The sequence below is a fragment of the Mycobacterium sp. NGS66 genome (assembly GCF_059812225.1).
Map to the genome: position 1 here is coordinate 113,611 of NZ_JCALCG010000002.1, position 115,343 is coordinate 228,953.

Below are 115,343 nucleotides of genomic sequence, written 5' to 3' on the forward strand. Positions count from 1 at the left end.
GACCGCGGCTCCGACGCCGACCGGAAGCATCTTGCCGACCAGCAGAGCGCCGCGCTTGACCGCGTATCGCTTGACGGCGTACTTGAGCATCCGGGTGTTCAGCCGCGCCAACGTCGACATCGGCAGCGAGGCCATACCCTCGGCCAGCCAGCCGCCGTTGGTGCGTCCGGGGCCGATCAGCTCACCGATGGCACGTTTGCTGTCGTCTCCGACCAGCACCGCCAGCACCAGCGCGCGGCGGCGCTCCCGGTGGTCGGCCGGAATGCCGTACACCTCGGCCGTGGCCAGCACGAACAGCGCGGTGGCTTCCAGGAAGAACACCGTCTCCCCGGCACCCGCGGACAGCGCGGTCAACGTTCCGACCCCGGGGAACGTCGCGGCCGAACCCACCGCCGCACCGCTGGCGGTCAACGCGGCCAGGTAGCGCTTTTCCAGCTTGTACGCGATTTCGGCGGGGCCGGCGGACGGGTGGGCACGCCGCAGCCGGGCCACATACGCCTGCGCCGCCGGGCCCTGTATCCGCGCGCTTCGCTCGATGATCTGGGCCAATGCGCGCGCGGACGCCTTGGGTCGGCCGTCTTTGGTGGCCGGCAGGTGGTCCGGCTTGGACTTGCTCCGTCGGGCGCTCATATTCCTCTCCTGGGAATGGGTTGTCCCTAGCTAGTCCATAGGCTAACGCGCAACGGGCTGACTAAGTGCCCTGGTCAAAACCTGCTCGTCGTCCTCGGCCACCTGCCCACCTGGGACGACGTGGGCCGTCGAGCTAAGGTCAATCACGACGCGGGCCGGTTGTCGGCCACATTTGGCGTTAGCTCTTCGGTAGCCGCCAATAGATCGCGAACGAACGAGGTGGATCCATGACCACGGGCTGGGCACGCCGGCCCCGGGCGCTTGGGGGCCGCGCGGGGCTCAGTCGTCCCGTCAACTCGTGGAGCACGCTGTGGGCGATGATGATCGGCTTCTTCATGATCATGGTCGACTCGACCATCGTCGCCATCGCGAATCCGACCATCATGGCCGACCTGCACGCCGGCTACGCCGCCGTGGTGTGGGTGACCAGCGCGTACCTGCTGGGGTATGCGGTGGTGTTGCTGGTCGCCGGCCGGCTCGGTGACCGGTTCGGCCCGAAGAAGCTCTACCTGATCGGCCTGGCGGTCTTCACCGTCGCTTCGCTGTGGTGCGGGCTGTCGGGCAGTGCCGCGATGCTGATCGCCGCGCGAGTGGTGCAAGGAGTCGGCGCCGGGGTGCTGACCCCGCAGACCTTGTCGACGATCACCCGGATCTTCCCGCCGCAGCGGCGCGGCGTCGCCGCCAGCCTCTGGGGCGCCACTGCCGGTGTCGCCAGCCTGGTGGGCCCGCTGGCCGGCGGCCTGCTGGTCGACGGGCTGGGCTGGGAGTGGATTTTCTTCGTCAACGTCCCGATCGGCATCGTCGGTCTGGCGTTGGCCGGGTGGCTGATGCCGGAACTGCCGGTCCAGGCGCACCAGTTCGACCTGGTCGGCGTCGCGCTGTCCGGCGTGGGCATGTTCCTCATCGTCTTCGGGCTGCAGCAGGGACAGGCCGCTGGCTGGGACCCGGGCATCTGGGCGGTGATCGTCGCCGGCGTCGGGTTCATGGTGGCCTTCGTGTACTGGGAGTCCATGCATACCGGCGAACCGCTGATCCCGCTGGACATTTTTTTCGACCGCGACTTCAGCCTGTGCGGCGTCGGGGTGGCGATTGTCGCGTTCGCGACAACAGCGATGATGCTGCCGGTTGCCTTTTATGCGCAGGGCGTGTGCGGGCTGTCCCCGACCCGCTCGGCGTTGCTGATCGCACCAATGGCGATCGCCAACGGGGTGCTGGCGCCGCTTGCCGGCCGCATCGTCGACAGGAGCCACCCGCTACCGGTGCTCGGCTTCGGCTTTTCGGCTTTGGCGATCTCGCTGACGTGGCTGTCCACCGAAATGACGCCGGGCACGCCGATCTGGCGGTTGCTGTTGCCGTTCACCGGCATAGGCGTCGGGATGGCGTTCGTATGGTCGCCGCTGACCGCGACCGCGACGCGCAACCTGCCGCCGCAGCTGGCCGGCGCCAGCTCCGGGGTGTACAACGCCGTCCGGCAGCTCGGAGCGGTGCTCGGTAGCGCCGGCATGGCCGCATTCATGACGTCGCGGATCAGCGCCGAAATGCCCGGTCGAGCTTCGGCGGCCGGCCAGCGCGGCCTGCAACTGCCAGAGTTCGTGCGCGAGCCGTTCTCGGCGGCGATGTCGCAGTCGGTGCTGCTGCCCGCGTTCGTCGGCCTGCTCGGTGTCGTCGCAGCCCTGTTTCTGGTCGACTTCAAGCGCACTCGCGAGCCCGAGGATGACGCAGTCGACTGGGACGATGACGAGGATGACGATCCGTATGTCGAGTACATATTGCTACGGGAACCCGACGTCGCGCCGCGGATGCAACCATCGCGACGGCAGCACGACCCGCAGTACCACCGCCCGGCCGTCGGCCGGAGTGCACCCGTCGAGCCGATTGGCTTCGCGCACAACGGCTCTCGTGTCGACGCGGATCGGCGAACCCGTCGTGTCGACGGGCTGTTGCGGGTCGACGACGACGCGCAGCGCAGCCGTCGTCAGCGTTTCGACCCGGACGGTCCGTTGTCCCGCGACGGCTGACGCGTCACCCTACGGCGGCTGGCTCAGCGCCAGGAAAGCGCCCAGGTCCACCAAACCGGCCGGGGTGGCGGGCAGGTAATCCTTCAGCAACGCCGAGCGCACGATCACCGCCGCGTACTGTGCCCGGCTGACCGCGACGTTGAGTCGATTCCTGTTGAGCAGGAAGGAGATGCCACGTGGCACCTCGGCGATGGACGACGCGGTCATCGAGACGAAGACCACCGGCGCCTGCCCGCCCTGAAACTTGTCCACGGTTCCGACGTGGACCGCGCCGAGCCCTGCCGTCGTCAACCGCCGGCGCAGCAGCGCCACCTGGGCGTTGTACGGCGCGAGCACCAGCACATCGGCGGCGGCCAACGGCCGGGTGCCGTGCTCGTCGGTCCACGCGGCGCCGAGCAGTCGCCGGATATGGGCCGTGATGACGTCGGCCTCCTCCGGGCAGTCGACGGAATTGCCTTGATGCCGAACGGAAACCACGCGCACGCCCGGCTCATACCCGTCGAGGCGGCGTGCGACGGTGCGTTCGGTATGCGAATGCAGTCTGCCGTCGTAGGACAGCCTGGAGACTGCGGCGCAGACCGTCGGGTGCATGCGATACGAGCGGTCCAGGAAGTAGCCGCGTTCCTCCGGTAGTGTGCGCTGGCCGTCGACCAGCCAATCCAACGCCGATCGGTCGACCGGTTCGGGATGAGTGCCCTGGCTGACCTGCGGCAGCTGCCGCGGGTCGCCGAGCAAGAGCAGATTGCCGGCCGCAGGCGCAACGGCGATGGTATTGGCCAGGCAGAATTGGCCCGCCTCGTCGATCACCAGCAGATCCAGGCTGGCCGGCGGCACGCGGTTGGGGTTGGCGAAATCCCATGCGGTGCCCCCGATTACACAACCCGCGTGGTCGGCAATGAAGGCGGGGTAGTGGTCGCTGTCGAGCTGCTGCCAGCGGGTGGGGCGGTGGTCAGAAGGTTTCTTCGCAACCCGCTGCGGATCCAAACCGGCATCGATCACCGCGCCGAGCAGGTTCTCCACCGCGGCGTGTGATTGCGCGACGACGCCGATGCGCCAGCAGGATTGGGTGACCAGCCGCGTGATCACCTGCGCTGCGGTGTACGTCTTACCGGTTCCCGGCGGTCCGTGCACGGCCAGATACGACGCGTCCAAGTCGAGAACCGCCGCGGTGATGTCGTCGACGATGTCCCTGCCACGCGGCAGCCCGGCACCGCTACGGCTACGGGGCGGCCGGCGCAGCAGGATGTCGAACAGCGCCGTACGGGGCAATTGCGGCAGCGCCTCCGCCACTGCGGCAGCCGTCGACTCGATCGAATCCCGCAGCGCAGTTGTCGGCACCGGCGGCCCCGGGGTCAGCGCGAACGGCAGCTGATGAAAGGTGTTGCCATCCTTGCCGACTCGTTCCACGATGACGACCTCGGTGGGTAGGGTCGGGTCGTCCGCCTCGACCACCACAGCGTTGCCCGCGGCCCGTCGGTCCGGGCTATCGGTCATGCCGGCGGGTGCCGGCGGCTCATAGAGGGCGAACACCTCCGACTTCAGGTCACCGCGGGCCAGCTCACCGCGCAGGCGGACTCGTCGCTGCGGTTTGCGGGCTCGGGGCGGGGTATGCCAGTCGACGGTGATCTCTGCGTCGCTGGCCACGAAAACGTCTGTGCTGTCCGCCCATTCGTCGACCGGAAAATTCAGCCGGTCGAAATGCGCCCACCAGAAAGGTTTGTCTTCCCGACGGTGGTAGCCGCGAGCCGCGGCGACCAGGGCGACCGCGGTCTGCTCGGGACTGCGCTGCCCGACGGCGGCGTCACCGGTGAACGCCGCAAGCGTCGTCGTCAGCTGGTCGTGGCCTTCGATCCGGCCGCCGTCGGGAACCGGTTGGGCCCCAACCGGTATGACACCGGCCTCCCAGGCGCGCATCAGCAGCCAATCGCGCAGTTTTCGAGTCGACTCGCAGTCGTAGTGGTTGTATTCCTCGATCTCGCGGAGCACCGCCGCGGCTTCGTCGGGGCGGCCCTCGGCGCGCAAATCGCAGTAGCGCGCATAGCCGGTGATGGAGTCGGCGGCGGTGGTGACGTCACCGGACCGCAGCTGCCCGCCCATATACAGCGGCTCCAGCGCCTTCAAACCGTACGACTCCGCGCCAATGCGAATGCTCTTGCGCGCCAACGGATAAAGGTCTACCAGCACACCGTTGCGCAGCAGGTCGTCTACCGTGTCCTCGCCGACGCCGTACCGTCCGGCCAGCCGCAGCAGCGCCGTCTTCTCATACGGCGCGTAGTGGTAGATGTGCATGTTCGGCCGGCGCTTGCGGCGCATGGCCACCAGCGCCAGGAAATCGATCAGCGCCTGGCGTTCGTCCACCCGGTTATGCGCCCACAGCGGGCGAAAAGCACCGGTCGGCCCGGCCTCCAGGACGCCGAACAGGTATTCCAGCCCCCACTCGCGGCCGTCGGCCGTCCACAGCGGATCGCCCTCGAAGTCGAAGAACAGGTCACCGGGGTCGGGCTCGGGCAGCAGCGTCAGCGGCTGCGGGTCGGCGATCTCGTACTGCGGTACACCGGTGTCGCGCTGGCGCACTTGCAGCTTGGCTTGTGCGGTCAAGTTGCTGACGACGGTGGCGGCCAGGTTGGGCACGGGGCCGTGGTGGCCGGCCAGTTCGGAGATGGTGGTGATCTTGGCGTCAATCAGCTTCTCGCGCTGACTGATCCGCATCCCCGCGACCAGCAGGACGTCGTCGGCGGCGCGCAACTGTTCGGTGCACAGGTCGCAGCGCAGGCATGCTGCCACCCGCTCGTCGTCCCAGCGCACCGCGACACCGCCGGCGTGGTGCTCGTCGAGGAGGCGCTGCACCCGGGCGCGCTGGGCTCGATATACCGGGATCAGGTCGCACAGGCGGTGGCGGGTGACGTTGCCGTCGCCGAGTTCCAGGTCGGCTTCCGGCGCCACCGCGACACCCGAATCGGCCAGGGTGTCCGCATAGGCGGCCAGCTGCAGCAACGCGGTGACCTTGGCGGAGCGGGCCAGCTTGGTGTCGACCACCCGGTACTGGCGGCCGTCGCGCACCAAGAAGTCGGCGAACCCCACGAAGCGCCCGTCGAACAGGGCGGCTTGGTAGACCACCGGGGCGTCTTTGGCGATCGCGCGCCGGGTCGCCTCGGCGGCGGCCGTCAAGCCTGCGAACGTGTACGGCGGACGACCGATGATCGCGATCTCACCGCCGAACTCCTCGCGCAGTCGGTCGAGCCGGCGCCGCTCATGCTCATTACCCAACGCGGCGGTGCGCGCCAGCAGCTCGTCGGCAACATCGACGGCCGGACCCCAACCCAGTTTGGCGTCGAAATCCCGTAACAGTGCGTACTCGCACCGAGCGGCGGCGGCCAGATCCGACGCGCTGTACACGACTGTTTGGGCAGGGCTGTCGCCGATGACGAACACAGCAGCAACTGTAGGTGGGGGCACCGACAGGCGGTGCGTGGTTCAGGCACCCGGTGTGTTGGCGATGAGCTCAACCCCGTTGCCGTTCCACCGGAACTTCACCCGGGTGCCCAGGCCGTTGACGCCGCTGGGATACGTCAACGCCACCGTGTCGCCGGTGCACTGCGAGGTGTCAATGCCGTTGAACCCGTACGTGTCGGGCACCCCTTGCGGTATGTACTTGCCGAGATGGAACATCACCGCACGCGTCGTGGGATGGTCGCCGTTGGTGTTGGCCTTGATCACTATCGCCGACAGCTGGGCGCACTCGTTGTAGTTCCCCGCCAGGGGCTCGGGGTTCCAGGACTGGTGACTGCGCGGATCGCGGGGCAGCTCGGAGACCACCTTGGCGATCGTCGGGGAGGCCAGGTTGACGGCGCACGGGTCCGGCGGGGAAGTGGTGCCGGGTACGGCGGACGTCGGTGCCGGCGCGCTCGCGGCGGGGGCGGTGATCGACGCGGTGGGATGCGGCGTCTTGGCAACCGTGGAGTCACCCGAACCGCAGCCGCTCAGCGCCGGTGCGAGAAACAGGGCGGCGGAAAGGCCCGTCAGCAACTCTGCGCGGCAAGGTAACGACCACACATCGAAGCACCGTACCGCCACGGCGGTGACAGATGTCGCAGGCGCGGCCGGGTCTCGGGGCATTCTGCGCGTCGCCGTGCCGATGCGCGCGCTCGCGACTCCAATGGCCACGCACCGTAGACTGCGATTTCAAATGGCCCCTTTGGACAATTCGCCGCCTGCGTCGTTTGCCGACCTGCAGATTCACCCGTCGGTCTTGCGGGCGATCGCCGACGTCGGCTACGAGTCGCCCACCGCCATCCAGGCGGCCACGATTCCGGCCCTGATGGCCGGTTCGGACGTGGTGGGACTGGCGCAGACGGGCACCGGCAAGACGGCGGCGTTCGCGATACCGATCCTGTCCAGACTCGATGTCTCCAGCAAGGCGACGCAGGCGCTGGTGCTGGCGCCGACGCGGGAGCTGGCCCTGCAGGTGGCCGAGGCGTTCAGCCGTTATGGGGCTCACCTGCCACAGGTCAACGTCCTGCCGATCTACGGCGGGTCCTCCTACGGCGTGCAACTTGCCGGCCTGAAACGCGGAGCGCAGGTGGTGGTCGGCACCCCCGGCCGGGTCATCGACCACCTCGAACGCGGCACGCTGGATCTGTCGCGGGTGGACTACCTGGTTCTCGACGAGGCCGACGAGATGCTCGCAATGGGCTTTGCCGAAGACGTCGAGCGCATCCTGTCCGAAACACCGGAATACAAACAGGTGGCGCTGTTTTCGGCGACGATGCCGCCGGCGATCCGCAAGATCACCGCCAACTACCTGCATGATCCCCTCGAGGTCACGTTCAAGGCGAAAACCGCTACTGCGGATAACATTTCGCAGCGCTACATACAGGTCGCCGGTCCCCGCAAGATGGACGCGCTGACGCGGGTGCTCGAAGTGGAGCCATTCGAGGCCATGATCGTGTTCGTGCGCACCAAGCAAGCCACCGAAGAGGTCGCCGAAAAGCTCCGCGCCCGAGGGTTTTCCGCGGCCGCCATCAACGGCGATATCCCGCAGGCGCAACGGGAGCGGACCATCGCGGCGCTGAAAGACGGTGGCGCCAAAGGCATCGACATTTTGGTGGCCACCGATGTGGCGGCCCGCGGCCTGGACGTGGATCGGATATCGCATGTCCTCAACTACGACATCCCGCACGACACCGAGTCCTATGTGCACCGGATCGGGCGCACCGGACGGGCCGGCCGATCGGGAACCGCGCTGCTGTTCGTCTCACCGCGCGAGCGCCATCTGCTCAAGTCCATCGAGAAGGCGACGCGCCAAACCCTCACCGAGGCAGAACTTCCCACGGTCGAGGACGTCAACGCGCAACGCGTGGCCAAGTTCTCCGACTCCATCACCGACGCCCTCGGCTCCGCCGGCATCGAGTTGTTCCGCAAGCTGGTCGAGGACTACGAACGTGAGCACGACGTCCCGATGGCCGATATCGCCGCGGCGCTGGCGTTGCAGTCTCGCGACGGCGAAGCGTTCCTGATGACCGAGCCGCCGCCGGACCGGCCACAACGGCACACCCGTGCCGAACGTCCCGAAAAGCCCAGGCGGGTAAGGGACTTCAGTACCTATCGGGTCTCCGTCGGCAAACGGCACAGAATCGGCCCAGGGGCGATCGTCGGCGCCATTGCCAACGAAGGCGGGCTACACCGCAGCGACTTCGGCCACATCGCCATCGGGCCGGACTTCTCCCTGGTCGAGCTGCCCGCCAAGTTGCCCAAAGCGACGTTGAAACGGCTTGAGCAGACCCGTATCTCGGGCGTGCTGATCGATCTGCGGCCGGAGCGTTCGTCGGGAAAAACCGACAAACCCCGCGGCCGGGACGGCGGCAAGCCACGGCGGAAGCGCGCCGGATGACTCTCTCCGAGGAACGGGACGCTCAGGGCGGACTCGAGCAGACCTCCCACGTGGACCGCGTCGCATCCCTGACCGGTATCCGCGCGGTCGCTGCGCTGCTGGTCGTCGGCACCCACGCGGCATACACCACCGGCAAGTACGTCCAGGGGTATTGGGGTCTGGTCGGTGCGCGGATGGAGATTGGCGTGCCGATCTTCTTCGTGTTGTCCGGTTTCCTGCTGTTCCGCCCGTGGGTGAAATCGGCGGCCACCGGCGGGCCGCCGCCGTCGCTGAGTCGCTATGCGCGGCACCGGGTTCGGCGCATCATGCCCGCCTACGTCATCACCGTGCTGTTCGCGTACGTGCTGTATCACTTCCACGAAGCGGGCCCCAATCCCGGGCACACGGTGCTGGGGCTGTTCCGGAACCTGACGCTGACCCAGATCTACTGCAACGGCTATCTGGGCAAGTATCTGCACCAGGGCCTCACCCAAATGTGGAGCCTGGCGGTGGAGGCCGCCTTTTACGTGGTGCTGCCGCTGTTGGCCTACCTGCTGCTGGTGGTGCTCTGCCGGCACCGGTGGCAGCCGAAGTTGGTAGTGGCGGCGCTGCTGGGGCTGTCGCTGATCAGCCCGGCCTGGCTGGTCCTGGTGCACACCGATCACTGGTTTCCCGACGGCGCCCGGCTGTGGCTGCCCACCTATCTGGCCTGGTTCCTGGCCGGCATGCTGCTGGCCGTGTTGCAGCAAATGGGTGTGCGCTGCTACGCGTTCGTGGCCATACCACTGGCTGTCATCAGCTACTTCATCGTTTCCACCCCGATCGCCGGCGCGCCCACCACGTCGCCCGCGTCGCTGAGCGAGGCGCTGGTCAAGACGGCCTTCTATGCCGCGATCGCGGCGTTGGCGGTGGCGCCGCTGGCGCTACATGGAAACGTTCCGCTGCAAGGCTGGTACTCCCGGCTGCTGGCCAGCCGGCCGATGGTGTGGCTGGGCGAGATCTCCTACGAAATCTTCCTGATTCACCTGATCACCATGGAGTTCGCGATGGACTTCATAGTTCACGCACCGGTTTACACCGGATCGATGCTGTTTTTGTTCGTCGCCACCGTGGCGGTGACGATCCCGCCCGCCGTGCTGCTGCATCGGCTCACCCGAGTCAAGGCCGACTAGGTGGATTCGGCGCCGCCACATCCGCGCCTCACCATGGCCGCGGTCTGCCTCGCGGTCTTCATGTTGCTGCTCGACATGACCATCGTTTCGGCCGCCCTGGCCAGCATTCAGTCATCGCTGAACGCCGAACTCAGCGGGCTGCAGTGGGTGGTAGACGCCTACGCGCTGCCCATGGCGGGGCTGCTGCTCACGGCGGCAACCCTGGGGGATCGCGTTGGACGCCGACGCCTTTACCTGGCCGGAATGACGGTGTTCACCCTCGCCTCGACCGGCTGCGCGCTGGCGGGCAGCATCGAGATGCTCAACCTGTGCCGCGCCCTCCAAGGCACCGGCGGGGCGGTGCTGCTCGGCGTGTCACTGCCCATGGCGGCCGCGGCCTTTCCCGAACATCGGGACAGGGGCATAGCGATCGCGATCTACGGCGCCGTGATGGGCGCGGGCGCGGCCGTGGGGCCGTTGCTGGGCGGAGCGCTGGTCGGGGCGTTCGGCTGGGAATCGATCTTCTTGATCAACGTGCCGATCGGCATCGCGGCCTTAGCGATCGCGGTCTGGTTTATCCCGGAAACCGTTGCCGCACAACAACGCCCACTCGACCTGTTCGGCACAGCCGTGCTGTCGGCCGCACTGCTCGCGGGTGTGTACGTATTGATCGAAGGCAATCGCCTCGGCTGGACCAGCGCGTTGATCCTGGCGCTCGGCGGGTTCTGCCTCCTGGCCCTGGTCGTATTCGGGTGGTGGGAAGCGCGCGTGAGAGCCCCGATGCTCGACCTGCGGGTGGTGCGCCGCCCCGGGTTCGCCGGGGTATCGCTCGCCGCGTTCGCGGCGGCCGGAACACTGATCGCCTCGACCAACTACCTGGCGCTCTATTTCATGAACACCTTGGGCTACAGCCCTTTTCAGGCTGGCCTGCGAGCCCTTCCGCTGACCATGGCATGCGTGCTGGGTGCCCCGCTGGCCATGGCCGGCGCGCGTTACTTCCCGGCCTGGATGTCGATACCCGGTGGCATCGTGCTGATCGCGGCCGGCCTGTGGCTGATGACGGGGGTAACCGCAGGCACCCAATGGACCCATTTCATCACCGGTTCCGTCGTCGCCGGACTGGGTTTGGGTGGCCTGTTCGCGCTGACGTCTGACATCGCACTGCAATTCGTGCCGGTGGCAGACGCCGGCATGGCCAGTGGCGCGGTCAGCACGGTTCGTCAGGTCGGCATCCTGGCCGGCGTAGCCGGCCTGGGAGCCCTTTTCAGTCGGCACGCTGCCGACGGTGCCGCCGAGGGGCTCGCCAAAGTTCGCGGTGTGCCCTCGGGTCCGACCCATCAACTGATCGACGGGCTGTCCGCCGGTGCCGGTTTGCGGGTACTCGATTTCCTGCCGGCCGACCTACGGCCCGCGCTCCCTGCGCTCGCGCCAATAGCCCGGCAGGCCAGCGCCGACGGCATGCAGGCGGCGCTGGTGGCCGCCGCGATCGCCGCAACGTTCGCCGCGGTGTGCGCGGCGGTACTCATCGCGTTCGGAGCGCACGGTCAACGCTCTTGAAAGGCGACTCGCAGAAGGCCGTTCAGGGTAACCTTCCGACATGGATGACGCGGTCCTTATCCCCGCGACCGACAAGGGTCGCTACAGCGTCATCATTTCCACCGACCCTGCCGACATCGAAGCCGCGCAACGGTTGCGCTATCAGACGTTTGCCGAAGAGATGGGGGCCACGCTGCCGCAGGCTATCCGTGGCCCGCTGACCGGGCAGATGATCGACGTCGACCAGTTCGACCCGCACAGCGATCACCTGTTGGCCAAAGACGAAACGACCGGACGAATCGTCGGCTGCTACCGGCTATTGCCGCCCGACGGAGCCCGGGCCGCCGGAGGACTGTTCGCCGACACCATCTTCGACATTGGCGGCCTAAATCAGTTGCGGCCCAAGCTCGTCGAACTCGGCCGGGTGAGTGTGCACCCCGAACACCGTAACGGTGCGGTGGTGGGCCTGCTCTGGGCCGGGATCCTGAAATATCAGGAGATCACCGGCTACGAATGGGGAATCGGCTGCCTGTCGGTCCGGATGGAAGGTGGCGGACCGCGGGGCGCGCTGGTGCGCGGTGTGTGCGACGCGGCCTTTCGTGCTCACCCAGCGCCCCCGCAATATCGGGTGACGCCTCGAAACCCGGTCCGCGTCAACGGATTGAGTTTGTCCGAGCTTCCCGACCCGGGACCGGTGCGCATCCCGCCGATGGTGCAGGGCAGCCTGCGCATCGGCGGGTTGATCTGCGGAGAACCGTCCTACGATCCCGATTTCGACATGGCCGATTTCGTCGTGCTGATCAACCGGATGATGGTGCGCGATCGCTATCTTGAACGGCTGGCTCGTGCTAATGCCCACAGTTGACCAGGTGGATTTGCTCGGTGTCGGTTTCGGACCGTCGAATCTCGCGTTGGCGATCGCGCTGTCCGAGGGGGGCATGCGGGGCGCATTCGTGGAGGCCCAACCGAGGTTCGGCTGGCACCGGGGCATTTTGCTCCCAGGCGCACGCATGCAGGTGCCCTTTCTCAAAGACCTGGTGACGCTGCGAAACCCCAAGAGCGACTTCACGTTTCTGAACTACCTGAACGACCGTGGCCGGCTCGTCGACTTCATCGGCAGGCACTCGTTGTTCCCCAGCCGGTTGGAATTCCACGACTACCTCGAGTGGGCCGCCGCCCGCGTCGACGCCGATGTCCGCTATGGCCGGCGCGTGGTCGAGGTGACTTCCGACGACTCGGGGTTCGTGGTGCGGACCGAACCCGAGTCGGTGATCCGCGCGCGAACCCTGGTTCTGGGCACCGGCCTATATCCGGTATTGCCGGCCGGCATCGTCGAGACCGCCCGGCTGTGGCACAGCCACACACTGCTCGACCGCCTTCGCGCGCTGAACTCCACTGCCCCAAAGCGTTTCGTGGTCGTCGGCGCGGGCCAAAGTGCGGCGGAGGCGGTCGGCTATCTGCATGAGACGTACCCGCAGGCCCAAGTGCACGCCGTCTTCACCCGCTACGGCTACAGTGTGGCCGATGACAACCCTTATGCCAACCGGGTTTTCGACCCCTCGGCCGTAGACGATTTCTACGCTGCCGACCAACCGCTACGGCAGCGACTGCTCGATTACCACCGATCATCCAACTATTCGGCAGTCGATGCCGACCTGATCGACGAACTGTATTCGCGCGAGTATGCCGAGCGGGTGGCGGGCAATCGACGGTTGTTCATGCACAACGCTTCCGAAGTCGTCAGCGCGGACGAATACCCCGGCGGCGTGCGGCTGACCATCTCCCACCTGACCAAGCACGCTCAGGAAACCTTGGACTGCGACGCGGTGGTTTACGCGACGGGCTATGCGCCGCTGGACCTGCGAGGTTTCCTCAAAGACCTGGCGTGCCGGTACGAATTCGACACCGACGGGCGCCCCGTCGTCACCCGCGACTATAGATTGGTCTCCACATCGCGAGCACCCGGAGACATCTACCTGAACGGTTCGGTCGAGCACACGCACGGTCTGGCGTCGTCATTGTTGTCGAACGTGGCGGTGCGCGCGGGGGAAATCGTTGCCGCGGTCAGCGAGCCCAAGCCTATGTAGGTTACCCTGTCCTAAGTTGTCGTCATAGCGATCAGGGGAGATATGACCGAACTCAAGCCGTCGCGGGGTTGGCAGGGCGCGGTGCTCAAGCTGCTGCGGGCCGGGGACTACCGACTGACCGTGACCGGCCGGCGCGAGATCGGCCCGCAGTACTTGAGATTGAGCTTCGATGCCGGCGGCCTGCTCGCCGAACACAGCGTGCATCCCACGATGTGGATCCGGATCTGGTTCGCCGACGGGCACCAGCGGGCTTACACGCTGGTCGAGCCGAATCCGGCGGCCGACACCTTCGACCTCGAGTTCGCGTTGCACGAGGGCTGCGCCTCGGACTGGGCACGGGCGGCACAACCCGGTGACACCATCGAGGCGACGGTGCTGGGCAGCAAGTTCGCCATCCCCGACCCGACGCCCGGCGGATACGTCATTGTGGGCGACACCGCTTCCCTACCGGCGATCAACTCGCTGCTGGACGCGATAGGCGACACCCCCGCGCGAGTCTTCCTGGAGGCCGGCTGCGACGAGGACAAATGCCTGCCGGTGCTGCGACCCAGCTCCAAGATCGATGTGGTCTGGGTGGACAACCACGACGGCCGCGACTCGCTACTCGACGCGGTGCGCTCGGCGGCGTTCGACGCGGGCGATCACTTCGGTTGGGTGGCCTGTAGCACCCGCACCACGCGGTCGGTGGCCAAGGTGTTGCGCGAGGATTTCGGAATTCCGAAGAAATCCATTAAGGCACAGGCTTATTGGGTCGCCTGAGCGGTCGTCGGCGTCAGAATAGGTACCACGAATTCGTCGATCATCGCGCGCTCGTCGGCGTCGTCCCGGCCAGGGAACATGAGCAGCGAGATGATCACCCGCACCGCCCACCGAGCCCGTCGTTCCACGGTGGCGGGGTCTTGTGGGCCCAGCGAGTTCAGTAATCCCGCGGCCAGGGCGGTGATCACCTCGGACTGGCCGGCCATCTCGCCGCCCAGCGGTGACCGGGTGGAGCCGAACCACGCCGCCAAGGCCGGGTTCTCGCGAACCATCCGCAGCGCGGCGCTGATGCTGACGACGAGTCGCTCGCGCGGGTCCTCGATCCCGTCGATCTGCTGCATGATCGCGCGACCGAGCCGACGGGTCTCGCGGTGGACGTACGCGGTGCGCAGCGCCTCCCGGCTGTCGAAGTACCGGTACAGCGTGGCTCTGGAACAGCCTGCGGCGCGGGCGATTTCGTTCATCCCGATGGCAGCCGGGTCGTGCTCGGTGAACAGCTGCTCGGCGGCGTCGAGGATCCGGTCCGCGGCTGCCTCGGTGCGGTGCTCGGCCAGCCAATCTCTGCGCGCCATCAGGCTTTCGCCCGAAACGGCACCGACAACGGCCGGCGGACGTAGCTGCCGCCGGACCATACGATGCCTGACTCGTCGATCTCGAAGCCCGGGCAGCGCGCCAGCAGCTCGGTCAGCGCTACCCGAGATTGCATGCGCGCCGCGGCCGCGCCCAGGCAGTGGTGTGCGCCGTGGCTGAAAGTCAGGATGTTGCGCGGGCATCGCGTCACGTCGAGTTCGCCTGCGTCGGGCCCGTATTGGCGTTCGTCGCGGTTGGCCGATCCGTAGAGCAGCAGCACCCGTCGGCCGGCGGGGATGGTGGTGTCGCCGATCGTCACATCGCGGGTGACGGTACGAGCCAGACCCTGCACCGGCGAGGTGAGCCGAAGCAGCTCCTCGACCGCGTCGCCGATCAGTTCGGGGTGGTCCACCAGCAGCCGCCGTTGGTCGGGCCGCTCGTGCAGCAACGGCATTGAGCCGCCGAGCATTCCGGTGACGGTGTCGTTGCCGCCGGTGACCATGGTGAAGGTGAACGCGAGTACGGACAGGGTGCCCGCAATGTCGCCGTCGGCGCCGACCCCCGCGGCGACCAGGTGGGAGATCGTGTCGTCCTCGGGTTCGGCGCGGCGCCGCTCGATCAGTGCGGTGAAATAGGCCATCATCGACCCGACCGCGTCGCCGACGGTCTCCAGCGCACCGGCGATGCCGCCGTCAGTCGTATTGGCCGCCACAATGGCCTGCGTCCAGCCGTCGAATTGGGCCCGATCCTCTTCGGGCACACCGAGATAATGCGCGACCACCATCGAGGGGAGCGGTTTGAATAGCTCGGTGACGATGTCGCCACCGCCACCTGCCCGCAGCTTCTCGATGCGCTCGACGACGAACTCACGGACCTTGGGTTCGACCGCTTCGACCTGTCGCGGGGTGAACCCGCGCGAGACCAGCTTGCGAAATTCGGTGTGTACCGGTGGGTCCTGCATCACCATCGGTGGATTGTCTTGCAGCCCAATAAGTTCCAGGTCATTGTAGTTGACCGTCAGGCCCTGCGCGGACGAAAACGTCTCATGGTCGCGGGCGGCGGCCCATATGTCGGCGTGCCTGGACAGCACGTAGTAGTCGTCGTCCGGGTGGTTCGGTGGGACGACATGATGGACCGGGTCGTGGTCTCGCAGTGCCCGGTACATCGGCCAGGGATTCGCCCAGGTCTGGGCAGTCGCGAGCTCGAACTTTGGCGGCGCACTGTGAGACAAAGCTGCTGACATGTCTTATTCATACGACAAATGATGGACAGTGTCAACTGTCGCTGCACTGCATGGGCGTTGACTGTGAAGGCTGGGCGTTGAACGTGAAGCCTGGGCTTTGGCGGTGACGCCAGGGCGGCGAAATGGTCGGAATCGCGCCCTGAGTTCACCCGCGACGCCGTAGGTTCACAGCCAAAGCCGTAGGTTCACAGCCAAAGCCGTCAGTTCACAGCCAAAGCATTAGATCCCCGAGCCGGGGTTCAAGATGCCCAACGGGTCGAGCGCCTGCTTGATCCGCCGGTTCAGGTCCATCACGTCGGGCCCGAGGTAGCCGGCCAGCCATGGGCGCTTCAAACGTCCGACGCCGTGCTCGCCGGTGATCGTCCCGCCCAACCCAACGGCCAGGTCCATGATTTCGCCATAGGCCAGGTGCGCGCGCTCGGCAACGGCGGCGTCGGCCGGGTCGTACACCAGCAGCGGGTGAGTATTGCCGTCGCCGGCATGGGCGATCACCGAGATCATCAGGTCGCGCTCCTCGGCGATGTGCGCGATCCCGGTGACCAACTCGCCCAGCGCCGGCAGCGGCACCCCGACGTCCTCCAGTAACAGCGATCCCTTGGCTTCGACCGCCGGTATGCAGAACCGCCGGGCCGCGACGAACGCCTCACCCTCGTCGGGGTCGTCGGTGGAAAACACTTCTGTCGCACCGTTTTCCGCGAATACCGCCGCCATCACCTCGGCGTCGTCGGCGCTCGCCCGTCCCCGTTCGTCGGAGCCGGCCACCAGCATGGCCGCCGCCGAACGATCCAGGTCCATCCGCAAGGTGTCCTCGACGGCGTTGATCGCGACCTGATCCATGAACTCCAGCATCGACGGGCGAAGCCGTGCGGTGACCCCGAGCACCGCATCGACCGCCGACCCGACGGAGTCGAAGCTGGCCACCACGATGCTCGACGTATTCTGTGCGGGCAGCAGTCGCAGCGTCACTTCCGTGACGACGCCGAGCGTGCCTTCGCTGCCCACGAATAGCTTTGTCAGGCTCAGTCCCGCAACATCTTTCAACCGCGGGCCACCGAGCCGCACCGCTGTTCCGTCGGCCAGCACCACCTGCATGCCCAGCACGTAGTCGGTGGTGACGCCGTACTTCACACAGCACAACCCGCCGGCGTTGGTCGCGATGTTGCCGCCGATGCTGCAAATCTCGAACGACGACGGGTCGGGCGGATACCACAGGCCGTGTTCCGCGGCGGCCTTCTTCACCTCGGCGTTGAACAACCCGGGCTGGCATACCGCGGTACGGGTCACCGGGTCGACGGTGATGTCGCGCATCTTCTCCGTCGAGAGCACGATCCCGTCATCCAGTGCGGTCGCCCCGCCGGAAAGGCCGCTGCCGGCACCGCGGGTCACCACCGGTACCCGATGAGCCGAAGCCCAGCGCAGCACGGTCTGTACTTCTTCGGTGCGCCGCGGCCGGACCACGGCCAGCGGCTTGCCGGCCGCGGGGTCCAGAGCGCGGTCTTGCCGGTAGCCCTCGGTCACCGTGGGATCGGTGACCACCATCCCCTCGGGCAGATCGGCGATCAGGCCCGCCAGCAACCCGTCGTTCACGGCCTGATCCTAGCCGCAAGATCCGGCCGCGAACTCCGGCGCTTTGTCCAGCTCGCGCAGCGACGGCAGCCGGGTACAGATCAACCCGGTGACCACGATCGGCATCGCGAGCGCCATGAACGTCACCTTCAGCCCGGCCGCGTCGGCCAGCGGACCGGCCAGCAGCAAACCGAACGGTCCGGCGGCATAGCCCAGCGATGCCATCACGCCGACCACCCGCCCGCGCAGATGTTGCGGCGCGCGGGTCTGCATCACGTAGTTGTAGATCGGCTGGATCGGCCCGTAGACCATGCCGATCAGCGCGCACAACGCCAAGATCACCGGCAACGGCGGCAGGGCCGCGATCACGGCCGTCGCCACCCCGAAAGTGAGCACCGCGGTCAGCATGATCGTGCGCCGCGACGCATACTTCGACAGCCGCGGATAGCCAAGCGCGCCGACCAACCCGCCGACGGACAGCGCCATCAATACCGACCCCAGCTGCGCGGGTTGCTGACGGTCGCTGAAGTATTTGGGAAACAGCACGCTCTCCATCGGCAGGTAGAGCGCGGTCACGGTCAGCTCGATCAGCGCCAGCACGCGCAGCACCCGCAGACTCCACACGAAACGCAGCCCCTGTGCGACTCCGGACACCAGTCCCTGAGGCCGGCTGGCGATCTGCGGCCGGCCCGCCCCTTCAAGCCGCAAAACCGAGATGGCCAGCAGTGACAATGCGAATGCGCCTGCGGTGATCCACATCGTGGTGATGCCGCCGACCGTGGCGATCATCACGCCCCCGATGCCCGGGCCAACGAGAAAGGCCAGGTTGAGGATCGCCTCATAACTGCTGTTGACCCGGTCCAGTGACCACCCGGCCCGAGCGGCGGCCTCCGGCAACATCGACTGACGAGCGGTGATTCCCGCCGGGTCGAAGGCCGCCGTGGAAGAGGCCAACACCACTAGCACTCCCAAGTTGACCGCCTGCGGACCGAACGCCGACGCCACCAGGGGCACCGCTGCGACCGCCGCCGCCGACAGCGCGTCGGAGACCATTGACACCCGGCGACGACCGAAGTAGTCGACGGCGGCCCCGGCGACCAGGGTGGAGAACAGTAGTGGCAGCGTCGTCGCGCCGGCCACGATGGCAGCCTGCCCGGCGCTGCCCTCGCGCTGCAGCACCAGCCACGGGAAGGCGACCAGCGAGATGCCGCCTCCGGCGCACGCCGTCAACGTCGCGAAAAGGAGTAGAAATGCCGGGCCACGGCTGCTGTTGCTCATGGGATATCGCGGCTGAATGTAGCGTCGACCCGCCGAGGGAGGCCACTGAATTAATCCGCGGCAAAGCCGGAATGCAGGATGTTCGTGTGCTCCCGCACCCGAATACCGGCCAGGCGTTTGCCTCTCCGGTTGCTCCCGGCAGCGGCTGGCCGGGTGAACCCGCGACGGCGCAGACGCCGGTAGCCGCCGACGCTGCCCAAGTCGCGACGCTGGCGCAGCGGGCGGCCACCCTCGCCGAGCTCGACGCCACGATCAGCGTGTGCCGGGCCTGCCCTCGGCTGGTCAGCTGGCGCGAGGAGGTTGCCGTCGTCAAGCGGCGCGCCTTCGCCGACCAGCCGTACTGGGGACGGCCGGTGCCGGGCTGGGGAGCTGAGCGGCCGCGGTTGTTGATCGTCGGGTTGGCGCCCGCCGCGCACGGCGCCAATCGCACCGGCCGGATGTTCACCGGCGACCGTTCCGGCGATCAGCTGTATGCGGCGCTGCACCGGGCCGGGCTGGTGAACCAGCCGACTAGCGTCGATGCTGCAGATGGCTTGCGGGCCAACCAAATTCGCATCGTCGCGCCGGTGCGATGCGCACCACAGGGCAATGCCCCGACGCCGGACGAGCGGATCACCTGCTCGCCCTGGCTGGACGCGGAGTGGCGGTTGGTGTCCGACGACGTCCGGGCGATCGTGGCCCTCGGCGGGTTCGCGTGGCAGATCGCGCTACGCGTGACCGGTGCCGCCATCAAGCCCAAACCGCGATTCGGTCACGGCGCCGTCGCCGAGCTGCCATCCGGCGTGCGTTTGCTCGGCTGCTACCACCCGAGCCAACAGAACATGTTCACCGGTAGGTTGACTCCGGCGATGCTCGACGACATTTTCACCGCTGCCCGCCAGGCGGCAGGGATTGAGTGGGGACCACGTGACTGACGTTCTGGTTTCCGGCGCCAGCGTTGCCGGTATGACCGCCGCGTATTGGCTTGCGCGGCACGGTTATTCGGTGACAGTTGTGGAGCGACACCCGGGCCTGCGGCGCGGCGGTCAGGCAATCGACGTGCGCGGCCCGGCATTGTCGGTGTTGGAACGCATGTCGCTGCGGGCCGCCGCCGACCACCTCCGCACGCGCATTCGCGGCGCCTCGATCGTCGACCGCGACGGCAACGAGCTCTCCCAAGACACCGAATCGACGCCCACCGGCGGGTTGATCACCAGCCCCGACATCGAGCTACTGCGCGATGATCTCATTGAATTGCTCTACGACGCAACGAAACTCAACGTCGAATACCAATTCGACGACAGCATCGAGGCGTTGCAGGACGACGGATCTGCCGTGGCAGTCACCTTCGAACAGGCCGGCGCCCGCAGCTTCGACCTGGTGATCGGGGCCGACGGCTTGCATTCCAACGTCCGCAGGCTGGTGTTCGGCCCGGAGGAGCAGTTCATCGAGCGGCTCGGCACCCACGCGGCGATTTTCACGGTGCCCAACTTCCTGGAGCTGGACTACTGGCAGACCTGGCACTACGGCGACTCCAGCATGGCCGGCGTCTACAGCGCCCGGAACAACACCGAGGCCCGAGCCATGCTCGGCTTCATGGACAGCGACCTGCGCATCGACTACCGCGACACCGAAGCGCAGTTCGCCGAGCTGGAGCGACGGATGGCCGACGACGGTTGGGTCCGCCCGCAGCTACTCGAATACATGCGATCCGCCCCGGACTTCTACTTCGACGAGATGGCCCAGATCAAGATGGACCACTGGTCGCAGGGCAGGGTGGCGCTGGTCGGCGACGCCGGTTATTGCTGCTCACCGCTGTCCGGGCAGGGCACCAGCGTCGCGCTGTTGGGTGCCTACGTGCTGGCCGGCGAACTCAAGGCCGCCGGCGACGACTACCAGCGCGGCTTCGCCAACTACTACGCCGAGTTCCACGACTACGTCCTGCGCAACCAGTGGCTGGTCGTCGACAACATCCCGGGCGGCGCGCCGATTCCGCAGGAGGTGTTCGAGCGGATCGTGCGCTCGATCGAGCTCAAGGACTACTGACTGGCCGCCGGGAACGTTCATGCGACTCCTGGCGTTGACGCCAGCGTGCGTCTTTCCGTGCTTGATCTCGTCCCGGTGCGTACCGACCAGTCCACCAGGGATGCGCTGGCGGCCACCGTACGGCTGGCCCAGACCGCCGACCGGCTCGGGTTCACTCGCTACTGGGTCGCTGAACACCACAACATGCCGTCGGTGGGCGCGACCAGCCCGCCAGTGCTGATCGCTTACCTGGCCGCGCAGACCTCGCAGCTGCGTCTCGGGTCGGGTGGGGTGATGCTGCCGAACCATGCGCCGCTGGCGGTGGCCGAGCAGTTCGCGCTGTTGGAAGCGGCCGCCCCGGGACGCATCGACCTGGGTATCGGCCGCGCGCCCGGATCCGACCCGGTGACGTCGTATGCCCTACGCGGCGGCGGTGACGATCGTGACATCGAAAACTTCCCGGCCTACCTCGACGACGTGGTGGCGCTGATGAGCGCCCGCGGCGTGCGGGTCCCGCTGCGCTCCGGCGACTACACACTAAAGGCCACCCCGGCGGCGGTCACCGAACCGCGATTGTGGTTGCTGGGGTCGTCGATGTATTCGGCGCATCTGGCCGCCGCCAAGGGACTGCCCTACGTGTTCGCGCATCACTTCTCCGGCAAGGGCACCGAAGAGGCGCTCGACCTCTACCGCTCCCGATTCCGGCCCAGCGACCTGGCCGCCGAACCCGTGACGTTCTTGACCGTCAACGCCGCGGTGGCCGAAACGCGGGAGGAGGCAACGGCCTTGATCCTGCCGAACCTGCACACGATGGCGCGGCTGCGCACCGGGCAACCACTCGGACCGGTCCCGCTGGTCGAGGAGGCTCAGGCCGCGCAGCTGACCCCGGAACAACAGCGCATCGTGGACAACGGGCTGCGAAAGGCCGTCGTCGGCTCACCCCAAGAGGCCGCCGAACAGCTGCGCGCACTCGCCCAACGGTTCGACGTCGACGAGGTGATGGTGCACCCGGTCGCATCGGCCCGCTGCGGCACCGACCCGGCGTCCGCGCCGGCCCGGATCGCGACGCTGGAGCTACTCGCCAAAGAGCTGTTCTAGGCCGTTCCGCTGGGACGGACCGGCAGCAGGCGCGGGCGTCTGGCCGGCGATCCACTCCCGCAGGTCGTCGGCGGGCAGCGGCGGGCTATGCACGAAGCCTTGGGTGATGGTGCAGCCATACCGCCGCACGGCGGCCAACGTGACGTCGTCCTCGACTCCCTCAGCGACCAGATCGGCGCCGAGGCTGTCTGCCAACGCGACCGTGGACCGCACGATGGCAACCGATCGCGGGTCGTGCGCCAGCCGGGCCACGAACACTCGGTCCAGTTTCAGCTCGTCGACCGAGACGTCCTGCAGGCGCGCCAGTGACGACCATCCGGTGCCGTAGTCGTCAAGAGAGATGCGGACACCGAGGCGCTGCAGAGCCGCGACGGTGTTACGGGACCGCACCGAGTCGGCGAGGGTGCTCTCGGTGATCTCGATGATGAGGGCGTCGGGCGACAAACCGTGGGTTTGTAGCAGCCCCTCGATGGTGCCTACCAGGTCAAGGTCGAGCAGATTCGTTGTCGAGAGATTCACCGCAACGGTCAGCGCCAGACCTTCATCGCGCCAGGACTGGATCTGTTCGAGGGCCTGGTTGACCGTTCGGGTGGCCACCTTGCGCATGAGCCCGGCCCGCTCGGCGGCGGGCAGGAACTCCTCGGGCAGCAGCAGCCCGCGGCTGGGGTGGTGCCAGCGCAACAGTGCCTCGACACTGTGTACGCTGCCGTCGCTGGCGTTGATCTTGGGCTGATAGTGACAGGTCAGCTCGTCGCCGCTGACCAGCGCGGCGCGTAGTTCCTCCATCAGGTTGGGATCGTTGTCGCGATACAACTCGAACGTCGGCTCGTATACGACGATGTTGCTGGTGGCGGTTTTGCCATGCGGAATGGCCGTCTCGGCGCGATTCAGCAACTCCTGCGGATGGTCGCAGTGGTCGGGACATAGCGCGATCGCGATGCGCGCGTCGACTTGCACCGTGATCGGATCCAGCACGACGGGCTCCCTCAACGATTCGAGCAAACGGCCCGCCTGGGCGCGCGCGGTGATGAGATCCGCTCCCTCAGCAAGCAGGATCGCGAACTCGTCATCGCCCACGCGCGCAAGCAGATCCTCCCGACGCACATTGCGGGCCAGCCGATCCGCGATGTGACACAACAGCTCATCGCCGAATCGCTTACCGACCGAGTCGTTGATCTCGTGGAACTCGCAGAGATCGAGCAACAACAGCGCTCGCCGCGATGGTCCCCTGGTCGCCAGCCCGGAGCCGGACAGCATCGAGCGAGCACTTGAGGACACGCCCGACGCCTCGGTCAGGGCCGTTGCCAGCGAGCGCCGGTTGGGTAGCGCGGTCAACTCGTCGGTCATGGCGTGCTTGTGGCTCTCGGCCATGACGCTGACGTCGTGGAAGGTCACCGAGAACCTTGCGGCGACCGCGATCAGGCTCAGTGCGGCCAACGTCGCCGCGAGCCGAGAGTCGTGGCCCAGGATAGCGACCGTAAGCCCCACCACCGTGGATACCACCGGCGTGGCATAGGATCCCAGCCCGCGTCTCGGTAGCGGCGTGGCCGACGACCACGACGCCCAGCTGGCCATCGCCACCAGCAGTGACGACGCCGGCCAACAGGCGTCGAGCCAAGTGCCAACCCGATACGAGCCGGCCGAGGTTTCGAACAGGTAGACGGTGTCGCTGACCGCAAACAATATGAACCCGGCAACCAGCAGCCCCCAGCGAAATTCTTTGCGCCAGCCCAGGATCGGCAGCATCCCCGCGGCCAGGGCCAACAACACCAGGTCTCCCCACGGGTAGATCATGCCCACCAGCACGGTGGCCGGTGTGCGGGTGGCGGCGGTGTGGATGGGTCCGGCCGCCAGCGCGGCGCCCACGGCGGCCATGGCCAACCCGGAAACCAGCGAATCCAGCCGAACCGGAGCGGGCACCCGCTTCAGGCGCGATCGCATGAGCAGCAAGAGCCCGGTGTAGACGAGCGGATAAAACGCCAGATACAGCGGATCGGCCGCCGATGGCGATTGGGCTGGCGGCACCCACAGGGCGTACACAACGTCGCCCATTGCGGAACAGGCCATGCCCCCTGCGATCACAGTCCAGGCCAAGCGATCGGCCGCTACCCGGTGCGCGCGCACAGCGATCAACCCGGCCGCAAACAGGTTCAACGCCGGATATAGGTAGTTGGCGAAGAACACATCGTGCCGACCCGGCCGGGCAAAGAGGCTCCACGTTGTGAAGACGACAACCCCGATCGCCAAGACTGTCAAGGCAATTCGGATTGCCATCGGGGGCCAGCGAATACCGTGTGGTCCGTCGGTCGGGTGGTCTTGCGTCGGCCCCTGTGGGGGTGACAACGTTCTGAGCGTCCGGGCGGCAGTGTTCTCGGTTTGGGGCTGGCCGGCTCCTTGCTTGGCGTGCGAGCCCGCCTCGGCAAACTGCGGCTCCAAATAAGGGAATGGCAAGTCCGGGACGAAACTGCGAATACATTGGCCGCCTTCGCGTTTGGCGGCATACATGGCCAGGTCGGCGTGCCGGAGCAGCTCGTCGACGGTACACCCTGCGGTAGCCACGGTGAACCCGATTGCTGGGACGAATCATGAGCGGGACGCCGTCGATCACGATCGCTGTGCCGAACGATTCCAGGACTCGATGGGCTGCCGCGTGCGATTCTTCGACGGAACCTTCGATGAGGACCGCGAATTCGTCGCCACCGATGCGCGCCGCCGTGCCAGTTTCTCCCAGTGCAGCGGTGAGTCGTCCGGCGACCCGGATGAGCAGCTCGTCGCCTGCCGGGTGTCCCAGCGCATCGTTGACCGACTTGAAGTTGTCAAGATCGAGACACAACACCGCAATCGATGCGTCGTCCCGGCGCCGGCGATCCACGGCTTGTTCCAATCGATGGCGGAAGTGAGCTCGATTCGCCAGACCGGTCAGGCTGTCACGAAAAGCCTCTTGTGCCACTTCGGTCAGCAGGCCCTGGTTTTCGAGAAGGACGACGAACTGTCGGACGAGCACCGCGACCACCAGGATTCCCAGCGCGAGCAGAATCGGCCCGTGCTCCATATGATGCACCGCACGGCCTAACCCGAGCGCGGCGGCAAGCACCAGCGGCAGGTATGGCAGCCAGAGCCGGGCGGGAGAGGAGATCGCGTCCTTCGACGCCGCCACCGGCGGGGATTCGTTGACGCTGGACAGCGCCGCCAACGCCAGCATTCCCAACCCGGCCACCCGCGTCAGGTCCACCAGATCGCCCGCGTGATAGGTGCCGATGCCGCTCGTGAATACCACCAGAATGTCGGCGCCACCGATCGTCGTGATTCCGCCGGCTAACAGGCCCAGGCTGTGGCGTCCGTCCGGTCGATCCCGCGACAGCACCACGATGGCGGTTGTCACGACAACGACATCGATGGAGGTGTGCACCACCGTCGTAAGCCACGCGCTGCTGTCCTCGCGGATCACTTTGGCGATGACGAATACCCACGAGACCACGAACAGCGAACTGGCCACGATGACGCCGTCCAGGACCGATCGCCACAGATTGCGGTTAGGGGGGCCGGGCAACAGCACCAGCGACGCGATAGCGCCTGCCGGATACAAGAGGAGGATGGCTTCGGCCACAGCCGGATGAGTGGCGTGATCAAGTTCGGGGCGCACGTCATACACCGCCCAGATGACCTGACCGACCGCCCAGCCGACCAGGCCTGTCGCCAGCGCCGCCCATCCAGCTCTGCGATAACCGCTCGCGGCGTGAGCAGCTCGGCCGGCGCACACGGCGGTGAATACCAGACAGAGCACCGATACGACGTGGTCCACCGATCGGGGCGCGAAGGCGCCGTGCCACCCACCGAGAGAGGCGGCGGCGACCGACGCAGCCGCGAGGCCATATCCTCCGACCACGGCGCAGCTGGCACCCATGGTTATGCCGGTGAACGGGCACGGCAATCCCGTCCAGCGCTTCATTCCCTGCTCCCGGCCTGCTCAGGCTCACAAACGCGTGTCCGCTGGTGAAGTACGAGTAGCTCCACCAACCGCCCTAGCAGAATAGACTGCAGCGCCCGCTACCGCTGGGAACGTGGCGCGGGGGTCAACGGGGCGTCAGCGCGAATACCGAGATGGGCCGTGACGTGCGCTTCTGGTAGTTGGCGTAGCGGTTGGCATTGATCTTGTTGACCAGCTGCCACATTCGCGGGTAGTCGGCATCGTCCGGAGTGACTCGTCGCGCTGTCACCGGAAATCGCCGGGGTCCGATGTTGATTTCGCAGTCGGGATGTTTGCGTAGGTTGTGGTACCAGCCCGGGTTGCGGTCGGCGCCGCCATTCGAGGCGACGATGAGGTACGAGTCGCCGTCGGGGGCATACGACAGCGACGTCGTGCGAGGCAATCCGGTCTTGGCGCCGACCGTGTGCAGCAGCAGAAAGGGCGGCGCTCCGGGTATCCGATGCCCGATCCGGCCGTTGGTCTTGCGGTAGATCATGTCGTGCAGGCGGAGTAGCTGCGCGCCCACCTGCTCCACCGGGTTGCTGGTCGGACTCATGGCACCAGTCTTACTGGCTGGTGTCGATACGTGCCAGCGCGTCGCGCAGGATCTGCGCGGTGGCCTCGCGGTCCGGGTCCCGTCGCAGCAGCAAGCCCTTGGCCACCGACAGCTTGTCGCCGTTGCGGCGGGGCAGCACGTGCAGATGGATGTGCCGCACCGTCTGGAAGGCTGCGGGACCGTCGTTGATCCCGATATTGGTGGCATCGGCCAATTCCGTCGCGCGAGCTGCCAGCGCGATCCGCCGGCCGATCGCGATCATCCCGGCCAACGTCTCGGTCGGGGTGTCGGTGAGGTCTACGGTGTGCCGTTTCGGCAGCACCAGCGTGTGGCCGCGGGTGAACGGGCGGATGTCGAGGATCGCCAGATAGTCGTCGTCCTCGTAGATCCGGATGCCCGGAGCTTCTCCGCCGATGACCGCACAGAACACGCAAGACATGTCGCCACCGTACTGCCGTGCCGGCGAGCCGCCGCAGCAGCTCGGGTTCGACCCGGCTTTTGCGTCTCGTGTCCCCGGCCGGTAATTGCCGAGATACGCTGCCGCAGTGGACACTACCGATCTGGCCTTCGCCGGGGCGGCCGCGCAGGCCCGGATGCTGGCTGACGGTGAGCTCACCGCGCCCGAGCTGCTCGAGACCTATCTCGAACGGATTGCCCGACTGGACAGCCGGCTGCGCTGTTACCGCGTAGTGCTCCACGACGCCGCGCGCGACGACGCATACATTGCGCAGGACCGGTTGGACGCCGGCGAGCGGCTGCCGCTGCTGGGCGTGCCGATCGCGATCAAAGACGACGTCGACGTCGCCGGCGAGGTGACCACCTTCGGCAGCGGCGGGCACCGCCCCGCGGTGAACTTGGACGCGGAGGTGGTCCGGCGGCTGCGCGCTGCCGGCGCGGTCATTATCGGCAAGACCAATGTGCCCGAGCTGATGATGATGCCCTACACCGAGTCGCTGACTTTCGGGGCGACCCGAAACCCTTGGCACCCCGGTCGCTCGCCGGGCGGCAGCAGCGGCGGCAGCGCCGCGGCGGTGGCCGCCGGACTGGCTCCGCTGGCATTGGGCTCCGACGGGGGCGGCTCGATTCGCATCCCGGCCACCTGGTGCGGGGTGTTCGGCCTCAAACCGCAACGCGACCGCATCTCGCTGGAGCCGCACGACGACGCCTGGTACGGGCTGAGCGTCAACGGGCCGATCGCGCGGACGGTCCTCGATGCGGCGCTGTTTCTCGACGTGACCTCGACCGTGCCCGGCCCAGAAGGCCAGTTCGTCGCCGCCGCGGCACGCGAACCGGGCAAGCTGCGAATTGCGTTGAGCACCAAGGTGCCAACGCCGCTGCCGGTGCGGGTGGGGCGGGAACAGCTGGCCGCCGTGGAGCAGGCCGGTGGGTTGCTTCGTGAACTGGGCCACGAGGTGATCACCCGCGACCCGGAATATCCGCCGGCGTTGTATGCCAATTACCTGCCGCGCTACCTGCGTGGCATCAGCGACGACGCCGACGCTCAGGCGCATCCGGAACGGCTGGAACCGGGGACCCGCACCCTGGCCCGGTTGGGTTCGTTGTTCTCCGATCGGCGGATGGAAGCGGTGCGCGCCGCCGAGGCGGCGCTGAGCAACCGGATCCAGTCGATCTTCGACGACGTCGACGTTGTCCTCACACCGGGCAACGCGACGGGCCCGCCGCGCATCGGTGCTTACCGGCGCCGCGGCGGGGTGTCGACGCTGTTGCTGGCCGGACAACGGGTTCCGTATCAGCAGGTCTGGAATTTGACCGGTCAGCCCGCGGCGGCGGTGCCGTGGGACCTCGACGCGGACGGCCTGCCGATGGCCATCCAACTGGTCGGCCGACCATATGACGAGGCGACGCTGCTGTCGCTGTCCGCGCAGATCGAGGCCGTGCGTCCGTGGGCGCACCGGCGACCGCCGGTCTCATGAGGAGGGTGTCATGATGCTCATCGTTCGATTAGTCCCGTCGGCGCTGGTTGCCGCCCTTGGCTGGGCAATCGGCATGCCGGGTCCGGCCCTGGCTGACGACAGCCTCAACGGCCACTACCAAGCCGTCGTCGACGGGTCCCGTTCCAATCAGCTGAGCACGATTTTGATCCTCAACACCAGCTGCGATCCAGCCGGCAACTGCACGGGCTGGGTGTCGACTCCGAAAACCTGGGGCGCGGCGATCAACAAGCCAGCTGGCGGTTCGTGGACCATCGAGCGCACCGACCCTGCCGGATGGACGTGCGACGACGGCAGTACCGCCGCCGCGGACCTGGTCTACACGTTCGCTCCGACGAACCTGTCCGGAGCGATCACCGCGACCAAATCCGCGGGCGGATGCAACGATCCGGGACGCCCGACAACCACCCACTCGCTCGTCGTGCAAAAGTGCGTCGACAGCCCCACCCGGGGCGTCTGCCCCTGACGACACATAGTCAGGCGCGGCTCATTGCGTAGTAGGCGCCTCGCCGGGCCAGCAGCTCGGCATGGCTGCCCTGCTCGACGATCCGGCCGGACTCCATCACCAGGATCACGTCGGCGCCACGGATCGTCGAAAGCCGGTGTGCGATAACGAAACTCGTTCTGCCTCGACGCAGCGCACGCATGGCTCGCTGGACCAGGAGCTCGGTGCGGGCGTCCACCGAGCTGGTGGCTTCGTCGAGGATGAGCAGTTGCGGGCGGGCCAGGAAAGCGCGGGCAATCGTGATCAACTGCTTCTCGCCTGCGCTGAGGTTGCCGCCGTCCTCGTTGACCCAGGTGTCATAGCCGTCGGGCAGTGTGTGCACGAACCGGTCGACGTAGGCACTCTCGGCAGCCGCGACGACGTCGTCTCGACCGGCTCCCGGGCGACCGTATGCGATGTTGTCGGCGATCGTTCCGCCGAATAGCCACGTGTCCTGCAATACCACCCCGATGCGCGAACGCAGCGCCCTACGGCTGGTCGTGGTGATGTCCACGCCGTCGAGCAGTATGCGACCGGAGTCGACGTCGTAGAACCGCAGCAACAGATTCACCAGCGTTGTCTTGCCCACGCCGGTCGGCCCGACGATCGCCACCGTGCTGCCCGGTTCGGCCACCAGCGACAAGTCTTGCATCACCGGCGTGCCCGGGCGGTAGCTGAAATCGACGTGGCAGAACTCGACCCGCCCGCCGCCGCGCGCGGACGGCAGCTCGTCCCGCTCCGCCGCGCTTGCGATCTCCACGGGAGTTCGATGGTGGAGACCCGCTGCGCCCGGCTCCGCCGCGCTTGCGATCTCCACGGGAGTTCGATGGTGGAGACCCGCTGCGCCCGGCTCCGCCGCGCTTGCGATCTCCACGGGAGCGTCCAGGACTTTGAAAACCCGCTCCGCGCTTGCCATTCCGGACTGCAGCAGGTTGTACATCGCCGCGACCTCGCTCAGGGGCAGGGTGAATTGGCGGACATACTGGATGAACGCCTGGATGCGGCCCACGGTGATCTGGCCGGCGGCCACCTGAAGGCCGCCCACCACTGCGACGGCCACGTAGCCGAGGTTCCCGACGAACATCGTGGCCAATGGCACCATGGCGGAAAGGGATTGGGCTCCGAAGCTGCTGCGGTACACGTCGGCGTTGATGTGGGAGAACCGCTCTTCGGCCTGCGCGCACTGCCCGAACATTTTGACCAGCGGCAAGCCGGTGTAGGTCTCCTCGACATGGGCAGTGAGCCGGCCGGTGTCGGCCCACTGCTTGACGAACAGCCCCTGCGAGCGTCGCGTCATGCTCCGCGTCGCCAACAGCGACAGCGGAATGCCCGCCAACACGATCACCGCCAGCAGCGGCGACATGGTCAGCATCATCACCAGCACCGCCGCCACGGTCAGCACCGAGGCGAGCAGCTGACTGATCGTCATCGACAGCGATGCCGCAACGTTGTCGATGTCGTTCGTCATCCGGCTCAGCAGCTCACCGTGCTGGCGAGAATCCAAGTAGGACAAGGGCACCTGGTGCAGCTTGTCCTCGACGTCGGAGCGCAGCGCCGTCATGGCGCGCTGCACCGCGACGTTCACTAATCTGGCCTGCGCCCAAACCAGCAGAGCGCCAAGCAGATACACGCCAAGCGCCAGCAATAATGTGCAGCCGACCGCATGGTAGTCCACCCCGATGCCGGGCCTGACGTCCATGCCGGACAGCAGGCCGGCGAACCTGTTCTCGCCGTGGGCGCGTGCGGCGGCGATCGCCTGCTCCTTGGTGATTCCGGGTGGCAGGCGCCGCCCGATCACCCCGTTGAACACCAGATCGGTGGCATGCCCGAGGACCCGAGGGCCGATGACCGCGAGCGCGACGCCGCCGACGGCGAGCAGGAGTACCGCCGGGGTGAACCACCACTGCGGTATGAGCCGTTTGACGAGCCGGACAGCCGTGCGCCGGAAATCGTCGGAGCGCTCGATGGGGGCCTGCACCGCGGGCCCGATCGGCGGTCGCGCGCCCGTCATCACCGGCTCCCGGCAGGGGCCATGGCCTGGGCGTCGACGAACTCGGCGTAGGTCGGGCACTCGGCGAGCAGCGATTCATGGGTGCCACAGCCCACCACTCGCCCGTCGTCGATGACGAGCACCTGGTCGGCTTCGGCAAGGGTGGAAATACGTTGCGAGACAACCAGGATCGTCGCCTCAGCGGACACCTCGCGCAGTGCGGCGCGCACCCGCGCATCGGTATGCACGTCCAGCGCGGAGAATGCATCGTCGAAGATATACACCTTGGGCCGCCGGATCACCGCACGCGCGATCGCCAGGCGCTGTCGCTGGCCGCCGGAGAAATTGACCCCGCCCTGCGAGACCGGCATACCCAGCGCGGCGGGATGTGCGCCGACGAACCCGTCGGCCGACGCGACACGCAGCGCCTCCCACATCTCGGCTTCGGTAACCACCTGGCCGGGGGCCGCGCCGAAGCGCAGGTTGTCGGCGACGGTGCCGGAGAACAGATATGCGCGCTGGGGAACCAGTCCGATCACCGACCAGAGGTGGTCGAGGTCATAGTTGCGCACGTCGACGTCGTCGATGGTCACCGAGCCGCCGGTGACGTCGCACAGCCGGCAGATCAACGACGCCATCGTCGACTTTCCCGATCCGGTGGAGCCGACGATCGCGGTCATCGTCCCAGGTTGCGCTGTCAGCGAAACATCTTGCAATACTGGGCGATCCGCACCGGGATAGCGAAACGTCACACCGTCTAGGCGGACCGCTCCCTCGGCGGTGCGGGGGCGAATCGGGCAAGCCGGACCGGTGATGCCGGCGCGGGTGGAGAGCACCTCGCCGATCCGCTCGGCGCACACCGCGGCTCGCGGCAGTGTCATCAGGACAAACGTCGCCCTCAGTACCGAGGTCAGGATCTGCATGAAGTAAGTCAGAAACGCGATCAGCGCACCCACCTGCAGCTGGCCGGCGTCGATTCGCAACCCGCCGAACCAGATCAGCGCGACGCTGGACACGTTGATCACCAGCGTCGTCAGCGGCAGCATCAGCGCCTGCCACCGCCCGGCTTCGATGGCCGTCTGCGACAACGCCTGGTTGGCGTCGCCGAAGCGCTGCCGCTCGAACGGTTCCCGAGTGAACGCCCGGATCACCCTGACCCCCGAAAGCTGTTCGCGCAGTATGCGATTGAGGTCATCCATCAGCGTCTGCAGGCGACGGGATGCGGGCACCAGATGCGAGACGATCCAGTAGTTGGCCAGCGCCAGCGCCGAGATGCTCACCAGCAGCAGCCAGGAAAGCCCCGCATCCAGTCGCATCGCCATGACGAGCCCGCCGATGCTGATGATCGGAGCGGTGATCAGCACCGTGCACGTCGTCTGCACCAGGAGCTGAATCTGATGGACGTCGTTAGTGGTGCGGGTCAGCAACGACGGTGTGCCGAACCGGGCGATGTCCGACGTGGACAGGCCGGTCACCTGATGAAAGATCGCCGCCCGCAAGTCGCGCCCGACGCCCATGCCAATGCGCGATCCCAATCGGGCGGTCCCGAACAGGCACAGCGCGTGCAGGCCACCCGCCGCGAGCATCAACGCCCCCAGCCGCACGATCGTCGACGTGTCACCCTTGGCCACACCGTCGTCGATGATTGCCGCATTGACGGTCGGCAGATACAAGAAGGCAAGGCTGCCAACCACTTGCAGGACAATGACGGCCGACATCGGCCGTCGATACGGCCGCGCGTACTGCCGCAGCAGCCTGGTCAGCATCTGAACACTTTCGCATAGGTCAATTCCGGGCTCCCGGCATATGACACGATGAGCGGGTGCTCGGTCCGCTCGCTGAGTACAGATGGCATGCCATCTGCACACACCGGCCGAAAATCACGGCAGTCGTTGCGATTGCGCTCGGCATGACATTGTTGGCCGCTCCGCCGGCGGCTCACGCCGTGCCGGTCCTGGTAGCCAATCCGGTCGTCCACGTTGACACCCTGATCGGCACCGCGTCTTCAGGCGGAATAACGGGCGAGATCAACAACTTTCCGGGTGCGTCGGTGCCATTCGGCATGGTGCAGTACTCGCCGGACACCACCGACACCTACGCCGGCTACGACCACGACAACGAGCGCTCCACCGGGTTCAGCATGACCCACGCCTCGGTCGGGTGCGCCGCATTCGGCGACATCCCGATGCTGCCGACCACCACCCCGATCGGCGCACAACCATGGAGCGCTTGGGAAACCATCGCCCACGACGCCGGCGAGGTCGGCGTGCCCGGGTACTACAAAGTGCGGTTTCCGGACACCGACGTCCTCGCCGAACTCACCGCCACTACCCGCACCGGCGTGGGCCGGTTCACTTTTCCCCGCAACGGGAAGCCCGCGGTGTTCCATGTGCGCACCGGCGGATCGCTGGCGGGCAACTCCGCGGCGAACATCCAGATCGGTGACGACGGCACCACCATCACCGGCTCGGCGACCAGCGGCGACTTCTGCGGAATGGACAACACCTACACCGTCTACTTCGCCATGAAGTTCAGCCAGCCGTTCACCTCCTACGGCACCTGGGACGGCGACGCCGTCTACCCCGGCGCTCGTAGCGCGGATTCTCCGCACAGCGGCGGCTATGTGCAGTTTCCCGCCGGCGCGGTACTGGAAGTCAGAACCGCGCTGTCCTACGTCAGCGTCGACGGCGCACGAGCCAACCTGGCGGCCGAGGGCAAGAGCAGCTTCGACGACGTTCGCGCCGCCGCGATGGGCCAGTGGAACGCCATGCTGTCGCGCATCGCGGTGGCCGGTGCCGACCGGGACGTGAAAACCTTCTATACCGCCCTCTACCGTTCGCTGTTGCACCCCAACACCTTCAACGACGCGGACGGCCGTTACCTCGGATTCGACGGTGCCGTCCACACCGTGGCGCCCGGGCACACCCAGTACGCGAACTTCTCCGACTGGGACACCTACCGGTGCCTGGCAGCATTGCAAGCGTTGCTGTTTCCCAAGCTGGCCAGCGACATGGCCCAATCGCTGGTCAACGACGCCGAGCAGAGCGGATCGCTGCCCCGTTGGGCGCTGGCCAATTCCGCGACCGGCGTGATGACCGGAGACAACGTAGTGCCGCTCATCGTGAGCTTCTTTGCCTATGGCGCAAGGGATTTCGATGTCAAGGCGGCACTGCGCCACATGGTTGACGCGGCGACCACGGGCGGTGCCGGCCGCGGGTATGTGGAGCGGCCGGGCATCGCCACCTACCTGGAGCACGGCTATGCACCCAACACGGAGGAATTCCAGGGCAGCAACGGATTGGTGGGCGCGTCGATCACGTTGGAGTGGTCGATCGACGACTTCACCATCTCCCGGTTCGCCGACGCGCTGGGAGACAGCAAAACCGCCGCCGAATTCCTGAGCCGGGCACAGTACTGGCACAACCTGTTCAACCCGGCCACCGGTTACCTCTCGCCGCGCGACGCCGCCGGGTCCTTTCCCGTCGGTCCCGGTTTTGTGGAACCCCTCGGGGCGTACGGGCAGGACGGGTTCGACGAGGGCAACGCCGAGCAGTACCTCTGGCTGGTACCGCACAACGTCGCCGGACTGGTAACCGATCTGGGCGGCCGTCAGGCGGTCGCCGAGCGGCTCGACCGGTTCACCGCGCAGCTCAACGTGGGGCCGAACCTGCCGTATCTGTGGGCCGGTAACGAGCCGGGCTTCGGGGTGCCGTGGCTGTACAACTACATCGGTCAACCGTGGCAGACGCAGCAGCTGGTCGACCGGATCCGTAGCGAGCTGTTCGGTCCCAGCCCCGACGGTGAGCCCGGCAACGACGACCTGGGTGCGATGTCCAGCTGGTATGTCTGGGCCGCCCTCGGCATGTACCCGGTGACGCCGGGCACGCCGATCCTCGCCGTGAACACCCCGCTGTTCGACCGCGCCGTCATCACGCTTCCGAGCGGACGATCCATTCGGATCTCTGCCCCGGAGGCATCCAACGGGCGCAAGTACATCGACGGCCTCAGCATCGATGGCCGGCCCACCGATCGGACCTTCCTGCCGGAGTCGATCATCCGCACCGGCGGCGATCTGACGTTCGCATTGTCCGTCGTCCCCAACATGGTGTGGGGCACACAGGAGTCCTCGGCGCCGCCGTCGTTCGGCGGCTCGGTCTGAATGGCTTACGACGCCGCCGGCTGCGCCGCGCTTGCATTTCGCCGAGCGTGCAATCACTGCGAAATTTCGGCGATTTTTTCGCAGTGAGTACACGCTCGGCGCCCGGCTGCGATACGGGTTATACCTTGACCCCATGGCCGATCACCCCGATCACATCGACGAGGATCTGCTCGCCGGGCTCGAGGGCGCCGCACGCGCCGAGCGAGCCGAGCTGGTGCAGTGGCTGCTCGAGCAAGGCATCACCGCCGACGAAATCCGTGCGACCAACCCGCCGCTGCTGCTGGCCAGTAGACACCTCGTCGGCGACGACGGCACGTACGTATCCACCCGCGAGATCAGCGAGACCTACGGCGTTGACCTGGACCTGCTGCAGCGGGTGCAGCGTGCCATCGGGTTGGCCCGCGTGGATGACCCCGACGCCGTCGTGCATATGCGCGCCGACGGCGAAGCCGCTGCCTACGCGCAGCGGTTCGTCGAGCTGGGACTCGACCCCGAACACATCGTGCTCGTGGTGCGAGTGCTGGCCGAGGGACTCTCGCACACCGCCGAAGTCATGCGCTACTCGGCGCTTTCGGCGATCATGCAGCCCGGAGCCACCGAGTTGCAGATCGCCAAAGCCTCCAAGGCGCTGGTGAGCCAGATCGCGCCGCTGCTGGGCCCGATGATCAAAGACATGCTGTTCATGCACTTGCGGCACATGATGGAGACCGAAGCCGTCAATGCCGGCGAGCGCGCGGCCGGCAAGCCGCTCCCAGGAGCGCGTCAGGTCACCGTCGCCTTCGCCGACCTGGTCGGCTTCACCCGACTCGGTGAGGTGGTGTCGGCGGAAACGCTCGGCCAGCTCGCGGGCAGGCTGGCCGGACTGGCCCGGGACTTGACCGCCCCGCCGGTGCGGTTCGTCAAAACCATCGGCGACGCGGCGATGTTCGTCTGTCCCGAGCCGGAGCCCTTGCTGGACACCATCCTGAAACTTGTCGACGTCATCGACAGCGACAACGACTTTCCCCGACTACGGGCCGGAGTTGCCTCCGGAATGGCCGTCAGCCGGGCCGGCGACTGGTTCGGAAGTCCGGTGAACGTGGCGAGCCGGGTCACCGGCGTGGCACGACCGGGAACGGTGCTGGTCGCGGATTCGGTGCGCGAGGCTGTCGGCGAGGACGCCGGACTCCACTGGTCCTTCGCCGGAGCACGGCGACTGAAGGGCATCAAGAACGAGGTGCGGCTCTTCCGGGTGCGACGCGGTCCCGCTTCCAGTTGACGGTTTCGCTGCCAGTGAACGACATTCCATTACAGCTGTAACAATGTAATCATGTAATCCATGAAGCACCATCACGCATATGGCCGTCGATACGGCCGCCCCGGAGGCTGGCAGCAAGCCCAGCAACCCGACGCCAGCGGCGCCGCCGAGTGGTTCGCCGGGCGCCTGCCCGACGACTGGTTCGACGGCGATCCCACGGTGATCGTCGACCGCGAGGAGATCACCGTCATCGGCAAGCTGCCGGACTCCGCGAGCTCCGGCCAAGAAGAGACCGGCGAGCGCACCGAAGGACGAGTGTCCCGTTTCCGCGAAGAAACCCGCCCGGAGCGAATGAACATCGCCGACGAAGCCCAGGACCGCTACGGACGCAAGGTTTCCTGGGGCGTCGAAGTCAACGGTGAGCGAATCTTGTTCACGCACATCGCCGTTCCGGTGATGACCCGCTTGAAGCAACCCGAACGCCAGGTGCTCGACACGCTGGTTGACGCGGGCGTTGCCCGGTCTCGGGCGGACGCGTTGGCGTGGTCGGTAAAGCTGGTCGGTGAGCACACCGAGGAGTGGCTGGCCAAGTTACGAGCCGCGATGTCCGCGGTCGACGACCTGCGCGCGGAGGGTCCAGACCTGCCCGGCTAAGCCGGCTCACGACGCATTTTTGGATGCATCGTTGATATTGGCGAGGATCTTGTCCGTGATCCGGGCGCCTTCGTCGGTGAGTTTGTAGGAGCAGGCATTGGTGTCGGTGATCACGTTGTTGGCCACACCCAACACGTGCTGACACGCCCAGCCCCTTTCGCCTTCCTGAGTCGCCGTGATCATGATTTTCGGGAATGTGCCGTCGACTTGGCGATACGACCACCGGAATGTCTCGCCCTTGGTGGTCGTGACGGTCACGTCCTTGCCGGCGCAGGCTTTCCACTTGTCCTCCGACGTCTTCAAGAATGCGTTCGCTTTGTCGGCGGATGGGAAACTCACTACGCCCTCGATGACCCAGTGTGGATAATCTTGGACGCGCTCACGCATCACTTTGGCGTTGACCCCGGTATAGCCAGTTCCTGCATACACCGGGCCAGCGATGGAGTACCGCACAGCCACGCACTCTGACGGTTGCACCTTCGCCGAAACTTTGTCCGTGTCCGTGATGGGATCACCGGCCTGCATGTCCGAAGCGCCCATGATCGAGTTGACATCCGAGACGCTCAGCAGCAGCGAATTGAGCCGATCAGCCGCGATTGGTTTGGGCGGCGGCTTCGGTGCGGGTTGGGAGACGAAGTAGGCGACGATGCCGCCGCCGATCAGGACGATCAGCACGACCCCGACGATGGCGACGATAAGCCAGGGGTTCCGCCGTTTGGCGGGTGGCTGCTGCCACGGGGGCGGCCCGCCATGCTGGTAGGGCTGGCCGGTGGGCTGTTGCTGGACGGCCGGGCCGGGTGGTTGCCCGCCCCAGCTGCTGGCGGGTTGGTGGTATTGACCGCCGGCGGCCGGGGCGTTTGGGGTGGGCACGGGTCCGCTGTTGGGGGCCCAGCCGGGTTGGCCGGTCGGGGCGGGTCGTTGGATGGGACCGCTGCCCGGGCTGGGGTAGGGCGGTTGCGGGGTGGGGGTGGGCGGGGGTGTCGAGTAGCCCGGGCGGTAGGCGGCCGGCGGCGGCGTCGTGGGACGGGCCGCGGGCGGGGGAGTCGTTGCGGTGGCGGCCATGGTGGGTGGCGGAGCCGTGGTGGCGGGTCCGAGCAGGGTGGCTTCTTGGCTGCGGCGCACGATGTTGGCGGCGTGGTCTTGGTCGGGGTCGCTGAGGGCTTCATGGGCGGCCAGCGCCAGATCACCGGCGCTGGCGTAGCGGTCCTCGGGCTTTTTGGCCATGCCCTTGGCGATCACGGCGTCTAGCGCCCTGGGGATGCCCGCCCGGCTGGCGCTGGGTTGGGGGATGGGATCCATCATGTGGGCGGTGATCAGTGTGCTGGCGCTGTCGGAGCGATAGGGCGGGGCTCCGGTCAGGCATTCGTAGAGCACGCAGGCCAGTGCGTAGATGTCGGCGCGGTAGGTGACCTCGTCGTTGGAAAACCGTTCGGGCGCCATGTATTTCCAGGTGCCCACCGCCGTGCCCAGCTGGGTGAGTTTCTCGTCGGTGGTCGCACTGGCGATGCCGAAGTCCACCAAATAGGCGAAGTCATCCCGGGTGACCAAGACGTTGGGGGGTTTGACGTCGCGGTGCATCACCCCGGCGGCGTGTGCGGCGTCCAACGCCGAGGCGACCTGGCTGATGATGGCTACCGCCCGCGGCGGGGTCAGCGGCCCGTAGCGCTTGAGCAGGCTGTCCAGATCGGTGCCCTCGATCAGGCGCATCTCCAAATACAGCTGGCCATCAATCTCGCCAAAGTCATGGATCGGGACCACATGCGGTTCTTTGAGCCGGCCGGTGATGCGGGCTTCGCGCTTCATCCGCTCCCGAAAGACCGGGTCCTTGCTGAACTCCGCGGTCATCACCTTGACCGCGACCGTCCACTCCTTGACGGTGTGCTCGGCCTCATAGACCTCGCCCATCCCACCGCGGCCCAGCAGCCGCTTGAGCCGATAGGGTCCAAACGTCGACCCCACCCGCGAGCCCCGCTCGTCGCTCATCGCTGCTCCTCCCCACCGCGGGACCCCGGACGACAATATCAACCGCCCCGCATTGCCAGGCGCGATTCGTCTGGTCGCCTTGTTGGAGGCCCTGGCCCAGTGTCCCCCAGGCACGGTCTTGCTGCCATCAGATGAATCGCGCCACGCCCCGCGACGACATATGTGCCCAGGTGCTGAACCTCTAGGCTTCGGCCCCCAATGACGCAGTGCCGCTGTGGCATTGGTGCGTGGCGCCGGGTGGGCGCCGTGGTTATTGGATGTTGTTGACCTTGTCGACGATCTTGTCGGAGATCGTAACGGCCTGATCGTTGAGTTTGTAAGCGCACGCATTGGCCTCGACGATCACATTGTTGGCCACGCTCATCGCACGCTGACATTGCCAACCGTCGGCGGCTTCCTGGGTGTTCACCAGCGAGATTTTGGGTGGCTCGCCTTGCACCTGGGAAACGGTCCACCGGTAGGTCTTGTTCTTGGACGTGTTCGTGACCGTTATCGTCTTGCCGGAACAGCCTTTCCACGTGCGCTGAGCCGTCTCGAGGAAATCGCGGGCTTTGTCGGCTGACGGGAAGGTCACCACGGCCTGGTGCACCCAGTGGTCGAATTTGTCCCCCGACTCGGACGAGACGTTCCCGTTCACGCCGGTGTAGCCGGTGCCCGTGTAGGTCGGGTCCTGCGCGGCGTACAACACCCCCAGACACGACGGGTCGGACAGCGTCAGTGTGGACTTCGACATCGTCGTGATCGGGTCGCCGGGCGTCATGTTGGTGGCACCCATGATCGAGTTGATTTCCGAGGAGCTCAGCAGCAGTGAACTGAGCCGATCAGCGGCTATCGGCGGAGGCGGTGGCTTCGGTTTTGGTTTGTTGGCGAATACCCCTAGCCCTGCGAGCGCGATCGTGGCGCCGCCGATCAGGACGATCAGCACGACCCCGACGATGGCGACGATAAGCCAGGGGTTCCGCCGTTTGGCGGGTGGCTGCTGCCACGGGGGCGGCCCGCCATGCTGGTAGGGCTGGCCGGTGGGCTGTTGCTGGACGGCCGGGCCGGGTGGTTGCCCGCCCCAGCTGCTGGCGGGTTGGTGGTATTGACCGCCGGCGGCCGGGGCGTTTGGGGTGGGCACGGGTCCGCTGTTGGGGGCCCAGCCGGGTTGGCCGGTCGGGGCGGGTCGTTGGATGGGACCGCTGCCCGGGCTGGGGTAGGGCGGTTGCGGGGTGGGGGTGGGCGGGGGTGTCGAGTAGCCCGGGCGGTAGGCGGCCGGCGGCGGCGTCGTGGGACGGGCCGCGGGCGGGGGAGTCGTTGCGGTGGCGGCCATGGTGGGTGGCGGAGCCGTGGTGGCGGGTCCGAGCAGGGTGGCTTCTTGGCTGCGGCGCACGATGTTGGCGGCGTGGTCTTGGTCGGGGTCGCTGAGGGCTTCATGGGCGGCCAGCGCCAGATCACCGGCGCTGGCGTAGCGGTCCTCGGGCTTTTTGGCCATGCCCTTGGCGATCACCGCGTCTAGCGCCCTGGGGATGCCCGCTCGGCTGGCGCTGGGTTGGGGGATGGGATCCATCATGTGGGCGGTGATCAGTGTGCTGGCGCTGTCGGAGCGATAGGGCGGGGCTCCGGTCAGGCATTCGTAAAGCACGCAGGCCAGTGCGTAGATGTCGGCGCGGTAGGTGACCTCGTCGTTGGAAAACCGTTCGGGGGCCATGTATTTCCAGGTGCCCACCGCGGTGCCCAGCTGGGTGAGTTTCTCGTCGGTGGTGGCACTGGCGATGCCGAAGTCCACCAAATAGGCGAAGTCATCCCGGGTGACCAAGACGTTGGGGGGTTTGACGTCGCGGTGCATCACCCCGGCGGCGTGTGCGGCGTCTAACGCCGAGGCGACCTGGCTGATGATGGCCACCGCGCGCGGCGGGGTCAGCGGCCCGTAGCGCTTGAGCAGGCTGTCCAGGTCGATGCCCTCGATCAGGCGCATCTCCAAATAGAGCTGGCCGTCGATCTCGCCGTAGTCGTGGATGGGCACCACATGCGGTTCCTGCAGTCGCCCGGCGATGCGGGCTTCGCGCTTCATCCGCTCCCGGAACACCGCGTCCTTGCTGAACTCGGCGTTCATCATCTTGACCGCGACCGTCCACTCCTTGACGGTGTGCTCGGCCTCGTAGACCTCGCCCATCCCGCCGCGGCCCAGCAGTCGCGTGAGCCGATAGGGCCCAAACGTCGACCCCACCCGCGAGCCCCGCTCGTCGCCCATCGCTGCTCCTCCAAACCATCCCCGCCGCCCCCGCCGACAATATCAACCGTGCCGCACTGCCAGGCGCGATTCGCTGCGGTCGCAGCGGCCTATGGACCGCCCCTCGCAAGATTGCTCAGATCAGTGCAACTCGGATGAATCGCGGGACACCCGGAAGTAGTGCCCGGTGCTGCCGTCGGTGCACGTCATGCCGGTTGGTTCGCTGTCGCAGGTGAGCGGGTTCACCGTCCACGTGCCGCCATAGGTGAGCGTCGGTAAATTGCTGCCGCGCAAGGTATCCGAGTTGCAGACGAAGCCAGCCGCAGTTCCCTGTCGCAACTCCACGCGATCACCCCATTCACCCTCGCAACCGTCCGGTCGGGGTGGCGCCACCCAGGTGTGGTCGGTGATCTCACAGTCGGCAAACGCTTTGTTGCCCAACGACCCCATGGCGCAGGCGATGTCGCCCGTCGGGGACTGGAATTGGTAATACGTCTCCGCCCGCGCCGTAGCGGGATCAAGCATCATCACCGCGGCACTCAGCACCAGCATCGCGACGGCTTTGCGCATCAACGGCCGATGTTCACTTGACCGCGTGACGGTGCGGGTCGAGTCGCTTGAGCCTGATCGCGATGAGGATGATCAGCACCACCGCCTGCACCCCGCACACGGCGGCGGCGAACAGCCAGCTATGCACCGAGTGCTTCCACATGGGATCGATGTCTTTACCGGCGCTCTCAAGCAGGTCGTTGAGCTGGATGGTGGACGCGCCCATCGCATAGGCCCACCGCGACGGCGACAGCCAGGCCAGCTGCTCCAGCGGGATCCGGCCATGCACCGCGAATATGCCGCCACAGAGCACGAGTTCGGCCATCACCACCATGACCAGCATTTGCATGCCTCGGTCCGCATTGCCGATCATCGCCGAAATCAGCAGACCGATCAGCATCGAGACCACGGTGACCGCGACAACCGACACCGCCAGCTCGAACCTGCCGTCGGGCAATACCACTGCCTCGTCCGGACCTGGCCGCAGCGCAATCCCCAGAAACCCGAGCAGCAGCCCCTGCATGGTGGTCAACGCGGTCAGCACCACCAATTTGGAGGCCAGATACGCGACGCTGGACAGGCCGATGCCGTGTTCGCGCTGATATATGGCTCGCTCCTTGACTATTTCGCGGATCGATGCGGCGCATCCCATCAGTGCGCCACCGATGATCAGCAGCGTCAAAATCTGCGAAGGTTGATTCGACTTCAGCATCACGGCGTCGGACTCCTTCACCCCAGCCTTGCCCGGGACCAAGAGCACGAACAGGCTGAGCAACACCGGGAGGGCCACCAGTGTCACCGAATACTGGCGATCGGCGGCGATGACCGCCAGATACCGTCGGCACAGCGTGGCGAACTGGGCGAACGCGCTCTGCTGGGCGACCGCTTTGGCAGGACGCTCGGCGCTTGGCTGCGCCGCCTTCTGGACCGGGTGTGGGCCGGAGAGCGCCTGCTTGAGAGCTGATGTGTTGAACCGGCCGGTCCAGTCGGTGTCGGTGTCGTGCTCGAGAAGGTTGAAAAGGTCGGCAAAGTCGCTGCAGTCGAAGTAGTGCAGCGCCTGCTGCGGCGGTCCGAAGTAGGCCAGCCGACCGCCGGGCGCCAAGACGAGCAACCGGTCGCACATGCTGAGCTGGGCGATGTTGTGGGTGACCACCACCACGGATCGGCCGTCTTTGGCCAACCCGTGCAGGGTCTGCATGACCGACTTCTCGTAGCCCGGATCAAGGCCCGACGTCGGCTCGTCGAGGAACAGCAGCGACGGCTTGGTCAACAGCTCCAGCGCGACGCTGGTGCGTTTGCGCTGACCGCCGGACAGGCTGTCGATGCGTTGGTTGGCATGCGCCGTCAGCCCGAGCTCGGCCAGCACCTCGTCGATGCGGTGCTCGCGTTCAGCGGCCGACACGTCATGCGGAAACCGTAGCCGGGCAGCATAATTCAGCGCTCGGCGCACCGTCAGCGAGGTGTGCAGGATGTCGTCCTGCGGTACGAAGCCGATGCGGTGGCGAAGCTCGGCGTAGTTCTGATACAGGTTGCGGTCGTCGTAGCGCACCTCGCCGCTGCTGGCCGGACGGAACCCGGTCAGCGCGCCCAACAACGTCGACTTGCCGGCCCCGCTCGGCCCGACCACCGCCATGAAGCAACGCTCCGGCAGGGCGAAGCTGACGTCGGACAACAGCACTTTGCCCTTGCCGGTGACCACCCGCAGGTTGGATGCCTCGTACGAGACGTCGCCGGTGTCGACGTATTCCACCAGCCGGCCGCCGGCGAGGTGCAGCAGCTGGTGTCCGATGCCGACGATGTCGTCGGGTCCGATGACCGCGCTGTCGATCCGGTTGCCGTTGACGTAAGTTCCGTTGGCGCTGTTGTTGTCGACGAGTTCCCACTGGTTGCCGGAGCGCCGCAACGACGCGTGGCGGCGGGACACCAGCAAGTCGTCCAGGACCACGTCGTTGTCGGGCGCGCGGCCGATCGTGACGACCAGCTGGTCGATGTGGTGTACCGCAGTCGGCGGCCGGGTGATCGACGTATCGGTGCGGGGCCGTGCCGCGGCGCCACTGCCCGGGGCGCTCGGTCTGTTGGGCGGGATCTGTGGCGGTTTGGTGACGATTGTCGTGTCGAGGCCGGATCGTGGCGAGGCGGGGCTGTGCGGCGCCGGGCCCTGCTGACCGGATGGGCCGGGCGGCTTCGCGGTAGGTACTGACGGCGGTTTGGTGATGATCGTCGTGTCTAGAAGTCGTTGCGGCGCAGGGGGTTTCGAGGTATCCGGCGCGGGGGGCTTGGCGATGGGCGCGGTATGCGACGTGGTGATGACGGTGGTGTCACCCCCAGGTCGTGGCGTGCCCTTCGGCCCGTCCATGGTCTCCGGCCTGGTGGGCGGCGGCGGCGGTGGACTGATCGGATGCAGTTGGATCAACTCGCCGGACGACGCCGAACCGAGCATCACCGTGACCGGCTGACGGATGGTCAACCTGTCCACCCGCTGCCCGTTCACGAACGAGCCGTTCTTGCTGTGGTTGACCAGAACCCAACCGTCGGGCGTGGGCAGCAGCACCGCGTGGTCCCGCGACACCCGGGGGTTTTGCATCCGGAAATCGGCTTCGTTTGCCCGACCAATGGTCCAGGCCCGGCCGGGGGTGGCCTTCCAGGTGCGTCCGCCGGCATGCAGCTGCAGGTGAGACGGACTGTTGGTGACGATGTCGGTCTTGTCGTCCATGGGTGGCCTCCGATAAATCGACCTGGCTGCGGGAGTCTGGAAACTCAGGAGTGCGAAGCCCACCACTTGTATAGCTGATCGAGGTCCGGTCCTTGGAGCTTTCCGCCGACCAGCCCGAACACCATAGTCTGCTGATTGCTCCACATCACCTGAGGCTCGGTGGTTTTGTATATGCCACAGGCGATCTGGCCGAGGATGGTGTTCGGGTCGCGGTTGTGCCACCAGGTGCCCGGTGACGCCTTGTTGCCCGGGCAACTCTGGATGGTGAACGTCTTGGTGAAGTTGCTGAACGCGTCTTGCACCGATTGCAGAGTCGGGTAAAGCCCGTAGGTCGCCACCGTCGGGCCGTTGGCGTCGGTGTTGGGTCCGCACTTCACCGAGACCAGTGCTCCCGGCATCGGTTGCGTATCGGGTGTGCACGTGCCCGTGGAATAGCCCGACGGCAGTGCCGTGAGCAGTCTTTGGAGGTTCGCGGAAGTGGCGGTCGTCGTTCTGGTGGTGCTGGGAATTCTCGTCGTCGTGGTCACCGTCGTGCTCGTCACCGGCGCGGCGTCATTGTGCTGGTCCGGATTGTGCCCGGCCATTGCGATCACGACGGCGGCGATCACCAAGACCGCCACCAAGGCAGCAACCCCGACGACAAGCGGCCACGGGTTACGGCGGCGCGGCGGCGCCGACGGGCTCCACTGGGCGGGCCCGAGCAACTGCTGCGGGCCACCGGGGGACGGCTGCGGGCCGGCCCAGGGGAAGGCGGGCGCGCTGTTGGAAACCACGCTGGGACGGCCGGTCGGGGAGGGCTGCGACGTCAGCGCGGAGCCGGCAGAGCCGACGTACCCGGTTGCTGGACCGGCCGGTCGGTACTGGCCTGTTTGGCGCGTGACGGCCTGATGCGGCCGGGTGGCTTCGTCGCTGTGGCGCAGGATGTCGACGGTCTGGTCTTGATCGGGGTTGGTGAGCGCTTGGTGGGCCGCCTTGGCCAGCTCGCCCGCCGTGGCGTAGCGGTCGTCGGGCCTTTTGGCCATGCCCTTCGCGATTACCGCGTCCAACGACCTCGGGACGCCGGAGCGCTTGATGCTGGCCTGCGGGATCGGGTCCATCATGTGTGCGGTGACCAGTACCCCGGCGCTGTCGGACGCGTACGGCGGGGCGCCGGTAAGGCACTCGTAGAGCACGCAGGCCAGTGCATAGATATCGGCGCGGTGAGTGACTTCGCCCGACGAAAACCGTTCGGGCGCCATGTATTTCCAGGTGCCCACCGCCGTGCCGAGCTGGGTGAGTTTCTCGTCGGTGGTGGCGCTGGCGATGCCGAAGTCGACCAGGTAGGCGAAGTCGTCGCGGGTGACCAGGACGTTGGGGGGTTTGACGTCGCGGTGCATGATCCCGGCGGCGTGTGCGGCATCGAGGGCCGAGGCGACTTGGGTGATGATGGCCACCGCGCGCGGCGGGGTCAGCGGCCCGGACCGTTTGAGCAGCGTCTCGAGGTCGGTGCCGTTGATGAGCCGCATCTCCAAATAGAGCTGGCCGTCGATTTCGCCGTAGTCGTGGATGGGTACGACATGCGGTTCCTGTAGCCGGCCGGTGTGGCGGGCTTCGCGTTTCATCCGCTCCCGGAAAACCGGGTCCTTGCTGAGGGTTTCCGACATCAGCTTGATCGCCACCGTCCACCCTTTGACGGTGTGTTCGGCCTCGTAGACCTGGCCCATCCCGCCGTGACCCAGGGGCCGCTTCAGGTAGTAGGGCCCGAACATCGATCCCGCGCGCGAGCCCTGCCCGTCGCTCATCGCCTGACTGACCCCTCCGCATGACCCCGCAACCCCGCCGACAATATCAACAGCGGCGGACAGACCAGGGGTCCGGAAAACGCCGACTGGAACAGGTCAGCCGTTCTTGCCCCACCAGTTGTGCAGTTCCTCGATGTTGGCGGTCCCGCCGAAAACGTCACTGAGCATCAGCTTGCTCTCGTTGCTCCAAATCACGTTCGGCTGGTTCTTGTAGGTACCGCAGGCGATCATGCCGGCAGTCACCGTCGGGCTGTTTTTGTAGTGCCAGCCGTCTGGTGAAGCGCCCTCTCCGGGACAGTTCATCAACTGCACGGCGGCGATGTCGTCGTTGAAGGCTTTCTTCAGCGAGCCGAGATCGGGGAACAGCCCGTAGATCGCCTTGGTCGGACCGCCCGGGCTGGTGTTCTGTCCGCACTTCACCATTGCCGTCGACCCCTGCCAGATGCTGTTGGCCGACGGGGTGGTCGACGTGCAGGTACCCGTGGGATAACCCTTGGGCAGCATGCTCATCAGCTTGCTTTGCGGGTCGCTAGTCGGTGAGGCCGAAGGAGAAGTGCTCGAGGTGGTCGTCACCACCGAGGAGGTGGTGTGGTCCGCTTGCGAATGGTCGTCCGATTTGTTGGTGACCAAGAAAATGCCAACGGCGGCAAGGACGAGGACCACGACCAGCGCCGCGACGCCGGCGAGGATGGGCCATGGGCTGCGTTTGGCCGGCGGCTGGCCCTGGGTCCACGGGGTCGGACCGCCAGGCGGGGGCGCGCCGGGCGCCTGGCCACCCCAGTTACCGGCCGGACCCTGGAAATATTGCGGGGTCGGAACGGGTCCTGAGCCGGAGGGGCTGGCGTACGGCGATTGCTGGCCGGACGTCGGTGGTGGGGTGAAGTGCTGGCCTGACGCCGGAGGGCCGGCGACCCCGGCGCCGGCCAGGGTGGCCGGCGTAGTGCCGCCGGGCGCGAGCGTCGTCGCTTCCTGGCTGCGGCGCACGATGTTGGCGGCGCGGTCTTGGTCGGGGTCGCTGAGCGCCTCATGGGCGGCCAGCGCCAGATCACCCGCGCTGGCGTAGCGGTCCTCGGGCTTTTTGGCCATGCCCTTGGCGATCACGGCGTCCAGCGCCCTGGGGATGCCGGCCCGACTGGCGCTGGGCTGCGGCACCGGGTCCATCAGATGCGAAGTCACCAGCATGCTGGCGCTGTCGGACCGATAGGGCGGCGACCCGGTCAGGCATTCGTAGAGCACGCAGGCCAGCGCGTAGATGTCGGCGCGGTAGGTGACCTCATCGTTGGAAAACCGTTCGGGCGCCATGTATTTCCAGGTGCCCACCGCCGTGCCCAATTGGGTGAGTTTCTCGTCGGTGGTCGCACTGGCGATGCCGAAGTCCACCAAATAGGCGAAGTCATCCCGGGTGACCAAGACGTTGGGGGGCTTGACGTCGCGGTGCATCACCCCGGCGGCGTGCGCGGCGTCCAACGCCGAGGCGACCTGGCTGATGATGGCCACCGCGCGCGGCGGGGTCAGCGGCCCGTAGCGCTTGAGCAGGCTGTCCAGATCGGTGCCCTCGATCAGGCGCATCTCCAAATACAGCTGGCCATCAATCTCGCCGTAATCATGGATCGGGACCACATGCGGTTCTTTGAGCCGGCCGGTGATTCGGGCTTCACGCTTCATCCGCTCCCGAAAGACCGCGTCCTTGCTGAACTCCGCGTTCATCACCTTGACCGCGACGGTCCACTCCTTGACGGTGTGCTCGGCCTCGTAGACCTCGCCCATCCCGCCGTGCCCCAGCAGCCGCTTGAGCCGATAGGGCCCAAACATCGACCCGACCCGCGAGCCCTGCTCGTCGCCCATCGCTGCTCCTCCGACCATTCCCGCGATGCCGCTCACACTATCAACGGCGACCGACCAATTCGCCGGCCACAAATCGCTGACCGAGCAATCATGACGGTAAGACGTAACCAGCCCGGCCGCATGACATCCGCAAGATCTCGTTCCCACCGGTGCTGTCCGGCGACTCACTCGATCGCCGAAAAACCAGCGGTTTCCTCTCCGTTGTCCACGGCGACCCTAAACGTGAACTCGTGGTCGCAGATTCGGATGTGGTCACCGTCGTTGAGCGTGGCGGCCGTACGAATCCGCTGGTACTGCACATGCACTCCGTTGGATGACCGCAGGTCGTTGATGATGTAGTTGGTCCCGGTGTCGACGATAACGGCGTGATGGCGGCTGACATTGGCGCTCTCCAGGACAATGTCGTTGTCGCGCAGCCGTCCAATCCGCGTCGCCGCCGACTTCAATGGATATCGCTCACCCGAAGCTGCGTACAGATAGGCGAGAACTTTCTGCCCGGTGACGCTGGTGCGCTGATCGAGCACGGTGACAGTGCCCACCGCGGTGGTCTTGGCGTGCTTCTTGACGTCCAGGGGTTCCTGGCGCAGGACCTTGTCGTTCAAGTCGCGCAGGGTCTGGCCGGGGTCGATGCCGAGGTCGTCAGCCAGCATCGTCTTCACCCGGCGATAGGCGGCCAACGCGTCGGACTGGCGGTCGGTGAGGTAGTAGGCGGTGATCAGCTGCGCCCACAACGGTTCCCGGTAAGGATGCTCATTGGTGAGCGCTTCGAGTTCGGTGATGACGGACGACGCACGTCCGCAAGCGATTTCAGCTTCTGCCTTCGCGGTGTGAGCGACGATCTTGTCCTCGACGAGGGCGGTGGCAAAGGTTTCGACGAACTGGAAGTCGCGTAAATCCTCGAGTACCGGTCCACGCCACTCCGCCAGCGCTTCGGACAGGTGACGGCTGGCGTGCTCGAATCGACCGGACGCGGCGGCGTGCACGCCCGCGTTCTTCGCGGTGATGAACCGCCCTAGATCGCAAGCGTTCTCGGAGATGCTCAGCCGGTAGCCCGGCGGTGCCGCAGCCAACACTCCGCGCGGGTCTATCCCCACGCCGCTGAGCAGCTTGCGAAGGTTGGAGACGTAGGAATGGATGCTGGCCCTTGCCCCAGACGGGGGCCATCCCTCCCAGACGGCGGTGATCAGCCGATCCACGCCAACCGGGCTGTTGCGGTTCATCAGCAGCATGGCCAGCACGGCCCGCTGCTTGGGCGTACCCAACGGCACCAAGGCGCCGTCAACACGCATCTCCAACGGTCCGAGCAGACCGAATTCGAGACGTATGTCCTCCATCGCGCTTACCAGCCCTTCCGGGTGCTCTGCGACTTAGTGTCGCATTACGCGTCGCCGCATTACTGTCATTTTGATACGAAGTCCTCGGATTGGGTAACAATGGCGCACTGGCGCAGCGGCTTGGCTCTGCGCGGTCCCGACGTTGAGGTGCCCGAACCTGGCGCGCGCAGCTGTCGTGCGATCACCGGAGGTCGGCTCGTTCGGCCCGCACGGCTGCCGAGGAACGCTCAAATGTTGGAGTTGTCAACGCGATCAGCGCTCTGTCACACGAATTGTCTTGCGCTACAGGGCCACACGCAAAGGCAGGCAGCCGGCCGGATGCTTTACCGGGTAGCTGCCTGCCGTTGCGAAACCGACAGTGGCTGCCGAATTAGGTGGTGGTGACTACACCTTCGTTGCTGGTGGCCCACGCTTGCAAGAACAGCGACAGGGGAACCTGCTCGTCTTTGCCGTTCGGGGTGCCGCTGTCGTTGAGGTGCACGATGTTGTTGGCCGTGTCGATACCGGTCACCACCACCGCGTGGTCCGACAGCGGGTTGCCGTTTTTGTCCTTGGTTTCGATCGGCTTGTGCCAGATCATTTCCGCGTTCAAGCTGACGATCAACTTGTGACCGCTGCCCAGCAGTTGCTCGAGTCCCTCGATGCCCGCCGGAACGCCCGTCTTGGACGAGTAGGTCTTATTGCTGTAGACGGCCTTGACGCCGTACTGCTTGAGCAGCTCGGGGAGGTCCGGCATCACGGTGCCATTGCCTTCGGTCTTGTCACCCTTGACCGGCTTGATGTAGATCGAGCCGCTGTGCACGATGCTCGGGGTGGACTGGGCCACCTTGATGATGGCGTGCTCGGAGGGCTCTTTGCCGGTCACCTGTCCGACCACGTCGGCGCTGGCCATGATGGCGCAGTCGTCGTAGTTCTGGTGACGCCACCACTGGGCGGCGGCGGCGGGGTCGCCGTACATGGTTCCCCCGGCTGCCTGGGCGGTGCCGGTGGCCAGACCCAGCGAGAGGGCTGCGGCAATCGCGGCGAAGGTAGCGGTCTTGGCGATTTTGGAGATCTTGAGCATGCTCAGGGTCTTCATTGGTCGTTCCTTTTCTCATTTCCGCTTGTGCGGAGTGGCTTGTTGAGAAAAGGTTCGAGCGTTGACCTAGTCGTTATCTCCATGAATCCTTGAAGAGATCCCGCGCCGTTGTCGCGGGCCCGCCATTTCGGCAAAGACGCAGCTCAGAGCGCCTCTGAGCTTGCGCGTGCCAGCGCGCGCGGCCGAGCGCGCGAATCGCATGTGGCGCGCGTCGCGGGACACGTTTTGGTCACGCAAACAGGTCACCGCAGGGCGGTCGGCCCGTCAGAGGAGACAACGCTCGCTGCGCCCGTCGGGGCGACGAGCTCTAGTTGCAGCCCCAGGCGACGATGGTGCCGGAACCACCGCCGAGGTTTTTGACGGCAGCGGTCTCGGCTTCGGTCAGCGTGTTGCCGTAGCCCCCGATGAACATGGTGGCGTTCTCAGCGACGGCGCCGCAGTTGGTGAAGTCGACCAGGACCTTGCAGTCGGAGTAGCCGCAAGCGCTCATCGCCCCGGAATCGGCCGCTGCTTTCGTCGATGCGTGCAACGCCCTGCCGTACACCCGGTGCGAGGGCGAGACAGCAATCGCGCCGTGTTGGTCGTCGGCGCGTGCCGTCGGGGCCAGCCCGGCGGACATCGCGGTCACCACTGCCATGCTGCCGACCACGACCGCAGCGTGTCGCCGAAAAGCGCGCATTTCCATGAGGGTTCCTTTCCCGTGCCGACGGGTCGGTGGAGTTGAAAACGAGGTGGGATGCATGGTGGTCGTATCCGGTGGCGGCTATACCGGTGGCTTGGTGGCAGTGACCGGCTTGCCCCAATCGGACATGGTCAGCGTGATCGTGCTGTTCTCGGCCGGGACGAACTGGAGCTTGACCAGGTGGTGAGATCCATCGGATGCGATCCACACGGTAGTGGGTTCCTGCGTCTCGGTCTCCGGGCCGAGTCGGCGCCCGGCCAGCGTGGCGACGTCGTTGGACGACGAGGTGCCGGTGATCTTGGTGGTCGCGATGCCGTTCACCTGCTCGGTTCCGGCCACCTTCGGGTTTTTGAGGTTAGCCAGAATGTGGGCCAGGCCCTTGTCGGGATCCAGCAGCGTTCCCACGTCATAGATCGATACGCCGTCACCGTAATCGACGTATTTTCCTTCGGTCCCGCCCAGTTGGGCGTACAGGTGGCCGTCGATGAACACGAACTTCGAGTCCTCGGACTTCGACCCGACGGTCAGGGTCGCGTTACCGGTGGCCACTTGTGGATTTTTGCCAACGTCGCCGTCGAGCTTGGTCAGCGAGAGGTTGGGCACGTTGCCTTGCACGTCGACATGCAGGTGCATGGACGTGACCTGCCGCATGGCGTCGGCGGCTTCCTTGACGACGTTCGCGGCGTCGACATTCGATGGGCCTGGCGACGATCCGCCGCTTCCGCCCGTGCCCTTGTTCGAGCCGGAGCAGCCACTGATCGCGAACACCAAGGCGAGAATTGCGGCCATGACAGCGACTACGGTCCGATGCGGAAACTTCATCGACATCTCCTTCGGTTGGCCCACTTGTGTTTGCCGCAGAGAAATCCTGTGCAGCGAAGTTAACAGCCGAGGAGAGCCTATACCGGGAATGTCGGCGCAGAATGCGATTTCGCGGCTCAGATTTCCGACGGTGCCCGAGTCACGCCCGCGTCATGCGGTAGTACTCGCCGCGCGCGGCCATGAGTTCGTCATGGCTGCCTTGCTCGACGATCTTGCCGGCCCGCATCACCAGAATGCGATCGGCATCGCGGATGGTCGAAAGCCGATGCGCGACAATGAAACTCGTTCGATCTCGGCGGAGCTCGCCGGTGGCACGCGCAATCAGGGCCTCGGTGCGAGTGTCGACCGAACTGGTCGCTTCGTCCAGGATCAGCAGTTGCGGCCGGGAGAGGAATGCTCGCGCGATGGTGATGAGTTGCTTCTCGCCGGCACTGATGTTGCCGCCGTCGTTGCTGACGCGAGTCTGGTAGCCGTCGGGCAGCCCGCGCACGAACAGGTCGACGTGTGCCGCCTCGGCGGCCTGCGCCACCTCTTCCGCGCTGGCCTCCGGCCGGCCGTAGGCGATGTTCTCGGCGATCGTCCCGTCGAATAGCCAGGTGTCCTGCAGCACCATGCCGATTCGCGATCGCAGCGTCTGCCTGCTCATGGCGGTGATGTCGATCCCGTCGACCAATATGTGTCCGGAATCCACGTCGTAGAACCGCATCAGCAGATTGACCAGCGTGGTCTTGCCCGCCCCGGTCGGGCCGACGATCGCGATCGTGCTGCCCGGCTCGGCCACCAGCGACACGTCTTCGATCACCGGGGTGCCCGCCCGGTATGCAAAGCTCACGTGTTCGAACTCGACGCGTCCGGACGGCGCCTGGCCGTTGGGCGAGACGACAATTGGGGCGCTTTCGAGGTTCGGGGTTTCTTCGGGTTCGTCGAGCAGGTCGAAAACCCGCTCGGCGCTGGCCACCCCGGATTGCAGCGTGTTGTACATGCCGGCCACCTGGTTGACCGGCGTGGTGAACTGCCGAACGTATTGCACGAACGCCTGAATGCTGCCCAGCGTGATCTGCCCGGCGGCAATCTGCAGTCCGCCCACCACGGCCACCGCTACGTAGCCGAGATTGCCGATGAGCGTCGTCGCGGGCGACACCAGACCGGAGCTGAACTGCGCGCCGAAGCTGGCTTGATACACGTCGTCGTTCAACTCGCGGAATCGTTGCTGCGCCGCGTCCTGGAGGCCGAACGTCTTGACCACAGTGAATCCGCTGTAAGTCTCCTCGATATGGGCGTTGAGCCGCCCGGTCCGGGTCCACTGCGCCACGAACAGCCGCCTCGACCGGCGTGCGATGGCCCGCGTGGCCAGCAGCGACAACGGCACCGTCAGCAGCGTGATCAGCGCCAGCAGCGGCGAGATCGACACCATCATCGCCAGCACCGCCACCACGGTCAGCATCAACGTCAGCAACTGGCTGATCGTCATCGACAGCGAGGTCTGCAGGTTGTCGACGTCATTGGTGACCCGGCTCAGCAGCTCGCCGCGCTGGCGCCCGTCGAAGAAGGCCAACGGCAGCCGGTGCACCTTGTCCTCTATATCGGACCGCAACCCGACCATGGTTCGTTGCAGCGTCACGTTCAACAGCCGAGCCTGCGCCCAAAGCAGCAGTGCGGCAAGCACATACAGCGTCAACGCCAGGGCGAGTGTCCAGCCCACGGCACCGAAGTCCACGCCGCGGCCCGGCACCACGTTCATCCCGGACAGCAGGTCTGCGAACGCGGTGTCGCCGCGCTGGCGGGCGGCAGCGACAGCCTGCGCCTTGGTGATGCCGGCGGGCAGCCCGCGTCCGACCACACCGTTGAACAGCAAATCGGTTGCATGGCCGAGGATCCGTGGCACTACGACGCCGATCGCGGTTCCGGTGATTCCCAACATCATCACGATCGCGACCAGCCGCCGTTGTGGCCCAAGGCGTTTGACCAATCGCAGCAACGACCCGGTGAAGTCGCGAGAGCGCGCGACTGCCGCAGGCGTGGCGGTGGGCGGCGCGCTCACCGTCGGCCCCGCTGCTTTTGCGCTCCGGAAAGCATCGATTGTGAATCCGCGAACTCGGTATAGGTGGGGCAGTCCGCCAGCAGGGATTTATGGGTGCCCGCGCCGACCAGCTTCCCGTCGTCGACGACGATAACCTGGTCTGCCGCCGATGCTGTCGAAATCCGCTGTGTCACAAGGATGGTCGTGGCGTCCGCGGAGATTTCCCGCAATGACGCGCGGACCCGCGCCTCGGTGTGCACGTCCAGTGCGGAGAACGCGTCGTCCAGCAGGTAGATGGCAGGACGGCGGATTACGGCGCGGGCGATCGCCAGGCGTTGCCGCTGCCCGCCGGAAAAGTTGATGCCGCCTTGTGCGACAGGCATCTGCAGCGCGTTCTCATGCGCTCGGACGAAGTCGTCGGCAGCCGCCACCCGCAGCGCTGCCCACATGTCGTCGTCAGTGATCACCTGGCCGGGGGCGGCCCCGTAGCGCAGGTTGTCGGCGATGGTCCCGGAGAACAAGTAGCCGCGTTGCGGCACCAGCCCGACGAGTGACCACAACCGCTTGATGTCGTAGTCACGCACATCGACGCCGTCGACCAGGACGGCGCCCTCGGTGACGTCGTAGAACCGGCAGATCAGCGCTATCAGCGTCGACTTGCCCGAGCCGGTACTGCCCACAATCGCGGTCGTGGTCCCCGGTAGCGCCGTCAGGGAGACGTCTTGCAGTATCGGGCGGTCGGCTCCGGGGTAGCGAAACGTTGCGCGGTCCAACCGCACCGTGCCTGTTGCGGCGCCCCCGCGCGGGAACTTGGGATCGGCCGGGTTGGTGACGGCGGTACGCGTGGCGAGCACCTCGGTGATCCGCTGGGCGCACACAGCCGCTCGTGGCAACACGGCCAGCGTCATCGTCGCCATCATCACGGCCATCAGGATCTGAGTGAAATAAGCGAGGAAGGCGAGCAGCGAACCGACCTGCATCTGGCCGCTGTTGATGCGTAATCCGCCGAACCAGACCAGGGCGACGCTGGACACGTTGATGGTCAGGGTGGTCACCGGCAGCATCAGCGCCTGCCAATTGCCCGCCCGCACAGCGGTGTTGGACAGCGCCACGTTAGCCCGCGCGAACCTGTCCCGCTCGAAATTCTCGCGGGCAAATGCGCGGACCACTCGGACACCCGAAAGCTGGTCGCGCATAACACGATTGATGCCGTCGATCATGCTCTGCATGGCGCGGAACATCGGCAGCATCCGCGTAATGATCGCGTAGTTGGCCACACCCAGTATCGGCACGCTGACCAGCAGCAGCCACGACAAACCGGCGTCCTGATGGATGGCCATCGCGATTCCGCCGATAGACATGATCGGTGCGGTAATCAGCACCAAACACGTGATCTGCACCAGAAATTGGATCTGCCTGACGTCGTTGGTGGTGCGGGTCAGCAATGTCGGTGCGCCGAACCGGGCCATCTCACGCTCGGAGAAGGTTGTGACGTGGTGAAACATCGCCGAGCGCAGGTCGCGGCCGAAGCCCATCCCGGTTCGCGACCCGAAGTACACCGCCCCGATGGCGCATAGCGCCTGTACGCCCGTGACGGCGAGCATCAGCAGACCCAGCCTGACGATGGTGTGGGTGTCGCCCTTGGCGACGCCGTCGTCGATGATCGCGGCGTTGACCGTCGGAAGGTACAGCGACGCCAGGGTGCTCACCAGCTGCAGCGACATGAGCGCCGCGACGAGCCGGCGATACGGCCGAATGTACTGGCGCAGCAGTGCCAGGAGCATTTGGTAACTGTCGCATACTGCCGGGCTTCCGGTTTGTGGTCTGCGCCGTGCCGGCGACCGGCAGCGAAAAGCCTGCTCAGGTAGCGTGTCGGTGGTTGACCCCCGGGGCTGAGGCTACAGTGCATCGTGTGACCAGCAGTGGCCTTGGCGGCAGAACCCACGAGCAGACCCACCAGCAGAAGAGGTAGCGGTGCGGCGTAACTTGACGGCACTGGCGGCGGCATCGGCCTTGACGATCTTGATCCCGACGGTCGCCGGGTGCTCGGGCTCCGGCGACAACAAACCCGGCGCGTCGACGCCGTCGGGACCCGGCAGTGGAGAAGGCCATCACGGGCCGTTTTTCCCGCAATGCGGTGGCATCAGCGACCAGACCGTCGCCGAGCTGACCAGGATCTCAGGTCTGGTCAACACCGCGCGCAATTCGGTGGGCTGCCAATGGCTGGCCGGCGGCGGTATCAGCGGCCCGCATTTCTCGTTCTCCTGGTACCGCGGGAGCCCGATCGGCCGCGAACGCAAGACCGAGGAGCTCTCGCGCGCGAGCGTGGAAGACATCAACATCAACGGTCACGGGGGCTTCATCGCGGTCGGAAATGAGCCGAACCTGGGTGACTCGCTCTGCGAAGTCGGGATCCAGTTCCAGGACGACTTCATCGAATGGTCGATCAGCTTCAGCCAGAAGCCGTTCCCGCCGCCGTGCGATATAGCCAAAGAATTGGCTCGTCAGTCGATTGCGAACTCGAAATGATGGGCCGGATGCGTCGCGGCGGCCGCGGCAGAAGATGGTTGGTTCTTTGTGTTGCCGTCCTGGTCAGCGTCCTGGTGGTGTTGACGGGGTGTTCGCGCGCGATATCGGGTACGCCGGTCAAGGCGGGCGGGGCCGGTACCCCGCGCAACAACAAATCCGAGCAGCAGTATCCGAACCTGCTCAAAGAGTGTGAGGTCTTGACCAACGACATCCTGGCCAAGACGGTGGGCGCCGATCCGCTCGATATTCAGAGCACGTTCGTCGGAGCGATCTGCCGGTGGCAAGCGGCCAACCCGGCGGGGTTGATCGACATCACCCGGTTCTGGTTCGAGCAGGGCAGCCTGGCCAATGAGCGCAAGACGGCCGAGGGGCTGAAGTACAAGGTCGAGACGCGAACGATCCAGGGCGTGAATTCGATCGTGATGCGGCCCGACGACCCGAACGGCGCGTGTGGAGTCGCCAGTGATGCTGTCGGCGTGGTCGGTTGGTGGGTCAACCCGCAGGCGCCCGGTATCGATGCCTGTGGCCAGGCTCTCAAGCTGATGGAACTGACGCTGCAAACCAACTCGTAGTCGTATCCTCCTAACGCGGCACGTGAAAGTCGACCAGAGCGGCGCCCGCGGGGCCGACTTTGTCCCAGTCGCCGTCGATCCGTAGCACGGCGATCGCGGATGTCGGGAATTTCTCCGAAATGCGTTGGACCGCATCGAAGTCGGTGCCGTCGGCGCCGGCGAGGATGATGGCGACGTTCGATGTCGTCGGCTCGTGCCCGACGATCAGCAGGGTGCGGACATCGTCGGGAACCTTGTTGATCTCCTCGATCACCGCGCCGGGAGAGGCGCCGTAGAGCCGTCCCACGTAGCGTACCGGCGCGTCAATGCCGGTGGCAGCCAACGTCTTTCGGGCTCGGGTCGCTGTCGAGCACAGGATGCTGTCGAATGTCGGCAGATTGGCGCGCATCCACGCTCCCGCCAGGCCGGCCTCACGGACACCCCGGGAAGCAAGGGGCCGGTCGTGATCGGCGACATCGTCGGGGTACGCCGACTTCGCGTGGCGCATCAGCACGAGATTGCGGTGCTGCTCGGTCATCGGACTCACGTTAGTGAGTGCGCAGGCCAGGTGGCTACGCTGCGTCGTCATCGTCGTCCTCGGCGGGCAGGAGTTTTTCCGGGTGGTGGTAGTTATTCGTGCGTGGCTGGCCATGGTCGAGGAGAGGCGGAGGTATCCATTCGGTGGTGCCGTCGGGGAGTTTTCGTGTCCGCCAGCCCATGTCGATGAGTTTGTGGTGGGTTTTGCAGGCGAAGGTGAGCTTGTCGATGTCGGTGTTGCCGCCGCTGGCCCACTCGTCGACGTGGTGGACTTCGCTCCAGTAGCCGGGGACGTCGCAGCCGGGATGGGTGCAGCCGCGGTCGCTGGCATAGAGGACCACGCGTTGATCGGGTGAGGCGATGCGGCGGGTGCGGCCCAGGTAGAGGGGGCGGTTGGAGTGTTCGTCGAAGACGGCGAGGTAGTGGTAGGCGTGGCGGGCCATGCGGATCAGGTCGGGGATGGGCAGCAGGGTGCCTCCGCCGGTGGCAGCCTGCCCAGCGGCGGCGGTGAGTTCTTGCAGGGTGGTGGAGGCAATGACGCACACCGGTAGCCCGTTGTGGGCACCGAGTTTGGGGTCGCCGAGTTGGCCGCGGACCAGGGCGTTGAGAGCGTCGTGTTGGCGTTGGGCGTGGCTACGCAGGTCCTTGGCGGCGGCCTGGTCGCTGGCCGGACCATCCACGCAGGGGGTTTGGTCGTCGGGGTTGCACATGCCCGGTGCGGCGAAGCGGGCAAACCAGGCATCGAGGTTGGCGCGCAGTTCGGGCGTGGCGATGAGCTTGCCTAGGCTCATCCCGTCGCCGCGCTGCGGGCTCCAGGTGAAGCCGCGTTGACGGGCACGGTCCGCGTCGGAGAATTTGCCGTCCGGGTTGATCAGCACCGCGGCGCGGTTGGCGACTTTTTGCAATTGGTCAGGGCGCAGTTGGGCGGCCTGGCTGGCCAGCAGGTCCTCGGCGTGCTCGACGACGGCCACCGGGGTATCGCCGGGCAGCTCGTGGATGAAGGTTTGAATTACCTTCAGATGCTGGGCGTCCAGGAGGCCTTCGCGCCACGCCTCCGCGGTGGACGGTAATTCCGGCGGCAGTTGCTGGCCGGTCAGCGTGAGGCGTGGAGACAGCTGCGCAGCGTCGTGGATGCGGCGGCGGGCTTCGGCGGGGGTGATGCGCAGCCAGTCAGCGATCACTTGAGGCGCTGGCCCGCCGAGTTCGGCGCGATCTTCTTTCGCCAACCCAGCGATGATGTCGTGGCTGAGCGCGATCTGGCGGCGGCGCGCTGTCTCCAACCGTTCTAGCAGGTGCAGTCGCACAGAGGGCTCGAGGCGGTCGAGTTTCAGCTCGCCCATTCCGGCCAGGGCACAGTCGAAGGCGTCGAGCTTGGCGGTCACCTCCGCCGGCACTTCAATCGAACTCATGTTCGAATGTTATGGGAACTCCACCGCTGCGGGCCACCCGAAGAACCGCCGCTGTGGATGAACCGTCAACTGTGCATAAACGGGGGCCGTGGCCACTCGGCGGCCCGCTCCACTTCTGACCTGCCGCACGACATCCCGCGTCTTGTCGGTGCGCAGACCTACACTCGCGGTGCCTCGATAACTACGGGTCAAGGAGGGACCGGATGCGATTCCTGCACACTGCCGACTGGCAGCTGGGCATGACCCGGCATTTCCTTGCCGGCGACGCTCAGCCGCGGTATTCGGCCGCTCGGCGCGACGCTGTGGCTGGGTTGGGCGCGCTCGCTGCCGAGGTCGGGGCGGAGTTCGTCGTGGTGGCCGGTGACGTCTTCGAACACAACCAGCTCGCCCCTCAGGTCATCGGCCAGTCCCTAGAGGCCATGCGCGCCATAGGAATTCCCGTATATCTGCTTCCCGGCAACCACGATCCGCTGGACGCGACTTCCGTGTACACCGGCGCCCTTTTTACCGCCGAACGGCCGGATAACGTCGTCGTGCTCGACCGGGCCGGCATCCATCAGGTGCGCCCCGGCCTGGAAATCGTTGCGGCGCCGTGGCGGTCGAAGTCTCCCACCACCGACCTGGTCACCGAAGTGCTTGATGGATTGACGGCGGATTCGGTCACCCGGATCCTGGTGGCACACGGTGGTGTTGACGCATTGGATCCCGATCGCGACAAGCCCTCGGTGATCCGGCTCGCCGCGGTCGAATCCGCATTGGCGCGGGGCGCGATTCACTATGTGGCCCTGGGTGATAAGCATTCGGTCACCAGGGTCGCCGACAGGATCTGGTACTCCGGCTCACCGGAAGTCACGAACTTCGACGACATCGAATCCGATCCTGGCCATGTGCTGGTCGTCGACATCGACGACACCGAACCGCAGCGTCCGCCCACAGTAACGGTCCGGCACATCGGCCGCTGGCGCTTCATCACGTTGCGGCGTCAGGTCGACAGCAACCGCGACATCGCCGATCTGGACATGAATTTGGACCAATTGACCGATAAGGACCGCACCGTGGTGCGATTGGCATTGACCGGTTCGCTGACGGTCACCGACCGCGCCGTGCTGGACGCCTGCTTGGATAAGTACGCGCGATTGTTTGCCTGGCTTGGTCTTTGGGAGCGTCATAGCGACCTGGCGGTGATACCGGCGGACGGGGAGTTCACCGACCTAGGCATTGGCGGGTTTGCCGCCGCAGCCGTTGACGAACTCGTCGCCACGGCACGCGCGAACGACGCGGGGTCCGCCGCCGACGCCCAGGCGGCGCTGGCGCTGTTGCTGCGGCTCGCCGATCGGGGAGCCGCATGAAACTGCACCGGCTGGTTCTGACGAACTATCGCGGCGTCGCTCACCGGGAGATCGGGTTCCCGGACCACGGTGTGATCGTGGTGTGCGGCGCCAACGAGGTCGGCAAGTCGTCGATGATCGAGGCATTGGACCTGCTCCTGGAGTCCAAGGATCGCTCGACGAAAAAGGAAGTGAAACAGGTCAAACCGACCAACGCCGACGTCGGCTCCGAAGTCGTCGCCGAGATCAGCAGCGGCCCTTACCGTTTCGTCTATCGCAAGCGGTTCCACAAGAAGTGCGAGACCGAGTTGACCATGCTGGCCCCACGCCGGGAACAGCTGACCGGCGACGAAGCCCACGATCGGGTGCGCGCGATGCTGGCCGAGACGGTGGACGACGAATTGTGGCATGCCCAGCGGGTACTGCAAGCCGGGTCGACTGCGGCGGTGAATCTGTCCGGCTGCGACGCGCTTTCGCGGGCGCTCGATATCGCGGCAGCGAAATCGGACACCGACGCGGCGCTGTCGGGCAACGAACCGTTGCTCATCGAGCGCATCGACGCCGAGTATGCGCGCTACTTCACCCCGACTGGGCGTCCCACCGGGGAATGGGCCGCAGCGATCGCGCGGCTGGCCGACGCCGAGGCGGCGGTCACCGAATGCGCGGCGGCGGTCGCGGAGGTCGACGAGCGGGTGCGCCGACACGCGGACCTCACCGAGCAGGTGGCCGAGCTTTCCCAACAGCGGCTGGCTACCGGCCCCCGACTGGCCGCCGCAGAGGCCGCCGCGGACAAGATCGCCGAGCTCACCCGCCAGGTGCACGAGGCCAAACTCGAAGCGACCGCCGCGGCGGCAACCAGCGCAGCGTCGACGGCCGCCCATACCGCGCGTCTTCGCCTGGTAGACGAAATCGACACTCGCGCAGCAACTGTCGCCGAGGCAGAGGCGGAAGCACAAGCGGCCGTCGCGACGCTGGCCGCTGCACGCGGCGAGGCCGAAGCCGCTGAAGCCGCCGTCAAGGCGGCAACCGCCACCCTCGCCGAAGTCCAGGCTCGCGCCCAGTCGGCGCGGCGTGCCGTGGATCAACTCGCCGCCCGTGAGGAGGCGGACCGTCTCAGCGCCCGGCTGGCCAAGATGGACGGCATCCAGCGCGAATGTGACGCCCTCACCCAGGAGCTGTCGGAGATCACCATCACCGACGAACTGATGCGGCGAGTCGAGAACGCCGCCGCCGCAACCGATCGCATTGGCGGACAGCTGGCGTTGATCTCCGCTGAGGTGCACGTTACCGCCGCCGCTGACCTCGATCTGGTTGCCGGCCAGCGACGCGTGTCGTTATCGGCGGGTCAGAGTTGGTCGGTCGCTGCCACCGAACCCACCGAGATCGAGGTTCCCGGAGTGCTCACGGCGCGCGTCACGCCCGGCGCCACGGCACTGGACGTCCACGCCAAATACGCTGCAGTACAACAGGAATTGGCTGACGCGCTGGCCGCCGCAGAGGTCGCCGATGTGCATGCGGCACGCACGGCCGACCAGCGCCGACGCGAACTGCTCAGCAGCCGCGATCGATTGAACGCCACCCTGGCCGGCCTGTGCGGCGACGACGAGATAAACGAACTCCGTTGCCGGCTGGCCCAGTTACGGGCCGAGGAATCTGCCGAAGCCGGCACGCTCGACGCCCCCACCGCACGTGCCGAGCTCGATGCGGCCGAGATCGCGTGCGCGGCGGCGCACGTCGAGTGCGAATCCAGGCGCGCGGCCGCAGCTGCCGCGAGGTGCCGGCTGGCCGAGACATCCACGCGGGCAACGGTTTTGCAAGCCCATGCGGCAACCCAGCGCACCGAGCTGGATGCCGCCACCGACAGGCTGGCACAGGACAGGGCGTCGGTCAGTGACGAGGACCTGGCGTCCGCGGCAGACGCCGCACTGGCCGCCGGGCAAGCCGCCGAGCGGCGGGTCACCGAGCTGGCCGCGCAGCTCGCCGCCGCCGAGCCAGACGCGGTGGCCGCTGAATTGGCCGACGCCACCGCGGCGGCCGAGTCACTGCACAAGAGCTACGAAGCCGCTTCCCGCGCGTTGCGTGAAGTGAGCATCGAGCTCTCGGTGTTCGGCGGCGAGGGCCGTCAAGGAAAGCTCGATGCGGCCCAAAGCGAGCGTGAGCACGCGATCAGCCAGCATGCCCGGGTCGGTGGCAGGGCTCGCGCAGCGCAGCTGTTGAGGTCGGTGATGGCCCGCCACCGCGACGCCACCCGACTGCGCTACGTCGAGCCATACCGCGACGAGCTGCAGCGGCTCGGACGTCCGGTGTTCGGACCAACCTTCGAAGTCGACATCGACAGCGACCTGTGCATCCGCAGCCGTACCCTGGACGGCCGCACCGTGCCCTTCGAATCGCTGTCGGGCGGAGCCAAAGAGCAACTGGGCATCCTGGCCCGGCTGGCAGGGTCGGCGTTGGTGGCGAAGGAGGACGCAGTTCCGGTGGTGATCGACGACGCACTGGGATTCAGCGATCCCGATCGCCTGGCCAAGATGGGGAAGGTGTTCGACACAGTCGGCGCCGACGGACAGGTGATCGTGCTGACCTGTAGTCCCGACCGCTACCTAGGGGTGAAGGAGGCGCATCGCATCAATCTCGACGTTTAGCAGCCGCAGCGCGCTCAGCGCGTCGTACACTCACTCGAAAACGGGGATGGGCGATGGACATTCAGTGCGACTACGTCGTCGTCGGTACCGGCTCGGCCGGTGCGGTGGTGGCCAATCGGCTCAGCGCCGACCCGGGCACCGCGGTGGCGGCACTGGAAGCGGGACCTCCCGACAAAAACAGATTCATCGGAATCCCGGCGGCGTTCTCCAAACTGTTCCGCAGCGAGATCGACTGGGACTACCTGACCGAACCGCAACCCAACCTCGCCGATCGGCAGATCTATTGGCCCCGAGGCAAGGTACTCGGCGGCTCCTCGTCGATGAACGCGATGATGTGGGTGCGCGGGTTTGCCGCCGATTACGACGAGTGGGCCCGGCGTGCGGGCCCGGAGTGGTCTTACGCCGAAGCGCTCGGTTACTTCCGCCGCATTGAGAATGTTCAGGATGCTTGGCATTTTGTTAACGGTGAGGACAGCGGTGTCACGGGACCGTTGCACGTTTCGCGTCAGCGCAGCCCACGACCGGCCACCGCGGCCTGGCTGGCGGCGGTCCGGGACTGCGGTTTCCCCATGGCACAACCGAATTCGGCTGCGCCGGAAGGTTTCTGCGAGACGGTGGTCACGCAACGGCGCGGCGCCCGGTTCTCTACCGCCGACGCCTACCTGAAGCCGGCCCGACGCCGCAAGAACCTCACCGTGCTCACCAGCGCCACCGTGACCCGAGTCCTCTTCGACGGCAACCGGGCGGTCGGTGTCGAATACGAGCAGAACGGTCAAACACGCGTCGCCAATGCCCGACGCGAGGTGGTGTTGTGCGGCGGCGCCGTCAACAGCCCGCAGCTGCTGATGCTTTCGGGCATCGGCGACCGTGACCACCTTGCCGAACACGGCATCGAGAGCCTGCACCACGCACCGGAAGTGGGGCAGAACCTGATGGATCACCTGGTGGCAGTGCTGGGTTTCGACGTCGGCGCCGACAGCCTGGCGGATGCCGAAAAGCCCAAGCAGCTCATCAACTATGTGGTGCGGCGGCGCGGCATGCTGACCTCCAATGTCGGTGAGGCGTATGGCTTCGTTCGCAGCCGAGCCGAGGTGGAGCTGCCCGACGTCGAGTTGATCTTCGCCCCCGCCCCGTTCTATGACGAGGGCCTGCTCACCGAGTCACCGGGACACGGCGTGGTTTTCGGGCCAATACTGGTCGCGCCCGAAAGCCGCGGCCAGATCACGCTGCGCTCGGCCGACCCACATGCCAAACCGGTCATCGACCCGAGGTACCTGTCCGATGTCAACGGCGCGGACCGTGCCGCGATGATGGAAGGGCTGCGGATGTGCGTCCGGATCGCCGCAGCCCCGCCGCTGAAAGGCCTGCTCGGCCCGATTGCGCGACCACGTAATTGCGCGGAGCTGAACGAGGACACCTTGGAAAAGGCCCTGACCACCTGTTCGCACACCCTGTATCACCCGATGGGCACCTGCCGGATGGGCAGCGACGAGGCGAGCGTGGTGGACCCGCAGCTACGGGTCCGCGGCGTCGATGGATTGCGGGTCGCCGACGCCTCCGTGATGCCCAGCACGATTCGTGGTCACACCCACGCGCCGTCCGTTCTCATCGGCGAGAAAGCGGCCGACCTCATCTGTGGCTGAAACCCGCGCTGCGACCTCGAAAAGGCCTCGGCACAATGGCGTGATGACCGGTGGCAACCGATGACGATGAACGCCAAACGGCGCCGGGCGCACGACAAGCTGGCCCGCATGCCGGGCGTGCGGCCGGTGCGTCGGCCCGTCTCGCCGGGCAGCGCCGACGAGTTCGACCTCTACTACGTGCGCACCGGCCGCAAGTCCGCCCACCCCTTGGTGATCCTCCCCGGCGGCCCGGGAGTGGCGTCCATGCGGCTGTACAAGGGACTGCGCCGGCGCTTCGCGGCTGCGGGTCTGGACGTCATCATGATCGAGCATCGCGGTGTCGGGATGTCGCGGCACGGCGACACCGGAGCCGACCTGCCACCCCAAGCGCTCACCGTCGATCAGGTGGTCGACGACGTCGCCGCGGTGCTCGACGACGCGCACGTGGACTCGGCCGTCGTCTACGGCACGTCGTACGGCACCTACATCGCGGCCGGTCTCGGCGTCCGTCATCCCGCTCGGGTGCACGCGATGATCCTCGACTCCCCGCTACTGTCCCGCGATGACATCGCCGACGTCCGCGACGCCATTCGACGACTGCTGCTGCACGGCGACGAGCCGGAAACCGCCGCGCTGGCACCCAAGGTGCGCCGGCTGGTCGACGACGGTGTGCTGACCCCTTCGGGCGGTCAGATCGCCGCGCGGTTCTACGGCTACGGCGGGACCGATCTGCTCGATCGTCAACTCGACTTGCTGCTCGATGGTCGGAACATGTTGTGGCAGGGCATGGTTCGCCTCGAGGCCATGCTGGCTCGCAAGGCGCCGTACCGGTTTGAAACCGACTTGGTGAGCCGCATCGCGCTCCGCGAACTCGACTACACGCCCGAGTCAGACGGGCTACCGCTCGACCCTGCCGTCGCAATGCGCGAAATGATGCCTGGCTCAGCGAGTTTCGAGGCCGAGCCATATGACCTGGCCGCGGAGATGCCGAAGTTCGGATGGCAAACGGTGGTGATCTCCGGTGGCCGCGACCTCGTCACACCGCCGGCGGTGGCTGAGCGCATCGCATCGCTGGTGCCGAACTCGGTGCTGTTGCGCCTGCCGACAATGGCGCACGGCGCATTGGATTTTCGTGAGGCCGCCGCCCTTGCCGTCGCCGAGGCGGTGTGCCGCGGTGAGTTCGACGGGCTCGCCGAGCGGGCCTCGGCGTTGGACGCGCTTCCCGAGCACCCGGCAATGCGTTTGCTCTGGAAGGCAATTCGGGTGGCCGCCACCGCCGAGCGCGCGTTGCCGTTAGTACGGCGAGCAGGCGCAAAATCGCCCGAATCCGGTGCGGATTAGGCGATTTTGCGTCTGCTCGGCACTAGCTCGGCGCCGGCTAGTGAACGAATCCGACCGTCGTCCAATCCACGTCGGCCAATCCAAACGCGCCGTAGTTCGCCAGATCGCTTCGTACAGCGACGTCGCCGGGCGACTGGAACAGCGGCAGGCTGAACCCTTCCTGCCAGATCATCCGGTCGATCTCGTTGGCGAGGGCACGGGCTCGGTCCGGGTCCAGCTCGGACAACGCCTGATCGATCTTGGCGTCGATTTCCGGGCTACCGATTTTGCCGGCATTGCCTTGACCGTTTGAGGCGTATATCTGACGCAGCGCGGACAATGGATAACCACCTCCTACCCAGCCGAATACGACGACGTCGAAGTCGCCGGTGTCCACGTACTGGCTGAAGAACCCTGTCCCCGGTTTCGGCTCGAGCACCAGCTTGACCCCGATCTGCGCCAGGTTCTGCTGGGCAACCAGCCCGATCTGCCGACGGAACTCCTGATCGTAGAAGGGATTACGAATGACCAGTTGCTTGCCGTTTTTTTCGCGCACCGCTCCATTGAGCTTCCAGCCCAACGCGTCGAGCTCTTGGCGGGCCCGCTCGGGGTTGTACGCGGCCGGCGCACTGTTGTCCTGGTAGCCCAGCTGACCCGCCATGAAGATGTGGTTGTTCAGCGGCGCCGGATGGGGGGTGAGACCATGTTGGACCACGTTGGCGATGGCCTGGCGGTCGATGCCTTTGCTAATCGCGAGCCGCAGCCTCGGATCCTCCAGGATGGATCCGGGCGCGCCGTTGAAGGTGATGTGGTACCACTCCAGGGCCGGTGCGCTTCGGATCGCGATGCCCGGGGTGCGGCGGGCGGTGACCATATCCGCGAGTGAACCCACGTCGGCCGCATCGATCGCATTGTTTTGCAGGGCGGGGATGACGCCGAGGGGATCGAGCACCAGAAACGTGACGGAGTCCAGCCGCGGCTTGGCCCCCCACCAGCGGGGGTTGCGGGTCAACACGACACGCTGCGCAGTCCGGTTGATCGTGGACACCATGAACGGCCCAGCTGACGGGCCGGGCCCGTTGAGTTGGCCCTTGTTGAACACCTCCGGGTTCTCCGTCATGGTGTGCGGTTGCAATCCGCCGAACAGCGCGCGCCATTCGGAGTAGGGCTTGTCGAAGGTGACTATCGCTTGACGGTCGTCGACCCCTCTGGTCACCGACTTCACCCGTTCATAACCGGAGCTGCTTGCGATCAAGTACCGGTCGTCGCGGCCGCTGCAGGCATGGGCCATAGCCGCGAAATCCTCCCAGGTGATCGGGGCGCCGTCGCTCCAGATCGCCTTCGGATTGATGGTGTAAGTGACGACCTGCGGGTTAGTGCCGGTCAACTCGACGTCGGTGAAGTAATCGGTGTTCAGCCGCTGTGAGCCGTCGGCGTTGGTGATGAAGACACCAGGCAGTGTGGGACCGACAACCGAACCGGTGGCCGCCGTGTTGCCGTCGATATTTGACACGTTGAAGTTATCCGGGAACATCGTCAGCGACAGCCGGAGATTGCCGCCGTTCCGTAGGGTCGCCGGATCCTGAGGGTTGATGTCGCTGGTGGTGCCGATCCGCGCCGCATGCGCGTCGACGATGTCTCGGTAACCGCCCGAACAGCCGGTCACAACCAAAACAGCCGTCAGCACCAGCAGTGCAAGTTTCGAGCGCCTCACCCGCCCGATGTTAACCACTGGCGACATCAATCTCCCTGGGGTCGCGCCCGCGGAACCGCACCCAGCAGTCGCTGCGTGTACTCGTGCTTCGGATTGCTGAACACCTGATCGCCGTCGCCCTGCTCCACGATCGTTCCCCGATACATCACCGCCACCCGGTGAGCTAGGTGTTTGACCACCGAAAGATCGTGCGACACAAATAAATACGACAAGCCGAAGCGGTCCTGCAGGTCAAGTAACAGGTTGATGATGCCGGCCTGAATCGATACGTCGAGCGCCGAGACCGGCTCGTCGAGCGCAAGGATCTTCGGCTGCAGCGCCAGTGCCCGCGCAATGCCGATCCGCTGCTTCTGCCCGCCGGAGAACTCCGCGGGATAGCGACTGGCGTCGCCGCGGTCCAGCCCGACGACCGACAGTAGCTCGGCGACCCGTTCCTCGCACTGCTGCCTGTCAAAGCCATTGGCCACCAAGGGTTCAGCGACAACCTCGAACACCGGCAGGCGGGGGTCCAGCGAGGCCACCGGGTCCTGAAATACCACCTGCAACTCGGTTCGTAGCTTCCGGCGGGCGGCCCTATTCAGCGACGAGACGTCGGTGCCGAGAATCTCGATGGACCCCGCCTGCGGTGTTTTAAGTTCCAAGACCTGACTGAGCGTTGTCGACTTGCCGGAGCCGGATTCGCCGACGATGCCCAGGGTGCGGCCCTGCTCGAGGGTGAGACTGACACCGTCCACCGCGCGAACCTCACCCACCCGCCTGCGGAACACCACACCCTTGGTGAGCGGGTAGGTTTTGGCGAGATCGGTGATCCGCAGCACCGGGCGGGGCTCTTCGGCGCCGCTATCGATGTAGGGCGGTTGAGTTGATACTTCGAAGATTTCGGCGGCGCTGCGTCCCGCGACGTCGTTGGTGCGAATGCAGGCGGCCCGGTGGCCGTTGCCGACGACGACCAGATCGGGCTCCGCCGAACGACATCGGTCAATCACCAGTGGACAGCGGGGGGCGAATGGGCATTCATCTGCAGACAGCGACGACATTGTCGGCGGCGCACCCGGGATCGGGATCAGCCGGGTGCCCTGGGGAGCGTCGAGCCGCGGCACGGAACCCAGCAACCCGACCGTGTAAGGCATCCGGCGGTCGCGGTAAAGGTCGTCAACGGAGGCGATCTCGACACCACGTCCGGCGTACATGACGATTGCGCGGTCGGCGAACTCGGCCACCACACCCAGGTCGTGGGTGATGATCAGCACGCCGGCGCCGGTCACATCGCGCGCGGTCCGCAAGAGGTCGAGGATTTGCGCCTGCACGGTGACGTCCAGCGCGGTGGTTGGTTCGTCGCAGATCAGCAGATCCGGATCATTGGCGATGGCGATCGCAATCACGACCCTTTGGCGCTCACCGCCGGACAACTCGTGCGGGAAGGCCCTCGCTCGGCTCGCGGGCTGCGCGATACCTACGAGCTCCAGTAGCTCAACGGCACGCTTGCGCGCATCGGCTCGGCTGGTCTCGCGGTGATGAACCCTTATCGCTTCGGCGATCTGGTCGCCGATTGTGTAGACCGGGGTCAGCGCCGACATCGGATCCTGAAATACGGTGCCGACCTTGTTTCCGCGGATTCGTGACATCGCCTGGTCGGACATTCCGAGCAATTCCTCGTCCTGCAAACGCACCGATCCACACACTTCCGCGTACTCGGGCAAGAGTCCGATTGTTGCCATTGCCGCGGTGCTTTTGCCCGAACCGGATTCGCCGACGATCGCTACCACTTCGCGCGGATCGATGTGATACGTCAGGCCGCGCAGCGCGGACACTGCAACGTCGCCGGTCTCAAAGGTGACGCTCAGGTCCGTCACCTCTAACAGGGCCGTCACCGTCGCCTCTTGCGGCGCGGAGGACGGCTGCGAGGGTCCAGCGCGTCGCGCAGTCCGTCGCCGGCGAGGTTGGCGCAGAACACGATCAGCACCAGCGCACCGGCCGGAAACAGGAAGACCCACGGGAAGGTGGTGACCGAAGGCTCGCCGTCGGCGATCAAAGTGCCCAGCGATACGTCGGGCGGCTGAACACCAAATCCCAAGAAACTCAAGCCGGTTTCGGCTAGGACCGCAGACGCGACATTGAGCGTCGCATCGATGATGAGGATGGAGGCCACGTTGGGCACGATGTGATGCACGATGATCCGTCGACTCGAAACGCCCATGTACCTTGCAGCACGGACAAATTCGCGTTCTCTGAGGCTCATCGTCAAGCCACGTACCATCCGCGAGCTGACCATCCAGCCGAAGATCGCCAGCAGAGTGATGAGCCAGAAAATGTTGCTCGACCCTTTGGTTCGCTGGGCGACGATGGTGATCAACAGGAAGCTCGGCACTACCAACAGCAGGTCCACCAGCCACATCAGTGCTCGGTCACGCCAGCTGCCGAAATAACCGGCCACCGATCCCACGGTGGCGGCAAGGGTGGTCGAGATCAGCGCCACGCAAAATCCGATCAGCATCGACTTCTGCATCCCGCGCAAAGTCCGGGCCAGCAGGTCCTGACCGAGCGCATTGGTGCCGAACCAGTGTTTGAGTGACGGCGGCTGCAGCAGCGCGTCGTAGTCGAGATGGTTGTAGTCGTAGGGGAGCAGCGGCGGCAGGGCGTAACAGCCGATGAACCCCGCTACCAGCAGAACCACCGCCACCATCGCGGGCTTGTTGCGGGTGAACCTTCGTACCAACAGATTTCGCCGCGAGGTGAATGCCGCCGGGTGGAGACCAGACTTGACTTCCGCGGTAGCTTCTTGAACGGTCATGTCACCCGTACTCTCGGGTCCAACAGCGCATAGAAGACGTCCGACAACAGGCCGGCAAGCAGAACCGCCGCCCCGGAAAACACCGTGATGGCGCCGACGTTGGTGTCTTGAGTCGAGACACCTAGCACGAACCACTCGCCCATGCCGTGCCAGCCGAAGATCTTTTCGACGAAGACCGCACCTGCGACCAGGCCGCTGAATCCGTAGGCAAACAATGTGGCCAGTGGAATCAGCGCCGTCCGCAAGCCGTGCTTGAACAGCGCGCGCCGCCGGGTCAGACCCTTTGCACGTGCGGTTCGGATGAAATCCTCGCCGAGCACGTCCAGCATGGCGTTGCGCTGGTAGCGGCTGAAGCCCGCGATTGAGAGCAGGGCCAAGGTCAGGGTTGGCAATACGAGGTGCTGCACGCGGTCGACCAGCCTGTCCAAGCCGCCGCTGGGGGGAATCGGTGCGGTTTCACCGGTGTACTGGAAGATTTGCGTCTCGGTGAGCATGTTCACCCGTAGCCCTACCAGAATGAGCAGGCCCGCCAGGACGAAGGACGGAATGCTCAGGGTGAGTAAGGACAACATGGTGATGACACGGTCGCTCAGCCGATACTGACGGATGGCTCCCCAGGCCCCCACGATGACTCCGATTACCGCGCCCAAAACCGAACCGGTCACCAACAGCCGCAGACTGACCCCGATCCGATGCCACAGCTCGTCGGAGATCGGGTGGCTGGTCACCGTTTTGCCGAAGTCGCCGCGGACCACACCGGACGCCCATCTCGCATATCGGACGTGTAAGGGTTTATCCAAGCCAAGTTCAACCTTTTTGGCATGGATGGCTTCTGGCGAAGGCGGTGGGTGCCGCTGGATATAAGTGTCCAGCGGATGGAAGTTCACTGAGGCCAGGCAGAAGGCCAGGAACGACGCCAACAGCAGCAGGACGATGTAATTGAGCAGCCGACGCACGAGAAAGCGAATCATGCCTGACCGCCCCGCACGCGTCGCATTGGGACAGGTTAAAAGATGTGCGGCCGCTTAGCCCGGCCAACGTCGCCGAACGCTCGAAGTCTGATGGTGGCGACCCGTCCCCCAGCTTCGCGGGGGTGCCCCCAGCGCCCGGCTGGCGCCGCGCTCGCGATCGCCACGGGTCTGATGGTGGCGACCCGTCCCCCAGCTTCGCGGGGGTGCCCCCATCGCCCGGCTGGCGCCGCGCTCGCGATCGCCACGAGTGGCGGCAGATGCTTCAGATCCGGATGATCAAGACCCATGAAATCCCAGCACTCGATTGTTAAAATCCACCGCGCCAACCATATGTCTAGCAAATTCCATCCCGTGATTTCGAGGAGCCTTGCGTGACGGTTACCGAGGACTACCTGGCCAACAACGCCCAATACGCGAGCAACTTCAACGGTCCGCTACCGATGCCGCCGAGCAAACACGTCGCCGTCCTCGCCTGCATGGATGCCCGACTCGACGTCTACCGTCTGCTCGGCCTCAACGAGGGCGAAGCTCACGTCATCCGCAATGCCGGTGGGGTGGTCACCGACGACGCCATCCGCTCACTGGCGATCAGCCAGCGGCTGCTCGGGACCCGGGAGATCATCCTCATTCACCACACCGACTGCGGCATGCTCACCTTCACCGACGACGACTTCAAGCGCAGCATTCAGGAAGAAACCGGGCTGAAACCGCCGTGGGCGGCCGAAGCGTTTCCCGATGTCGAGGAGGACGTCCGGCAGTCGCTGCGCCGCATCGAAAACAGTCCGTTCGTCACCAAGCACGTGTCGCTGCGCGGATTTGTCTTCGACGTTGCCACTGGCAAGCTCAACGAGGTAAGCCTGTAGCTGCTGCTCTACGTCGGCTACGGGGTGCTGAACCCGCAGCGTGGACCGGAAGAGTTCGCCAGTCGGCTGTCCAGCGTCGCAAGCTGCGCTCCTAATAATTCGGCCAGCGCGACGTACCAGGCGTCGTATGCTGTGACGTTCTCCCGCAACTCCCACACACGTGCGGCGACCGGCTCATAAGCGAACAGCCCGACTCGTAGAGTCAGCAGGTCCGCGTGCGCTAACGCCGCTGTGTCGGCAGAGATCTCGCCGACCAGGGCGGCACGCCGCAGAATGTTGGCCACCTCCGCCGGCATGAGGTGGGGCGCGGCGAGGTCGTCCGAGGCGAGCAGTTGGTCTGCCCATTGTCCGATCGCACCGGTGTCGACGAGGGCGGCTACCACGACGCTGGCGTCGACAACAAGGGTCATCGACGATCCGCATCGCGGTGGCCGAGGATCGACTCGGCCGAGAGCTGGCTGCCCACGCGGTGCTTGCGGTCGCGAATCTTTGCGAGCACCACCTCCGCATCGGGCCGGCGGGCCAGCTCGATCAGCTGTGCACGCAGGTACTCCTGCAGCGAGCGACCAGTGAGTGCAGCCCGGGAAGCAAGCTCATCGCGGGTGTCGTCGGGTACATCGCGAATGGTGATCGCCGCCATGGCAGCATTATGCTGCTATTCGCTGCATATCCGCAACCAGCTGGGCCGCGACCGTTCGCCGTTGACAGCGACGGCGCTGCCTGATTCCATATACGGCAATAACAGTAAATATGGCCAGTTCTACCAGAATTATCAGGAATGCGGAGCAGCCCAGCCGATGACCGTCGACGCAAAAGCCGGCCCCGCGGCCGGGCAATATGAACTGACCCACCTGCGCTCGCTCGAGGCCGAGGCGATCCACATCATTCGGGAGGTCGCGGCCGAATTCGAGCGGCCGGTGCTGCTGTTCTCCGGCGGCAAGGACTCCATCGTCATGCTGCACTTGGCGCTCAAGGCTTTTCGGCCCGGCCGGCTGCCGTTCCCGGTGATGCATGTCGACACGGGCCACAACTTCGACGAGGTCATCGCCACCCGCGACGAACTCGTCGAAGCCGCAAACGTGCGGTTGGTGGTCGCCTCCGTCCAGGATGACATCGACGCCGGCCGTGTCGTGGAAACCATCCCGTCGCGCAATCCCATCCAGACAGTCACGCTGCTGAGGGCCATCCGGGAGAACAAGTTCGATGCGGCATTCGGCGGCGCCCGCCGCGACGAGGAGAAGGCCCGCGCCAAGGAGCGGGTGTTCAGCTTCCGCGACGAATTCGGACAGTGGGACCCCAAGTCGCAACGGCCCGAGCTGTGGAATCTCTATAACGGGCGGCATCACAAGGGCGAACACATCCGGGTGTTCCCGCTGTCCAACTGGACCGAGTTCGACATCTGGTCATACATAGGCGCTGAGAAGGTCAAGTTGCCGTCGATCTATTTCGCGCACCGCCGCAAGGTCTTTCAGCGCGACGGCATGCTGCTGGCGGTCCACCGGCACATGCAGCCACGCGCCGACGAGCGGGTGTTCGAGGCTACCGTGCGGTTCCGCACCGTCGGCGATGTCACCTGTACCGGCTGTGTGGAGTCGAACGCCGCCACCGTGTCGGAGGTCATCGCCGAGACCGCGGTGGCCCGGCTGACCGAACGCGGGGCAACCAGAGCCGACGACCGGATCTCGGAAGCCGGGATGGAAGACCGCAAACGGCAGGGCTACTTCTGATGACGACACTATTGCGGCTTGCGACAGCCGGTTCCGTCGACGACGGCAAGTCCACCCTCATCGGGCGGTTGCTCTATGACTCCAAGGCGGTGATGGAAGATCAGTGGGCGTCGGTGGAGCGCACGTCCAAAGAACGCGGCCACGACTACACCGACCTGGCCCTGGTGACCGACGGCCTGCGGGCCGAGCGCGAACAAGGCATCACCATCGACGTCGCCTACCGCTATTTCGCGACTCCGAAGCGGAAATTCATCATCGCCGACACCCCTGGACACATCCAGTACACCCGCAACATGGTGACCGGGGCGTCCACGGCTCAACTGGTGATCGTGCTGGTCGATGCTCGGCACGGCCTGTTGGAACAGTCTCGCCGGCACGCCTTCCTGGCATCGCTGCTGGGCATCCAGCATGTGGTGCTGGCGGTCAACAAGATGGACCTAATCGATTGGGACAAAGACAAATTCGAGGCGATTCGCGACGAGTTCCATGCGTTTGCCGCGCGCCTGGACGTGCAGGACGTGGCCACCATCCCGATCTCGGCGCTGCACGGCGACAACGTGGTGACCAAGTCCGATCACACGCCGTGGTACGAGGGTCCCGCGCTGCTGTCGCATCTCGAAGAGGTCTACATCGCCGGTGACCGAAACCTGGTCGACGTGCGGTTCCCGGTTCAGTACGTCATCCGGCCACACACCTTGGACCACCAAGATCACCGCAGCTACGCGGGCACGGTCGCCAGTGGTGTGATGCGGCCCGGAGACGAAGTGATCGTGCTGCCGATCGGCAAGACCACCCGGATTACCGCGATCGACGGACCGAGTGGGCCTGTGGAGGAAGCGTTTCCACCGATGGCCGTGTCGCTGACCCTCGCAGACCAGATCGACATCTCGCGCGGCGACATGATCGCACGTACTAACAACCAGCCGAGAATCGCGCAGCAGTTCGATGCGACCGTGTGCTGGATGGCGGACAATGCGGTGCTCGAGCCCGGCCGCGACTACATCATCAAGCACACCACCCGCACCACCCGCGCCCGGGTCACCGCGCTCGACTACCGGTTGGATGTCAACACACTGCACCGCGACAAGACGGCGAAAGCATTGCAGCTCAACGAACTCGGCCGCATCTCGCTGCGCACACAGGTGCCTTTGCTGCTCGACGAATACACGCGCAACGCGAGCACCGGATCATTCATCCTGATCGACCCCGACACCAACGGCACCGTTGCGGCGGGCATGGTGTTGCGCGACGTATCAGCGCAAACGGCAAGCCCGAACACCGTGCGGCACAAGTCGTTGGCTACCGCAGAAGATCGGGCCGGCCACGGCAGGACGGTGTGGTTCACCGGTTTGTCGGGGTCCGGGAAATCGTCAGTAGCCATGCTGGTCGAGCAGAAGCTGCTCGAAAAGGGTATTCCCGCTTATGTTCTCGACGGCGACAACCTGCGCCACGGCTTGAACGCGGACCTGGGCTTCAGCATGGCTGACCGGGCGGAGAACCTGCGCCGGCTGGCACACGTCGCGACGCTGCTCGCGGACTCCGGCCAAGTCGTGTTGGTTCCGGCGATCAGCCCGCTGGATGAGCATCGGGCCATGGCCCGAAAAGTGCACGCCGACGCGGGATTCGACTTCCTCGAGGTGTTCTGCGACACCCCGCTGGAAGACTGTGAGCGGCGTGATCCCAAGGGGCTGTATGCCAAAGCGCGTGCAGGCGAGATCACGCACTTCACCGGCATCGACAGCCCGTACCAGCGGCCGAAGAACCCGGACCTGCGGCTCACCCCCGACCACCCGCTCGACGAGCTGGCACAGCAGGTCATCGATTTGATCGAGTCCCGGTCGTGAGCGACCACGAGCTGGCCCAGCGGCTGGCGACGCAGGCCGGTGAGCTCCTGCTCGCCGTGCGCGACGAGCTCGCCGAAGCGACGCCGTCGGAGCGAAAAGCAGCTGGGGACAAGCGATCACACGACTACTTGATGCAGGCGCTGGCCCAGTCGCGGCCCGGCGACGCGGTGCTTTCCGAAGAAGGCGCCGACGACCCGGTGCGTCTGCGCTCGCAGCGGGTCTGGATCGTCGACCCGCTGGACGGGACCCGCGAATTCTCCGAGCTCGGCCGCGAGGACTGGGCCGTGCACGTCGCGCTGTGGGAATCCGGCGAACTCGTCGCCGGCGCGGTAGGCCTTCCCGCACAGGGCATTACGCTCGCCACGCCCGTCGTCACGCCGCCGCCGGCCTATCCGGGCTCGCCCCGGATCGTGGTATCGCGCACCCGTCCGCCGGCCATCGCGCTGCAAGTATGCGAACGTGTCGGCGGCACTCTGGTCGAGATGGGTTCGGCGGGGGCGAAGGTCGCCGCGGTTATCGAGGGGTCGGCCGAGGTGTACGTCCACGCTGGCGGCCAATACGAATGGGATTCCGCGGCGCCGGTCGCGGTCGCCCGCGCGGCCGGGTTGCACACCTCGCGCCTCGACGGTTCTGCGTTGCAGTACAACCGACCTGACCCCCTGCTGCCCGATCTGGTGGTGTGCCGCCCGGAGTATGCCGAGGCGGTGCTGAGCGTCACCGACTGACTGGCAGAATTCTCCAAATGCGGATGTCGGCCAAAGCGGAGTACGCGGTACGGGCGATGGTCCAGCTGGCCGCGTCCACCAGCGGCACTCTGGTCAAAACCGAGGACTTGGCCCAGGCCCAGGGCATACCGCCGCAGTTCCTCGTCGACATCCTGACCAACTTGCGCACCGACCGCTTGGTCCGGAGCCACCGCGGTCGGGACGGTGGATATGAACTGGCTCGTCCGGGAAACGAGATCAGCATTGCCGACGTATTGCGCTGCATCGACGGCCCGCTGGCAAGCGTCCGCGACATCGGCCTGGGTGACCTGCCGTACTCCGGTCCGACGACCGCATTGACCGACGTCTGGCGGGCGCTGCGCGCCAGCATGCGGTCGGTGCTGGAAGAAACGACACTGGCCGACGTCGCGTCGGGCGCCCTGCCCAAGCATGTAGCGAAGCTCGCCGACGACTATCGCGATCAGGAAAGCGAGCGGCACGGGGCTTGATGGCGGCGACCCGCTGGGAAGCGTCAGCCGCCCGAGCCGTAGGGACGCGTGAGAATTTCCATCGCATGCCCGGAGGGATCCAGAAAGTACACACCGCGGCCGCCGTCTCGGTGGTTGATCTCGCCGGGCCGCTGGGCGCCCGGGTCCGCCCAGTGCTCCAGGCCGCGCGATTGAATCTTGCCGTAGATTGCGTCGAAGTCTTCCTCCGAAACAAGGAACGCGTAGTGCTGACGCGGGATCTCTTCGCCTTCGGGGGCGTCCGCGTAGTCCAGGCTGGCGCCATGCTCGAGTGCGACAACCATGAAGGGGCCGAACGGCTCCGGGCTGGGCAGGCCGAACAGTTCGGCAAGAAACTCCGCGGACTCGCGCTTGTCACGTGACCGGACGATGGTGTGGTTGAAGGTAATAGGCATAACTTCTCCTTTCCAAATGCCCGCGAGCGTGCACAGTTGTACAGCGACCCGTCGCTATTTTGCGCACGCTCGCGACGGGTTCACTTCGGTGCGGTGAGCTCCAAGGCGATGTTGTCCGGATCGCGAAACTCCAAGATGTAGGACGGCCCGATGTCTTTCACCGGCTCATGCCGAATCCCGAGTTCGTCCAGATGCACAGCGGCGGAATCTAATTCGGCTCTGCTGCCCACGCGGAATGCAATGTGGTCCAAGCCGGTGCGGTCCTCGTCGAAGCGGTCGGTCGCCACCGGCCGCAGCCCCAGCAGTGTGCCGCCCAGGTCGTAGATGACACCGCCGTACAGGAAGGCCAGCTGGCGCCGCGTTGCCTCGTCGGCGTTCTCGGGGACCTCGATCAGCACCGGCCAGCCGAAGACGCTTTCGTAGAACTGCCTGGATCGCTCGATATCGGTGACGGTGAGGCGGACGTGCGCGATGGAAGTGGTGCCTAAGCCCATCGACCCATGCTGCCAGAATCCCACATGTGCGGATAGCGATGACCATGCCGGTGATGGAGCCGGACTTGGATGCGGCGTCGTTGAAGAGCTGGGCGCGGGCCATCGACGACGGCCCGTTCTCGTCGCTGTGCTGGGGTGAGCGCATCGCGTTCGACAACCCCGACAACCTGACGCTGCTTGGCGCACTGGCTGCCTGGACCGATCGAGTTCGGCTGTTGACGACGGTCATCGTGCCGCAGTTGCACCATCCGGTGATGCTGGCCAAGGGCCTGGCGACCGGCGACGTGCTGTGCGGCGGGCGCTTGACCGTGGGGATCGGCGTCGGCGGCAGGGTCGAGGACTACCAAGCCGTCGGTGCCGATCCCGCGACGCAGACGATGCGCGGCATGGCCGAACGGGTGGCGGTGATGAAGCGAGTGTGGGCCGGCGAAAAGATCACCGAATCGGTGGTGCCGGTCGGCCCGCCGCCGATCCAGTCCGGGGGTCCACCGCTATTTGTCGGCAGCATCGGGCCGAAGACCATCCGCAGCGCTGCGGCCTGGGCCGACGGTTTGGCCGGCACGACCCTGGATCTTGATCTCGTCAAGCAGAACGAGCTGTTCGACGTGGCGCGGACGGCGTGGGCTTCGGCCGCCAAGCCCAAACCCCATCTGGTGACGTCGTTCTGGTTCGCACTGGGAAAGCCCGAGCCCGCTCGCGCGCAGATTCATCGTCACCTGCGGCGCTACATGAACTGGATACCGGCCGAGTACGTCGACGCGATGGCGCCGATGACCGGTTGGGCCGGCGGTGACGACGAGTTGGTCGCGGTGCTGCGAAAATTTGCCGCGATCGGCACCGACGAGGTCCAGCTCATTCCGACCAGCACGGACATCGAGCAGCTGCATCGCGTCGCCGATGTGGTCGGTGAATTCGCCTAGCGAGGTTTCAGCGGACGGACGTCTCGGGCGAAGACGTCTCGGCGGGTTGCGGCTCTTGCGGAGGCTGCCCCTTGCGCAGGGTGGCCAACAGCTCGCGGTAGGGACCCACGAGGTATGCGGTGTCGCCGGCACGCAGCAGGGCGTCGCGGCGCGGGTGCAGCGCGACGGGAGCGTCTTGCCGGGTGATCGCGATGACGCGGGTCTTGGTGGACAACTCGAACATGCGCAGGCCGTCGAGTTCGCTGCCGGCGGCCACGTGCATTCCGCCCACCATGAACGAGCGCTGCCCGACCGAGAACGTCCCGAGCACCTGCAGGCCCATCGCGGCGCCGATGAACCAGGGTGCGGCCAGTTCGACCGTCGAGCGCACGTTGACGAATTCGAACCGCTGCGCCACCGCGCCACCCAGCGCGCGGTCGTAAACGCGCAGCACAACCGGTACGTCGGGCCGGTTGATCTCGGGCATGAAGCGTTCCCCCAGCATTTCGCGGAGCACGATTCCGGTCTCAATGTTCACCATGTCGTCCTGGGTCAGCACCGCGACGGCGCGGGCCGTGTCGACGCGAGCCGACTCCAGCGTCTGGTGCAGCGTTGCGTCCCCGAAGATCACCGGTACGTCCAGTTCGGCCGCCGCCGACAGGTAGCGGTTGTTCATGTCCCGCTCTATCACCGCCACGTCGTATCCGGCGCTGGTCAGGTCGCGGACGACGCGGATGCCGAACGATCCCAGGCCGACGACGATGACGTGATTGTGCAGGTGGCGCGCGCGTTGGAGGCCGGCCGATTGGGTGAAGCGGCGTGACAGCAGCAGGTCGGCGATGAACGCGACCAGCACCGCCGTGGTGAGCACGCCGGCCAACATCAACATGACGGCGAACAGCCGCAGCCAGGTGGGCTGATGGGAAAAGCTGAAGTCGCCGTAGCCCACCGTCGCGATCGTCTCGGCGCTGAAGTACAACGCGTCGATCCAGGCCATCCCAGGGCGCTGATAGGCGAAGCGCAACAAGATCGTTGAGCCGACCAGGACGGTAAGCGCCGCGACAACGGCGCCGCCGAACATGGGGTTCATGTCGCCGCGCAGGGCGCGCGCCGCGTCGAGCATGCGCCGCAATCGCGGCCGGTGCATGCGCCGCTCGGTCGGACGGGGCAACGTGATGCCGCGGGCGGCCAACTCGTCGGTGGTGCCGATCATCGCGGTCCAGTCCCCGGCGCGTACGGGCAGATCACGCCCGGGGCAGGTGACAACCTCGCCGGGTTCGGGCGAATTCTCGCCCTGGATCACCGCGACGGGCGCCAGGTCGCCGAAGATTTCGCGCAGCGTCGCGTCACGGGGTGCCTCGGCGCCCGAGACGACGAACTTGATACCGGCCGCCTCGAACGGGTGCACATTGTGCGCCAGACAGGCCTCGACAACGGACGGCGCGGCCAGCTCGGCGACGTCGAGGATCGCTCCGGGCCCGTTGTCCGCTGCCACCGCAGCGCGCAGCACGTCGTTGGCCAGGCGTGCCACCACCCGCACGCCGGGGTTGGCTTTCCTTGCCAGCAGCGCGGTTTCGAGATTCGTCGCATCGTCGTCCCCGGCACAGATGATGGCCAGCGCTCCGGCTATCCCAGCGCCGGCCAGCTCGGTGGTGGACCCGATTTTGACGATGCGAACGCCGGCGTTGTTCAGTTCCTCGACGATAGTCGTCGCCAGCGCGTCGTCGCCGCTGACAATGATGTGACCATGTGTGTTCATGCGTTTCGCTTCCCGCATAAACACCCACTTCTGGTGACATCGGCGCCCGTCTGTCTCTATGACTATCAGACAACGTGCGCCAGCACGCAGAATTCGTTGCCTTCCGGATCGGCGAGCACCACCCAGCTCTGCTCGCCCTGACCGATGTCAACATGGCGTGCGCCCAGCTGCAGCAGCCGGCTGACCTCGGCTTGTTGATCGTCGGGCCGGAAGTCGAAGTGGATGCGGTTCTTGACGATTCGTTCGTCATCGACGCGAAGAAACATCCAGCTCGGGCCCGCGCCGGGCGGAGCCGTCAACCGCACGTCCCCGTCGTTGTCGATCTTGTGCGGCCAGCCCAGCACCTGCGACCACCAGCGGCCCAGCATCGTTGGATCGGCTGCGTCTATACAGATCTCGTCGAACGTCAACATCGTCCTTCCCTTCCCCCTCGGACCGTTGCCTCGGCGCGGCGAGTCGATACTGACCGGGTGCCCTTCATCGAACGCGTCGCATCCCGCGAGGTCTACCGGAATCCCTGGATGGTGCTCCGCGAGGACGATATCCGCCGCCCAGACGGCAGTACCGGCATTTACGCGGTGGTCGACAAGCCGGCGTACGCCCTCGTCGTCCCCTACGACGCGGGACGTTTGCGACTTGTCGAGCAATACCGGTATCCCGTCGGCGCGCGACGTTGGGAGTTCCCCCAGGGCACCGCTCCCGACTTGACGGACCCCGAACCCTCCGCGCTCGCCGCGCGTGAGCTACGTGAGGAGACGGGGTTGCGTGCGACGTCGTTCGAAGTCCTCGGCCGGCTGGACGCCGTTCCAGGGATGAGCAGTCAGCGCGGTTGGGTATTTCTGGCGACTGGGATATCGGAGGGCGACACCGATCGCGAGCATGAGGAGCAGGACATGCGCAGCGCCTGGTTTTCGCGTGCGGACGTCGAGCAGATGATTCGCGATGGTGCGATCGTCGACGCTCAGTCGATCGCCGCCTACGGGTTATTGCTGTTACGGGAGCGATGAGTTCCGCGGTCGGTCGCGGTCAATACCGATATGACCATCACCACGCGCAACCTCGACGGATATGGCGCTCCGCCGATAGAGTGGTCCCGCGTTTACGCCGTGCTGGACAGCCAGTTGCCGCAGGCGCCCGGGACAGCCGGACCGCAGCGCCACACGACCTGGCTCACGACGATCAATCCCGACGGCAGCCCGCACGTAATGGCGGTGGGCATGATTCGGTGTCGGGGGAGTTGGTACTTCACCTCCGGGCCCGCGACGCGCAAGTCACGCAATCTGTCCCGCGACCCCCGATGCGTCGTCAGCGTGGCCACCGAACCGTTTGACCTCGTCGTCGAAGGAACCGCCGAGCGGATTACCGATGCAGACGAATTACATTCGGTGGCAGCGGCTTTCGCGGCCGACGGATGGCCTGCCCGAGTCGAGGGCGACGCGTTGACCGCGGAGTACAGTGCCCAGTCGGCCGGACCGCCGCCCTGGTATTGCTATCGGGTGCTGCCATCGACGGTGTTTGCGCTCGGCACGACGGAACCGTTCGGCGCCACCCGTTTCGATTTGCGCTGAGCGCGAGATCGTGTCCGCGGCGATATCCTGCCGCGGAGGTCGGCCGACGTCACGGACACCACGGCGGGACCGGGCAGAACGGAAGAGTCGGCAGCGGTAGGTAGGAGGTTTCGGTGGGCACCGGTCCTGCCGGCGGTGGCTGCTTGAACGGCATGGAGTTCCACGCGTAGAACTGGCCGGTGCCGACGTCGTGAACGCCGTTGTAGTCCCAGTAATAGTCGTGGCAAACACCGGTGTCCCAGGGGATGGGTCTGCCCGCGGGATCCGGATCACCGGGGCACCACCGCTGACAAGATGTCGAGCGCGGGCAGCCCACGCCGGGATCGGCGTGAGCGAAGTGCGGGGTCAGGCCGACTAGCAGCAGAGTTGCTGCGGCCCAGACCATTCCGGCGCTGCGCAGCTTGCATTCCACGCGCGAGAATCGCGACCTTCGGGTCACGGCGGCCTCCTTGTTACGCTGTCGTGCCACCCAGTCGTCAGCTTTACACCTAATCCTTGCGAAATTCATGCGTCGCGGTTCCGATAGCGCCCCGACACAAGGAAGGCCACGCTGCCCGCGACGCAATTCGCCATTTGGTTGGGTGTGAATAGTGGGTCTCGGGTGTGCAGCCTGGGCGGAAATTCGCGCCGATTCCCGCCGTACACTCACACGGGAAGCCGTCACTTCACACTCAAAGCCGTTAGTTCACACTCAACGCCGGCCAGATCCGCTACGCCGCAGCGATCGTCGACATCAGCGGACGCAGCGTTTCGAACAGGGGCTGCCGGTCACGCAGATAGAAGTGACCGCCGCGAAGGATCTGCACCGAGAAGTCCGCCGTTGTCCGGGAACGCCATTCGTGCAAGTCGGCCTCACTCACAATCGGGTCTTCACTGCCACCGAAAACGTGAATCGGGCAGGGCAGTTCCGCGGTGTCCGCTTCCTCATCGGTCATGCACAGCCGTAAGTCATGCCGGGCGATCGTGACGGCGCGCTCGTGCAGGGTGGGCCAGCGCATTAGTTCCGAAGGCAGCCCGCCGAGATGTGAAAGGAACGCGGCTAGTTGCTGGTCGTCGAGCGTGTCCACGGCATGCAGTGGCGGTGGCAGATGCGGTGGGGCATAGGCGGAAAGGAACATCGCCCGAGGTAGCGGGAGACCGGCGGCCGCACGGGTACACGCCAACCGGTATGCCAGCAGGGCGCCGAAACTGTGACCGAAAAACATATGCGGGGCCTCGAGCGCGGAGTGCAACTGCTCGTCCACCTCGGCGACGAGCTGGCGCAGCGTGGCGAACCGTTCGCGGTTGGCAATTTCGACCGGGATCACCTCGAAGGCCGGTTTTAGCGCTCTGTTCCACGATTTGAACGCCAACCCGCCGCCTCCGGCATGGTGGAAGCAGAACAGCCGCATGGTGTCAGTCGTCCTTCCTCTCAGTGGCTGGTAATCACCATCGCGCGAGCTGCTTGGCGGATTCTCAAAAGATTCTTGTGATCGCAGCTATCAGCTCAGCAGCGAGAGCTCGTCAGCCAGCACCTTGACCGCGAACCGGATTTGCTCCTCCGAGTGGCAGCTGGTCACAAAGAACCGCAGACGCGCTTTGTCTTCCGGCACGGCCGGATACAGGATCGGGTTGGCATTGATACCGCGTCGCATCAGGGCATCCGACAGCCGCAACGCGTTGGCCGAGCTGCCGACGATGCAGGGGACCACCGGCGTGCCCGAACTGTCGCCGGTGTCGATCCCGGCCTCTCGCGCCAAATTCAGGAACAGTTCCGCGTTTTCGCGCAGCCGGCGCAGGTGCTCGGGCTGCGACCGCATCAACCGGATCGCCGCCACCGACGCCGCAGCGATTGGCGGTGGCATGCCGGTGCTGAAGATAAACCCCGGCGTTGTGTATTTGAGGTACTGGATTACCTCACGGGTTCCGGCGACATAGCCGCCGCAGCCGGCGAGCGCCTTGGACACCGTGCCCGCCCACAGTTCTACGTCGTCGCGGTTCACACCGAAGTGCTCTCCGATCCCTCCGCCGGTGCGGCCGAGAACACCGATGCTGTGCGCCTCGTCAATCATCAACAGCGCCTGGTGCTTCTGCTTGACGGCGATGAAGGCAGGCAGGTCGGGAATGTCGCCGTCCTGGCTGTAGACACCCTCGATGACGACGAGCACCCGGCGATACTGATGGCGGATGTTGGCGAGGATGCCGTCCAACGCGGCAAAGTCGTTGTGCGGGAACGACCGTCGGGTTGCGCCAGAAAGCTTGCAGCCCTGGACAATACTGTCGTGTGCGAGGCTGTCGTGGATCACCAGGTCACCTTCGCCGAGCAGGTGACCGATCACCGTGACGTTCGTCGCGTGACCGCTGTTGAGGACCATCGCGTCCTCGGTGCCGAGCAGGTCGGCGAGCTCACGCTCGAGCTCGAGGTGTATCGGCTTCTCGCCCGAGAGCACCCGTGACGCCGAGGACGAGCTGCCGTACTGCACCACGGCATTCAAGACCGCGGTGGCCACGCCGGGGTGTCCGGACATGCCGAGGTAGTTGAAGCTCGAGAAGTTGAGCACCGCTGCGCCGTTCACGATCGAGGTGTCCCGCGTGACCCCGTCGTTCACTACAAAATACGGGTTGTCGACATCCAAACTTGCGGGGAGCTTGAGGCGTTCGGCGAACGCGACGACTTCGGGGAATTCCGCGATCCGGTGCTCCGGGGTGACTGCGGGCGCGTCGGCGCCCGTCTCGCCCGATCCCGTCTCATCCAACGACGTGCCACCGACGTGGGCGATCACGTCCCCGATCGTCGTCGTGGTCTCGAACCAGCCGGGATCGATCGCGACGCCGGAGAGCTTGCGGGCCAACCCGCTGAACAGGTCGGCGACCATGATGGAGTCGAAACCGAGTTCCCCCACAATGGTTTGCGTCATACGCAAGGAACCTGCGGGGAAACCGCTGACCCGGGCCACCTCGGTGCGGACCAGTGAGCCGATGTCGTCGACCGCCAAAGCGGCCGGCCTAGCAGCGCCGCCCTGCGCCAGCGAGGCAAGGACGGCGGCCTGCTCCCTGAACAACGCGACGACATTGTCCATCGTCGTTTCCTCCTCGGCCGCCGGCTCGGCGATCCTCGGCGGCGGCGAGTCGACGGCGACCGGCTGGACCGGCGCCACCCAAGAGCGGTTGGTGGTGGCGAACCGGTAGCCGCTGAGTCGCTGCGGGACATGCGCGTGCGGCGGATAGAGGCTGTCCCACTTGGGGTTCAGTCCGTCTCGATACAATGCCGCGATGGTCTCCGTGAGCTCCGAGCCGGTGGCATCGGGACCAGGAAGCGGAGTCAGCGCCTTGACCCCGACCGACGGGTGCGACCGAGTGATTATCGGAATGAGAGTCCGCTTCGGGCCGAATTCGATGAGGTGAGTCGGCTCGGCCTGCAGCGCAGCAGATGTCGCATCGGCAAACCGCACCGTCCCAGCGGCGTGCGCAACCCAGTAGTCGGCGTCCATCGGCTCGTCGTCGCCGAGCAACCGGCCGCGCAGGGTGGAAAAGACCGGGATGTTCGGTTGGGCGAATGTGCATGTCTCGGCCACCGCCCGGAACTCTTCGAGCATTGGCTCCATGAGCGGCGAGTGGAACGCGTGCGAGACGGTGAGTTCGCGCACGGAGACGCCGCTTTCGCGGAGGATGACAGACGCCCTGTCGATCGACGCGTTGGCGCCGGACAAGACTACTTCGCTGGGGCCGTTCACGGCCGCGACGGCCAGTAATGGATCGGCCTCTACCAGCTGCGCGACGTCGTCGGCACCGGCGCGGACGGCGAGCATCGTGCCGGCTTCCGGCAGTCGCTGCATCAATCGCCCGCGTGCGACAACCAGACGGGACGCGTCGTCGAGGCTGAGGACGCCGGCGACCACCGCCGCGGCGAATTCGCCGATGCTGTGCCCGAGCACCCAGGCCGGCTCAGCGCCCAGCTCGATCAGCGCGCTGGCCAGCGCGTACTGCACGGAAAAGATTGCCGGCTGCGCGAATTCGGTGCGATTGACCCGATCGTCGGTGCCGAACAGCACGTCGCGAATGGGCTGGCCCAGGTACGGCAATGCGGCGGCTTCAACCGCGGCAAGCGCGGACTGATAGGCGTCGCTGCTGTCATGCAGCCGGCGCGACATTCCCGGATATTGGGTACCTTGACCACTGAACAGCCATCCCGCCGCAATGCCCTGCGCGGTACCGGATACCGCCGCCAGGTTGCCCGACGGGTGGGCGAGCATGCGCAGCCGCCGCACCGCGTCGTCGCGGTCGTGCACGGTGATCGCCAGCCGTGCCTTGCCCGACGACTTGATGCGGTTGCTCGACCAGCACAACTGCGCGAGAGGTGCTGAGCTGCAAGCGATGTCGTCTGCCAGGCGGGAGACGTTGAGGTACAGACCCGCGCGGCTGTTCGACGAGAGCGTCAGAACACCGCCGCCGGATACGACGTGCGCATCGTCACGCGGCGGAGCGGTGGTCAGTACGACATGGCAGTTGGTGCCGCCGATCCCGAAGCTCGATACCCCGGCATACGCGGTTTCTGCGGCGAGGGGCATCGGCTCGGTGAGCAAGCGCAAACCGCTTGCCGCCAAGCGTAATTGCGGGTTCTCTTGATCGGCGAAACGCGACGGCGGGACCACCCGGTGGTGCAGGCTCAGCACCGCCTTGATGAGGCCCGCGACGCCCGCGGCGCCTTCGGTGTGGCCGAGGTTTCCTTTGATCGAACCGATCGCGCATGGCTGGGCCTGCCGGCGACGGTGAGCAGCGGCCAATGCCTTCACCTCGATCATGTCGCCGAGCAGCGTTCCGGTGCCGTGCGCTTCCAGGAAGTCGATCTGCTCCGGCGCGATACCGGCCGCCCGGTTCGCCGTTTCCACAACCTTCTCCTGAGCCCAGCGGTTCGGTGCGGTGATCCCGTTGCTGCGCCCGTCGTTGTTGACGGCGCTGCCTTTGATGACCGCGTAGACCGGCAACCCGTCGGCCAGGGCGTCGTCCAGTCGCCGGAGCACCACCACGGCGACGCCTTCGCCGCGGCCGATGCCGTCCGCCAAGCCGCTGAACGGTTTGCAGCGGCCGTCGGGCGCGGAAAGGCCGGCTTGGGTATAGAACACGTTGAGCGCCGGGGTGATGATGATGTTCACGCCGGCGGCCAGGGCCTGGTCGCATTCGCCGGCCCGCAGCGCGGCCGCCGCGACATGCACCGCCACCAGCGACGACGAGCACGCGGTGTCCACCGCGAGGCTGGGGCCCTTGAAGTCGAGTTGATACGACAACCGGTTGGCCGTCATGAAATAGCCGTTACCCGAGCCGGCTTGCGCCGTGATCTGCGAGAAGTCGCGCATGTGCTGATGAGCCCATTCGTTGGCCATCACGCCGACGAAGACACCGGTGTTCGAGCCGGCCTGCGATCTGGGGTCCAGCGTGGCGTCCTCGAGGGCGCGCCAGGCCGCCTGCAGGAGCAGGCGCTGCTGCGGATCCATGCTCTGGGCTTCGCGCGGGGTGATGCCGAAGAACTCGTGGTCGAAAGCGTCTGCATCGCTGATGAATCCGCCGGTGCGATGATTGATCGCGCCCGGTTTCCCGGTCGCGTCGTAGAACTGCTCGGCGTCCCAGCGGTCTTCCGGTATCTCGGCGATCCCTTCGTCGCCGCTCATCAGCAGTTCCCACAGCGCCGCCGCGTCGGGCGCCTTCGGAAACCGGCAGTCGATCCCGACGATCGCGATGTCGCTGGACGTCATGCCGTCACCAATTCGCGAGTGGTGGTGGCCTCGCGGATGAAGTCCGCGATGTGCTCGAGCGTTGGGTAGTCGAAGACCAGGGTCGGTTCGACGTCGATGTCCCAGTGCGCTTCGACGTCGCCGACCAGTCCGAGCGCGCGGACCGAGTCGACGCCCATCTCGGCGAGCGGAAGGGTCGGGTCGATGGTGTGCGACGGCACCTCGAGGTGCCCGGCGAGCCGAGAGGTGAGCCAGGCGAGCACATTACGAGTCGTCGGGTGAGAATGCATTGAAAGCTCCTTGTTTGCCGTGGATTACGCGATTTCGAAGAGTGCGAGTTGGCCGGGCCGCGCGGAATTGACCGCGGGGTCGACGCTTTCGTGTAAGACGTCGCTGAGTTCGCGGTGCAGGAACGCCGTCCGCATCGACGCGCGCTGCACCTTCCCGCTGGTGGTGAGGTGAATTCCGTTGCGGCCCACCAGGACCACGCTGGGAGCGGGGATTTCGAAGGCACGAGCGACGGCAACCTTGATCGCGCTGGCCAGTTGCGCCGGCGACATGCCGTCGAGCTGGTCGGTCCTGACGGTCTGGATGACCACCAGGCGTTCGGTTTCCAGTCCGTCGATGGTGACCGCCACACCGCGCGCGGCGTGGGTTGCTGGGTGCACGTCCTGGACGAATTCCTCGATGTCCTGCGGGTATAGGTTGCGGCCGTTGACGATGAGCAGGTCTTTGCGGCGGCCGGTCACGTACAGGTGCCGATCCTTGATCAGTCCCAGGTCGCCGGTGCGCAGGTAGGGGCCGTCACCGTCGGCTGTCTGGCCGCCAAATCGCTCCTCGCTTTCGGGAGCACGGTTGTAGTAACCGCTGGCGACACTGGCTCCGCGCAGCCAGATCTCGCCGACGCGTCCGTCTGCCAACGGCTTTCGGGTGTCCGGGTCGACGATGCGGACGTCGATGCCGGGACCGGGAATCCCGGAACTGACCAGGCTGACGGCTCGTTCCACCGGCCGCGCGAATTCGTTGCGCTCGAGGGCGGCGGCATCGGCGTCGAGGTATACGAAGGCCTCGTCTTCGGGTGTGGCCGTCGCGAACAGCGTCACCTCGGCCATCCCGTAACAGGGCCGCATGGCTGAGGGACGGAGTCCGGCCTGTCCGAGCAACTCGTTGAGCGCCTCGATGGTGCGGCGACGGATCGGCTCGGCGCCGTTGAAAGCGACCCGCACCGTGGACAGGTCGAGTCCCTCGAGTTGCTCCGGCGACACGCGACGAGCGATCAGGTCGTAGGAGAAGTTGGGTGCCGCGGTCACCGTCGCGCCGTACTTGCTGATCGCTTGCAGCAGCCGAATGGGTTGCTTCAGGAAAGCCAGCGGCGACATGATCACCACCTCCATGCCGGCGGAGAAGCCCGTGATCTGGCTGATCAAGCCCATGTCGTGAAAGTGCGGAATCCAGCCCACCAGCTTCGAGTTTTCGTCGAAGTCGAAAAATTGGGTGAGCGCGAATACGTTGTGCAGGATGTTGCCGTGGGTCACCGCGACGCCCTTGGGGTCGCCGGTCGAGCCGGAGGTGTACTGCAGGAAGGCGACCGTCTTGGCGGTCAGATGCGGCATCTTCCAGGAGGCCGGATCAGCGATCGTCGATTCGTTGACGGCCACGCACTGAACGGGCTGCGCAAGGTCGAGCCCCTCGATGCCCGCGGCGATCAGGTCGAACAGGTGGGCGCTGGTCAAGACCAGGCGGCTGTCGGCGTCCCGCAGGATTCCGGCGACGCGCTTCAAGCTGCGCTGATCGTGGGGAAGCGGGGCCGGCACCGCGATGACCCCGGCGTAGAGGCAGCCGAGGAAGGCTCGCCAGAACTCCACCCCGGGCTCGAACAAGAGCACCACCGGCCGGTTGGTCTGGGGTAGTGCGGTCAGCCAGGCGGCGACCTCGCGCGCGCCGCGGTCCAGGTCGCGGAATGATGTCACTTCCTCGACCAGGCCACGGCCGAATTCGCGAAGGTAGGTGAAGCTGCGGGTGTCGCCGTAGCGCTCGAACTGCGTCCGGAGGTGTGCAACGAGGTTCTCGTGTCCGAACGCGGCCGTCACGTCGGCTGTCTGGGCAGCGACGGGCAAAGCGGTCATTTCGCGTGTCCGAATCCGTGTAGGTTGCTTGACTGCCTGACCATCGCGCAGTCGCCTCTTCGGATCCTTGAAGGATTCTTGAAGCGGTGGTGGCTTCCCCTCGCGAGAAGACGCAAAATCCCCTAAATCCCCGGCGTGTCGGGGGATTTTGCGTCTGCTCGCCGAGGGTCGAATGATGGCAGCGTGACGTTGAAGACCACCCACGTGCTACGGATCGGCGAATTCGAACCGATCTTCGATGCCGAACTGCGGGCACGATACGACATCCCCCGGCTTCCCGACGGTCCACGACGGGCGGAGTTTCTGGCGGAACACGCGGCCGACATCCGCGTGGTGGTGACGTGGGGTCGCCCCGGCGTCGACGCCGACACCATCGCGGCGCTGCCCAACCTGGAAGCGATTGTCAACAACGGCGCCGGGGTGGATGCAATCGATCTGGCGGCGGCCAGACGCCGAGGTATCGGCGTGAGTAACACGCCAGATGTGTTGTCGGACACCGTTGCCGACACGGCGATGGGGCTGATCCTCATGACGCTGCGCCGATTCGGCGCCGCCGACCGCTACGTGCGGGCGGGTCGTTGGAAGCAGGACGGTCCCTTTCCGTACGGCCAGGACGTGACCGGGTTGCGGGTCGGCATCCTGGGCCTGGGACGTATCGGTTCGGCGATCGCTACCCGGCTGCTCGGGTTCGACTGTGCCATCGCGTATCACAACCGCCGCCCGATCGAGGGGTCGCCATACCGGTACGCGAATTCGCCCGTCGAACTGGCCGAGACGGTCGATGTTCTGATCGTCGCCACCACGGGCGACCAGGGGACTCGCAACCTTGTCGACCGAGCGGTCCTCGAGGCACTGGGACCGGAGGGCTACCTGGTCAACATTGCCCGCGGCAGCGTCGTCGACCAGGAAACGCTGGTGGAGTTGCTGGCCGGCGGCGGCCTGAAAGGGGCGGGGTTGGACGTCTTCGTCGACGAGCCGAACGTACCCGAGGAGCTAATGGCTCTCGACAACGTGGTGTTGTTTCCGCACATCGGCAGTGCCACAACGCGGACCCGACGGGAGATGGCGCTGCTCGCGATCCGCAATCTGGACAGTTACCTCAGCACCGGTGAGCTGGTGACACCCGTATTGCAGCCAGGCGGTTCATGACGGGGGGAGCCCCTTCTGCAGATCGCTCACGGTGTCCAGTTGACGTTGCACGGTGGCGAGATCGGCTTCCAAAGCGGTCGTGTCGGGCATCGTCGCGGCCTCGGCATAACGCGCGACCGCGGCTTCGATCGATTCCACCGTTGTGGTGATCGATTGAAGCAATTCGTCTTTGCGGCCGGGCGCGAGTTGCGCGACGGCGACCAGGTGATCGTCGAGGTTGAGTGCGGTCTGTTCTAGATCGGCGCGCAGCATAAGTGTTGAGCCCGAATCGATTACATTGACCGCCTGCAACGCCGACATGGCATCGCGCAGCCTGCGGTGCAGCCGGGCCTCGGGGTCGTGCGATACGGCCCAGGCCCGGGGCGCGCGCGTCGGACGGCCCGGGATCAATTGATTGGCGCGCGAAATCGCACGTTGCTGACTGCGGCCGACGACGGCCACCACGGCGACCGCCAAACCCGCAATGAGCGCAAGCGTCAGGATCACCGCCACGAGGACTTCCATCGCTACCTCTTGCGGATGTGATGGGTGGGCACTCGCGTCGAATGATGCCCGTGGGAGCGGAGATAGACGAAGATCGAAATGACCAGTATCACCACCAAGACCGCAATTGCGATCGCGATGGCCAACTTGACCTTGCTCCATGGCCGATCACCGGCCACCTCGCCGGTGAGCCCGTTGATGCACACCTGGAAGGGCCGGTTGCTGTACATGACGGTCAGCAGCCAGATCGGTAGTAAGAGGTGTTTGAACCCGAGGTAGTTCCACGTGGTGCGGAGCTGGTGGATGCGTTGACGGTCACCGCCGATGTCGGAACGCACCGTTTGTTCGACGGCTTTCTCCATCTCCTGCTTTGCTTCCGGCAGGGCCTGTTCGGCGTCTTTGTCGTAGGTGCGGCACAGGTGGCCGGCGACGAATTCCGGTGAGTACGACCGGGCTTGGTCGATCGGCCAGGGCTCGAGCGCCTTGATCCGTTTGCGGTTGAGCGTTTCGCTGTCGTTGGCCAACACCGGCAGGTCGGCGAAGTTGTTGCTCACCTGACCGGAGACCCGATACCACATGGTTCGCGTTTCGTAGATCGGGTCGCCGTCGCTGTCGGTGCCGACCCGAACCTCGTAATCCTCGCCGCGTTCGCCTTCGTATTGCGTGTCGGTGTCCGCGTCGTAGCTGAAATACGCCGTGTACAGGCTGGAGAAGGCGCCGATCTCGCGGTAGCGCTTGAAATCGGTTGGTGCGAACCAGCGTTTGGTCACCCATTTTTCGATGAGCTGGCGGGCTTGTTTTTCGTCGACGCGGAAGGGCAACAGACCGTCCACCGGGAGCCGTGCCGGAGCGTTGTGCACATCGTCGCGTTGAATGGGCGTCGCGCAGTACGGACACTTGGTGGCGGTCAGGGTTCCCGCGAATTCTGTTGTGCCACCGCAGTTCTGGCACGCGACCTCCCGCATGCCGGTGAGGCTCGGTCCCTCCTGGCGTTGTTGCAGCGCCCGCAGTTCCTGCATCGCGGCGCGCAATTCGCGGGATTTGACCGGGGTATTCGGCGCGGTGATGTCGTAGTAATTGCCGCAGTTGGGACAGCGCAGTTTCTGGCTGGCGATGTCGAAGTTGAGCTGACCACCGCACGACGCGCACGGATAGGTTCGGGTGCGCTCGGTGTGATGGAACATGGCGGGCGCGCCGGGCTGACCGGCGAACGGCTGCATGGTCGGCGGGGCTGCTGGCGGGCGGAGCAACGGCGGGGGCCCGGCCTGCGGGCGTGGTATCGGTGGCGGTCCCGCCGGCGGGCGGGGCAATGGTGGCGGGCCGGCCGCCGGCCGGGGTGGCAGTGGTGGCGGGCCGGTCTGCGGACGTGCCAACGGCGGCAGCTGCGGGTGCGACGAGCGCTGTCCTTGCGCGGGGTCGCCGGGCTGGAAGCTCATTGCTGCGACAGCGGCGGCGGGGTACCGGGCAGCGGAGGCGGCGTGCTGAACAACGACTGCAGCGCCGGCACCGTCGACGCGGGCGCCCAGTTGGCCATGCCTTCGGTCCACACCACGGTGTCGCGGGTCAGTTGACCGCTGGCGACGAACTGCCGCAGGCCGTCGATGGGGTAGGGGCCGGCGGGTTGGCCGGACCGCTCGAAGTGGAATTGCTGCTGCGGCGGCAGTGGCGGCGGTGCACCTTGCGGCGCAAAGTGTTGCGGCTGGGCGTAGCCGCCCTGCGCTGCGCTGGCCATTTGACTGCCCAGGGCAACGCCGAGGCCCGCCTGGATTGCCGAGCCCGCAGCGCCCCCGCCCTCGTTCTGCGCCGCTGCCAACATCGCGTCGGCCTGGCGGGCTTTGGCAAAGCGGTCGAGATCGCCGACGTTGTTGAGGAAGCCGCTCTCCTCGAGCCCTCGCGCTACGCCGCGGGTCATCGCCTGCTGAATCTCTTCCGGCAACGAGATCGTCATGGTCACGGCGTCGATCCCGAGACCGAACGCCTGCACTCGCTGGGCGACGAATTCCCGCAGCTTGTCCGACAACTCCACCTGGCGACCCTGCAGGTCGATCGCACCCAGGCCGCTGCCCATCACCATGTCGTTGAACGCGAGCGCGATGTTGCGGCGGATCATCTCGGTGATCTGCTCCATGTCGACCACGCTCTGGGTGCCGAGTACCTGACGCAGAAAGGCGGTGGGGTCAGTCACCCGGACCACCGTGGTGCCGTTGGCCCGTACCTGCACCATCTTGAAGTCCGGGTCGCGCACGGTCACCGGTTGTGGTGTGCCCCAACGTAAGTCGGGATACGGGCGGGTGTTGACGTAGTAGACCTCGGACCGGAAGGGGCTGTTGAATCCGTACTTCCAACCTTGCAATGTGCCCAAGATGGGCATGTTCTCACTGGTGAGTGTGTAATGGCCGGGATTGAACTGATCGGCCAGCTGCCCCCGATAGACGAACATCGCCCGCTGACCCTCCCGGACTACCAGCTGAGCGCCGTTCTTGATCTCGTTCTGATACCGGGGGAATCGCCACGCCAACGTCGTGTTCGTGTCGTCGAGCCACTCGATGATGTCGACGAACTCGCCCCGGATCATGTCTCGCATGCCCATGGTTAAGCCCCCTCGTCGTCGGGCCCGGTGACGCGACCTCGGCGTCGTTCAGCGAGCTCAGTCTGCGGATATCGTGGCGAATCTTACGCGGCGGGTACGTACCGAGATTCGCTTTCTGGCAAAGCCCTGATGTTGCCGCGCCTTCGGGCGTGGCTGCTCAAGGCGAGGGTGCGGGGCCGCCCCGGATAGGAGTCGTTATGCGCTTTGGCTGACGTACTGGGGGCAGTAGGCGGTTGCCGCGTCGACGGCGAATACCTTGGCACCTTTGGCGCTCAGCCCGGTCGCCTCGGCCACTTCGCGGTAAACCTGCTGACCCGAGTGTCCCTGGTTGAGGGACTCGCACACTTTGTGCGCCTCGCTGATGGCCCGCTCGGCGCTCGGCGGCGTGATCCCGTCAGCCTGGATCTGGGCGAGGAATGCGTCGTCGACCGAGCTCGCGCTGGCGGTGCCGGCAAAGCCGAGGGTGGTCAGGCCAAGGGTGGCGCCGGCCAGAGTGATGCCGGCGAACGCAGCGGTGAAACGGTGAGAAGACATCGGAAACTCCGTTGTGCTGATGTTGTTGCGACCAACGCTTGATGGCGTTGGCCAAAGCCTCTGCACGATGCCTATACGGATTCTCAATAAATTCTTGATGACCTCGATACGCGCCGGCCGTTGAGCGTGTTTCGGCTGCGCCACCGTGGCAAGTCTTGGAAGGGACGAAAAGGACATCGCAAATGGCCGACACAGAAGGCTTCGATGCCGGAGCAGACCGAAGCGCAGCCGTTTCCGAAGAGGCGATCGACGCCGAAGAACGAGCCGAAGAAGCACGTCGCCAAGCGAGGGGAGCCCAGCGAGCCGCGGCCGACAGCTTGGAGAGATCCGCTGAAAGCCAGGACAGAACCGCCCGGACGTTCGAGGAATTAGCTAGTCACAGCGTCAGCGAGCGGGATGACTACCGCCAACGCGCGGCTGGTCATCGCCGGTATGCGGAAGAAGACCGCCGCATGGCTGACCGACTGCGACAAATGGCGGAAAGTGACTCCGCGAACGATCACGAAGGCCGTCGGCTGTAAGGCCGCTTTAAGCTCGGAGACGTGAACGACGGGCGCTATGACGGGCACCGCATGATTGATGCAAGCTCTGGAAAGACTGCCTTTCTAGTACGTGGTCCACGGATCGTTGATGTCAGGTCACGCCGGTTGGTGTTTCGCATTCCCGACGACACCCGGATTGTCGATGCCGACAGGACCCAGCTGTTGTTTCGCATTCGCGACGACGGGCGCGTCGTTGACTCCGATAGCGGTGAGCTGCGGTACCGGCTACGACGCTGAATGGATCTGTGAAGTCCGGCTCAAAAAGTAAGCTATTTCCTTTGACGTAGCTACTGGCGAAGGACACATCCCCATCCAAGGAGTCCGCATGATTTATCGCCGGGTGGTGGGTGTGCTCACCGCTTTACTGCTGACAGTCATTGTTCCCCCACAGGTCCATGCCCAGCCGCCGACCCAGTGCTTGACCAACACTCCCAAGGGCAAGCAGGTCTACATTCCCTGTGATCTGCTCAACGCCCGCGTCAACTACCCGCCGGGGCAGCGCTGCCAGGACCTCGGACCGCTTGATGGCTATCCAAAGGATGTGCGCGAGTGGTGCGGCTAAGGGAAGAGCCCTTACGGCGACGGAAGTTACGGTGCCACAACATGTTTCAAGCGCACCGCGGGACGGCGGACCGCTAGAACCCGGGCCGCGGCTTGGAGGGCTCGGCTGAGTGCCGCGCCTGATTCGGCGATAGCGATGCACCCGTCTCGGCAGACGCATGCCGGTCGCTGTTTCGCTGACCTCTCACCGGGTAGGCCGTGTATCAGGTCGCGTGGGGGGCCGGCACTACTCGCGCTGCCTAGTCCTCGGTAGTCATGAAGCGGCTACCGAGGGCGCTTACACCTAGATCCCGTCAGCGACTTCGGCTAATAGCTCGTTGAGCACGTCCCAAACCGAGGAATCCGCTACATGCCCACCGCACCTGGCCCGCGCGGACCGACCCGACCAGAAGCTACGGCTAAGCGCCGCGACGTTCTGATAGCGGTCGTGACCACGACCATGACCATCGTTGCGGCGTGCATCGTGCTCGTCGTCCTGATTGCGCTTGCCATGGTCTTGACCGATCGGCCGGGCAGGGAAAGGCCACCCCAGCCGACCGTCACACCGACATCGACGGCGCCGCTTCCCCTGTAAGCAAAGACCGGCGTGGCCCGCCGCCGAGTGCGGCTAACGCCTAGGCTGCAACGTCCGGCGCGGATGTCTCGGGGTTGACGCCGACGTAGCCGTTGAGTTGTGTTTGCGAGACGCGAGAACGCTTGCGCTCGGCGTTGCGGTCGATGATGACATCGATGATCTCGCAGACCGCGCCCACGGCAATCAAGACCAGCCACGACGCAGCCAGCGGTATCTGCTCGTAAATTGGTCTGTTAGCCGCCAATTCGATGATGACCGCAATCCCGACGACAACAATCAGCACGATGAGTATGTCCAGTGTGCGCTTCATTTGATGTGGTTTCCTTTCGCCGGCAGCCGTCCGATTGCGGCATGCGTTGGAAAGAGGATCGAAGGGTGTCCTTCCGGGGTTCTGAAGAAATTCTTGGAGCGGCTGGCATCCCGACGTGCAGCACGGCGACTGGGATTGCATCTCTGAGCCGTCTGGTTCGGCGCCCTTACGCCAGCTGGCCTGTACCGAATATTTCGACGAATCGAAAGTTTGGGCCCCGCACGTTTTGCCGGCCGACGTGCACCGGGCGCTGGTGGAGGCGCCGCCGGTCGGTGATCCGATCGCGTTTCGCGACCTGTGAGCGGCCGTCGTCGTCGGTGCCGGCGGGCCGAGCTGGACATGCTCGCCGGACTGGTGGCCGCGCTCGCGTTGCGATGCGCCGCGCTGGAACGCCGCGTCGCCGACCTCGAGCGGGAACGACGGCGGCCGCCGATGATCCAGCTCGGCGGTGGCGTCGCCGGATCGCACCGAAGCGCCGGTTAGCAGTCAGTCGGCTGGAGGTTGATGTCTCCAGTCGCCAGCGGCTCCACGATGCCGAATAGCACCTGTTGCTCGCACATGTGCATCCGCTTACTGAGGTCCAGCCCGCTCATCGGCGCCGAGGCCCGGGCCACCCACTCGGGCACGTCGAGGTAGCCGTCCGCCGCGTCGCTGATATCAAGGTGCCGCTGTACCTCGCGGACGTCCCAGCCGGACGGGGCCTGCAATTCGATGAACGGTAGCGGTTCGGACTCGTCGACCGGCACAGGTTTGGGCGGCTGAGGCATGAAATTCCGGGTCATCGTGAGGGGTGGCCGGAAACCAATGCGCACGCGGCGGACGTGTGGGGCAAGTGCATGGCCATAGCGATGGCGATCGATGCGAGCGAGTTCGTCAAGCCACCACAACACGTTTGAAAGATGGTCGGGCTGTGCATTGAACGGCTGCACGTGCCGCAGCAGGCCGAATGTCGTGTCGGACACCGCCTGGAGTCGGCCGCGGTGGCTCGGGTCATCGAACTTGGCCGGATCAACGAAGATCGGGAATATAAGCCCGCGTTCGGCCGGCGGCGGGCTCTGCCCAGAGTCGCGGACAGCGACGTGGTAGAGGATGCCGTCGAGGGCGGCGCGCAATTCGTACAACCATTCGCCGAACAAGGTGGACAGCCGGGTGGGCATCGGTTCGAGGGTGCGGAGGACGAGGGTCCACGTATCGGGTTGATCGGCGGGTTCGACGGCGAACCTGCGCGGTATCCGGTCGATGTACTCGCTCCACAGTTCGCCGATCTGGCGACGGATCTCGGCTGCGCGGATCACGCGGTCGCGGCATATCTCGACGGCGCGGTTGCTGGTGTCCCAGCGAATGTCGACGTGCACATAGTCGGGGTGGCTGTCGAGGATCGCGGCGACCAGCGACTCGGCGTCGTATTCGAGATTGTCGAGGTTCTCGCACTGGCCGGTGGCTTCGTCGACGCCGTTGGTGCCGTCGAGTTCGGGTACGCGGAGGAGGTAGTGGTCTGGGCCGTCGGGACGGACGTCGACGCGGTAGCGGTGGGTGCTCACGTTAGTCAATTTTGGCCTCCATGAGGCGCGGCAGCGAGCAAGGCATGGCCCAGGCGCCGGGATGGTTTGCTGTCACTGTGCGGGTGAGAACCGGAAGGGCACGCCTGGGGCATCGACCCATTGCGCCCGAGGCGAAAACTGCGTTTGAGCTGCACAAACGCTCGTGCCCCCGGCAGGATTCGAACCTGCGGCCTTCTGCTCCGGAGGCAGACGCTCTATCCCCTGAGCTACGGGGGCGCACCCAAACCATGCTGCGCCAATGGGCTCGAACAGACTAACTCATCGGCTTGGCGACCTGACCACCGCGATGGATTCGGGGCGCGAGCACTCTAGCCAATAGGATGGACGCTCGTGACCCCCGCCGACCTGGCTGAGCTGCTCAGAATCACCGCCGCCGCGGTGCTGGCCGAGCATGACCTGGACGTGTCGGTGTTGCCGCAGACGGTCACAGTGGAGCGTCCGCGCAACCCCGAGCACGGCGACTACGCCAGTAATCTGGCTCTTCAGCTCGCCAAGAATGTGGGGGCAAACCCGCGTGAGCTGGCCGGATGGCTTGCCGAGGCGCTGGGCCAGGTGGACGGCATCGCCTCAGCCGAAGTAGCCGGGCCGGGGTTCATCAACATGCGCCTCGAGACGTCGGCGCAGGCCAAGATCGTCAACGACGTCCTCGACGCCGGAGTGAGGTACGGCCACTCCGCTGAGCTGGCCGGACGCAAGATCAACCTCGAATTCGTCTCGGCCAATCCGACGGGCCCGATCCACATCGGCGGCACCCGCTGGGCAGCCGTTGGCGATGCGCTGGGCCGGCTGCTGTCGACGCAGGGCGCCGACGTGGTGCGCGAATACTACTTCAACGACCACGGCGCCCAGATCGACCGATTTGCCAGCTCACTGGTCGCCGCGGCCAAAGGCGAGCCCACGCCGACGGACGGCTACGCGGGCACCTACATCAACGACATCGCCGCGCAGGTCTTGGAAAAGGTGCCCGACGCGCTCACCCTGCCAGAACCCGAGATACGCGAAACGTTCCGCGAAATCGGAGTGGACTTGATGTTCGCCCACATCAAAGAGTCGCTGCACGAATTCGGCACGGACTTCGACGTCTACACCCATGAAGACTCGATGCACACCAGCGGCCGTGTCCAGGAGGCCATCGCCCGGCTTCGCGAGACCGGCAACATCTACGAAAAGGACGGCGCAACCTGGTTGCGCAGCAGTGCTTTTGGTGACGATAAAGACCGTGTGGTGATCAAGAGCGACGGCAAGCCCGCCTATGTCGCCGGTGATCTCGCCTATTACCTGGACAAGCGGCGTCGCGGTTTCGACCTGTGCATCTACATGTTCGGCGCCGACCACCATGGGTATATCGCCCGGCTCAAGGCCGCGGCGGCCGCGTTCGGTGACGATCCCGCCACTGTCGAAGTGCTGATCGGGCAGATGGTCAACTTGGTGCGCGACGGCCAGCCGGTCCGTATGAGCAAGCGGGCCGGCACCGTGATCACGCTCGACGACCTGGTCGAGGCCATCGGCGTAGATGCGGCCCGCTACAGCCTTATTCGCTCGTCGGTGGATACCCCAATCGACATCGACCTGGCGCTGTGGTCCTCGGCATCCAACGAAAACCCGGTCTATTACGTGCAATACGCGCACGCGCGGTTGTCCGCACTGGCACGCAATGCCGCCGAACTCGGCCTGATCGCTGACACGGGCCACCTGGAACTGCTCAACCACGACAAAGAGGGAACGCTGCTGCGCACCATCGGCGAATTTCCCCGCGTCCTCAAAACCGCTGCCTCGCTGCGGGAACCACACCGGATATGCCGCTATCTGGAAGACTTGGCCGGCGACTACCACCGGTTCTACGACTCATGCCGGGTGCTACCGCAGGGCGACGAGCAGGCTACCGACCTGCACACCGCACGCCTGGCGTTGTGTCAGGCCACCCGACAGGTGATTGCCAATGGATTGGCAATACTCGGTGTCACCGCTCCGGAGCGCATGTGAACGTTCATCCCGCCGGTCCCCGGCACGCCGAAGAGACCCGTCCGGCCAGTGGTCCACCACGGCCCCAGTCGGTCGACGAACTACTGCGGTTGGCCCCGAATGTTTGGCCACGCAACACCATTCGTGACCAAGACGGAGTGACCAGCATTGCCGGGGTGAAGCTGACCGAGCTGGCCAGACAGTACGGCACACCGTTATTCGTCGTCGATGAAGACGACTTCCGCTCACGCTGTCAAGAGACGGTGGCAGCGTTCGGAGGCGGAGACCATGTGCACTATGCCGCAAAAGCCTTCCTCTGCAGCGAAATAGCGCGCTGGATCGACGAAGAGGGCCTATCCCTCGACGTCTGCACCGGCGGAGAGTTGGCCGTTGCGCTGCACGCAGGCTTTCCCCCAGAGCGGATTACCCTGCACGGCAACAACAAATCGGTTGATGAATTGACTGCGGCCGTCAAGGCCGGAGTAGGTCACGTCGTCTTGGACTCCATGATCGAGATCGAGCGCCTCGACGCCATCGCCGGTGAGGCGGGCATCGTGCAGGATGTGCTGGTACGTCTCACCGTAGGGGTGGAAGCGCATACCCACGAATTCATCTCGACCGCGCACGAAGACCAGAAATTCGGACTCTCGGTCGCCAGCGGTGCCGCGATGGCTGCGGTCCGCCGGGTATTCGCCACGGATCACCTACGGCTGGTTGGTCTGCACAGCCATATCGGCTCGCAAATTTTCGATGTCGCCGGCTTCGAAGTCGCCGCACATCGCGTCATCGGCCTGCTGCGCGAGGTGGTCGCCGAGTTCGGTCCGGAGAAGACCGCGCAGCTATCGACCGTCGATCTCGGTGGCGGCCTGGGTATTTCGTATTTGCCGCACGACGATCCACCACCGATAGCCGAACTGGCCGCCAAGCTCAGTGCGATTGTCAGCAAAGAATCGGCGGCCGTCGGGCTGGCTGCCCCGAAGCTGGTTGTCGAGCCTGGCCGGGCCATCGCCGGACCGGGCACCATCACGCTGTATGAAGTGGGCACCGTCAAGGATGTCGACGTGAGCGCCAGTGCGAACCGCCGCTACGTCAGTGTCGACGGCGGCATCAGCGACAACATCCGCACCGCACTGTATGACGCACAATACGACGCCCGCTTGGTCTCAAGACTCAGCGAAGCGCCGGCGGTGTTGGCGCGAATCGTCGGAAAGCACTGCGAGAGCGGCGATATCGTCGTGCGCGATACGTGGGTGCCCGATGATCTACAACCGGGTGACCTGCTCGGGGTCGCCGCTACCGGCGCATACTGCTATTCATTGTCGAGCCGTTACAACATGATCTGTCGTCCCGCTGTAGTAGCGGTGCGCTCCGGGCGGTCACGCCTTATCCTGCGTCGCGAGACGGTCGACGATCTGCTCAGTCTGGAAGTGAGGTGACCCGTGCCGGGTGACGAAAAGCCAATCGGCGTAGCAGTACTCGGATTCGGCAATGTGGGCCGGGAAGTCGTCCGCATCATCGAGGACAGTGCCGAGGACCTGGCCGCCCGTGTCGGCGCTCCGTTGGTGCTGCGGGGCATCGGCGTTCGCCGTGTCGCCGCCGACCGTGGCGTGCCGATCGAGTTGCTGACCGACAACATCGACGAACTTGTCTCGCGCGACGACGTCGACATCGTCGTCGAGTTGATGGGCCCGCTGGAGCCGGCTCGCAGAGCCATCCTCGGCGCGATGAAGCACGGCAAGTCCGTCGTCACGGCGAACAAGGCGTTGCTGTCAGTATCCACCGGCGAATTGGCGCAGGCCGCGGAAAACGCCCATGTCGACTTGTATTTCGAGGCGGCGGTGGCAGGCGCCATCCCGGTCATCCGTCCGCTGACTCAGTCATTGGCCGGCGACACGGTGCTGCGGGTGGCTGGCATCGTCAACGGCACCACCAACTACATCCTCTCGGCAATGGACACCACTGGCGCCGACTACGAAAGCGCCCTGGCCGATGCCAGCGCACTAGGTTACGCCGAGGCCGATCCCACCGCCGACGTCGAAGGCTACGACGCCGCAGCGAAGGCGGCGATCCTTGCCTCGATCGCGTTCCACACCCGGGTGACCGCCGATGACGTGTATCGCGAAGGCATCACCAAGATCACCCCCGCTGACTTCGTCTCGGCGCGGGCGTTGGGCTGCACCATCAAGCTGCTGTCGATCTGTGAGCGCATCACCACCGACGAAGGCCAGCAACGGCTTTCGGCCCGGGTCTACCCGGCGCTGGTGCGGTTGTCGCACCCGCTTGCCGCGGTCAACGGAGCGTTTAACGCGGTGGTGGTCGAGGCCGAGGCCGCGGGGCGCCTTATGTTTTACGGCCAGGGCGCCGGCGGCGCGCCGACCGCCTCGGCGGTGACTGGCGACCTGGTGATGGCCGCCCGCAACCGGGTGCTGGGCAGCCGCGCGCCGCGTGAATCCAAGTACGCTCAACTTCCCGTCGCACCAATGGGATTCATCCTAACTCGGTACTACGTCAGCATGAACGTCGCCGACAAGACCGGTGTGTTGTCTTCGGTGGCAGCGGAATTCGCCAAGCGCGAGGTCAGCATCGCCGAGGTCCGCCAGGAAGGTGTGGTGGACGACGGCGGACGACGTGTCGGGGCGCGCATTGTGGTGGTCACCCACCACGCCACCGAAGCCGCGCTCTCCGAAACCGTCGAGGCGCTAGCCGATTTGGACGTGGTGAACAGTGTCACCAGCGTGCTGCGACTGGAAGGAACCAGTCAATGAGCCTCCCCCGGACGGCGATCCACCAACCCTGGCCGGGCGTGATCGCCGCCTACCGAGACCGGCTGCCGGTCGGTGACGACTGGACGCCGGTGACCCTGCTGGAGGGGGGCACTCCGCTGATCCCCGCGCCCCGGCTGTCCGAAAAGACCGGCTGCACCATTCATCTCAAGGTCGAGGGTCTCAACCCCACCGGTTCTTTCAAAGACCGGGGCATGACGATGGCGGTCACCGACGCGGTTGCGCGAGGGCAGCAGGCCGTGTTGTGTGCATCGACCGGAAACACGTCGGCGTCGGCAGCCGCGTACGCCGCCCGTGCCGGCATCACCTGCGCGGTGCTGATACCGCAGGGCAAGATCGCCATGGGCAAGCTCGCGCAGGCGGTTATGCACGGCGCCAAGATCATCCAGATCGACGGCAACTTCGACGACTGCCTCGAGCTGGCCCGCAAGATGACGACCGACTTTCCGACGATCTCCCTGGTCAACTCGGTCAACCCGGTGCGAATCGAGGGCCAGAAGACGGCGGCTTTCGAGATCGTCGACGCGCTCGGCCGGGCACCGGACGTGCACGCGCTTCCGGTCGGCAACGCGGGCAACATCACGGCCTACTGGAAGGGCTACACCGAATACCACCGCGACGGTGTGATCGACAAGCTGCCACGCATGCTGGGCACCCAGGCCGCGGGCGCGGCGCCGCTGGTGCTCGGCCAACCGGTGAGCCACCCGGAGACCATCGCTACCGCGATCCGTATCGGCGCGCCGGCCTCGTGGACCTCGGCCGTGGCGGCTCAACAGCAGTCCAACGGGCGTTTCCTGGCCGCCACCGACGAGGAGATCCTGGCGGCATACCACTTGGTGGCCGGCGCTGAGGGCGTCTTCGTGGAGCCTGCCTCCGCCGCCAGCATCGCCGGCCTGCTCAAGGCCGTCGGCGACGGTTGGGTGACGCGCGGGTCGACGGTGGTATGTACGGTGACCGGCAATGGTCTGAAGGATCCCGACACGGCGCTGAGAGACATGCCGAGCGTGTCCGCGCTGCCGGTAGATCCGCTGGCCGTCGTCGAGCAACTGGGGCTGACCTAGTGGCCCTACTCCCTGCCGGGTTGGTGGGAAACGCCGTGGTGTCGGCATCGAGCGCCAACCTCGGCCCGGGCTTCGACAGCATCGGCGTGGCGTTGAACCTCAGCGACGAGATCGTGGTCGAGACAACCGATTCCGACTTGCTCGTGCACGTCGAGGGGGAGGGTGCCGACCAGGTCTCGTTCGGACCCGATCACCTGGTGGTGCGAGCCGTCGCTCGTGGACTGCAGGAGATGGGTCTGCGCGCCGCCGGCCTCTCGGTGCGCTGCCGCAACGCAATCCCGCACTCGCGCGGGCTGGGCTCTTCGGCAGCTGCCGTAGTGGGTGGTCTGGCTGCGGTGAACGGCATTGTGGCACAAATCAATTCGACGCCGCTAAGCGAGACCCAGCTGATCCAATTGGCGTCAGAATTCGAAGGCCATCCCGACAACGCCGGCGCTGCCGTACTGGGCGGTGCGGTGGTGTCGTGGATCGACCGCAGCGGCGCTGAGCCCGTCTACTCGGCGGCGCCGCTGCGACTGCATCCCGCAATCCAGCTTTTTTTGGCGATTCCACAGGAGCGTTCGTCGACCGAGGAGACTCGGGTATTGCTTCCGGCCCAGGTCAGCCACGAAGACGCGCGGTTCAACCTCAGTCGTGCCGCGTTGCTGGTGCTCGCTTTGACCGAGCGGCCTGAGCTGCTGATGGCGGCCACCGAAGACGTGTTGCATCAGCCGCAACGCGCCCATGCGATGCCGGCTTCCGCGGAATATCTGAGGCTGCTGCGGCGTCATAACGTGGCAGCGACGCTATCGGGAGCGGGACCTGCGGTTATTGCACTGAGTACAGAACCCCGGTTGCCAGCGGCAGCGGTGCAGTTCGGTTCCGCCAACGGGTTTCAGATCACCAAGATGACTGTCGGCGCCGGAGTTCGCTGGAGCCCGGGGGTCACGGTCGCAAGTTGAAACACACAGTTACCGGTGGGTTTGCTTGCTTACCGCTGGCAAGCGGGCTATCCTCGGAGCCGTCCAGCAATCGCAGCATCTGCATCTGCATCCATACTGCCTAACCGCTAGGACAACTACCAATTCTTCTCGTGGACGAGGTTCGCCGCTTTAAACCGCCAATCTGGCGATCACCGTTGCAGAGTCGATGAGGAGCACTCGGCTAGCTAGCTGAATGCTCCGATGGTTCAGAAACCCTCGTATGACCTGATCAGCGAGGGAAGAAAGGAAATCCGTGACTGATACGGACCTCATCACGGCTGGCGAAAGCACCGAGGGCGACGGGCGCTCGGGCGCCGTGATCTCAAACACTTCAGACGTCAAGACCGCTGTGTCGGACGGCTCCCTGGCCACCATGGTGCTGCCCGAACTGCGGGCGCTGGCTAATCGGGCCGGTGTCAAGGGGACGTCGGGCATGCGTAAGAACGAACTGATAGCCGCCATTCAGGAAATCAGGGGACGGGCCAATGGCGCCTCCGCCAGCGCTGCCCCGGCGGCCCCCTCGACCGACGACACCGCTGGGACTCCGGGCACAGAGCCCGCCGCCGAAGGTCCGGCAGCCCAAGAGCAACAGAAGGACCAAGAGCAACAGAAGGATTCGTCGGCCGAGGCGCCGCGCCGCGAGCGCCGCAACACATCCCGGGACGCCTCCCGGACGGCCACCCAACCGGATCGTGAGCGTGCCACCCCCGACGACGAAAAGCGTCAGGACGGCCAACCGACCACCAAGACCGATGAGAGCGGATCAGACGGTGGCGGCGACTCTGCTGTCGACCAGCAAAGCCCCGGTGGACAGCAGCCCCGCGGCGACGAGGACGGCGAAGGACGTCAGGGCCGGCGGGGACGCCGCTTCCGGGACCGCCGCCGCCGCGGCGAGCGCTCCGGTGAAGGTGCCGAAACCGAACTACGCGAAGACGACGTCGTCCAGCCGGTTGCCGGCATCCTCGATGTTCTCGACAACTACGCCTTCGTGCGCACGTCGGGCTACTTGGCCGGTCCGCATGACGTCTACGTGTCGATGAACATGGTGCGCAAGAACGGCCTGCGCCGCGGTGACGCGGTTACCGGCGCGGTTCGTGTTCCCCGCGATGGCGAGCAGCCCAACCAGCGGCAGAAGTTCAACCCACTGGTGCGTTTGGACAGCGTCAACGGTGGCTCGGTCGAGGACGCCAAGAAGCGTCCCGATTTCTCCAAGCTGACGCCGTTGTACCCGAACCAGCGGTTGCGTCTGGAAACCACTCCGGATCGGCTCACCACGCGAGTCATCGACCTGATCATGCCGATCGGTAAAGGCCAGCGTGCATTGATCGTGTCGCCGCCCAAGGCGGGTAAGACGACGATCCTGCAGGACATCGCCAACGCGATCACCAAGAACAACCCGGAATGCCACCTGATGGTCGTGCTCGTCGACGAGCGGCCTGAGGAGGTCACCGACATGCAGCGCTCGGTCAAGGGCGAGGTCATCGCCTCGACGTTCGACCGGCCGCCGTCGGACCACACCTCCGTCGCCGAGCTGGCGATCGAGCGCGCCAAGCGCCTCGTCGAGCAGGGCAAGGACGTCGTGGTGCTGCTCGACTCGATCACCCGCCTCGGCCGGGCCTACAACAACGCGTCGCCGGCGTCGGGCCGCATCTTGTCCGGTGGTGTCGACTCGACCGCGCTCTATCCGCCCAAGCGGTTCCTCGGCGCCGCCCGCAACATCGAAGAAGGCGGATCGCTGACCATCATCGCCACCGCGATGGTCGAGACCGGCTCCACCGGTGACACGGTGATCTTCGAAGAGTTCAAGGGCACCGGTAACGCCGAGCTCAAGCTGGACCGCAAGATCTCCGAGCGCCGGGTGTTCCCGGCGGTCGACGTGAATCCTTCCGGCACCCGCAAGGACGAGCTGTTGCTGTCGCCCGACGAATTCGCAATCGTGCACAAGTTGCGCCGCGTGCTGTCGGGTCTGGACTCCCATCAGGCCATCGACTTGCTGATGTCGCAGCTGCGAAAGACGAAGAACAACTACGAATTCCTGGTGCAGGTGTCCAAGACGACGCCAGGGTCCATGGATGGCGACTAGCTTCAACTAGCCTCGTAAGCCGTGGCAGAGACGCTGCAGCAGCTACTTCGCGAGCGCACAGACCAGGACACGCCGGCGGTTAAGTACGGTGACCGGATCTGGACCTGGCGCGAGCATCTCGCCGACGCCAGCGCCACCGCGGCGACCGTGATCGGCGCCGCCGATAAGGACCGACCGCTGCATGTCGGCACGCTGCTCGGCAACACCCCGGAAATGCTGACCGCTATGGCGTCGGCCGCGCTCGGCGGATACGTGCTGTGCGGAATCAACGACACCCGCCGAGGCGATGCGCTAGTTCGGGACATCGCGCGTGCTGACTGCCAGATCCTGCTTACCGATCCCGTGCACCGCGAGTTGCTGGACGGTCTCCACCTGCCAGACGTAAAGGTGTTCGACGTGACCAGCGATGCTTGGTCCGCCCGGCTGGCCGACGCCGGACCGCTGACCCCGTATCGCGAAGTCACGCCCACCGACGCGGTCATGATGATCTTCACCTCCGGTACAAGCGGCGAGCCGAAAGCGGTGCAAATCGCCCACCTGACGGTGCTGTTTGCCGGCATGAACCTGATCGAGCGATTCGACATCACCGGCTCCGACGTCTGCTACCTGTCGATGCCGCTGTTTCACTCCAACGCGCTGCTGGCCGGCTGGAGCGTGGCGGTCGGCTCCGGTGCGGCCATGGTGCCCGCGGCATTCTCGGCGTCTGGACTGCTGCCCGACCTGCGCCGATATGGGGTCACATACATGAACTATGTCGGCAAGCCGCTCGCCTACGTGCTGGCCACCCCCGAGCGACCAGACGACCATGACAACCCACTGCGGGTCGCCTTCGGAAACGAGGCCAGCGAGCGCGACATCGCCGAATTCAGCCGCCGGTTCGACTGCACGGTGTGGGACGGCTTCGGGGCCACGGAGGGCGCGATCATCATCACCCGAGAAGACGGCTGCCCGCCCGGGTCGATAGGCAAGGGCTTGCCAGGCGTAGCCATCTACAACCCCGAGACGCTCGCCGAGTGCCCGCCGGCCATCTTCGGCGATGACGGTGCCCTGACCAACGCCGACGAGGCGATCGGGGAGCTGGTCAACACGACGGGCGCCGGCCTGTTCTCCGGGTATTACAACGACCCGGACGCCACCAGCGCACGACTGCGCAACGGTATGTACTGGTCGGGTGATCTCGCCTACCGGGACGCCGACGGTTGGATCTACTTCGCCGGACGCAGCGGGGATTGGTTGCGTGTCGACGGCGAGAACATGACCACGGCGCCCATCGAGCGGATCCTGCAGCGGCTGACCCAGATCAGCCAGGTCGCGGTGTACGCGGTGCCCGACGAGCACGTCGGCGATCAGGTGATGGCGGCAATCGTGCTGACCGACAACGCTGATCTGACACCCGAGGAGTTCGGCGAGTTTCTGGCCGCCCAGCCCGATCTGTCACCCAAGGCGTGGCCGCGGCGGGTCTGGCTCACCGATCGCCTGCCCGCCACGGCGACCAACAAGATCCTCAAGCGGGAGCTTTCCGCTCGTGGCGCCACCCCCGACGGCGGCGTGCTGTGGACCCGCAGCGGAAAAAGCAGCACCTATACCCGCGGGTAGCTCGCCGGGAATGCGCGCGGGCAGCTGTGTGTTTGGGCTGATGTTGGTTGACCTGGCATAATCGACGGTCGACCACCAGGACCAGCTCAGGTCCGGAGCAGTTCGAGCCCGATCGCCCGGTCGCACACGGCGGGGACGGGCGGCCAACGATCGAAGAGGACAGCATGAAATCAGACATTCATCCGGCCTACGAGCCGACGACGGTGGTCTGCGGATGTGGCAACACCTTCGAGACGCGCAGCACCAAGCCCGGCGGCCGAATCGTCGTCGAAGTCTGCGCGCAGTGCCATCCGTTTTACACCGGAAAGCAGAAGATTCTGGACAGCGGCGGCCGGGTGGCCCGTTTCGAGAAGCGCTACGGCAAGCGCTCCAAGGCCGACGCTGCCGCAACCGACAAATAGCTGGCTCACCGACGCCCGAACTGTGCGGGACTGCACAGGCCGGGCGTCGGTTTGCGTTTGCCAGTGGATGGTGCGCGAGGGAGGTGAGACATGACGGAGCCGGTTCAGACCATCGACGTGTTGCTCGCCGAGCATGCCGACCTCGAGCGCGCGCTGGCCGATCCCGAACTGCACAGCAAGCCCGAAGAGGCGCGAAAGGCCGGGCGCAGGTTCGCCCGGCTGGCCCCGATCGTCGCCACCTACCGCAAGCTGGCGTCTGCGCGCGACGACCTGGAAACGGCGCGCGAGCTGGCCGTCGACGATGAGTCCTTCGCGGAGGAAGTCACCGAGCTGGAGTCCCGGGTGGCCGAACTGGACACCCAACTCACCGACATGCTGGCGCCGCGCGACCCGCACGACGCCGACGACATCCTTCTTGAAGTCAAATCGGGTGAGGGAGGCGAAGAATCCGCGTTGTTCGCCGCCGACTTGGCCCGAATGTACATCCGCTACGCCGAGCGACACGGCTGGAGCGTGACCGTGCTGGACGAAACGACGTCGGACCTGGGCGGCTACAAGGACGCCACGCTGGCCATCGCGAGTAAGGGTGACAGCGCCGACGGTGTCTGGTCGCGGATGAAGTTCGAGGGTGGAGTGCATCGCGTCCAGCGGGTCCCGGTGACGGAATCCCAAGGGCGAGTGCATACTTCGGCGGCAGGTGTGCTGGTGTATCCCGAGCCGGAGGAAGTCGGCGAGGTCCAGATCGACGAGTCGGATCTGCGTATCGACGTCTACCGTTCGTCCGGAAAGGGCGGCCAGGGGGTCAATACCACCGATTCGGCGGTGCGGATCACGCATCTGCCCACCGGAATCGTGGTCACCTGTCAAAACGAACGATCACAGCTGCAGAACAAGACCCGGGCATTGCAGGTGCTGGCCGCGCGGCTGCAGGCGATGGCCGAGGAACAGGCGCTGGCCGACGCGTCGGCGGACCGGGCCAGCCAGATCCGTACGGTGGACCGCAGCGAACGTATTCGCACCTATAACTTTCCGGAGAACCGGATCACCGATCACCGAATCGGTTACAAGTCACACAATCTCGACCAGGTGCTGGACGGAGACTTGGATGCGCTGTTCGACGCGCTCAGCGCCGCCGACAAGCAGTCTCGGCTGCAACAGGCGACATGACCCAACTGTTGCGCGCGATCGACTCCGCCGCGGCGGTCCTCGCCGAGGCGGGCATCGACTCCGCCCGTTACGACGCCGAACTGCTGGCCGCTCACCTGGCCGGCACCGACCGCGGCCGGCTGGTCTTGCTCGAGGAGCCGGACGAGGAATTCTTCCGCCACTACCATGACGTCGTCAGTGCGCGGTCGCGTCGAATTCCGTTGCAGCACATCATCGGAACCGTGGCTTTCGGCCCGGTCGAACTGCAGGTCGGTCCCGGTGTGTTCATCCCGCGACCGGAGACCGAGGCCCTGTTGGAGTGGGCTACGGCGCAGCGGTTGGGGTCGCGGCCGGCGATCGTCGACCTGTGCACGGGGTCCGGCGCACTCGCGGTGGCACTGGCAAAGCACTGGTCGGCGGCGCGCGTGGTCGGGATCGACGACTCCGAGGCAGCCCTCGAGTACGCGCGGCGCAACATCGAGGGCACGGCGGTGGAACTCGTGCGCGCCGACATCGCTGAGGCCGGCTCGCTTCCGGAACTCGACGGCCGGGTCGATCTGCTGGTGGCCAACCCGCCCTACGTGCCGGACGATGTTGCGCTGGAACCTGAAGTAGCCCAACATGATCCGCCGCATGCGGTGTTCGGCGGCCCGGACGGGATGGCGGTGATCGCCGCCGTCGTCGACCTTGCCGGGCGCTGGCTACGACCCGGTGGTCTGCTGGCGGTGGAGCATGACGACACCAGATCGTCGTCAACCGTCGAATTAGTCTCGGGCACAGGGCATTTCGTCGACATCGTGGCTCGGCAGGATTTGACCGGCCGGCCCAGGTTCGTGACGGCGCGGAGGAACTGCGCAGATGAGTTCGCGTCGCGACGATGTAGAGCGCAGCGATGAGGAGGAGTGGCGCCATTGGCCGAGGTTTACCGCTGCGCGGATACTGACCAGCGTGCCCGCGGAATCGCGGCGGCAATCGATGCACTCAAGTCCGGGCGACTGGTCGTCATGCCGACCGACACCGTCTACGGCATCGCCGCTGACGCCTTCGACCGGGACGCGGTGGCCGCGCTGCTGTCGGCAAAGGGCCGGGGGCGGGATATGCCGGTTGGCGTGCTGGTCGGTTCGTGGCACACCATCGAGGGCCTGGTCTATACCGTGCCCGACGGCGCCCGGGAGCTGATTCGCGTATTCTGGCCCGGCGCTTTGAGTCTGGTGGTGCGCCAAGCCCCCTCGCTGCAATGGGATCTCGGCGACGCCCGCGGCACGGTGATGCTGCGCATGCCGTTGCACCCGGTCGCCATTGAGCTGCTGCGCGAGGTGGGGCCGATGGCGGTGTCGAGCGCCAATGTCTCCGGTCGCGCGCCCGCCGTGGACGCCGAGCAGGCGCGCACGCAGCTCGGCGATCTCGTCGACGTCTATCTGGACTCCGGCCCGTCCGCGCAACAGGCCGCCTCGACGATCGTCGACCTGACCGGTGACACGCCCCGGGTGTTGCGAACGGGTCCGGTGAGCACGGAGCGGATCGCGGAGGTATTAGGCATGGATCCGGCGGTTTTGAGCGCATAGCCGAAGCGCAGGTCTCAGGTTGGTGCAGTACGGTCTCGAGGTGTCCAGCGATGTGACCACCCTTGCCGGCGGTTTGCTCGCGCTGTCTGATCGCGGCGCCGGTGTCCCGTTGCGGGAGCTTGCGCTGGTCGGGTTGACCGCGGCGATCATCACCTACTTCGCGACCGGGCCGGTGCGGGTCCTGGCCACTCGGTTGGGGGCCGTCGCTTACCCCCGGGAACGCGACGTGCACGTCACGCCGACCCCACGCATGGGTGGGCTGGCGATGTTTTTGGGCGTGCTGGCCGCCGTCTTTCTGGCTTCCCAGCTTCCGGCGCTGACCCGCGGCTTCGTCTACTCCACCGGTATGCCCGCGGTGCTGGTGGCGGGCGCGGTGATCATGGGCATCGGGCTGATCGACGACCGGTGGGGACTGGACGCGCTGACGAAGTTCGCCGGTCAGATCACCGCGGCAAGCGTGCTGGTCACCATGGGCGTCGCCTGGAGCGTGCTGTACATCCCGATCGGCGGCGTGGGCACCATCGTCTTGGATCAGGCCTCGTCGATTCTGCTCACGCTGGCGCTGACCGTCTCGATCGTCAACGCGATGAACTTCGTCGACGGGCTGGACGGCTTGGCGGCCGGATTGGGACTAATCACGGCGCTGGCCATCTGTATCTTTTCGGTCGGTTTGCTCCGGGACCACGGTGGCGACGTTCTGTTTTATCCGCCCGCCGTGATTTCGGTGGTGCTGGCCGGGGCTTGTCTGGGCTTCCTGCCGCACAACTTTCACCGGGCCAGGATTTTCATGGGCGATTCGGGTTCGATGCTGATCGGCCTGATGCTCGCCGCGGCCTCGACGACCGCGGCCGGACCCATCTCGCAGAACGCTTACGGTGCTCGCGACGTGTTTGCTCTGCTGTCGCCGTTCCTGCTGGTGGTCGCGGTGATGTTCGTGCCCATGCTCGACTTGTTGTTGGCGATCGTGCGCCGCACCCGCGCGGGCCGCAGCGCGTTCAGCCCCGACAAGATGCATCTGCACCACCGCCTGCTGCAGATCGGTCATTCGCACCGTCGCGTCGTGCTGTTGATCTACCTCTGGGTCGGCATCGTCGCCTTCGGCGCCGCCAGCACGATCTTCTTCAACCCTCGCCACACCGCGGCGGTGATGCTGGGCGCGATTGTGGTGGCCGGCATCGCGACGGTGATCCCGCTACTGCGCCCTCGCGACGAGGACGACGACTTCGATGATGACCGCAACGAGGACTACGACACGGAGTAGTAGTGGGCTTCACCATGTGGTACGGTGCAGCTAGAACCCCGAAAAGCCAACCTCGCTGGTCGCCGGTCACCCGGCAGATCGGACGTTGATTCGACTGTGCCGACGCAGGACCGACAAAGGAGCTACCCCTTGGGTGATTCCGACGCGATGACTGCGATACGCTCTGCGGGCCACCGATCGGTGAGTCGGGTGGTATCGGCTCCATCAAGCTGGGATTGAGGTGCTGCAGTGACGACACCAGCGCAAGACGCGCCGTTGGTGTTTCCCGCTGTTGCTTTCCGCCCGGTTCGCCTGTTCGTCATCTGCGTCGTGCTCACCGCGGCGGCGACGCTCGGGGCCGCTTCGATCAACCGCCTGATGCTCGGCGTCTTCTTCGGCGTTGGGTTGCTCCTGGGTTTGCTCAACGCCCTTCTGGTACGACGGTCGGTCGGGGCTATCACGGCGCAAGAACACCCGCTGAAAAAGGCGATGGCGCTGAATTCGGCGGCCAGGCTGGCAGTCATCACCATCGTCGGGCTGATTGTCGCGGCGGTTTTTCGTCCTAACGGATTGGGCGTGGTGTTTGGCCTGGCGCTGTTTCAGGTACTACTGGTGTTTTCGACCGCGTTGCCGGTCGTGAAGAAGTTGCGTGCCGGAGAGTCGACCTCGACTTCGGACGGAACCGAGGGGAGGACCGCCAGCGATGATTGAGACGTTTCTGGCCGAAACCAAGATCGAGGTCGGCGAGCACCACAAGGCGCAGTGGCTGGGTTTGACGGTCAACACCGACACCATATTGTCCACCGCGATTGCCGCCCTGATCGTGATCGCGCTGGCCTTCTACCTGCGCTCCAAGGTGACCTCGACCGGCGTGCCCAGTGGTGTGCAGTTGTTCTGGGAGGCCATCACGATCCAGATGCGCGATCAGATCGAGACGGCCATCGGCATGCGGATTGCCGGTTTCGTATTGCCGCTTGCGGTCACGATCTTCGTGTTCATTCTGATCTCCAACTGGCTCTCGGTACTTCCGCTGCAGTACTTCGACAAAGGCGGCCATCCAAAGGAACTACTGACGCCGGCGGCGGGGGACATCAACTACGTACTTGCGCTGGCCCTTTTCGTATTCTTCTCCTACCACGCCGCGGGTATCTGGCGCCGCGGCATCATTGGACACCCGGTCAAGCTGCTGAAGGGGCACGTCGTATTCCTGGCGCCGATCAACGTCGTCGAAGAACTGGCCAAGCCGATCTCGTTGTCCCTCCGACTTTTTGGCAATATCTTCGCCGGCGGCATCTTGGTATCCCTGATCGGCCTTTTTCCGGCATTCGTCCTGTGGGCGCCCAACGCGATTTGGAAATCGTTTGATCTGTTCGTCGGTGCCATTCAGGCCTTCATCTTCTCCATCCTGACTGTGCTGTATTTCAGCCAGGCAATGGAGCTGGAAGACGAGCATTAACTACCTACGCACCACAACAGAAGCCTGGTAGAGCGCTACCAGATAGCAAGGAGGATAGGGATATGGCGGATGCAAATCTGCTCGGACTCGGCGCCTACATCGGCGGTGGACTGATCATGGCCGGCGGCGCCATCGGCGCCGGTATCGGTGACGGCATTGCGGGAAACGCACTGGTCTCCGGCATTGCCCGCCAGCCCGAGGCGCAAGGGCGGCTGTTCACGCCGTTCTTCATCACCGTCGGTCTGGTTGAGGCGGCCTACTTCATCAACCTGGCGTTCATGGCATTGTTCGTGTTCGCTGCCCCGATCTCTCCGACGCAGTAATCCGCTGTGATGGGCGACGCGAGCGCACTTGTTCTTGCCGAAGGCAAGGGCGGGGGAGGCGGCAACAACTTCCTCATTCCGAACGGCACCTTCTTCTTCGTGCTGGCCATCTTCCTCATCTTGCTGGCCGTCATCGGTACTTTCGTGGTGCCGCCGATCATGAAGGTGTTGCGCGAACGCGACGCCATGGTCCACAAGACTGCCGCCGACAACAAGAAGTCGGCCGAGCAGTTCGCCGCCGCTCAGGCCGATTACGACGAAGTCATGAAGGAAGCCCGGGTCGAGGCCTCGTCGTTGCGCGACAATGCTCGGGCGGCGGGCCGCAAGGTCGTGGACGATGCACGCGCGGGTGCAGAACAGCAGGTGGCAACGACTCTGGCAATGGCCAATGAGCAGCTGAAGCGGGAGAGGGACGCCGTGGAACTGGATCTACGCGCCAACGTCGCGGCCATGTCGTCTACCCTGGCTAGCCGAATCCTGGGCGTCGAGGTCACCCCGACGGCTGCGGCGAGGTAACGGTCGATGGACAAGTTCGTCGGGCAGCTGGTCGGCTTCGCCGTCATCGTGTTCATTGTTTGGCGTTATGCCGTGCCGCCCGTGCGCCG

97 protein-coding genes, 1 tRNA gene and 3 pseudogenes (2 of these 101 only partly in view) are annotated in these 115,343 nt (G+C 65.8%); 53 read left to right on the plus strand and 48 right to left on the minus strand.

The features are described 5' to 3' along the window. Window positions 1-630, minus strand: partial view of a hypothetical protein gene (locus tag AC5Y2L_RS05085; protein ID WP_499932845.1) — the 5' portion only. It extends 126 nt beyond the left edge of the window; 630 of the gene's 756 nt are visible here — the first part of the coding sequence; the start codon lies at window positions 628-630; its stop codon lies off the left edge, out of view. Window positions 631-857: 227 nt separating this feature from the next. Here AC5Y2L_RS05085 and AC5Y2L_RS05090 point away from each other — a divergent pair, with 227 nt between their 5' ends. Next, window positions 858-2,648, plus strand: a complete 1,791-nt coding sequence (locus AC5Y2L_RS05090) for an MFS transporter (RefSeq protein ID WP_499932843.1) — start codon at window positions 858-860, stop codon at window positions 2,646-2,648. 9 nt (window positions 2,649-2,657) lie between these two features. Here AC5Y2L_RS05090 and AC5Y2L_RS05095 read toward each other — a convergent pair whose 3' ends face one another. Then, window positions 2,658-6,080: a TM0106 family RecB-like putative nuclease gene (locus tag AC5Y2L_RS05095; protein WP_499932841.1), complete on the minus strand. Its 3,423-nt coding sequence runs from the start codon at window positions 6,078-6,080 to the stop codon at window positions 2,658-2,660. A gap of 42 nt (window positions 6,081-6,122) precedes the next feature. Further along, entirely contained in the window at window positions 6,123-6,764 is a 642-nt protein-coding gene (locus tag AC5Y2L_RS05100; RefSeq protein WP_499933199.1) for an LppP/LprE family lipoprotein, read from the minus strand. A gap of 70 nt (window positions 6,765-6,834) precedes the next feature. On the opposite strand from AC5Y2L_RS05100, the gene AC5Y2L_RS05105 reads away from it, so the two are divergent. Genes AC5Y2L_RS05105 through AC5Y2L_RS05130 form a run of 6 tightly spaced genes read left to right on the plus strand, consistent with a single transcriptional unit; the run spans window position 6,835 to window position 14,050 of the window. Beyond that, window positions 6,835-8,538 carry a DEAD/DEAH box helicase gene (locus AC5Y2L_RS05105; RefSeq protein ID WP_499932840.1) on the plus strand — a complete coding sequence of 568 codons (1,704 nt, stop codon included), beginning with the start codon at window positions 6,835-6,837 and terminating at the stop codon, window positions 8,536-8,538. Next, window positions 8,535-9,689 (plus strand): acyltransferase family protein, encoded by a 1,155-nt coding sequence (locus tag AC5Y2L_RS05110; protein WP_499932839.1) that lies wholly within the window; start codon window positions 8,535-8,537, stop codon window positions 9,687-9,689. Before AC5Y2L_RS05105 ends, AC5Y2L_RS05110 begins: the two co-directional genes overlap by 4 nt. Window positions 9,690-9,722: 33 nt before the next feature. Continuing rightward, a complete protein-coding gene (locus tag AC5Y2L_RS05115) occupies window positions 9,723-11,225 on the plus strand; it encodes a DHA2 family efflux MFS transporter permease subunit (protein ID WP_499933197.1) in 1,503 nt (500 codons plus the stop codon). 40 nt (window positions 11,226-11,265) lie between these two features. After that, a complete protein-coding gene (locus AC5Y2L_RS05120; RefSeq protein ID WP_499932837.1) occupies window positions 11,266-12,069 on the plus strand; it encodes a GNAT family N-acetyltransferase in 804 nt (267 codons plus the stop codon). Then, entirely contained in the window at window positions 12,056-13,291 is a 1,236-nt protein-coding gene (locus AC5Y2L_RS05125; protein ID WP_499943644.1) for a lysine N(6)-hydroxylase/L-ornithine N(5)-oxygenase family protein, read from the plus strand. The genes AC5Y2L_RS05120 and AC5Y2L_RS05125 overlap by 14 nt, the downstream gene beginning before the upstream one ends. A gap of 42 nt (window positions 13,292-13,333) precedes the next feature. Continuing rightward, window positions 13,334-14,050: a siderophore-interacting protein gene (locus tag AC5Y2L_RS05130; RefSeq protein WP_499932834.1), complete on the plus strand. Its 717-nt coding sequence runs from the start codon at window positions 13,334-13,336 to the stop codon at window positions 14,048-14,050. Here the strand turns inward: AC5Y2L_RS05130 and AC5Y2L_RS05135 are convergent. From AC5Y2L_RS05135 to tap, 4 genes are all read right to left on the minus strand, one after another. Continuing rightward, window positions 14,035-14,622, minus strand: a complete 588-nt coding sequence (locus AC5Y2L_RS05135; protein ID WP_499932832.1) for a TetR/AcrR family transcriptional regulator — start codon at window positions 14,620-14,622, stop codon at window positions 14,035-14,037. The two genes, AC5Y2L_RS05130 and AC5Y2L_RS05135, sit on opposite strands and share 16 nt — an antisense overlap. Continuing rightward, window positions 14,622-15,863, minus strand: coding sequence for a cytochrome P450 (locus AC5Y2L_RS05140; protein WP_499932831.1), 1,242 nt, complete (start codon window positions 15,861-15,863; stop codon window positions 14,622-14,624). Before AC5Y2L_RS05140 ends, AC5Y2L_RS05135 begins: the two co-directional genes overlap by 1 nt. Window positions 15,864-16,082: 219 nt before the next feature. After that, on the minus strand, window positions 16,083-17,450 hold the full coding sequence (locus AC5Y2L_RS05145; RefSeq protein ID WP_499932829.1) for an FAD-binding oxidoreductase: 1,368 nt from the start codon (window positions 17,448-17,450) through the stop codon (window positions 16,083-16,085). 9 nt (window positions 17,451-17,459) lie between these two features. Beyond that, the gene (gene tap, locus AC5Y2L_RS05150; RefSeq protein ID WP_499932827.1) at window positions 17,460-18,707 is read right to left on the minus strand and encodes a multidrug efflux MFS transporter Tap; all 1,248 of its coding nucleotides are present in this window, start codon (window positions 18,705-18,707) and stop codon (window positions 17,460-17,462) included. Window positions 18,708-18,778: 71 nt separating this feature from the next. Between tap and AC5Y2L_RS05155 the strand changes: the two genes are divergently transcribed. Genes AC5Y2L_RS05155 through AC5Y2L_RS05165 form a run of 3 tightly spaced genes read left to right on the plus strand, consistent with a single transcriptional unit; the run spans window position 18,779 to window position 21,809 of the window. Next, window positions 18,779-19,621 (plus strand): uracil-DNA glycosylase, encoded by an 843-nt coding sequence (locus AC5Y2L_RS05155; protein ID WP_499932825.1) that lies wholly within the window; start codon window positions 18,779-18,781, stop codon window positions 19,619-19,621. Then, a complete protein-coding gene (locus tag AC5Y2L_RS05160) occupies window positions 19,614-20,732 on the plus strand; it encodes an FAD-binding protein (RefSeq protein WP_499932824.1) in 1,119 nt (372 codons plus the stop codon). Before AC5Y2L_RS05155 ends, AC5Y2L_RS05160 begins: the two co-directional genes overlap by 8 nt. A gap of 45 nt (window positions 20,733-20,777) precedes the next feature. Then, window positions 20,778-21,809, plus strand: a complete 1,032-nt coding sequence (locus AC5Y2L_RS05165) for an LLM class flavin-dependent oxidoreductase (RefSeq protein ID WP_499932822.1) — start codon at window positions 20,778-20,780, stop codon at window positions 21,807-21,809. Here the strand turns inward: AC5Y2L_RS05165 and AC5Y2L_RS05170 are convergent. Next, window positions 21,786-25,011 (minus strand): annotated as a pseudogene (locus tag AC5Y2L_RS05170) (putative bifunctional diguanylate cyclase/phosphodiesterase). The gene AC5Y2L_RS05165 and the pseudogene AC5Y2L_RS05170 sit on opposite strands and share 24 nt — an antisense overlap. 64 nt (window positions 25,012-25,075) lie before the next feature. On the opposite strand from AC5Y2L_RS05170, the gene AC5Y2L_RS05175 reads away from it, so the two are divergent. Next, a complete protein-coding gene (locus AC5Y2L_RS05175; RefSeq protein ID WP_499933229.1) occupies window positions 25,076-25,426 on the plus strand; it encodes a hypothetical protein in 351 nt (116 codons plus the stop codon). Between the two features lie 456 nt (window positions 25,427-25,882). On the opposite strand, the gene AC5Y2L_RS05180 is transcribed toward AC5Y2L_RS05175, so the two are convergent. Both AC5Y2L_RS05180 and AC5Y2L_RS05185 read right to left on the minus strand, forming a co-directional pair. After that, window positions 25,883-26,332, minus strand: coding sequence for a nitroreductase family deazaflavin-dependent oxidoreductase (locus tag AC5Y2L_RS05180; protein WP_499932821.1), 450 nt, complete (start codon window positions 26,330-26,332; stop codon window positions 25,883-25,885). Between the two features lie 10 nt (window positions 26,333-26,342). Next, window positions 26,343-26,771: an HIT family protein gene (locus AC5Y2L_RS05185; RefSeq protein ID WP_499932819.1), complete on the minus strand. Its 429-nt coding sequence runs from the start codon at window positions 26,769-26,771 to the stop codon at window positions 26,343-26,345. A 106-nt stretch (window positions 26,772-26,877) separates the two neighbouring features. Here AC5Y2L_RS05185 and AC5Y2L_RS05190 point away from each other — a divergent pair, with 106 nt between their 5' ends. Together AC5Y2L_RS05190 and AC5Y2L_RS05195 are read left to right on the plus strand one after the other, a co-directional pair. Further along, window positions 26,878-28,266 (plus strand): amidase, encoded by a 1,389-nt coding sequence (locus tag AC5Y2L_RS05190; protein WP_499932817.1) that lies wholly within the window; start codon window positions 26,878-26,880, stop codon window positions 28,264-28,266. A 10-nt stretch (window positions 28,267-28,276) separates the two neighbouring features. After that, entirely contained in the window at window positions 28,277-28,750 is a 474-nt protein-coding gene (locus AC5Y2L_RS05195; protein WP_499932815.1) for a hypothetical protein, read from the plus strand. A 10-nt stretch (window positions 28,751-28,760) separates the two neighbouring features. Here AC5Y2L_RS05195 and AC5Y2L_RS05200 read toward each other — a convergent pair whose 3' ends face one another. Together AC5Y2L_RS05200 and AC5Y2L_RS05205 are read right to left on the minus strand one after the other, a co-directional pair. Next, window positions 28,761-30,779 (minus strand): ABC transporter ATP-binding protein, encoded by a 2,019-nt coding sequence (locus AC5Y2L_RS05200; RefSeq protein ID WP_499943648.1) that lies wholly within the window; start codon window positions 30,777-30,779, stop codon window positions 28,761-28,763. Continuing rightward, window positions 30,779-32,524 (minus strand): ABC transporter ATP-binding protein, encoded by a 1,746-nt coding sequence (locus tag AC5Y2L_RS05205; RefSeq protein ID WP_499932811.1) that lies wholly within the window; start codon window positions 32,522-32,524, stop codon window positions 30,779-30,781. Before AC5Y2L_RS05205 ends, AC5Y2L_RS05200 begins: the two co-directional genes overlap by 1 nt. Before the next feature lie 143 nt (window positions 32,525-32,667). Between AC5Y2L_RS05205 and AC5Y2L_RS05210 the strand changes: the two are divergent. From AC5Y2L_RS05210 to abmR, 3 genes and pseudogenes are all read left to right on the plus strand, one after another. Next, window positions 32,668-34,905, plus strand: a pseudogene (locus tag AC5Y2L_RS05210) (GH92 family glycosyl hydrolase); the annotation flags it as partial. 145 nt (window positions 34,906-35,050) lie between these two features. Continuing rightward, the gene (locus AC5Y2L_RS05215) at window positions 35,051-36,175 is read left to right on the plus strand and encodes an adenylate/guanylate cyclase domain-containing protein (RefSeq protein WP_499932809.1); all 1,125 of its coding nucleotides are present in this window, start codon (window positions 35,051-35,053) and stop codon (window positions 36,173-36,175) included. A gap of 60 nt (window positions 36,176-36,235) precedes the next feature. Then, window positions 36,236-36,808, plus strand: coding sequence for an ATP-binding transcription factor AbmR (gene abmR, locus AC5Y2L_RS05220; RefSeq protein WP_499932807.1), 573 nt, complete (start codon window positions 36,236-36,238; stop codon window positions 36,806-36,808). Between the two features lie 6 nt (window positions 36,809-36,814). Here abmR and AC5Y2L_RS05225 read toward each other — a convergent pair whose 3' ends face one another. From AC5Y2L_RS05225 to AC5Y2L_RS05280, 12 genes are all read right to left on the minus strand, one after another. After that, complete coding sequence (locus AC5Y2L_RS05225) at window positions 36,815-38,791, minus strand: serine/threonine-protein kinase PknH/PknJ (RefSeq protein ID WP_499932805.1); 1,977 nt, start codon at window positions 38,789-38,791, stop codon at window positions 36,815-36,817. Between the two features lie 250 nt (window positions 38,792-39,041). Next, entirely contained in the window at window positions 39,042-41,024 is a 1,983-nt protein-coding gene (locus AC5Y2L_RS05230) for a serine/threonine-protein kinase PknH/PknJ (protein WP_499932803.1), read from the minus strand. Between the two features lie 120 nt (window positions 41,025-41,144). Further along, complete coding sequence (locus AC5Y2L_RS05235; RefSeq protein ID WP_499932801.1) at window positions 41,145-41,573, minus strand: DUF6636 domain-containing protein; 429 nt, start codon at window positions 41,571-41,573, stop codon at window positions 41,145-41,147. 13 nt (window positions 41,574-41,586) lie between these two features. Continuing rightward, window positions 41,587-44,265 carry an FHA domain-containing protein gene (locus AC5Y2L_RS05240; protein ID WP_499932799.1) on the minus strand — a complete coding sequence of 893 codons (2,679 nt, stop codon included), beginning with the start codon at window positions 44,263-44,265 and terminating at the stop codon, window positions 41,587-41,589. Window positions 44,266-44,309: 44 nt separating this feature from the next. Beyond that, window positions 44,310-46,046: a serine/threonine-protein kinase gene (locus AC5Y2L_RS05245; RefSeq protein WP_499932797.1), complete on the minus strand. Its 1,737-nt coding sequence runs from the start codon at window positions 46,044-46,046 to the stop codon at window positions 44,310-44,312. A gap of 96 nt (window positions 46,047-46,142) precedes the next feature. Continuing rightward, window positions 46,143-47,891 (minus strand): serine/threonine-protein kinase, encoded by a 1,749-nt coding sequence (locus tag AC5Y2L_RS05250; protein ID WP_499932796.1) that lies wholly within the window; start codon window positions 47,889-47,891, stop codon window positions 46,143-46,145. A gap of 164 nt (window positions 47,892-48,055) precedes the next feature. Continuing rightward, window positions 48,056-49,225 (minus strand): ATPase/transcriptional regulator EmbR, encoded by a 1,170-nt coding sequence (embR, locus tag AC5Y2L_RS05255; protein WP_499932794.1) that lies wholly within the window; start codon window positions 49,223-49,225, stop codon window positions 48,056-48,058. A 370-nt stretch (window positions 49,226-49,595) separates the two neighbouring features. Then, window positions 49,596-50,294 carry a C39 family peptidase gene (locus tag AC5Y2L_RS05260; protein ID WP_499933195.1) on the minus strand — a complete coding sequence of 233 codons (699 nt, stop codon included), beginning with the start codon at window positions 50,292-50,294 and terminating at the stop codon, window positions 49,596-49,598. A 316-nt stretch (window positions 50,295-50,610) separates the two neighbouring features. After that, window positions 50,611-50,988 carry a DUF4189 domain-containing protein gene (locus tag AC5Y2L_RS05265; protein ID WP_499932793.1) on the minus strand — a complete coding sequence of 126 codons (378 nt, stop codon included), beginning with the start codon at window positions 50,986-50,988 and terminating at the stop codon, window positions 50,611-50,613. Between the two features lie 78 nt (window positions 50,989-51,066). Further along, window positions 51,067-51,807: an SCO4651 family lipoprotein gene (locus tag AC5Y2L_RS05270; RefSeq protein ID WP_499932791.1), complete on the minus strand. Its 741-nt coding sequence runs from the start codon at window positions 51,805-51,807 to the stop codon at window positions 51,067-51,069. Window positions 51,808-51,946: 139 nt separating this feature from the next. After that, a complete protein-coding gene (locus tag AC5Y2L_RS05275) occupies window positions 51,947-53,848 on the minus strand; it encodes an ABC transporter ATP-binding protein (protein ID WP_499932789.1) in 1,902 nt (633 codons plus the stop codon). After that, a complete protein-coding gene (locus AC5Y2L_RS05280) occupies window positions 53,845-55,611 on the minus strand; it encodes an ABC transporter ATP-binding protein (RefSeq protein ID WP_499932787.1) in 1,767 nt (588 codons plus the stop codon). The genes AC5Y2L_RS05275 and AC5Y2L_RS05280 overlap by 4 nt, the downstream gene beginning before the upstream one ends. A 190-nt stretch (window positions 55,612-55,801) precedes the next feature. On the opposite strand from AC5Y2L_RS05280, the gene AC5Y2L_RS05285 reads away from it, so the two are divergent. After that, window positions 55,802-56,356 (plus strand): DUF3558 domain-containing protein, encoded by a 555-nt coding sequence (locus AC5Y2L_RS05285; protein ID WP_499932785.1) that lies wholly within the window; start codon window positions 55,802-55,804, stop codon window positions 56,354-56,356. Window positions 56,357-56,364: 8 nt separating this feature from the next. Next, window positions 56,365-56,928, plus strand: coding sequence for a DUF3558 domain-containing protein (locus tag AC5Y2L_RS05290; RefSeq protein WP_499932783.1), 564 nt, complete (start codon window positions 56,365-56,367; stop codon window positions 56,926-56,928). Window positions 56,929-56,938: 10 nt separating this feature from the next. On the opposite strand, the gene AC5Y2L_RS05295 is transcribed toward AC5Y2L_RS05290, so the two are convergent. Then, window positions 56,939-57,445, minus strand: coding sequence for a SixA phosphatase family protein (locus tag AC5Y2L_RS05295; RefSeq protein WP_499932781.1), 507 nt, complete (start codon window positions 57,443-57,445; stop codon window positions 56,939-56,941). A gap of 34 nt (window positions 57,446-57,479) precedes the next feature. Beyond that, the gene (locus tag AC5Y2L_RS05300) at window positions 57,480-58,853 is read right to left on the minus strand and encodes an HNH endonuclease signature motif containing protein (RefSeq protein ID WP_499932779.1); all 1,374 of its coding nucleotides are present in this window, start codon (window positions 58,851-58,853) and stop codon (window positions 57,480-57,482) included. 203 nt (window positions 58,854-59,056) lie between these two features. Between AC5Y2L_RS05300 and AC5Y2L_RS05305 the strand changes: the two genes are divergently transcribed. Genes AC5Y2L_RS05305 through AC5Y2L_RS05320 form a run of 4 tightly spaced genes read left to right on the plus strand, consistent with a single transcriptional unit; the run spans window position 59,057 to window position 65,786 of the window. Then, complete coding sequence (locus tag AC5Y2L_RS05305; protein ID WP_499932778.1) at window positions 59,057-60,202, plus strand: metallophosphoesterase family protein; 1,146 nt, start codon at window positions 59,057-59,059, stop codon at window positions 60,200-60,202. After that, entirely contained in the window at window positions 60,199-62,823 is a 2,625-nt protein-coding gene (locus AC5Y2L_RS05310) for an AAA family ATPase (RefSeq protein ID WP_499932776.1), read from the plus strand. The genes AC5Y2L_RS05305 and AC5Y2L_RS05310 overlap by 4 nt, the downstream gene beginning before the upstream one ends. Window positions 62,824-62,876: 53 nt before the next feature. Beyond that, on the plus strand, window positions 62,877-64,466 hold the full coding sequence (locus AC5Y2L_RS05315; RefSeq protein WP_499932775.1) for a GMC family oxidoreductase: 1,590 nt from the start codon (window positions 62,877-62,879) through the stop codon (window positions 64,464-64,466). Between the two features lie 60 nt (window positions 64,467-64,526). Next, complete coding sequence (locus AC5Y2L_RS05320) at window positions 64,527-65,786, plus strand: alpha/beta fold hydrolase (protein ID WP_499932773.1); 1,260 nt, start codon at window positions 64,527-64,529, stop codon at window positions 65,784-65,786. Between the two features lie 37 nt (window positions 65,787-65,823). Here the strand turns inward: AC5Y2L_RS05320 and AC5Y2L_RS05325 are convergent, their stop codons facing one another. Genes AC5Y2L_RS05325 through AC5Y2L_RS05340 form a run of 4 tightly spaced genes read right to left on the minus strand, consistent with a single transcriptional unit; the run spans window position 65,824 to window position 71,241 of the window. Continuing rightward, window positions 65,824-67,479: an ABC transporter family substrate-binding protein gene (locus AC5Y2L_RS05325; RefSeq protein WP_499943655.1), complete on the minus strand. Its 1,656-nt coding sequence runs from the start codon at window positions 67,477-67,479 to the stop codon at window positions 65,824-65,826. 26 nt (window positions 67,480-67,505) lie between these two features. Beyond that, window positions 67,506-69,350, minus strand: a complete 1,845-nt coding sequence (locus AC5Y2L_RS05330; protein ID WP_499932769.1) for a dipeptide ABC transporter ATP-binding protein — start codon at window positions 69,348-69,350, stop codon at window positions 67,506-67,508. Then, window positions 69,347-70,270: an ABC transporter permease gene (locus AC5Y2L_RS05335; protein ID WP_499932767.1), complete on the minus strand. Its 924-nt coding sequence runs from the start codon at window positions 70,268-70,270 to the stop codon at window positions 69,347-69,349. Before AC5Y2L_RS05335 ends, AC5Y2L_RS05330 begins: the two co-directional genes overlap by 4 nt. Then, the gene (locus AC5Y2L_RS05340; protein ID WP_499943657.1) at window positions 70,267-71,241 is read right to left on the minus strand and encodes an ABC transporter permease; all 975 of its coding nucleotides are present in this window, start codon (window positions 71,239-71,241) and stop codon (window positions 70,267-70,269) included. Before AC5Y2L_RS05340 ends, AC5Y2L_RS05335 begins: the two co-directional genes overlap by 4 nt. 371 nt (window positions 71,242-71,612) lie before the next feature. On the opposite strand from AC5Y2L_RS05340, the gene AC5Y2L_RS05345 reads away from it, so the two are divergent. Continuing rightward, window positions 71,613-72,104 carry a beta-class carbonic anhydrase gene (locus tag AC5Y2L_RS05345; protein WP_499932763.1) on the plus strand — a complete coding sequence of 164 codons (492 nt, stop codon included), beginning with the start codon at window positions 71,613-71,615 and terminating at the stop codon, window positions 72,102-72,104. Between the two features lie 17 nt (window positions 72,105-72,121). Here the strand turns inward: AC5Y2L_RS05345 and AC5Y2L_RS05350 are convergent, their stop codons facing one another. Continuing rightward, window positions 72,122-72,514, minus strand: a complete 393-nt coding sequence (locus AC5Y2L_RS05350) for a type II toxin-antitoxin system VapC family toxin (RefSeq protein ID WP_499932761.1) — start codon at window positions 72,512-72,514, stop codon at window positions 72,122-72,124. Beyond that, window positions 72,511-72,744: a FitA-like ribbon-helix-helix domain-containing protein gene (locus tag AC5Y2L_RS05355; protein WP_499932759.1), complete on the minus strand. Its 234-nt coding sequence runs from the start codon at window positions 72,742-72,744 to the stop codon at window positions 72,511-72,513. Before AC5Y2L_RS05355 ends, AC5Y2L_RS05350 begins: the two co-directional genes overlap by 4 nt. A gap of 110 nt (window positions 72,745-72,854) precedes the next feature. On the opposite strand from AC5Y2L_RS05355, the pseudogene cysD reads away from it, so the two are divergent. The 4 genes and pseudogenes from cysD (at window position 72,855) to AC5Y2L_RS05375 (ending at window position 76,888) form a co-directional block, all read left to right on the plus strand. Continuing rightward, window positions 72,855-73,831: pseudogene (gene cysD / locus AC5Y2L_RS05360) on the plus strand (sulfate adenylyltransferase subunit CysD). Then, entirely contained in the window at window positions 73,831-75,675 is a 1,845-nt protein-coding gene (gene cysC / locus AC5Y2L_RS05365; protein WP_499932757.1) for an adenylyl-sulfate kinase, read from the plus strand. The pseudogene cysD and the gene cysC overlap by 1 nt, the downstream one beginning before the upstream one ends. Beyond that, the gene (locus AC5Y2L_RS05370; protein ID WP_499932755.1) at window positions 75,672-76,400 is read left to right on the plus strand and encodes a 3'(2'),5'-bisphosphate nucleotidase CysQ; all 729 of its coding nucleotides are present in this window, start codon (window positions 75,672-75,674) and stop codon (window positions 76,398-76,400) included. The genes cysC and AC5Y2L_RS05370 overlap by 4 nt, the downstream gene beginning before the upstream one ends. A 17-nt stretch (window positions 76,401-76,417) precedes the next feature. After that, on the plus strand, window positions 76,418-76,888 hold the full coding sequence (locus AC5Y2L_RS05375; protein ID WP_499932753.1) for an Rrf2 family transcriptional regulator: 471 nt from the start codon (window positions 76,418-76,420) through the stop codon (window positions 76,886-76,888). Window positions 76,889-76,911: 23 nt separating this feature from the next. Here AC5Y2L_RS05375 and AC5Y2L_RS05380 read toward each other — a convergent pair whose 3' ends face one another. Both AC5Y2L_RS05380 and AC5Y2L_RS05385 read right to left on the minus strand, forming a co-directional pair. Continuing rightward, window positions 76,912-77,301 (minus strand): VOC family protein, encoded by a 390-nt coding sequence (locus tag AC5Y2L_RS05380; protein WP_499932750.1) that lies wholly within the window; start codon window positions 77,299-77,301, stop codon window positions 76,912-76,914. A gap of 80 nt (window positions 77,302-77,381) precedes the next feature. Continuing rightward, window positions 77,382-77,795 carry a VOC family protein gene (locus tag AC5Y2L_RS05385; RefSeq protein ID WP_499932747.1) on the minus strand — a complete coding sequence of 138 codons (414 nt, stop codon included), beginning with the start codon at window positions 77,793-77,795 and terminating at the stop codon, window positions 77,382-77,384. Window positions 77,796-77,833: 38 nt separating this feature from the next. Here AC5Y2L_RS05385 and AC5Y2L_RS05390 point away from each other — a divergent pair, with 38 nt between their 5' ends. Beyond that, window positions 77,834-78,715, plus strand: coding sequence for an LLM class flavin-dependent oxidoreductase (locus tag AC5Y2L_RS05390; protein WP_499933193.1), 882 nt, complete (start codon window positions 77,834-77,836; stop codon window positions 78,713-78,715). 7 nt (window positions 78,716-78,722) lie between these two features. Here AC5Y2L_RS05390 and AC5Y2L_RS05395 read toward each other — a convergent pair whose 3' ends face one another. Then, window positions 78,723-80,453: an NAD-binding protein gene (locus AC5Y2L_RS05395; protein WP_499932745.1), complete on the minus strand. Its 1,731-nt coding sequence runs from the start codon at window positions 80,451-80,453 to the stop codon at window positions 78,723-78,725. Window positions 80,454-80,518: 65 nt separating this feature from the next. Beyond that, window positions 80,519-80,866: a VOC family protein gene (locus AC5Y2L_RS05400; RefSeq protein WP_499932744.1), complete on the minus strand. Its 348-nt coding sequence runs from the start codon at window positions 80,864-80,866 to the stop codon at window positions 80,519-80,521. A gap of 57 nt (window positions 80,867-80,923) precedes the next feature. Here AC5Y2L_RS05400 and AC5Y2L_RS05405 point away from each other — a divergent pair, with 57 nt between their 5' ends. Beyond that, entirely contained in the window at window positions 80,924-81,460 is a 537-nt protein-coding gene (locus tag AC5Y2L_RS05405; RefSeq protein WP_499932742.1) for an NUDIX domain-containing protein, read from the plus strand. A gap of 30 nt (window positions 81,461-81,490) precedes the next feature. After that, entirely contained in the window at window positions 81,491-82,021 is a 531-nt protein-coding gene (locus tag AC5Y2L_RS05410; protein WP_499932740.1) for a pyridoxamine 5'-phosphate oxidase family protein, read from the plus strand. A 49-nt stretch (window positions 82,022-82,070) separates the two neighbouring features. Here the strand turns inward: AC5Y2L_RS05410 and AC5Y2L_RS05415 are convergent, their stop codons facing one another. The 5 genes from AC5Y2L_RS05415 to AC5Y2L_RS05435 all read right to left on the minus strand — a co-directional run bounded on the left by AC5Y2L_RS05415 (window position 82,071) and on the right by AC5Y2L_RS05435 (window position 89,855). Next, window positions 82,071-82,460, minus strand: a complete 390-nt coding sequence (locus AC5Y2L_RS05415; protein ID WP_499932739.1) for a hypothetical protein — start codon at window positions 82,458-82,460, stop codon at window positions 82,071-82,073. Between the two features lie 271 nt (window positions 82,461-82,731). After that, the gene (locus AC5Y2L_RS05420; RefSeq protein ID WP_499932738.1) at window positions 82,732-83,412 is read right to left on the minus strand and encodes a thioesterase II family protein; all 681 of its coding nucleotides are present in this window, start codon (window positions 83,410-83,412) and stop codon (window positions 82,732-82,734) included. Between the two features lie 90 nt (window positions 83,413-83,502). Then, window positions 83,503-87,750 (minus strand): type I polyketide synthase, encoded by a 4,248-nt coding sequence (locus tag AC5Y2L_RS05425; RefSeq protein ID WP_499932736.1) that lies wholly within the window; start codon window positions 87,748-87,750, stop codon window positions 83,503-83,505. Then, window positions 87,747-88,019 carry an acyl carrier protein gene (locus tag AC5Y2L_RS05430; RefSeq protein ID WP_499932735.1) on the minus strand — a complete coding sequence of 91 codons (273 nt, stop codon included), beginning with the start codon at window positions 88,017-88,019 and terminating at the stop codon, window positions 87,747-87,749. Before AC5Y2L_RS05430 ends, AC5Y2L_RS05425 begins: the two co-directional genes overlap by 4 nt. 24 nt (window positions 88,020-88,043) lie before the next feature. Further along, entirely contained in the window at window positions 88,044-89,855 is a 1,812-nt protein-coding gene (locus tag AC5Y2L_RS05435; protein ID WP_499932733.1) for a fatty acyl-AMP ligase, read from the minus strand. A gap of 183 nt (window positions 89,856-90,038) precedes the next feature. On the opposite strand from AC5Y2L_RS05435, the gene AC5Y2L_RS05440 reads away from it, so the two are divergent. Beyond that, complete coding sequence (locus AC5Y2L_RS05440; protein ID WP_499932731.1) at window positions 90,039-91,004, plus strand: 2-hydroxyacid dehydrogenase; 966 nt, start codon at window positions 90,039-90,041, stop codon at window positions 91,002-91,004. On the opposite strand, the gene AC5Y2L_RS05445 is transcribed toward AC5Y2L_RS05440, so the two are convergent. The 4 genes from AC5Y2L_RS05445 to AC5Y2L_RS05460 form a co-directional block, all read right to left on the minus strand. Further along, window positions 90,999-91,460 carry a hypothetical protein gene (locus AC5Y2L_RS05445; protein WP_499932729.1) on the minus strand — a complete coding sequence of 154 codons (462 nt, stop codon included), beginning with the start codon at window positions 91,458-91,460 and terminating at the stop codon, window positions 90,999-91,001. The genes AC5Y2L_RS05440 and AC5Y2L_RS05445 overlap by 6 nt on opposite strands. Window positions 91,461-91,510: 50 nt before the next feature. Beyond that, window positions 91,511-92,923, minus strand: coding sequence for a TFIIB-type zinc ribbon-containing protein (locus tag AC5Y2L_RS05450; protein WP_499932728.1), 1,413 nt, complete (start codon window positions 92,921-92,923; stop codon window positions 91,511-91,513). After that, window positions 92,920-94,077 carry an SPFH domain-containing protein gene (locus tag AC5Y2L_RS05455; protein ID WP_499932726.1) on the minus strand — a complete coding sequence of 386 codons (1,158 nt, stop codon included), beginning with the start codon at window positions 94,075-94,077 and terminating at the stop codon, window positions 92,920-92,922. The genes AC5Y2L_RS05450 and AC5Y2L_RS05455 overlap by 4 nt, the downstream gene beginning before the upstream one ends. Before the next feature lie 195 nt (window positions 94,078-94,272). Beyond that, window positions 94,273-94,611, minus strand: a complete 339-nt coding sequence (locus tag AC5Y2L_RS05460; protein ID WP_499932725.1) for a DUF732 domain-containing protein — start codon at window positions 94,609-94,611, stop codon at window positions 94,273-94,275. Window positions 94,612-94,793: 182 nt separating this feature from the next. Here AC5Y2L_RS05460 and AC5Y2L_RS05465 point away from each other — a divergent pair, with 182 nt between their 5' ends. The 3 genes from AC5Y2L_RS05465 (at window position 94,794) to AC5Y2L_RS05475 (ending at window position 96,288) form a co-directional block, all read left to right on the plus strand. Beyond that, complete coding sequence (locus AC5Y2L_RS05465) at window positions 94,794-95,132, plus strand: hypothetical protein (RefSeq protein WP_499932724.1); 339 nt, start codon at window positions 94,794-94,796, stop codon at window positions 95,130-95,132. A gap of 346 nt (window positions 95,133-95,478) precedes the next feature. Next, a complete protein-coding gene (locus AC5Y2L_RS05470; RefSeq protein ID WP_499932722.1) occupies window positions 95,479-95,715 on the plus strand; it encodes a hypothetical protein in 237 nt (78 codons plus the stop codon). A 426-nt stretch (window positions 95,716-96,141) separates the two neighbouring features. Further along, window positions 96,142-96,288, plus strand: coding sequence for a hypothetical protein (locus AC5Y2L_RS05475; protein WP_499932720.1), 147 nt, complete (start codon window positions 96,142-96,144; stop codon window positions 96,286-96,288). Window positions 96,289-96,328: 40 nt separating this feature from the next. Here the strand turns inward: AC5Y2L_RS05475 and AC5Y2L_RS05480 are convergent, their stop codons facing one another. Further along, complete coding sequence (locus AC5Y2L_RS05480) at window positions 96,329-96,598, minus strand: hypothetical protein (RefSeq protein ID WP_499932718.1); 270 nt, start codon at window positions 96,596-96,598, stop codon at window positions 96,329-96,331. A 115-nt stretch (window positions 96,599-96,713) separates the two neighbouring features. Here AC5Y2L_RS05480 and AC5Y2L_RS05485 point away from each other — a divergent pair, with 115 nt between their 5' ends. Next, window positions 96,714-96,899 carry a hypothetical protein gene (locus AC5Y2L_RS05485; RefSeq protein WP_499932716.1) on the plus strand — a complete coding sequence of 62 codons (186 nt, stop codon included), beginning with the start codon at window positions 96,714-96,716 and terminating at the stop codon, window positions 96,897-96,899. Window positions 96,900-96,937: 38 nt separating this feature from the next. Further along, entirely contained in the window at window positions 96,938-97,081 is a 144-nt protein-coding gene (locus AC5Y2L_RS05490; RefSeq protein WP_499932714.1) for a hypothetical protein, read from the plus strand. On the opposite strand, the gene AC5Y2L_RS05495 is transcribed toward AC5Y2L_RS05490, so the two are convergent. Both AC5Y2L_RS05495 and AC5Y2L_RS05500 read right to left on the minus strand, forming a co-directional pair. Then, window positions 97,078-98,139, minus strand: coding sequence for a hypothetical protein (locus tag AC5Y2L_RS05495; RefSeq protein ID WP_499932712.1), 1,062 nt, complete (start codon window positions 98,137-98,139; stop codon window positions 97,078-97,080). The two genes, AC5Y2L_RS05490 and AC5Y2L_RS05495, sit on opposite strands and share 4 nt — an antisense overlap. A gap of 164 nt (window positions 98,140-98,303) precedes the next feature. Further along, window positions 98,304-98,376: transfer RNA gene (locus tag AC5Y2L_RS05500), tRNA-Arg, on the minus strand. A gap of 114 nt (window positions 98,377-98,490) precedes the next feature. Here AC5Y2L_RS05500 and argS point away from each other — a divergent pair. From argS to AC5Y2L_RS05585, 17 genes are all read left to right on the plus strand, one after another. Then, window positions 98,491-100,143 (plus strand): arginine--tRNA ligase, encoded by a 1,653-nt coding sequence (argS, locus tag AC5Y2L_RS05505; RefSeq protein ID WP_499932710.1) that lies wholly within the window; start codon window positions 98,491-98,493, stop codon window positions 100,141-100,143. Beyond that, the gene (lysA, locus tag AC5Y2L_RS05510) at window positions 100,140-101,558 is read left to right on the plus strand and encodes a diaminopimelate decarboxylase (RefSeq protein WP_499932708.1); all 1,419 of its coding nucleotides are present in this window, start codon (window positions 100,140-100,142) and stop codon (window positions 101,556-101,558) included. Before argS ends, lysA begins: the two co-directional genes overlap by 4 nt. A 3-nt stretch (window positions 101,559-101,561) precedes the next feature. Beyond that, on the plus strand, window positions 101,562-102,887 hold the full coding sequence (locus AC5Y2L_RS05515) for a homoserine dehydrogenase (RefSeq protein WP_499932706.1): 1,326 nt from the start codon (window positions 101,562-101,564) through the stop codon (window positions 102,885-102,887). Continuing rightward, window positions 102,884-103,966 (plus strand): threonine synthase, encoded by a 1,083-nt coding sequence (gene thrC / locus AC5Y2L_RS05520; protein ID WP_499932704.1) that lies wholly within the window; start codon window positions 102,884-102,886, stop codon window positions 103,964-103,966. The genes AC5Y2L_RS05515 and thrC overlap by 4 nt, the downstream gene beginning before the upstream one ends. Continuing rightward, the gene (gene thrB, locus AC5Y2L_RS05525; protein WP_499932702.1) at window positions 103,966-104,907 is read left to right on the plus strand and encodes a homoserine kinase; all 942 of its coding nucleotides are present in this window, start codon (window positions 103,966-103,968) and stop codon (window positions 104,905-104,907) included. The genes thrC and thrB overlap by 1 nt, the downstream gene beginning before the upstream one ends. Before the next feature lie 274 nt (window positions 104,908-105,181). Next, entirely contained in the window at window positions 105,182-107,011 is a 1,830-nt protein-coding gene (rho, locus tag AC5Y2L_RS05530; RefSeq protein ID WP_499932701.1) for a transcription termination factor Rho, read from the plus strand. A 21-nt stretch (window positions 107,012-107,032) separates the two neighbouring features. After that, window positions 107,033-108,607: a fatty-acid--CoA ligase FadD1 gene (gene fadD1 / locus AC5Y2L_RS05535; protein ID WP_499932699.1), complete on the plus strand. Its 1,575-nt coding sequence runs from the start codon at window positions 107,033-107,035 to the stop codon at window positions 108,605-108,607. 164 nt (window positions 108,608-108,771) lie between these two features. Further along, the gene (gene rpmE / locus AC5Y2L_RS05540; RefSeq protein ID WP_499932698.1) at window positions 108,772-109,008 is read left to right on the plus strand and encodes a 50S ribosomal protein L31; all 237 of its coding nucleotides are present in this window, start codon (window positions 108,772-108,774) and stop codon (window positions 109,006-109,008) included. Window positions 109,009-109,098: 90 nt separating this feature from the next. Continuing rightward, the gene (gene prfA / locus AC5Y2L_RS05545; protein WP_499932696.1) at window positions 109,099-110,175 is read left to right on the plus strand and encodes a peptide chain release factor 1; all 1,077 of its coding nucleotides are present in this window, start codon (window positions 109,099-109,101) and stop codon (window positions 110,173-110,175) included. Next, on the plus strand, window positions 110,172-111,050 hold the full coding sequence (gene prmC / locus AC5Y2L_RS05550) for a peptide chain release factor N(5)-glutamine methyltransferase (RefSeq protein WP_499932695.1): 879 nt from the start codon (window positions 110,172-110,174) through the stop codon (window positions 111,048-111,050). The genes prfA and prmC overlap by 4 nt, the downstream gene beginning before the upstream one ends. Window positions 111,051-111,065: 15 nt before the next feature. Continuing rightward, window positions 111,066-111,719: an L-threonylcarbamoyladenylate synthase gene (locus AC5Y2L_RS05555; RefSeq protein WP_499932693.1), complete on the plus strand. Its 654-nt coding sequence runs from the start codon at window positions 111,066-111,068 to the stop codon at window positions 111,717-111,719. 22 nt (window positions 111,720-111,741) lie between these two features. Further along, complete coding sequence (locus tag AC5Y2L_RS05560) at window positions 111,742-112,980, plus strand: glycosyltransferase family 4 protein (protein WP_499932691.1); 1,239 nt, start codon at window positions 111,742-111,744, stop codon at window positions 112,978-112,980. A 228-nt stretch (window positions 112,981-113,208) separates the two neighbouring features. Further along, a complete protein-coding gene (locus AC5Y2L_RS05565) occupies window positions 113,209-113,670 on the plus strand; it encodes an ATP synthase subunit I (protein WP_499932689.1) in 462 nt (153 codons plus the stop codon). Then, on the plus strand, window positions 113,663-114,415 hold the full coding sequence (atpB, locus tag AC5Y2L_RS05570; protein WP_499932687.1) for a F0F1 ATP synthase subunit A: 753 nt from the start codon (window positions 113,663-113,665) through the stop codon (window positions 114,413-114,415). Before AC5Y2L_RS05565 ends, atpB begins: the two co-directional genes overlap by 8 nt. A 62-nt stretch (window positions 114,416-114,477) precedes the next feature. Next, window positions 114,478-114,738, plus strand: coding sequence for a F0F1 ATP synthase subunit C (locus tag AC5Y2L_RS05575; protein ID WP_499932685.1), 261 nt, complete (start codon window positions 114,478-114,480; stop codon window positions 114,736-114,738). A gap of 9 nt (window positions 114,739-114,747) precedes the next feature. Beyond that, window positions 114,748-115,254 carry a F0F1 ATP synthase subunit B gene (locus AC5Y2L_RS05580; protein WP_499932683.1) on the plus strand — a complete coding sequence of 169 codons (507 nt, stop codon included), beginning with the start codon at window positions 114,748-114,750 and terminating at the stop codon, window positions 115,252-115,254. Between the two features lie 6 nt (window positions 115,255-115,260). Further along, window positions 115,261-115,343, plus strand: the 5' portion of a protein-coding gene (locus AC5Y2L_RS05585; protein ID WP_499932681.1) for a F0F1 ATP synthase subunit B/delta. Its footprint extends 1,261 nt past the window's final position; only the first 83 of its 1,344 coding nucleotides appear in the window; its start codon is at window positions 115,261-115,263; the stop codon falls past the right edge of the window.

What these genes read in the sequence shown, in the direction of transcription:
- AC5Y2L_RS05090 (WP_499932843.1), top strand. Translation starts at nt 858, where the DNA reads ATGACCACGGGCTGGGCACGCCGGCCCCGGGCGCTTGGGGGCCGCGCG.
- AC5Y2L_RS05100 (WP_499933199.1), bottom strand. Translation starts at nt 6,764, where the DNA reads ATGCCCCGAGACCCGGCCGCGCCTGCGACATCTGTCACCGCCGTGGCG.
- AC5Y2L_RS05105 (WP_499932840.1), top strand. Translation starts at nt 6,835, where the DNA reads ATGGCCCCTTTGGACAATTCGCCGCCTGCGTCGTTTGCCGACCTGCAG.
- AC5Y2L_RS05110 (WP_499932839.1), top strand. Translation starts at nt 8,535, where the DNA reads ATGACTCTCTCCGAGGAACGGGACGCTCAGGGCGGACTCGAGCAGACC.
- AC5Y2L_RS05115 (WP_499933197.1), top strand. Translation starts at nt 9,723, where the DNA reads ATGGCCGCGGTCTGCCTCGCGGTCTTCATGTTGCTGCTCGACATGACC.
- AC5Y2L_RS05120 (WP_499932837.1), top strand. Translation starts at nt 11,266, where the DNA reads ATGGATGACGCGGTCCTTATCCCCGCGACCGACAAGGGTCGCTACAGC.
- AC5Y2L_RS05125 (WP_499943644.1), top strand. Translation starts at nt 12,056, where the DNA reads ATGCCCACAGTTGACCAGGTGGATTTGCTCGGTGTCGGTTTCGGACCG.
- AC5Y2L_RS05130 (WP_499932834.1), top strand. Translation starts at nt 13,334, where the DNA reads ATGACCGAACTCAAGCCGTCGCGGGGTTGGCAGGGCGCGGTGCTCAAG.
- AC5Y2L_RS05135 (WP_499932832.1), bottom strand. Translation starts at nt 14,622, where the DNA reads ATGGCGCGCAGAGATTGGCTGGCCGAGCACCGCACCGAGGCAGCCGCG.
- AC5Y2L_RS05140 (WP_499932831.1), bottom strand. Translation starts at nt 15,863, where the DNA reads ATGTCAGCAGCTTTGTCTCACAGTGCGCCGCCAAAGTTCGAGCTCGCG.
- tap (WP_499932827.1), bottom strand. Translation starts at nt 18,707, where the DNA reads ATGAGCAACAGCAGCCGTGGCCCGGCATTTCTACTCCTTTTCGCGACG.
- AC5Y2L_RS05155 (WP_499932825.1), top strand. Translation starts at nt 18,779, where the DNA reads ATGCAGGATGTTCGTGTGCTCCCGCACCCGAATACCGGCCAGGCGTTT.
- AC5Y2L_RS05180 (WP_499932821.1), bottom strand. Translation starts at nt 26,332, where the DNA reads ATGAGTCCGACCAGCAACCCGGTGGAGCAGGTGGGCGCGCAGCTACTC.
- AC5Y2L_RS05185 (WP_499932819.1), bottom strand. Translation starts at nt 26,771, where the DNA reads ATGTCTTGCGTGTTCTGTGCGGTCATCGGCGGAGAAGCTCCGGGCATC.
- AC5Y2L_RS05195 (WP_499932815.1), top strand. Translation starts at nt 28,277, where the DNA reads ATGATGCTCATCGTTCGATTAGTCCCGTCGGCGCTGGTTGCCGCCCTT.
- AC5Y2L_RS05200 (WP_499943648.1), bottom strand. Translation starts at nt 30,779, where the DNA reads ATGACGGGCGCGCGACCGCCGATCGGGCCCGCGGTGCAGGCCCCCATC.
- AC5Y2L_RS05205 (WP_499932811.1), bottom strand. Translation starts at nt 32,524, where the DNA reads ATGCTGACCAGGCTGCTGCGGCAGTACGCGCGGCCGTATCGACGGCCG.
- AC5Y2L_RS05215 (WP_499932809.1), top strand. Translation starts at nt 35,051, where the DNA reads ATGGCCGATCACCCCGATCACATCGACGAGGATCTGCTCGCCGGGCTC.
- abmR (WP_499932807.1), top strand. Translation starts at nt 36,236, where the DNA reads ATGAAGCACCATCACGCATATGGCCGTCGATACGGCCGCCCCGGAGGC.
- AC5Y2L_RS05225 (WP_499932805.1), bottom strand. Translation starts at nt 38,791, where the DNA reads ATGAGCGACGAGCGGGGCTCGCGGGTGGGGTCGACGTTTGGACCCTAT.
- AC5Y2L_RS05230 (WP_499932803.1), bottom strand. Translation starts at nt 41,024, where the DNA reads ATGGGCGACGAGCGGGGCTCGCGGGTGGGGTCGACGTTTGGGCCCTAT.
- AC5Y2L_RS05235 (WP_499932801.1), bottom strand. Translation starts at nt 41,573, where the DNA reads ATGCGCAAAGCCGTCGCGATGCTGGTGCTGAGTGCCGCGGTGATGATG.
- AC5Y2L_RS05240 (WP_499932799.1), bottom strand. Translation starts at nt 44,265, where the DNA reads ATGGACGACAAGACCGACATCGTCACCAACAGTCCGTCTCACCTGCAG.
- AC5Y2L_RS05245 (WP_499932797.1), bottom strand. Translation starts at nt 46,046, where the DNA reads ATGAGCGACGGGCAGGGCTCGCGCGCGGGATCGATGTTCGGGCCCTAC.
- AC5Y2L_RS05250 (WP_499932796.1), bottom strand. Translation starts at nt 47,891, where the DNA reads ATGGGCGACGAGCAGGGCTCGCGGGTCGGGTCGATGTTTGGGCCCTAT.
- embR (WP_499932794.1), bottom strand. Translation starts at nt 49,225, where the DNA reads ATGGAGGACATACGTCTCGAATTCGGTCTGCTCGGACCGTTGGAGATG.
- AC5Y2L_RS05265 (WP_499932793.1), bottom strand. Translation starts at nt 50,988, where the DNA reads ATGGAAATGCGCGCTTTTCGGCGACACGCTGCGGTCGTGGTCGGCAGC.
- AC5Y2L_RS05270 (WP_499932791.1), bottom strand. Translation starts at nt 51,807, where the DNA reads ATGAAGTTTCCGCATCGGACCGTAGTCGCTGTCATGGCCGCAATTCTC.
- AC5Y2L_RS05280 (WP_499932787.1), bottom strand. Translation starts at nt 55,611, where the DNA reads ATGCTCCTGGCACTGCTGCGCCAGTACATTCGGCCGTATCGCCGGCTC.
- AC5Y2L_RS05290 (WP_499932783.1), top strand. Translation starts at nt 56,365, where the DNA reads ATGCGTCGCGGCGGCCGCGGCAGAAGATGGTTGGTTCTTTGTGTTGCC.
- AC5Y2L_RS05295 (WP_499932781.1), bottom strand. Translation starts at nt 57,445, where the DNA reads ATGACCGAGCAGCACCGCAATCTCGTGCTGATGCGCCACGCGAAGTCG.
- AC5Y2L_RS05300 (WP_499932779.1), bottom strand. Translation starts at nt 58,853, where the DNA reads ATGAGTTCGATTGAAGTGCCGGCGGAGGTGACCGCCAAGCTCGACGCC.
- AC5Y2L_RS05305 (WP_499932778.1), top strand. Translation starts at nt 59,057, where the DNA reads ATGCGATTCCTGCACACTGCCGACTGGCAGCTGGGCATGACCCGGCAT.
- AC5Y2L_RS05310 (WP_499932776.1), top strand. Translation starts at nt 60,199, where the DNA reads ATGAAACTGCACCGGCTGGTTCTGACGAACTATCGCGGCGTCGCTCAC.
- AC5Y2L_RS05315 (WP_499932775.1), top strand. Translation starts at nt 62,877, where the DNA reads ATGGACATTCAGTGCGACTACGTCGTCGTCGGTACCGGCTCGGCCGGT.
- AC5Y2L_RS05320 (WP_499932773.1), top strand. Translation starts at nt 64,527, where the DNA reads ATGACGATGAACGCCAAACGGCGCCGGGCGCACGACAAGCTGGCCCGC.
- AC5Y2L_RS05335 (WP_499932767.1), bottom strand. Translation starts at nt 70,270, where the DNA reads ATGACCGTTCAAGAAGCTACCGCGGAAGTCAAGTCTGGTCTCCACCCG.
- AC5Y2L_RS05340 (WP_499943657.1), bottom strand. Translation starts at nt 71,241, where the DNA reads ATGATTCGCTTTCTCGTGCGTCGGCTGCTCAATTACATCGTCCTGCTG.
- AC5Y2L_RS05350 (WP_499932761.1), bottom strand. Translation starts at nt 72,514, where the DNA reads ATGACCCTTGTTGTCGACGCCAGCGTCGTGGTAGCCGCCCTCGTCGAC.
- AC5Y2L_RS05355 (WP_499932759.1), bottom strand. Translation starts at nt 72,744, where the DNA reads ATGGCGGCGATCACCATTCGCGATGTACCCGACGACACCCGCGATGAG.
- cysC (WP_499932757.1), top strand. Translation starts at nt 73,831, where the DNA reads ATGACGACACTATTGCGGCTTGCGACAGCCGGTTCCGTCGACGACGGC.
- AC5Y2L_RS05375 (WP_499932753.1), top strand. Translation starts at nt 76,418, where the DNA reads ATGCGGATGTCGGCCAAAGCGGAGTACGCGGTACGGGCGATGGTCCAG.
- AC5Y2L_RS05380 (WP_499932750.1), bottom strand. Translation starts at nt 77,301, where the DNA reads ATGCCTATTACCTTCAACCACACCATCGTCCGGTCACGTGACAAGCGC.
- AC5Y2L_RS05385 (WP_499932747.1), bottom strand. Translation starts at nt 77,795, where the DNA reads ATGGGCTTAGGCACCACTTCCATCGCGCACGTCCGCCTCACCGTCACC.
- AC5Y2L_RS05390 (WP_499933193.1), top strand. Translation starts at nt 77,834, where the DNA reads ATGACCATGCCGGTGATGGAGCCGGACTTGGATGCGGCGTCGTTGAAG.
- AC5Y2L_RS05395 (WP_499932745.1), bottom strand. Translation starts at nt 80,453, where the DNA reads ATGAACACACATGGTCACATCATTGTCAGCGGCGACGACGCGCTGGCG.
- AC5Y2L_RS05400 (WP_499932744.1), bottom strand. Translation starts at nt 80,866, where the DNA reads ATGTTGACGTTCGACGAGATCTGTATAGACGCAGCCGATCCAACGATG.
- AC5Y2L_RS05410 (WP_499932740.1), top strand. Translation starts at nt 81,491, where the DNA reads ATGACCATCACCACGCGCAACCTCGACGGATATGGCGCTCCGCCGATA.
- AC5Y2L_RS05420 (WP_499932738.1), bottom strand. Translation starts at nt 83,412, where the DNA reads ATGCGGCTGTTCTGCTTCCACCATGCCGGAGGCGGCGGGTTGGCGTTC.
- AC5Y2L_RS05425 (WP_499932736.1), bottom strand. Translation starts at nt 87,750, where the DNA reads ATGACGTCCAGCGACATCGCGATCGTCGGGATCGACTGCCGGTTTCCG.
- AC5Y2L_RS05430 (WP_499932735.1), bottom strand. Translation starts at nt 88,019, where the DNA reads ATGCATTCTCACCCGACGACTCGTAATGTGCTCGCCTGGCTCACCTCT.
- AC5Y2L_RS05435 (WP_499932733.1), bottom strand. Translation starts at nt 89,855, where the DNA reads ATGACCGCTTTGCCCGTCGCTGCCCAGACAGCCGACGTGACGGCCGCG.
- AC5Y2L_RS05450 (WP_499932728.1), bottom strand. Translation starts at nt 92,923, where the DNA reads ATGAGCTTCCAGCCCGGCGACCCCGCGCAAGGACAGCGCTCGTCGCAC.
- AC5Y2L_RS05455 (WP_499932726.1), bottom strand. Translation starts at nt 94,077, where the DNA reads ATGGGCATGCGAGACATGATCCGGGGCGAGTTCGTCGACATCATCGAG.
- AC5Y2L_RS05460 (WP_499932725.1), bottom strand. Translation starts at nt 94,611, where the DNA reads ATGTCTTCTCACCGTTTCACCGCTGCGTTCGCCGGCATCACTCTGGCC.
- AC5Y2L_RS05465 (WP_499932724.1), top strand. Translation starts at nt 94,794, where the DNA reads ATGGCCGACACAGAAGGCTTCGATGCCGGAGCAGACCGAAGCGCAGCC.
- AC5Y2L_RS05470 (WP_499932722.1), top strand. Translation starts at nt 95,479, where the DNA reads ATGATTTATCGCCGGGTGGTGGGTGTGCTCACCGCTTTACTGCTGACA.
- AC5Y2L_RS05480 (WP_499932718.1), bottom strand. Translation starts at nt 96,598, where the DNA reads ATGAAGCGCACACTGGACATACTCATCGTGCTGATTGTTGTCGTCGGG.
- AC5Y2L_RS05490 (WP_499932714.1), top strand. Translation starts at nt 96,938, where the DNA reads ATGCTCGCCGGACTGGTGGCCGCGCTCGCGTTGCGATGCGCCGCGCTG.
- thrC (WP_499932704.1), top strand. Translation starts at nt 102,884, where the DNA reads ATGAGCCTCCCCCGGACGGCGATCCACCAACCCTGGCCGGGCGTGATC.
- rpmE (WP_499932698.1), top strand. Translation starts at nt 108,772, where the DNA reads ATGAAATCAGACATTCATCCGGCCTACGAGCCGACGACGGTGGTCTGC.
- prfA (WP_499932696.1), top strand. Translation starts at nt 109,099, where the DNA reads ATGACGGAGCCGGTTCAGACCATCGACGTGTTGCTCGCCGAGCATGCC.
- prmC (WP_499932695.1), top strand. Translation starts at nt 110,172, where the DNA reads ATGACCCAACTGTTGCGCGCGATCGACTCCGCCGCGGCGGTCCTCGCC.
- atpB (WP_499932687.1), top strand. Translation starts at nt 113,663, where the DNA reads ATGATTGAGACGTTTCTGGCCGAAACCAAGATCGAGGTCGGCGAGCAC.
- AC5Y2L_RS05575 (WP_499932685.1), top strand. Translation starts at nt 114,478, where the DNA reads ATGGCGGATGCAAATCTGCTCGGACTCGGCGCCTACATCGGCGGTGGA.
- AC5Y2L_RS05580 (WP_499932683.1), top strand. Translation starts at nt 114,748, where the DNA reads ATGGGCGACGCGAGCGCACTTGTTCTTGCCGAAGGCAAGGGCGGGGGA.